This is a genomic window from Patiriisocius marinus, from assembly GCF_008974325.1.
GTDB lineage: Bacteria > Bacteroidota > Bacteroidia > Flavobacteriales > Flavobacteriaceae > Patiriisocius > Patiriisocius marinus.
Genome location: NZ_BKCG01000001.1, coordinates 980,416 through 1,095,758, shown reverse-complemented (window position 1 = coordinate 1,095,758; position 115,343 = coordinate 980,416). Strand labels below are relative to the sequence as shown.

Below are 115,343 nucleotides of genomic sequence, written 5' to 3'. Positions count from 1 at the left end.
GATATATTGTCCAAAATCATTATCTTTTAAATCTTCTAAACCACTATGCATATTTTCGATAGAAGGCGTATCTCCGCGAGAAACATTAATACTACTATAAAAAAACATTGGATCTAGTGCTACAAAAGTGATTATCGGTCTCTCGAGATATAAACAAGTTACAGAAGGGGTTCTTTTTTCTTTAATATTCAATTCATCTTTCTTATCTCCAATAAAATCAGATAAATAATTAGCATCTGTTAGTTTACCATTAGGTACCTTAAAGTGATTTGGATTAGGTTCTGTTTCATTTCTCCTAGCAGTATTTCTTTGAGCTAGACCAATTTCTTTATCAATAAAAGTATAATTATCTTGTTTTCCAGGTTTTCTACCAACTATAACAACATCGATTGTTTCGTATCCAGACTTCTTGTAAAACTCAAAAATTTTATCAAAATCTAAACTTCCATTATTGTTAATTATTAAAAAATTATCATTTTTTAATTCATCTAATTCTCCATCTATGTTGACGTTTTTAAAAATTAGTTTATTGTCAAATTCGTTAATATTACATCTATCTTTTATTCTATCAATTATTTTACACAAAATATTATGATTGTTAATAATTGTATCTGGTTTACGTGATATTGAATTTGTAATAACTTCACCACCAGCCCAACTTAACCGCATAGGACCAGCTACTCCCATTTTTGAAGTAACTGACAAACTTGTTGTAGATTGCCTAATTTTAATTAAAAAATCTCTTGGTGATGCATTACTTCTAATCATGGCTGAAATATTTTCATTCATAATGGTGTCAGCGTAGCAAATTTCACCAAAATCTATAGCTATTTCTGTAGTTGTTATAATTCTACACAGATCTGCATAATTAGAACGATAACCAAACCAACGCCCCATTTGCATTAGTGTATCAAATGTCCTAGCATGTCTGATAAAGTAACTTGTATGTAAGCCTTCCAATGTTAATCCTCTAGACATTGTGTTTCCTCCAATAGCTATTACTTTTCTTCCATGCGGGTATAAATGATAGTCTAAGCTTTGCCCTTTATTATCTTTGTGTCCATTTACTACTAAAATTTCAACAGCAGCAATAAAGCTTCTAATATGGTCTCTTAATTCACTGAAATTTGTTGGTAAGTCAAAATTATTATTTGCAAATGATTCATTTTCAGAATATGCTTGAGTATAAAATTGTTGGTTATTAACTTGCACTTGTAACCCATCGATATTACCTCCGTGAAATAAATCACTTAATTCTGTCCACATTGTCTCGTTATTGTTTTCAATGCTATCTTTAAGTTCATTCCAATAATTCTTAAATACATCTCCTAAACCATTCTGTATCATCGTTAAGTGGGATACGTGTATTAGCATAGACATGTGGGACCTTTCTTGACCTCTAAAAAAACGTAATGCTCCTGAAACAATAAATTGCTTAGCTGCAACCTTTAAAGAGTCCGGCATATTTAACTCTTCTAATTCTTCTTTGTAATAAGACTTAAGTTGTCCCGGGAAACCTTCAATACTATTTATTTCCATTATACCAGGCAATCCTTCTTCAAAATATTTTTCAGGCCCTAGATAATTAGAAGGCTGTTTCAATCTTACAATAAAGTCTTCAGGAAAAATACTTTGATGATGTTCATTATCTAAAGGAATTAACACGTTCGCATATGGAGTTGCTGTGTAACCAGTATAACATCTTCGGCTAAACTTATTAATTAAATCAACAATCCCAGCATTTATAGCTGTTGGTCTATTTTCTTCATCTATATTTCCATCTTCATCAACTATAGGAGCATCAAGGTCTTCAAGCTTAAAATTATTATTAATACTAGCTTGATCAGCTTCATCATCTATAATTAAAACAGCCTTATTAGATTGAGACTCCATGTTAATACCAATAACATTCTCTAACCATTTGTTCATGTTTTTTAACGGGTGTACGTTTTTCTTTATTACAGCAATTAAAGGAGCTTCTAAATTGAAATTTATACCATTCATGTTTGCTGCAGCAGAATTAAAATCACCTTTAACATCAGCTGTAGTTAAAGACTGTGTTTGATTATCAAACCTATTCATTAGTGTTCCAACACCTACTTTGGTTTCAACTCCATTAATTTTTTGTTTACCGTTAACGCCTTGATCTATTCTAAATTGAGTTTGTTGACGTAAATTATTATGCATACCGGCTAAAACAACTATAAACTGATACCCTACATCAATAGCCTTGTTTATTAAACCAACATAATTACCTGTTTTACCTGATTGTACATAGCCTATAACTAAACCTTTTTTTTCAAAATGATCTGTTTCTCTTGGATTGGACATTCCATCCAATATAGCATCAGTACTCTGATCAATTTCATCTATCACAGTTTGTGGTAGTTGTTGTATTTCAGATAAGTATCTTTTATAATTATTCCAAAATGGAAAATCAGATAAATTAGGGTTGTTTTGTTTATAATTACGAACCCAAGGTATTCTATGATTATATAGCGTTTCACTTATACCAATTGTAATTGTGTAATGTGATTCTAACTCATTAATTACTCCTTCCCAATTAATGTTCGGATATATATCGGGTGAATAAATATTTTGAAAGCTAAAAACAGTTTCTCTTATAATTGCAGTTGTTATATCTTTACCCGTGTTTTTTAAACCATTTAAAGTTGCATGTGCAACATCTTTAATCATTTTATTATTCATAATTTATATATTGCTTGGGTCGACACCTAGTTCTATTAATCGTTCTTTATCAAAAGACAAACTATTAAAAGGTTCTATATTAATTAATGTGTTAAACGCAGTTTCTACTTTCATACTTATTTTATAAATCTCCATTATCCCTTTAAATTTTTCATAAATTTCGTGATCATCTTCCAATGATTGCTCTACCTCATTATTAGCTTTTCTTGCAAAAATATTATCTACAGGTAGGTAATTTTCTATGTATCTCAAAATTTGCTTAAACTCTTTTTGAATTGTTTTATCTGCAGAGCATTTCTTTAAAAATTGATCGAATAATGGATGTTTTATATTGATTTTATATTGATTTTTCTCTCCTGTCTTTACTCCTTTAGATTCAAAATTCCATATTGGTTGTATCTCCGTTTCGGTGTTCTTTTTTCTTATTTTATGCTTCTTAACTCCTCCATGAAATCTAAACGTATTGTTAGCTTCAGATCTCACTTTATTACACTCAGCTCTTATATCTGATTCAGCAAATCTCGGTATAGAAACTGAAGATTTACTAATATTTACTCCCCAAGCCAAATCAGACTCTAAACTATTAGATAAATTAATCTCAACTCTTCCTAAAATATAATGATGCTCTTTATTAAATAGACCTAACCAACTTCCACGATAGATTAATCTCTTATTTCTGTAAACGAAAAATCCTTGATTTTGATTAAAAGTACCAATCTCTGATTGACTCTCGTATTCATTTTTATTTTGAAATTCACTAGAATGTTTTAAAACATGTCCCTTCAAGGAATAAGTCCCATCTCCGGAATTATATTTAAATAATTTCTCTTGAGTAGAAAGTGCAGTTTTATATGGATCCCAATATTTCACTAATGTTCCATTTAATCGAATATTTACACTGTTTTTGAATTTGTGGTATATCAATTCAAAATGATTTCTAACTTTCGAAAGTTCCGAATAAAAACTAGAGGTAGAAGTAATTTTAATTTTATCTAAATTTTCCCAAAGAACTACTGTCCAACTATCACTGTCAAAAATCTCTTTATTTTCAATTCTTGCCTTTATTTTTTCTATCAACAATTTATGATTGTCTAATGAATATACCTCCCATCCATTTTTGTCAATATAATCTAGATCAAAGACTATAGAGTTAATTGTTTCCTTTTTTGAAATTAAAGTTAATTTTCTACATTGAGAAAAACTTGCTGTTTTTAAACCTAATCCAAATCTCCCTAAATCCTCAATACTTCTCTCTCGTTCAATTCCCTCTCCTCCTAATGTCAATGCCTTAATCATATCCTCCATAGTCATTCCATTGCCATCATCAATAATTGCCATCCATTCTAAATGATCAATATTCTCATTAAAATCATTGTTTACAATTTCTATTTTTTTTGCTCTAGCAGCAATTGAATTATCAACTATATCAGAAAGTGCAGTTTTCAAATTATAGCCTATACTTCTAAGTGACCCTAAAATACTTCCGGGTTTTGGTTCTATTTTGTATTTACTCATTTATAACAATAAAAAAAAATATAAATTATCAATAATAATCTATAAAAATATTAATTAAACAAACACTCCCATTACGGTAATCCTCAAATATGAGTCTATAAGTAAAAATTTAACAATAATTTGCTTTAAGGTTAAATAATAAAGTACTCCAATTCTAAAAAGAATAAACACTTTATTAAGTCTAAATTATTTTACACCTTAACGAACGCTTTCTAACCAACCCTCCTCCCCTTCAACCACAAATTAACCCCTACAAAACCAAGAAACGCTGGTAATACCCAGCCCATTCCTTTTGTTGCTAATGGAATGTATTGCGTTAATGCGTGTAAGGCACCTTCCTCTAAAAAGAAGCCAACAAAATCTGGAATACTAAACAGTATTGTTAAAATGGTAACAACTTTAAATACTAAAGGCGTTGCAAACTGCTGTGGTAAAACGTTGAGTAAAATAAGCACAATGGTAATAGGATAAATAAACATAAGGGCTGGCACAGCCACCGCAATAATGTAATGTACATCAAACTGCCCCACTGCAACACCTATTATACACCCTATAACGGCAGTAATAGTGTACGCAAGTTGTGAGTTTCCTGTAAGTTTTTTAACAAAATCTGATGTTCCTGTTACAATACCAACCGCTGTTGTAAAACAAGCAAGCGCTACTAAAACGCCTAAAAAGGAAGTCCCTATATTTCCTAAGGTAGTTGTGCTCAACACTTGTAAAAGCTCCACACGATCTTCCGTAATAATAGTTGTATTGTATGAAGCACCTAAAGCAATAAGACCTCCGTAAATAATGATTAGCCCAAAACCAGCTAACAAGCCAGCCTTTGCAATCATTTGTTTCTTTTCTTCGTAATTAAACTTTCCTTGCAATGCTAACGATACTACAATTACACCTCCCACTACTACACCACCAATAGCATCAAAAGTTTGATATCCTTCTAAAATACCATCTGTAAAAGTGCTTGAAAAAATAGTGTCCTTCATTGGCGTAACATCTGCGAACAAACCAATGCTTATAATAACTAATAAAATGAGGATAATTAAAGGCGTTAGAAATTTCCCAATAAGGCTTAATATCTTAGTGCGATTTAAAGCGAAAACTAAAACCAATGAAAAATAAATAGCACTTAAAGTAAGGCTGGACATTTCAAAATAAGGTGCAATAGACATTTCGTACGTTACAGATGCCGTCCTTGGCGATGGCAAACTAATAGAAATAGCATATACTATCACTCCGTAAACTACCGCAAAAACTGGCGATACTTTATTAGCAAAATCTAACAAGGTACCTTGTAATCGTGCGTGTCCATAAATAGCAAGAATTGGTATTATCACTGCACTAATTGCAAAACCCAATAAAACCAAAGGCCAAGAACTTCCAGCATTATACCCTAATAAAGGAGGTAATATCAAATTACCCGCGCCAAAAAATAACGAGAACAAAGCAAAGGCAACAATAAAAGTTTGTTTAGTTGGATTCATAGGGTGGTCGTGCTATTTGTAGTAATTTTATCCGGTACAAACACCGAATATAATTAAATGATCCATCAATACAACAATACACCTATATATTATACACGCGAAGGCGAAGGATCTGCAATTGTTTTTCTACACGGTTTCTTAGAAAGTAGCATGATGTGGAAAAATATCACTCCGCATTTTACTAATACCCATACAGTTATTACAATTGATTTACCAGGATTTGGAAAAAGTGATTCTTTAGGTGAAACACATACAATGGAATTATTAGCGCAATTAACTGCTGAAATTTTAACGGTGGAAGCTATTGAGAGCGCAACATTTATTGGTCATTCAATGGGTGGTTACGTCATACTTGCACTTGCTCAAACGATGCCTCAATTAATAAACACCATCGTTTTATTAAACTCAAACCCCTTAGAGGACTCACTTCAACGCAAGGTTAACCGAAACAGAGCACTTGCTATTATTGACAAAAACAAAGATGCCTTTGTAAGTATGGCCATTAGTAACCTGTTTACAGAAAACGAGCGAACACTATTTACTTCGGAAATTTCACAGCTCAAAGAAGAAGCACTACAATTACAACCGGAGGCAATAAAAGCAACCATAACAGGAATGCGTGATAGACAAAATCGCGTTTCAGTTTTGAAAAAATTTGAAGGAAATAAAATAATTATCAGCGGAATTCTAGACCCTATGGTACCAATTAACGAAATAATTAAAATTTCAGAAGAAACAAATTCAACACTTTATAAAGTTGATAGCGGACACATGTCTTGGTTAACAAATTGTGATGAGATTATTAAATTATTGCATTTCATCGAATAAATCTACACTTTAACCGTTTTATTGCGATTTATTTGTTACTTTTATCTTAACAAACTAACTAAGATGAAAAAAACTCTCCAAAACAACACTCCAGTAATGGCCTTAGTGTGCTCCGTTTTAGGACATCATTATGTTGTTACTGCTACAATTACACAGCACATTCACGAATATAAATGTACGTGCTGCGGCAAAGAAGTTACTGATACTGACAAAGGTTTTTTAACAGAACTGACTTCTAAACAAAGAGAGATAAATAAAATATTGTATTCCTATGTTCAAAGACGTAGTAATAGAATTACCAATAAATTATCTGCATAATTATGGGAAAACTTAGATGTAAAATTAAAGGACACAACCTTACTACGGTTAGTACCGCAAACGTTTTAATTAAAAAATACGAGTGTTCACACTGTAAGCAACAGTACACGGTAAACGGTTACGGTAAAATTGTAAAAATGGATTCTGTGTGGGAAAAAAATCACCAGCTTTTCATTAATTATTTCGAACGTAACGCTGCTGTGTAATTATTCCGTTTCTTGTTCTTGTAATGGGTTCCATCCTCGAGCAATTAGCGGTATTTTAGTATTTGCTCTCGTAATTAAGTGAGTACCTTCACTTTCTTGAGTAATATGCCCAATAACTGTTAAGCTAGGATTAGCCTTAATTTTTGGATAATCATCGCTAGAAATAGTGAACAATAATTCATAATCCTCACCTCCATTTAAAGCTATTGTAGTACTATCCATATTAAATTCCTCACAAGTAGTAATTACTTGTGGATCTAATGGAATTTTATCTTCATAAATATTACATCCTTTTTTAGATTGCTTACAAATATGGATCGTTTCCGAAGAAAGTCCATCACTTATATCAATCATAGAAGTAGGCTGAACACCAAGCTCCTTTAAAAGAGCTGGAATATCCTTACGTGCTTCTGGCTTTAACTGTCTTTCAATTAAATAAGAATAAGGTTCTAAATCTGGTTGCGAATTTGGATTTACCTTAAAAACTTGCTTCTCACGTTCTAAAATTTGGAGTCCTAAGTAAGCAGCTCCTAAATCTCCCGAAACTACAATTAAATCATTCTCCTTTGCGCCAGATCTATAAACAGCTTTTTCCTGTGTTACTTGACCCAAAGCAGTAATACTAATAACAAGACCGCTAAGGGAAGATGTAGTATCACCTCCTACAACATCAACATTATAATGGTGTGCTGCTGCTTGTATACCTGCATATAATTCTTCAAGCGCTTCCACAGGAAACCTATTAGAAACTGCAATCGAAACTGTAATCTGCGTTGGCAAGGCATTCATTGCGTAAATATCTGATAGATTCACAACAACTGATTTATAACCAAGGTGCTTTAAAGGCATATAACTCATATCAAAATGTACCCCTTCAACAAGCATATCAGTAGAAACAACAAGTTCATTTTCTACAGCAATTACCGCAGCATCATCCCCTATTCCTTTAATTGTGGATGGTTGCTTAATTTCAAAACTTTTAGTTAAGTGTTCAATTAATCCAAATTCTCCTAAAGAAGAAATATCAGTTCGTTGTTGCCCTTTATTTTCTAACATGTTGTTGTTTTTTACAGTCTTGGCAAAAATACCTCTTAGCCGCTAAAATATCTTACCTTTGGGTAAATAAAAAGAAGCCTATACCTTTAATCCTTTAGTTTCTAAAATATTGCGCTCTATGAAAAATACTATTTTAGCAGCCGCTCTTACCTTTTTTACAGGTTTTAGCATCGCTGCACAGACACCATGTAATAACGGTTTTGCAGGCAATTATCCCTGTGATGGATTTGATTTACAATCGCACATACCGCTTACAATATTTAACGCAACAGCTGCAAATGATTCTTGGGGATGGGTTGATCCTGTTACAGAAAGAGAGTATGGTATTGTTGGACTAAATGACGGAACTGTATTTATTGATATTTCAGACCCAGTTAATCCTATTTACTTAGGAAAACTCCCAACCCATACCTCAGAAAGCACTTGGCGCGATATAAAAGTTTACAACAATCATGCTTTTATAGTGAGCGAAGCAGCTGGTCATGGAATGCAAGTTTTCGATCTTAATCGATTGACTAACGTTACAAACCCACCAGTGACATTTGATGAAGATGCACATTATAATGGCTTCGGAAATGCTCATAACATTATCATTAATGAAGATACAGGTTATGCTTACGGCTTAGGAACTAATACTTACAACGGTGGATCTCACTTTATTAATATTCAAGATCCTCAAAATCCTGTTGCAGCTGGAGGTTTTGCAGAAGATTTCTATACACATGATGCACAAGTATTACTTTACAATGGCCCAGATGCAGATTATGCTGGAAGAGAAATATTAGTAAGCAGTAGCGGAAGTGAGCAATACATTTCAATTGTAGATGTTACTGACAAAGCTAATCCCCAAAGTATTTCAACAATAGGATATTCTAATGTAGGGTATACACACCAAGGTTGGTTTACAGAAAATCAACGCTATTTTTTAGTTGGTGATGAGTTTGATGAAAACGAGGTAGGTTTCAATACACGTACTATTATTTTTGACCTTGAAGACTTAGATAATCCAGTTGAGCATTTCGAGTTTTTTGGAACAACAACAGCTATAGATCATAATGGCTATATTAAAGACGACAAATACTACTTAGCAAATTATGCGGCAGGGTTAAGAGTCATGGATGTTTCAAACATCGCTAATGAAGAAATGGAAGAAATAGCTTATTTTGACACCTATACTTCAGATAACAATGCAAGTTATAATGGTGTATGGAATGTGTATCCTTATTTCCCTAGCGAAAATGTGATGATAACCGATAGATCTGGCGGTTTCTTTTTAGTGAAATCAAATACATTAGGAACGAGTACTAATAATATTTCGGATGTTTCAATCTATCCAAACCCATCAAACGGAATTCTAACAATACAAACCCGAATTAATCCAATATCTGAAATTTCAATTCATGATATGAGTGGTAAACTTATATCTACAGATACATTTGAAACGCTAAATCAAGTATCATTAGATATTGAAAATCTAGATAGCGGATTGTACTTTTTAACGATTAACAACGTAATTACACGACGAATAGTAAAAATATAAGGTTATAGTGTATTTATCATTGAATATTCGTGTCTAATAATAAACTCACTTTAACTAGATAGTGGAATAGATTCTTGTATTTTTATAAAAAAAAAGCATAACATGAAAAAAACATTCCTCTTTATCTTCGCAATTGCGACAACCATCGCAACGGCACAGACACCCTGCGATAACTTTTCTGCAGGACCTTATGATTGTAATGGTTTAGACCTACAATCTAGCATTTCACTATCAACTATGGGTGCATCTTCTGGTAATGATTCTTGGGGATGGACAGACCCAGATACTGGAAATGAATATGCGCTAATTGGCTTAGATAACGGAACAGCTTTTATTGATATCACTGATCCAATTAACCCTACGTATTTAGGTAAAATGGACACAGAAACTAATCCAAGTTCTTGGAGAGATATTAAAGTGTACCAAAATCATGCTTTCGTCGTAAGTGAAGCAAATGGGCACGGAATGCAAATTTTTGATCTTACTCGTTTAAGAGATGTAGCAAACCCACCAGAAAATTTTAACCCAGATGAGGTTTACACACAATTTGGAAGTGCACACAATATAGTAATCAACGAAGATACAGGATTTGCATATGCAGTAGGTACAGCCACTTTTGGTGGAGGACCGCACTTCATAAATATTCAAGACCCTCAAAATCCTATAGCTGCTGGTGGATATTCAAGCGATGGATATAGCCACGACTCACAAGTAGTCATTTACAATGGTCCTGATGCAGATTACGCTGGAAGGGAAATACTTATTAGTAGTAATGAAACTGAGGTTGTAATTCGTGATGTTACTGATAAAAGTAATCCAACTTTAATTGAAACTATTACATACCCAAATATTGGTTACACACACCAAGGATGGTTTACTGAAGATCAACGTTACTTTATATTAGGTGATGAAGTAGATGAATTAAACATAGGTGGTGAAACTAGAACAATGATTTTTGATTTTGAAGACCTAGACGATCCTGAATTAGATTTTATTTACGAAGGCCCTACAGCAGCAATTGATCACAATGGTTATGTTCATAATGGAAAATATTACATGGCTAATTACACAGCAGGATTACGTGTAATTGACCTACAAGACATAGCTAACGGAAGTATTGAAGAAGTTCAATCTTTTGATTCCCACCCTGAAAACAACTCAGCTAATTTTAATGGTGCTTGGAGTGTATATCCTTATTTCGCAAGTGGAAATATTGTAATAAGTGACATTAACAGAGGTTTTTTATTAGTAAGAGATCCTTTATTAGGAACTGCTGATTCGAATGCAGAAGCATTCTCAATTTCCCCAAATCCTGCAGAAAATAATATTACAATAAGCGGCACTAACCAATCGTTAACTTCAATAATTGTTTACAATATATTAGGACAAACGGTAATGCAAAATAACTTTGATGCTGCATCTTCAAAAAACATAGATGTATCTCAACTTAATGCTGGAATGTACCTTGTTAAAATAAACGACACTACTACAAAAAGATTAATTATAAAATAACCTATGAATATCCCCCTACCAAAATTTTTGTCAATTGCTTTTTTATCATTAACAACAATTATCACTTCTTGCGGTTCTGATGATAATGAGGCGCAAACTTCTAATCCTACAGATTTTGAAGGAACCGTTTCCTATGTTAAAACTTTTGGTGGTAGCGGCGTTGATATTGCTGTTGATATTGTAGAGGCAAATAATGGTAATTATGTTATAGTAGGAACTACAACCAGTACAGATGGTGATATATCTGGAAAAACCACTTCAGACCAAGATTACTGGATGTTAGAAATAACTCCCGAAGGATCTATGGTTTCAAATCAAACATATGGTGGGTCACAAGATGATGTTGTTAGTTCTGTTTCTAAAACTTCAGATGGTGGATACATAATGAGTGGTTATAGCCGAAGCACAGATGGTGATGTAAGTGAAAATGCTGGATTTCAAGATTTTTGGTTAGTAAAAACTAACAGTACCGGAACTATTCAATGGGAACAAAGTTTTGGTTTTCTAGGAACAGACCAAGCGTTTAACGTTTTTGAAACAAGTACAGGAAATTTTTTTGCTACAGGATTCTTAGATGTAACAGCTAGTGGTGGCGAAGGAAATGATGCTACAACTAGCGGAAATGACGACACTCGTGGTGTACTTCACGGTGTAGGCGAATTTTGGGGAATTTTAATGGACTCTAACGGAAATAAACTATGGAGACGCTATTTTGGCGGTTCTAATAACGACCGTAGCTATGATGCAATTGAAACAAATGACGGTGGTTTCTTAATGACCGGAGCTTCTGAAAGTGTTGATTTTGACATTACAGATGATAAAGGAAGTTATGATTTTTGGGCAGTACGCTTAGACGTTAATGGAAATAAATTATGGACAAAATCATTTGGCGGTAGCGAAATTGACATATCATATGCTGTAGCAAAAACAACTGATAATGGCTACATTCTAGTGGGAGACACACGAAGTTCAGATAAGGATGTAAGCAACCTATATGGAAATGCAGATGTTTGGGCCGTAAAGTTTAATGATGATGGTGCTATTGTTTGGGAACAAAATTATGGTGGTGCATCATTCGATTCTGCTAGAGACATAAAAAAACTTAACAACGGAGATTTTGCAATCGTAGGAAATTCTAGAAGTGGTTCAGGAGATTATACAAACAACTATGGTCAAAACGATATAATGTTAATGACAATTGGTGCCAACGGAAACTTAAAATACTCATACACAGCTGGAGGTTCAGGCTTAGACTTTGGAGACGCTTTAATTCAAACGCAAGACAACTCAATTGTTCTAGTTGGGAATACTGAAAGTAACGATAATGACATCACTACCAATAGAGGAATTAAAGACGTTGTGGTAATAAAAATTAAATAATAATAAAAATTAATATTTCAGATGAAAAAAATAAGCTTATTGTTCGTTTTAGCAACAGCTATTATTTCTTGTAACAATGATGACGACAGTGGTATAATTACTCAAAATACAGATGTAACAATATCATTCACGCAAAACTTTGATGGGGAAGAAATTACAACATCTAATTTTGACAACACAGAATATATAAATGCAAATGGAGATGTAATGACGTTTACGAGATTGCGCTATTTAATCACCGATGTAGCTTTTACTTCGCAAAGCGGAACCGTTGTAAGTCCATCTCAAGACTATTTATTAGTTAACTCTTCAGAGGGAACAGGTTTATCTTTTGACAGTACAACGATACCAGAAGGAACTTATAGTTTAACAATGCGTTTTGGTTTTACAGAAGCAGAAAACACTTCGAATGCTTATGCTGATTTAAATGCTGCATCTTGGAATGTTCCAGACCCGATGGGTGGTGGATACCATTACCAACAATTAGACGGAAAATTTATTAACGACGCAGGAATTGAAAGTCCATTTAACTTTCATACAATAAGTGCTCCTACAGATGCAATGACTGAAAATGTAACTCGTGAAGATACTTCAATAGCTATTAATTTAGGAACTGTTACTGTTGAAGGTGATACAACTACAATTGAAGTAAAAGCGAACATAGCTGAATGGTTTAAAAATCCAAACACATGGGATTTAAATGAATTCAACACTATGTTAATGGGTAACAATGCTGCTCAATTATTGATGGAAGCTAACGGACAAGATGTATTTACACTTGGTACAGTAAACTAATTAATTATGAAATTGAATATTCTTCTTGGTTGTTTAATCCTATTATTTGCTTCGTGTAAAGATGATACCGATGACAACCAAGGAGGTTATATACCAGTGCCGGCTTCAATTGATATTCCAGTAATTTTCAACACACTTCTTCCTGCTCCTTCAATTCCAGTAGACAACCCATTAACCGAAGAAGGAATAGCGTTAGGAAGAAAATTATTTTTTGACACAGCGCTTTCTGCAGACAACACATTATCTTGTGCAGGATGCCATAGACCTACTCAAGGCTTTAGTGATCAACAACAATTTAGTATTGGAATTACTGGAGAACAAGGGGTTAGAAACTCTATGCCATTAGTCAACCTTGCTTGGAACACTACAAATTCCTTTAATTGGGATGGTAGTGCACAAACTATTGAACAACAAATTCTAGGTCCTGTTACAAATCCTGTAGAGATGAACAATACTTGGGAAAATGTTGTTGCAACACTATCAGTTGATGCAGATTATACTTTAGAATTTGAACAGGCATTTAGCACTACTTTAATTACCAAAGAATTAGTTACAAAAGCCATTGCTCAATTTATTAGAACTATTGTTTCTGGTGATTCTAAATTTGACAGACACTTACGCAATGAAGCAACCCTAAGCCCTCTTGAAGCTGAAGGCTTAGCTGTTTTTTTAGACGAAGATAGAGGTGATTGCTTTCATTGTCACGGAAGTCCAAGCAATCCATTATGGACAGACAATGATTTCCACAATAATGGCTTAGATGAAACTTTCACAGATTTAGGTTTAGGTCAATTTACTGGAGACCCTAATCAATTTGGATTGTTTAAAAGTGGCTCATTGCGAAACTTAGCATATACTGCTCCATACATGCATGATGGTAGATTTGAAACATTGGACGAAGTTATAAACCATTATAGCGAAGGACTTGTTTTTTCCGAAACCATTGACCCTTTAATGAAATCAGTTGCACAAGGTGGTGTTCAACTTAGCCCAGAGGATAAAGCAGCACTAAAAGCTTTTCTACTAAGCCTTTCAGATCCTAACTTGGCTAATAATCCAGCATATCAAGGCCCTAATTAATCTTCACTTTTCAAAATAAGTTATTTCGTTAAGCTTTTATTACAGAAAATAAGCGCTGTAAGTTAGATTTTATAAATCGACCAATTCACTATTCTGAAACGCCCATAAATTAACCCTATGGAGCGATACAGTATTAATATATTTTAGGCTGTGAAAAAAGAGCGATATATCGTATATTTGCAGCCTAATTTAGAATAAATCTATATTATATGATCACAGTAAGCGAAGGTGCTAAAATTAAAATTGGACAATTGATGGCCGAAGACGGTTTTCAAGTTGAACAAGACTATGTACGCGTGGGTGTTAAAAGTGGAGGTTGCTCTGGTTTGTCTTACGAGCTTAAGTTTGATAAAGAAATGACGGATGATGATAAGCTATTTGAAGTGAATGACGTTCGTTTAGCAGTAGACAAAAAAAGCTTTTTATACTTGGTAGGTACCACGCTAGAGTATAGCGGTGGACTAAATGGAAAAGGTTTTGTATTTAATAATCCAAATGCAAACCGTACGTGCGGTTGTGGAGAATCTTTTTCCCTATAATTAAATAATTCATAATTCTGATATTTCAGAATTTATAATTGATATATGAGTAAATATACTGAAGACGATTTAAAAAAGGAACTCGAAACGAAAGAATACGAGTATGGTTTCTATACAGATATTGAATCTGAGACGTTTCCTATTGGCCTAAACGAAGATATCGTTAAAGCGATTTCTAAGAAAAAGGATGAACCACAATGGATGACTGACTGGAGACTTGAAGCTTTCAAGGTATGGCAATCTATGGAGGAACCAGACTGGGCTAATGTAAATTACAAAAAACCAGATTTTCAATCAATAGCTTATTATTCTGCACCTACAGATGTAGATCCTAATAAAACGCTAGATGATGTTGATCCTGAGCTTTTGGCGATGTACAAGAAACTTGGTATTTCGCTAGACGAGCAAAAGAAAATGAACAACATAGCAATGGATATTGTTGTTGATTCTGTTTCGGTAGCAACTACGTTTAAAAAGACGTTAGGTGAAAAAGGAATAATATTTATGCCTATTTCAGAAGCTATCAAAGAACACCCTGAACTTGTAAAAAAATATCTAGGAACAGTTGTTCCTACAACTGATAATTTTTATGCGGCATTAAACAGTGCTGTATTTAGTGATGGATCTTTTTGCTACATTCCAAAAGGAGTTAGATGCCCAATGGAATTATCTACTTACTTTAGAATAAACCAAGCAGGTACAGGACAATTTGAACGCACTTTAGTTATTGCAGATGAAGGTAGCTACGTAAGTTACCTTGAAGGTTGTACTGCACCAAGTAGAGATGAAAATCAATTACACGCAGCAGTTGTCGAGCTAATTGCTTTAGACGATGCTGAAATAAAATACTCTACTGTTCAAAACTGGTACCCTGGTAATAGTGAAGGACTAGGTGGTGTTTACAATTTTGTAACAAAGAGAGGTTTATGTGAGAAAAACGCTAAAATCTCTTGGACACAAGTTGAAACCGGTAGTGCTGTAACTTGGAAATATCCTAGTTGTATTCTTAAGGGAGATAATTCAATTGGAGAATTTTACTCTATTGCAGTGACAAATAATTATCAGCAAGCAGATACAGGTACTAAAATGATTCACCTTGGGAAAAACACTAAAAGTACTATTATCTCTAAAGGTATTTCAGCAGGGAAATCACAAAACAGTTACCGCGGGCTTGTGAAAATTAGCCCTAACGCAGATAACGCACGTAATTTCTCTCAATGTGATTCACTTTTAATGGGTAATGCTTGTGGAGCACATACATTCCCATATATTGAAGTAAAAAACAAAAGTGCTCAAATAGAACACGAAGCAACTACAAGTAAAATTGGTGAAGATCAAATATTTTACTGTAACCAAAGAGGTATTGATACTGAAAAAGCTATTGCTTTAATTGTAAATGGATTTAGTAAAGAGGTATTAAACAAACTTCCAATGGAGTTTGCTGTAGAAGCTCAAAAACTTTTAGAGATTAGCCTTGAAGGATCTGTTGGATAAATTGCATTAACTAACAAAAAATAAATATGAAAAAAATACTTGTATTAATTGCATTTATAATTGCAGTTTCAGCTTGTAAGAATCCGGATAAGAAAGAAGTTTCAGAAGAACTTCTAACTACTAAAAATTCTAATCTTGCAGTATACAAAGGAGAATTTATTTATGTTGCTGACGCAGCCGTTCTAAAAGGAAAAGACTTTATTTACGGTGTTGAGGTAAACGAGAAAATGCACGAATTAGCAGAAAAAGTAGCACCTGTAAAAAATGATGATTTTGATATGGTACCAGTTGTTGTAACTGGCTTATTAAACGACAAAGAAGAAGGTGTAGAAGGATGGGATAAGATACTTACCATCGTTGAAATAATACAAGTGAGTCCAAAGCCTTCTAAGGCAGATGTAAAAATTGAAAATAAAACAGCGAAAGCTAAAAAATAGGTATGTTAGACATTAAAAACGTACACGCAAGTGTAGATGACAAGGATATTTTAAATGGTGTTTCATTACAGGTTAATGCTGGTGAAGTTCACGCAATAATGGGACCTAACGGTGCTGGAAAAAGTACACTTGCATCAATTATAGCAGGAAAAGAAGAGTTTGAAATGACGCAAGGCTCGATAACACTTAACAACGAAGATATAACTGAAATGGACCCAGAAGAACGTGCTCACAAAGGTGTGTTCTTATCATTTCAATATCCAGTTGAAATTCCAGGTGTTTCGGTAACTAACTTTATCAAAACTGCCATCAATGGAAACCGTAAAGCAAAAGGACTGGAAGATATGCCAGCTTCTGAAATGTTAAAAATGATTAAAGAGAAAGCTGATTTATTAGAAATAGATCGTAAGTTTTTATCTCGTTCATTAAACGAAGGGTTTTCAGGTGGAGAGAAAAAACGAAACGAAATTTTTCAAATGGCAATGCTAGAACCAAAACTAGCAATCCTTGATGAAACAGATTCTGGATTAGACATCGATGCTCTTAAAGTTGTTGCAAATGGTGTTAACAAACTTAAAAGTAAAGACAATGCTGTAATAGTGATTACTCACTACCAGCGATTATTAGATTATATAGTTCCAGATTTTGTTCATGTTTTAATGGATGGAAAAATTGTAAAGTCAGGTACTAAAGAACTAGCTTATGAGCTAGAAGCTAAAGGTTATGACTGGATTAAAGAAGAATTGGTTTAAACAATTCAACGTTTAGTAGCTGCTATTATTAAGCAAAAACTAAACTCCGAATTCTGAATTTTAAAGATGAGTTTAAAAGAAAAATTACAATCAACATATATTGCCTTCGAAGATCATCTTGAGGTAGATTCGCCATTACACGAATTACGTACTGCAGCGATGAAAACTTTTGAAGAAGAAGGATTCCCAACAAAAAAAGAAGAGGCTTGGAAATACACCTCTTTAAATTCGTTGCTTAAAAAGGACTACAGTATTTTTCCTAAAAGTGATACTGCAATTGAATTTAAGGATGTCAAAAAATATTTCCTACACGATATTGACACATACAAATTAGTTTTTGTTGATGGTGTATACAGCTCATTTTTATCTGCTTCAACGCACGATAAAATTGATGTTTGTTTAATGTCATCTGCTTTAAACAAAGATAAGTATAAGCCTGTTATTGAAACATATTTTAATAAAGCGGCTAAAAAAGATAGCCTGACTTCGCTTAATACAGCTTTCACAAAAGAGGGTGCTTATATTAGAATTCCTAAGCATATTGAAGCACAAAAGCCTATTGAGATAATTAATTTTGCTACTGGCAATGAAGCTGCAGTTTTATTACAACCTCGTAATTTAATTATTGTAGAAGAAAATGCTCACGTACAAATTATTGAACGACATCAAAGCTTAAGTGATAATGCGGTGCTTACAAATTCGGTAACCGAAATATTCGCCGAAAAAAGAGCATACGTAGATTACTATAAAATTCAAAATGACAATGAAAACGCTTCATTAATTGACCACACTTTTGTTTCTCAAGAGCGCGATAGTATTTGTAGTGTACATACATTTTCATTTGGAGGAAAAATTACTCGTAACAACTTAAACTTTGTCCAGCAGGGAGAAGGTTGCGATTCTATATTAAATGGAGTAACAATTATTGAAGGTAAACAACACGTTGACCACAATACTTTAGTACATCATATAGCTGAAAATTGTGAAAGTCACCAAGACTACAAAGGTATTTTTGACGGTAGTTCAACAGGCGTATTTAATGGTAAAGTTTATGTTGAAAAGGAAGCTCAGAAGCTTGATGCTTTTCAACAAAACAATAACATTTTAATAAGCGACAAAGCAACAATTAACGCTAAACCTCAATTAGAAATTTTTGCTGATGATGTTAAATGTTCTCACGGTTGTACTATTGGGCAGTTAGATGAAGATGCAATGTTCTACTTACAATCTCGTGGTATTGCTAAGAAAGAAGCGAGAGCTCTTTTAATGTATGCCTTTGCAAACACAGTACTTGAGAGTGTGAAAATACCAGAATTAAAAGCTAGAATTAATAAATTGATTGCTGATAAAATTGGTGTCAATTTAGGTTTTGAAGTCTAGTAGATGTAACATCAATTACATCAAATAGAGCTTATAGTCGTATTTTAAAATTTCAGAAAAGAGAATTGATTTATGTTTGATGTAAACGAAATTAGAAAAGACTTCCCTATACTTTCTAGAAAAGTAAATGGATACCCACTTGTTTATTTAGACAATGCTGCTACATCGCAAAAGCCTCAGCAAGTAATTGACTGTATTGTTGATTATTACAGTAATTACAATGCTAATATACACAGGGGTGTTCACACACTTTCTCAGGAGGCAACAGATAAATATGAGGCAGCAAGAAATACCATTAAAGAACATTTTAATGCTTCAAAAACTTCTGAAATAATCTATACTTCAGGAACTACGCACAGTATAAATCTTGTTGCTAGTGGTTTTACAAGTTTATTAAAAAAAGGTGATGAAATTATTGTTTCGGCATTAGAACACCACTCGAATATTGTGCCTTGGCAGATGCTCTGCGAACGCACAGGAGCTGTTTTAAAAGTGATCCCAATGAATCAAGAAGGTGTTTTAGATATGGACGCCTATGTGGATCTATTAAATGATAAAACACAACTTGTTTTTGTAAATCATATTTCGAACGCACTTGGTATTATCAATCCAATAAAGTTTATTATTGATCAAGCACACAGAGTTGGTGCCGTTGTTTTAATAGATGGCGCACAAGCTTGTTCGCATGTTAAAGTAGACTTCCAAGCTTTAGATTGCGACTTTTATGTAACATCAGCTCATAAAATGTGTGGGCCAACTGGTGTAGGAATTTTATACGGAAAAGAGGCTTGGCTAGAAAAATTACCTCCTTACCAAGGTGGAGGTGAAATGATTGCTGAAGTAAGTTTTGAAAAAACAACTTATGCCGGTTTACCTCATAAATTTGAGGCAGGAACACCTAATATATGTGGTGGAATTGCATTTGGAGCCGCCATAGATTATTTAAATACTATTGGTTTTTCTGAAATAGCAAAACAAGAAGAAATGCTTCTTGAATATGCAAATAAAAAATTATTAGAAATAGAGGGCCTTAAAATTTACGGTACAGGAAGCGAAAAAACTTCGGTTATTTCTTTCAACATTGAAGGTTTACATCCATATGATATTGGCACTATTATTGACAAATTAGGAATAGCCGTAAGAACAGGGCACCATTGTGCGCAACCAGTTATGGACTTTTTTAATATACCAGGAACAGTTCGTGCTTCATTTGCTTTTTACAATACAATTGAAGAAGTGGATGCCCTAGTAAGTGCTGTTAAAAAGGCAAAAATGATGTTATCTTAATCACAAACTTATGAAAAAACTAATCACAATTATTACAGCTACCTGTTTAATGTTATTAACTATTAACTGCAAAGAAACAAAAGAGGTAATAAACACAGCTAGCAATATAACACTAGGTGGAAGTTACAATGTTGCATCAATAAATAATGTTATAAATACTTCTGAGAGCATAACACTAGAATTTAACGCTTTGGAAAAAATTATAAGTGGAAACGCTGGCTGTAATCAATTTTCGGGAGATTATTCGGTAGATGCATTAGCACTAAACGTAGGTTTATTAAAAGCTACTGAAGCATATTGTGAAGATTCAGTAATGAAAACTGAACGCGCATACATGAATGCACTTAAAAATACTGGCTCTTACGGTATAAAGGATGGAGTACTAACTCTATATTCAAAAACAGACAGAAGCCCACTTTTAACTGCTAAAAAAGCTAAATAATTATGAGTATTGAATCCATACAACAAGATCTTGTTGAAGAATTTGAAATGTTTGATGATTGGATGCAACGTTATGAATATATGATAGATTTAGGGAAATCGCTACCTCTCATTGACGACACACAAAAAACAGACGATAAAATAATTAAAGGTTGTCAAAGTAAAGTTTGGTTAGATGCCTCACTTGATGGAGACAAGGTAACATTTACAGCAGATAGTGACGCTATTATTACCAAAGGTATTATAGCTATATTAATACGTGTTTTTAATAATCAGAAACCACAAGATATCCTTAATGCTGAAATGTCATTTATAGACGATATTGGGCTAAAAGAACATTTATCCCCTACTCGAGCAAATGGATTGGTTTCCATGATTAAGCAACTCAAAATGTATGCAACAGCATACCAAGCAAAATTAAACAGCTAATAATAGCATGGAAGAAGAAATAGACACAGCAGCATTAGGTGAAAAAATAGTAAAAGTTTTAAAAACTATTTATGATCCAGAAATTCCAGTAGATATATATGAATTGGGATTAATTTACGATGTATTCGTAAACGAAGACAATGAAGTAAAAATACTGATGACACTTACAACTCCTAATTGTCCAGTTGCAGAAACGTTGCCTGTTGAAGTTGAAGACAAGGTTAAATCTTTAAAAATGATTAAAGATGCAGAAGTTGAAATCACATTCGACCCGCCTTGGACACAGGATCTAATGAGCGAAGAAGCAAAGCTTGAACTAGGAATGCTTTAATATATTATGGCAGAAGAAATTATTAATAGAGTCGCTAATAGCGTTTTAAAAACGATAGATCTTGAAGCACTGTATCCTTCAGGGCAAAGAGCTGTGGTTGATATTGCGCCTTGGTTACTTGAAGGAATAGTTTTAAGGGAGAAAGACTTTAGAAATGAAGTTGAAAACCACAATTGGGAAACTTACAAAAACCAATATGTATCCATTACTTGTAGTACTGATGCAATTATTCCCGCTTGGGCTTTTATGCTAATTACTACAAAACTTTCTCCATATGCCAAAAAAGCAATTATTGGCACACCACAGGAATTAGAAACAATTCTCTTTTTCGAAATACTCAATACATTTAATATTGAAGAATATAGAGACAAGCCCGTAATCATTAAAGGTTGTGCAGACAAACCTATCCCAGCAGCAGCATACGGATTTCTTATTTCCAAAATACAACCCGTTGCTAAAAGTATTTTGTATGGCGAGGCCTGTTCTTCAGTTCCTTTATATAAAGCAAAGAAGTAAACTATTTTTCTACAAATAGTACAACACGAAACTATATCGTAAAAAAAACACTCTCAAGTTTTCGATTTACGACTACAAATAACAGACTAAAAACACGCTAGACCACGCGTTTTATATACAAGTATTTAAAAGAAATACTACCTTTGTAGGCAATATTATTCAATATTTAATATTAATTAAACTTATATAAAATGACTAAAAAATTACTTTTATTATTTGTAATGTTTGTAGGTATTTCTTCAATGAATGCACAAACAACAGAAGAGCTTAAAACTCAAAAAGCTGAAAAAGAAGCTGCAGCTAAAGCTCTTCAAGGTGAAGCTAATGCAATTCAAGCTAAAATTGACGCATTACCAGGTTGGAAATATGGTGCATTTGGTACTGTAGGGGCTAGTATCTCTAGTTTCAACAACTGGTTTGGACAAGGTACTCCTAACTTAAACTCTGGAAACATTGGAGCTACAGTAAATGGATTTGCTAATCTTAAGCAAGAAAAATTCTTCTGGAGAAACGCACTTAATGTAAATTTAAGCTGGATCAAATTTGACGATAAAGACGATAGTACTGATGACGATAGCTTTAAAGAAGCTTCAGATGTATTTAACATTTCTTCTTTATACGGAAGAAATATTGCTAAAAACTTAGCAGCATCTGGATTATTAGAATACCGTACTACTATATTAAACAATTTTAATGACCCAGGTTATTTAGACGCAGGTATTGGTGTTACTTGGACTCCTATTGAAAATCTTGTTGTTGTAGTTCACCCATTAAACTACAATTTTGTATTTGCTGATAACGACGCAATTTTCCAATCTTCTTTAGATGCAAAAATCTTAGTTGATTACACACGTAAATTAGGACCTGTTAACTTTAAAACTAACCTGTCTGCTTTCCAAAGTTATGAGTCTTCTGACTTATCAAACTTTACTTGGATAAACTCTTTAGGATATACATTCTGGAAAGGAATTGGAGTTGGACTTGAATTTGGTCTTCGTGGAAACCAGCAAGAAGCTGTTAACTACGCAACAACAAACTTTGTTGAAGGAACTGGTGAAACACCATCTTTTGACAATGTAGATAACGAGTTACAGAGCTACTGGTTATTTGGTTTAAACTACTCTTTCTAAGAGATAGATTAATCTAAATTTATTTAGTTCATAATAAAAAAGCCTCAACACAATAGTGTTGAGGCTTTTTCTATTTCAAAATACTTTAATCTTTAAAATTCTTAATCGCTATTATTCAACGTATTCTTCCGGATATAGAAAACTATTATATGGAAAACGAGTTACGTGAATATCACGTACTTTATCATAAACTAGCTTTCGGAATTCATCAAAATTTTCTTTTTGCAAAGCCGAAATAAAAATAGCATCACCATCTACACGTCCCATCCAAGTTTTTTTCCATTCATCTAAAGTGTAGTGCACTTCAGTTTTTTCAGTTATTAAATCATCTTCATCTATAACTTCAGGCTCATAGGCATCAATTTTATTAAAAACCATAATCACTGGTTTATCTGAAGCACCTATTTCATCAAGTGTTTTCCCAACCGATGCAATATGATCTTCAAAACTTTCGTGCGAGATATCTACAACGTGGAGTAATAAATCTGCTTCACGAACTTCGTCAAGAGTACCTTTAAATGAGTCTACTAATTGAGTAGGGAGCTTTCTAATAAAACCAACCGTATCGGTAAGTAAAAAAGGAAGGTTTCCTATTACCACTTTACGCACAGTAGTATCTAAAGTAGCAAATAGCTTATTCTCAGCAAATACATCACTTTTACTAATTACATTCATCAATGTTGATTTACCAACATTGGTATAACCTACTAAAGCAACTCTCACAAGTGCACCACGATTTCCGCGCTGCACTTCCATTTGCTTATCAATTTTTTTAATTTTTTGTTTTAATAAAGTAATTCGGTCACGAACAATACGTCTATCTGTCTCAATTTCCGTTTCACCAGGACCACGCATACCTATTCCCCCTTTTTGACGTTCTAGGTGAGTCCACATTCCTGCAAGTCGTGGAAGTAAGTATTCATATTGGGCCAATTCAACTTGCGTACGTGCGTAGCTTGTTTGAGCTCTTTGAGCAAAAATATCTAGAATAAGATTTGTTCTATCTATAATTTTACATTCTAGTATTTTTTCAATATTCTTTTGTTGAGCCGGTGAAAGTTCATCATCGAAAATTGCAGTTGTAATACCGTGTTGGGCAATATAAGCCTGAACTTCTTCCATTTTACCTTTCCCAATAAATGTTTTAGGATTAGGCGCAGTCATTTTTTGCACAAACCTTTTGTACACCTCTCCACCAGCGGTGTAGGCTAAAAACTCAAGTTCGTCAAGATATTCATTTGACTTATCCTCATTTTGTTGCTGAGTAACAAGACCAATTAATATCGTTCTTTCATATTCAATGTTAGCTTCTTCTATCATAATCTGATTTGAATTATAAAGGTACGAAACCCTTATAAACCTTATTTTGAAATTTGGAGCAAATTAACATATTACCTAATATATAAATAAACTTGCACCAATATTGATTTTGTATATTAGCCAATAATCTATCCTTAAAATTTTGGCTATGCCTGAAACTACTGCTTCTTGGATTAAATTTACTATTGCATTTTATAATGTAGAAAATCTATTTGACACAATAAATGATCCTAAAACGCACGATGATGATTTTACAAAAGAAGGCCGTTTACGTTGGGATAAAAACAAGTTTGATAAAAAAATTCGAAATTTAGGGGCAATAATAAAAAAAATAGGAAGTGAACAAACAAACCAACCACCTATAATTATAGGTCTAGCTGAAATTGAAAACGCAAGTGTATTAGAGGCATTAATATCCTCTAAATCCCTAAAGCAATACAACTACGGCTTTGTACATTTTGATTCTAAAGATGAAAGAGGTATTGATACTGCTTTACTTTACAGAAAAGAATTTTTAAAAATTGAATCTAAAAAGGCGCATCCCGTTGAGTTTATTGAAGAGGATGGAGAAAAAGATTTTACTAGAGATATACTTCAAGTAAGTGGTGAGATTGCTGGACAAAGGGTCAACATATTAGTAAATCATTGGCCTTCTAGAAGAGCTGGAGCTGAATTGACTGAACCTTCACGTTTAAAAGTTTCCAAAATTAACAAACAGATTATTTCAGAAATAAGAAGTAAAAACAACGATGCTAAAATTATTATTATGGGCGACTTCAATGATGATCCATTTAGCAAAAGTATTCAAGAACTAGTTTCTGAAAACTTATATAACCCAATGGAACTACTACACACAAGAGATCATGGAAGCTTAACTCACAAAGGAAATTGGAATTTATTTGATCAAATATTAGTATCTCAAAACTTTATCCAACAATACGGAAATGCCTTTAGATTTGATACTGCTGAAATATTCAATCTTAAATCTGTTCAGGTATTTGAAGGACCCTATAAAGGTCATCCATTTCGAACCTATGCAGGACCTAAATATTTAGGAGGAATTAGCGATCATTTTCCTGTTTTTTTAACATTTACAATAAAACCCTTAAATGTAGATAATTGACTAAAAATATGCAATGAACTAACGTTAAGGCTAAAATTACCCTATCAAAATAATAGGATTAACATTTTATTAAAAGCAGTGAAAATTTTAAGAAAAAACCCTACCTTTAAACCGAAATTAACAACCTTACATCTAAAATACACCTTTTGTGTATGCGACTGTATATATTTAATTAAATTTATTGACTAAATAACACCGAAAAAAAATCTTGATGAACCTACTATTACCCTTCGAAAATGTTAGCAAGTTCTACAACCTAGTTAAGTCTGGGCGTAATGCCATCGTATCTATGATGGTTTTTTTATGCGTAGGATTGAGCTATGGACAAACCACCACAACAGTTGTTTGTGCTGATGGAACTTTAAACACTACTTATTGTTATAGCGACAATGACAACACTACTTTTACATTTATAAGTGATACCGGTTTTCCATTAAGGCTTGTATTCAATGCCGGAACTGTAGAAAACAATTTTGACGAATTAATTGTCCTTGATACTGATGGTGTAACAAATTTAAATGCAGGTACTCCTTATGGTACTGCAGGACAATTAACAGGTATTACTTATGAATCTACTGGCGACACAATTACTATCGGTATTGACTCTGATGGTTCTACAAGTTGTGCTGATGGATTATTTATTCCTTGGAACTTTGATATCAACTGTTTAAGTTGTACAGCTCCAGACATCTCTTTCGTAAATGATGGTATGTGTGAAACAGGTCAACTCTATAGTATTGATGTTGTAATTGCAGACTTAGGAAGTAGCACTGCAATAACGGTTACTGATGACCAAGGTAGTGCGCCTCAAACAGCTACTGCTCCAGGAACACTTACTTTTGGAACATATGATCCAACTGCAGTAGTATCTTTTACAGTAGAAACTGGTGATTTAAACTGTGATTTTACCTCTGAAACTATTAGTTGTCAAGCAACAGGAAGCTGTGAAATACTTGACGCTGGTCCAGATGTAGCTTTGGATTGTGAAACTGAATGTATTGACTTAGCTGCAGACTACATTGCTATCCCAAATAGAGGAACAGAAGAATACCTTATTCAAGGACCGCTTTGTGACTTACCTCCTTTAACTGGTGGTACTCCAACCAACTTAACAATTGATGATAGATGGACAAATGCTATACCTTTAGACTTTACATTTAATTATTATGGTGTTGATTATAACGATATTGTAATAGGTGCAAATGGTCAAATAACATTTGACGTAGGATTAGCTGGTGGATTTAATGGATGGAATATAGATCCAGCAGATATGATTCCAAGTGCCGATGCTAGTTTCCCATTAAACACAATATTTGGTGCATTTCACGATTTAAACCCTGCAACAAACCCAGACCCAACTCGTATTAACTACTTTGTTACTGGTACAGCTCCTTATAGAATTTTTGTATTGAACTTTAATATGGTACCTCATTTTGGTGGTGCTTGTGCTGGTATTACCACAACACAACAAATACTTTTATACGAATCATTAAATGTTATTGATGTTAACTTAATTGACAAACCATCTTGTGATGGATGGAATGACGGTCTTGCAGCTTTAGGATTACAAGGAAATGACTTAACACAATTTAGTGTACCTGAAGATAGAAATGTAGGTGCTTGGTCAGCAACAAATGAAAACTGGAGATTTGTTCCTAATGGAGCTCCTATTAACTCAAGTACTTTTGAGTGGCGTGATGCTGCAGGTACTGTAATTGGTACTGATGCAATCTTAAACGTTTGTCCAACTACAACAACAACCTATACGGCTGCTTTAGTAGTTGAATTACCTGATGGATCATTTGAAGAATTTACTGATGATGTAGTAGTAACAAAAGAAACTGGATGTAGCTTCTTTGATTGTAACGACACTACTTTCAATGAAGACTTTGGAACTGGAACAGGTTTAGTAAGTGACCCAAATACAACATTAAATCTTTATGATGGTGTTGACCAAATAGGCGCAAATGAATATATTGTATCTAATACTTCAGCTGGATTAAACAATGGTTGGTTCCAAGACCTAGAAGACCATACAGAAGATGATACTAACGGAAGAATGATTTTCTTCAACCCATCTGAACTTCCTGCAGAAGCTGAACTTTATAGAAGAACTTTATCAGTTGAAGCTAATACTGAACATTTCTTTGGTTTTTGGATGACTACAGTATATGACACAGACACTAATATTTGTCCAGGTGGTGGAGATCCATCTAGAATAATTTACCGTGTTGAACAATTAGATGGTACACTTATAGAACAAGGAACTACTGAAGAAGTAGTAAACCAAAGTGACCCACAATGGTTACGCTTTTCACTTGGTTTTAACTCTGGTGCTAACACCGAAGTACAAATCGTATTTGTAAATGATATTTTTGTTGCTTGTGGAAATGACCTTGCAATTGATGATATATTTTTAGTTGCTGAAGGTGAAGCTCCAGTAATTATTGCTCCAGCTGATCTTGAAGAATGTAATGAAGGTGGTGGAACTGCAACATTCAACTTAGAAGAGACAATTACTGAATTATTAGATGGATTAGACGCAGCGGCTCACGTTATAACTTTCCATAATTCTCAAGAAGATGCTGATTCAGGAGATAACCCAATAGCAACTCCAACAGCTTATAATAATACAACAAATCCTGAAACGATTTTTGTAAGAGTAGAAAGGTTAGACCAACCTAATTGCTTTAGCACAACAAGTTTTAATTTAATTATTTTAGATCCTATAGTTGTTACTTCTGGACTACCTACTGAAGCTGAATTTTGTGCAAATGCAGACTTTACTGGACTTGATGCTACACCTACAAATGCAGGTGTTGATTTAAGCACTGTTACTTACGAATGGATGGATGCAACTGGCGCTGTAGTTTCTACAGATGCAATTTATGTTCCGACTACTACAGGAATACATACTGTTACAGTAACTGTTCCTCCTTGTAGTGTAGGTGTATTTACCGTTGATGTAATTGTTAATCCAGTACCTGATGTTGATTTAGGACCTGATGTTATTTTATGTAATAATGAATCATATGATATTATTCCTAATATTGTAGGAGATACTACAGGCGCTACTTTCGAATGGAGCACTGGTGCAACTGACACAACAATTACTGTTGAAGTAAGCGGTACTTATACATTAACAGTTACAACTGCTGATGGTTGTATTGTTACTGACGAAGTAACAGTTAATATTTCAGACCCTGTTACAGTAAATTTAGATCAAGATGATATTGAAGTTTGTCCTGATTTTGATACGACAATCACAGCAACAGCAAGTGAAGATGGTGTTACTTACCAATGGTTCAGAAATGACGAGATCTTAAGTGGAGAAACTAATAGCACTTATACTTTTAATTTACCAGCTGGTTCAACTACTCAAACTTATACTGTAGTAGTTACTAATGCAGATGGTTGTATGGGTGAAGCTTCAACAGTCGTTAATTTATACACAAACAATGAATTCTGTAGAATTTCAGAAGGTATATCTCCTAATGGTGATGGATTTAATGATTCTTTAGACCTTACGTTCTTAAACAACCGTACTGGTATAGAAAAATTACAAATTTTCAATAGATTAGGTAAAGTAGTTTATGAATTATCTAACTACACAAATCAATGGAGTGGTCAAACAGATGAAGGAGATGAGTTGCCAACAGGTACTTATTTCTATGTACTTATCTTAAATGGCGATGATCCTGTATTTGGACAAACACCTACTGGTTTTGTTTACTTAAATAGAGAAGCTAACTAATATTAATAAGAACTAGTACTTGTACTAGGCTTGACGGATTAAGTTATAAGAATTCACAGTTTTTGAATAAATAAAATGATCCTAAAACCACACTAGTAAAAAGAGCTCATTGACAAAATGATCGTCAATGAGACCTTTTTCAGAAAAACAAGGTGGTGGAATACAGATAAAATATAGTTGAGAGTAAACTAACAATTTTAAGGGAATTATTTAATTGTTTAATAATACACTCAACGTTTAAAAAACAACAACAAAAATAAATACCAATCTAATGAAAAAACAACTATCGCTATTATTAGTACTATTATGTATTGTACTGTGTACCGAAGGAGTAAATGCCCAGCAAGACCCGCAGTACACGCAATATATGTACAACATGAATGTTGTAAACCCGGCATATGCTGGTTCTAAAGAAAGTATTTCTTTCACAGCATTATACCGTAACCAATGGTCAGGGTTTGATGGAGCTCCAGTAACATATACGTTCTCAGCACATGGACCTGCTACTGATCGTGTAGGTTTAGGACTTTCTGCAATTAAAGACGAATTAGGACCTATTAGCGAAACTAATGTTTACGCAGATTTCTCATACACATTACCTTTAGGAGAAACTCTTAAATTAGCCTTAGGTTTAAAAGCGGGTGCTACGTTTCACGATGTAGGATTAGTAGACTTAGAACTTCAAGATGAAAATGACCCATTCTTCTCTCAGGATATCAATAGTACGTATCCTAACATTGGAGCTGGTGCATTTCTATATGGAGAGAACTTCTACTTAGGATTTTCTGTACCAAATATGTTAAACTCAGTTCATTTAGATGAAAACGGTATTCGTTATGGAAACGAAACTAATCACTACTTTGGTACCGCAGGTTATGTATTCCAAGTTTCAGAAAACTTTAAATTAAAGCCATCTGTAATGGTTAAGTCTGCATTCGATGCTCCAACATCGTTTGACGGAAACCTTAATGCATTATTTTATGAGAAATTTGAATTAGGAGTTTCTTACAGACTAGACGATTCATTTAGTGGACTTGTTGGATTTCAAGTATTACCAGAAGTTAGAATTGGATATGCTTATGATCACATTACATCAGACATAAATGTTGTTGCTAATGCATCTCACGAAATCATTCTAACGTTTGACCTATTCACTAAGAAACGTACTTTACGTTCACCTAGATACTTCTAATTAACAACAATTAATTTCATTACAAATGAAAAAAATATATACCATACTTCTACTTATTGCGGTGAGCACAACTATTGCCACTGCCCAGAATAGTAAAACTAAGAAAGCTGACAAATTGTATGATAGATTGGCATACACTGATGCAGCTGAAGCTTATCAAAAACTATTGAAAAAAGGTGACGGAGATTTGTACGTTTACGAACGTCTTGCAAATAGTTACTTTTTTATAAATGATACTAAAAAAGCAGCAACTTATTACAAACGTGTTGTTAAAGCTAAAAACCCTAACCCAGAAGCTGTTTTCAATTATGCGCAGTCATTAAAAGCAAACGGTAAATATGCTGAGTACAATACTCAAATGAAAGCATTTGCTGGATTAAAGCCGAACGATACGAGAGCAAAGGATTTTATGAAAAACCCTAACTATGTTCCTAAAATTATGGATGATGTAGCTCGTTACACAGCTACTAACATGGAAGACATAAACAGTAAATATGCTGATTTTGGTGGAATAGTTAGCGGTAAAGATTTCTACTTTGCTTCTGGACGAAATACAAAACGCAAAAAATACCAATGGAACGAAGAACCTTACTTAGACCTTTATAAGGCAACTAATGTAGGTGGAACAATCAAGAATCCTGAATTAGTAAAAGGAGATGTAAACACTAAATATCACGAATCAAATGCAGTTATTTCAGCAGATGGAAAACGCATGTATTTTGATCGTAATGACTACTTTGAAGGAGACTATGACAAAAGTGAAGATGGTGTAAACCAAATTAACTTATACTATGCTGAAATGATTGCTGGTAAAGGATGGTCAGCAATAGTATCTGCTCCATTTAATAGCGATGAATATTCAGTAGGTCACCCAGCATTAAGCCCTGACGGTAAAACACTTTACTTTGTAAGTGATATGCCAGGTGGTAAAGGTGGTTCAGATATTTATATGGCTCCTATTCAAACTGACGGAACTTTAGGTTCACCAAAACGTTTAGGAGACAATATCAACACCGAAGGAAAAGAAGTTTTTCCATATGTTGCTAGCGACGGAACACTATATTTTTCTTCAGACGGACACCAAGGAATTGGTGGACTTGATGTATTCTACGCTGAAGCATCTGGAAATGCATTTGGAGCAGTAAACAACCTAGGTTCTGGAGTGAATAGTGCAGCAGATGATTTCGCTTACAAATATGACCCAACTACTGAAGAAGGATATGTTTCTTCAAACAGAAAAGGTGGTAAAGGAAGTGATGATATCTACATGGTAAAAGCAATCGATATTCCTTGTGAAGTTACAATCGATGTACTTGTTGTAAACGAATATACTAAGAAGCCTATTTCTGGAGCACGTGTAGATTTATACGATGCTAACGAAAACAAGCTAGGAACTAAAACCTCTGATGCTAACGGAATGGTATCCTTCAAAGCTGAGTGTGATAAAGAACACGAAGTACAAGCAGTTTTAGCTGATTTTGAAAGTAACGCTACTACAGTAGCATCTGCAAACGACGAAAAAGTGAAGTCAACTATTACACTTCGCCCAATCGAAGAGATAATCGTAGAAGATAAAATCGTACTTAACCCAATTTTGTTCGACCTTGACAAGTCTAACATTAAGCCTCAGGCTGCATTTGAATTAGACAAAGTAGTTTCAGTAATGAAAAAGTATCCAAATATGGAAATAGCTATTGGATCTCACACAGATAGTAGAGCTACAGATTCATATAACTTAGCATTATCTGAGCGTCGTGCACAATCAACTCGTCAATACATTATTTCGAAAGGAATTAAAGAGAATAGATTGACTGCTCGTGGATATGGTGAAACTAGACCACGTGTAACTTGTGATGGAAAATGTACTGAAGAACAACACCAAAAGAACAGAAGATCTGAGTTTACTATAACTAAAAGATAGTCTAAATAAATAGCTTACCAACCAAAAGCTAGAACCCTCATTAAAATAGCACCGCTATTTTGTGAGGGTTTTTTGTATTTTATTATGACCTTTACTTCTGAAATATTAAAAGCCGAGAATAATGACTGATAAAATACAATGCCCTAATTGTGCTCATCAATTTGATGTAGAAGAAGCACTATCTGGAAAACTACAAGCACAATTCAAAGCCGAATACGAAAGAAAAGTTGCCGAACAAGCCGAAGTATTCAAAAAAGAAAAAGCAAAACTAGCTGAGACAATCAATCAAGAACGTGAAAAACTAGAAAAAGCTCAAACCGAGTTTGAAGCTAAAAAAGAACGTGAAAACGAATTGTTCAAAGAAAAACTAGAACAACGAATTATAGCTGAAAAAGAAAAAATTTCAAAATCCACAAAAGAAACTTTTGAGCAACAACTTAAGGCATTACAAGAAGAAAATGACAAACGAAAAGCAGAAAACAGACAATTAAAAACTGCTGAAATTGACTTGTTAAAACGTGAAAATGAATTAAAAGAAAAAGCCGAAGAACTACATCTAAATATTCAAAAAGAACTTTTAGAAAAGCAGAAAGAGATTGAAGATAAAGCGAGAGCGAAAGAAAAAGAAGCTAACCTGCTTAAAGAGCGTGAATACCAGAAACAATTAGACGATCAAAAAAAGCTTATCGATGAGATGAAACGAAAAGCGGAACAAGGATCAATGCAAATGCAAGGAGAAGTGCAAGAACTCGCTTTAGAGGAACTTTTATCTGCAACGTATCCATTTGATCGAATAGAAGAGGTAGGTAAAGGAATTAGGGGCGCAGACTGCATACAGCGCGTTGTAAATATTCGTCAACAAAATTGTGGTGCTATAGTTTACGAAAGTAAACGAACTAAAAACTTTGCAAACGACTGGATTGACAAATTAAAACAAGATCAAATTAAATGTAAGGCAGATATTGCAGTATTGGTAACCGAAACTTTTCCAAGCGATATGGATCGTTTTGGGGAGAAAGACGGTGTTTGGATTTGCGGATTTCACGAAGTTAAAAGTGTATCATTTGTATTACGAGAAATGTTACTTAAAACTCAATCTGTAAAATCCAGTGAGGAAAATAAAGGTGATAAAATGGAATTACTCTATACTTATTTAACAAGTAATGAGTTTGTACAGAACATTAAACGTATTGTAGAAAACTATGACGGAATGATCAATCAATTAAATTCTGAAAAGAAGGCAATGCACAAAATTTGGGCTTCCCGCGAGAAACAGATTTGGGTGGTGCAGGAAAATATCTCAGCACTCTTTGGCTCTATAAAAGGGATTGCTGGTAATGAGCTTGAAACTTCTTCGGTTTTGGAATTACCTGATACGGAGATTGATGATTAATCACAATTAGTATTGGTTTTAATATTTCCGAAGTTCTTAAAATTTCAGCATAAAAAAAGGCGCCCTTTACAGAGCGCCTTTTATATGTAATATATTAATTAGTTTGAACGAATCTCTATTTCATCAATTTCATAAGTTCCATCAATATCTGCATTTCCACCACCAATATATTTAAAAGCGATGTGACCAGTACCTTCTATACAGTCTAAGCTTACGTTTCCTGAAGGAAACCAATCTCCAAAGAAATCATCATCACCTACAATAAAAGCAGCTGGTAATTCACTCCAGTTTGCACTAGGGATATTTGCAGCAGTACCATCCCAATCTAATGAAATTAATACTTGCATTTCACTACCATCTGAGAAACTGTTAGATGATTGAAAACTGAATGTTTCACCTTCTTGCGCATCAAAATCAATTGCTGGTGTTACTAACCAACCTATTGAACTATCATCACCAGAATTAAAGGAACCCATTCTTGCTGAAATACCTAAAGATGCATTTGTACCAGTATCAGAATAAGCTTCCCAACTTTCTGTTCCTTCTTCAATAAAGTTTGTCCATCCATTTCCTGTAATTGGTGAGTTTTGAGCTTGAGTTTCAAAGAAATCAGTAAATAATACATTTGAACCTGTAGCTGTTGCAAGACCACAATCTACTTGCTCAGGATCACAACGCTCATCATTATCTAATGCAACTGTTGTTGGATCATTTACAGTTACATTAAATTCTTCTCCAAAAAAGTTCTTAGTTAATAGTCCATCTAATGTTCCACTACCTGCAGGTAATAATAAAGACTTATAATCTGCAAAAGTACTTGTGCTGAAAACAACTGTTTGACCAGATTCACAGCTTTCTAAAACACGTTCTCCGTCAAATTGATCTTCTGCGCCACCTGCATACGTTTGAGGATTATCTCCTAAAACTTGGCTCGCTTCAAACTGTACATTATTTAAACGAATGTATTGGTTTACGTTATCATCATTAAAATCTGAAAACGTTAATACTTTAGGTTCAATAGTTGCAACTTCAGGGTCTCTAATTAAATATTCCCCTAATAGTGCTTCTGGTATTTTTTCAGCTGAAGTACCATCTTGAATTCCTAAAGTAAGTACTCCATTAGAAAAACCTACTGTAAGTCCATCTAACTTAACATATGCTTTTCTTCCGAATTCTACATATGTAAATAATGGGCTAACATCTATTAAAACACGTACTCCTCTTGTAGGATTAGATGCTTTGTCTTGCATGATAATTTCTTCGAAGAAATTTCCAGCTTCGTCATTTGAAACAACATATCCTTCAATGAATAAATTAGACTCAGCATATGTTAATGTTTCATTTCCATTGTTGGCAATCTCTTGTTGTAATGCATTGTATAATGCATCGATAGTAATAACATCACCTTCAAGATTTGGAGCCTCAACTGCTGTGTTAGGAATGTCAAATTCATCATCCTGTACACACGAAACTACAAATGTAGCAGCAACAAACAGTGCAATTATTTTGTAAAAATTAAATGTTTTCATCGTTATTATATTTAAATTTTATTTTTTGATTAAAATCTTACGTACAAGTTAAGGTAGTACGTGGTACCGTATCCATAGAAGTATCTATTTGAGAACACTGCAGTTTCTCTATTAGATTCTTCAACTAATCCACGGTAGTCTCCTACTCTTGAATCTTCAAATCCTCCAGTTCTATAACGTGTATCAAACACATTATTAATAGTTGCAAAAAACCCTACATAGTAGTCATCTATTTTCCAAGATTTTCCACCTACAACATTTACTAATGAATAACTATCTAATTGTTCTTGCTGTAATAAATCCTGAGCAACTTCTGGATCGTAATCATTAAATATTTGTCCATCAACATCGGTTGCAAAATTATCATTACGACGTAATGAACTTACATCTACATACGCATTACTAAAGTAGTTTCCTGTTACACCTACCCACCAAAAATCTGGATCTCTGTATTCAAATCCTAATTGGTATGCGTTTTCTGGACCACCAGCAACGTGTATGTTTTTCAAATTAGTTGTTCCATCACCTAATTCTCTAAATGCATCAAAGTCATCACTAGTAAAATATTGGTCTGGGTTGTTAGTGTAAACATACTGTGCCATAGAAGCCGCACCTTTTAATTTAATCGTTGGTGTAACTTGTGCTTCAATACCAAACTCTGCCCCTGCACGTCTAGATTCAATTCCTGTTAATACTTCTTGTACAAAAGTTCCATCACCATCAGCATTTCTTACTGATTCAGTAAAGTAAAAATTGATGTCCGTTTGATCATTAACTTTATTATAAAAACCAGTTAACCTTGCTTTTACAATTGGCGAACGGAATATATAGCTTAAATCAAGATTCTGAATTTTCTCAGTTTCAAGATTACGAACAACATCATTATTTTGGCGAGAGTTGCTAAATGAGTTTCTAATACTTGGTGCTTTAGTTAAGTATCCTGCATTAATATCTATTAAGTGTCTACCTGTAACTTTATAAGTTGCACCACCTTTTATACCGTAGTTTGTAAAATCAAGTTTTTCACTTTCCCCAAAAGATCTATTATTCCCTTGAAAGTTTCCATTTTCGTACAAACCGTTACGCTGGTATGAAGTAGTTCCTCCGTTTACAGCTGCATAAAAATCTACTAAAGAGTATTTAAATTGTGCTTGAGCAAAACCAGAAATTGTTGTTGCATCTAATTCAAAGTTGTATTTGTAACGATCACCAACACCTACAATACGGTTTGGGTTACGCACATCACTCTGTACAAAACTGTCATCAGTTGTGGTTGCAGATCCATCACCAGACGCATCTTGAGAAAAAGTATCGATATCTAAATATCCATTTCCTCCTAAAAGGTCACTAACTTCAGCGTAATTTTCACTCTTTAAATTTCTAAAAGCTACATTAGCATTAAGCGCTATGTTTTCTGAAATTTGAGAGAATAAAATAGAGTTAAACTGGAATTGATTGTCCTTATTTACATCATTTTGTAAGATATAAGTGGAATTACGAGCGTTTCCGTCGTTATCAATATTTGCATCATAAATAGTATTCCAAGGAATCTGTCCATCAGCTACAAACTCTTCTCTAGCAAGATATGCTTGCTGATAGTTATAAGATGTAGGGTTATCAAAACGTAAAAAATAACTAGGTAGTCTTTGGTAATAGTTACCTGAAATATTACGCGCACCACCTGAGTAAAAATTTTGACCATCTAGAGTAGATAATAAACGTGTTCCGTTATTATCAATTCTACTATTTTTGATAGTTCCTGTTTGGTATCCTATGTTTGTATTTAAAGTTGTTTTCTCGTTAAGTGTCCAATAGTGGTTTAACATAAAAACAGGCTCTTCAATTTCACGAATACGGCTGTTGCGTATTTCTCCATCTTGGTAACCCCAGTTAGGATTGTATTGAATTCCTTTTAAATCACGTTGCTCTTCAGTAATCGCTGTAGAACGTCCACGACGGTTAGGCGTATAAAATGCTGTAAAGTTTAAACTGTGCTCGTCATTAATTTTTTTCTCTACTGAAGCAAAAAACGAGTTAGCGTCATATACTGTTCCTTCTTGGTAACCTTCATCACCATAACGACGAGCAACAGAAAATGAGTATGCCCATCCGTTCTGCATTAACCCGCTATTATAAGTTCCTATAATTCTACCTCTATAACTTCTGTTTGAAGATGCGTATGAAACACGTCCACCTTGACGGTATTGAGAAGCTCTCATCACAATGTTCGTTGTCCCTGCAACATCACCAAAAGTATAGTCATTAGCAGTTAAACCCATGGAGAATTCCCTATTACGCTGTACATCATTCAAGCCACCCCAGTTCCCCCATTGTGGGCGACCTGTAAATTGCTTGTTCATTTCAAGACCATTAATTAAAACTTTACCGTTAGCGTTATCAAGACCACGAGGTCTAAAAAACGTTGCGCTAAAATCAAAAGAAGCAGCATTTAAAAATGCATCTCTAGAAGCTTGTAAAAGTCCAGACACATTAAATGAAGTTCCATCATCGTCAGAAAGTTCATTATCACTTAAGCTTATTACTCCTATCTGAGCTTCGATATCAGTTAAATCAATTTCTAATAAAATAGGGTCTAGATTTAACGTTTTACCATTTTGAATAGTAATTGGAATACGTTGTGAGTTGTACCCCTCTTTTCTAACAAGAAGTACTTGTTCTCCTTGTGGAAGTTCCATACTCTCAATGTTAAAAAGTCCTTTTGCGTCAGTCATAGCCTCGTAAATACTAGCTTGAATTGTTATCGTTACATCTGGAACGACATCACTAGAGTTACTGTCCACGACTCTTCCCTTCACAACTGCATTTTGAGCTACAAGAAACCCTGTAGCGAAAAACAGTGCAAAGAAAGTACCTGTGAATTTTCTCATTCTGAAATTTTAAGTGTTTAAATTAATTAATTGTTATCAATCGCGAGCAAAGGTACTTTTTAATTGCGAATTATTTACTTTTGGCAAAACTTTTGTAATACAGTTTACAATAACTTAATATACTGAATAGATGAATTTTAAATCACCTCTTTTCTTCTTATTATTCTTCGCTTTTACATTAGTAAATGCACAACAAAAAAAAGAATATAAGGTTAACACAATTGCCTTTTATAACGTTGAAAACTTATTTGACACTGAAAACGACCCAATTACGTACGATGATGACCGCACACCAGACGGAAAAGATCATTGGACAGAAGAAATTTATGCTGCTAAAGTTAAAAACATGGCAAAAGTAATTTCTGAGATTGGTGCTGATGTTACAGGAACTACTCCTGCAATTATTGGTCTTTGCGAAACAGAAAACAGAAAAGTTCTAGAGGATCTTGTAAATCAAGAACCATTACTTAAAAAGGACTACGGCATCATTCAATTTGATTCCCCAGACAGACGTGGAATCGATGTTGCATTATTATATCAAAAACGCCTTTTCACACCTACAAACTATAAAGCACATGAACTCATTATATATGACAATGTAGAAACAACTAAACGCATTTTTACACGTGACCAACTTGTAGTTAGCGGAATGCTAGATGGTGAAAAAATGCACTTTATTGTAAATCACTGGCCATCTCGTAGTGGTGGAGAAGCACGCAGTCGCCAAAAACGTATTAGTGCAGCTAAATTAAATAAGCATATTATGGACTCCATTTTTGTAGATGAGCCATATGCTAAAATTATTACTATGGGAGATTTAAACGATGATCCTACTAGCCCGAGCGTTCGTGATGTATTAAAACCTAAAAGTGAACGTGACGGATTACAAATGAAACAACTTTACAACCCAATGGAGAATATGTTCAAGGAAGGTCTTGGAACTCTTGCTTGGAGAGATGGTTGGAATTTATTTGATCAAATGATTATATCAGCTGAGTTAACTAAAAAAGACTATTCAAGTTACCGCTTTTACAAAGCAGGAATTTATAACCCATCTTACCTAGCTAACCCAAGAGGTCAGTATAAAGGATACCCTTACCGTAGTTTTGGTAATGGCTCTTTCACTGGTGGTTATAGTGATCATTTCCCTGTTTTTGTTTACTTACTTAAGGAGAAAAATTAAATTTCAAATTAGTTTAAAAAAGCAAAGCTGAAATTTTCCGTTGGGAAGATTTCAGCTTTTTTTATACTATATTCCGAGGTTATTATTAAAAGGCCAAAGTGTAAATACAGTATTAGCAAATATTCAATTAATAAAATTTCGGATTAAAACCACTGTGCCCAAGGGATTCGGCTTAATAATAAAACCAATGCTATTGTATAGAATATAGCTAGTGTTTTAAACTTAGGCTGCGATGTCAGTTTCTTCTTATGTTTTGAATATCCTACCGTAATAAATACAATAGCTAAAATCATAACTGTAATGTGCTCAACGGCATATAAACGCAATAATGAATCCTTCATTACTACAGCCATCCCGTTATTCTTAATTGATTGAAATCCTAATGGTGAAACAAAATACAAGATTAAACCAATAAGCAATTGAATATGCGTTACAATCAATGCAAACAACGATAATCTAAAATCCTTATAACTGTATTCTTTTTTTGTAAAGTGCCCGTGTAGCGCGTTAATTGTTGCTAAAACAACCACAACTACCACTAAGTAAGCCCAATAAGAATGTATAAATTGAAGCGTATTATAAACCATAATCTAAATTTTAATTTGTTCTGTAAATGTACATATTTATGTATAAAAAATGCCGCCTTCAAGAAGAAGGCGGCATTCCTATATTATAGTTTCTAAGAATTAGAAGCTGTAACGCATACTTGCATTGTAAGTACGACCATTACCTACAGAGATACCAAAGTTATCTTGTCTAGAAACATAAGCTTCATTAGTTGCATTGTAAGCATTAGCTCTAAATGTCAATCTATTTCCACCAAAGTTAAACTTGTAAGTTAAACCTAAGTCTAATAAACCGTATCCGTCTAAACGATCAGCTTGAGTTCTTAAACCATTTTGAGCATTTTCAACAACATCATCTGCATCGATTTGAGCATATAAATCAGTATAAACGTTATAGTCACCATCAATACTTAAACCTTCACAAACGTTGATTACTAATCCAGCACCAAAAGATGTTTGTGGAGCACGACCAACTTTCACACCTGAAAGATCTAATGTATTATCATCTAGTGTGATAAACTCAAGAGTTTCGTTGTCTTGACGTGTGAAAGGAGTTTCACCATCAAATTCCCAGTTTCCAATTGAACCATATCCTTTTAATCTGTAGATATCGTGATCTGGACGGTATTCAAAATCAAATTCGAAACCTGTATGGATTTGAGTTACATCAGTAAAACGATCTGTGAAAAACACTTCATTTCCATCAATTGTAGTTTGTCCTCCAGTAGAAACAAAACGATTACCCCACTCAGTACGGTAAGCATCTAAGTTAATACGGATATTTCCTTTTTTGTAACGGTAACCAGCTTCAAAACCAACAATTTCTTCATTGTCAACATCTACAGAAGCTAAAGCGTTAGAGTTTCTAATATCTTGGAAGATATTATCTAAGAAAGGTTGTCTTGAGTAGTATCCTGCATTTGCAAAGAATGTACTTGCATCATTAATTGAATATCCAAGTCCACCTTTTAAGTTGTAACCAACTTTGCTAATTTTTTCAGATTCACCTAATCCATTAACACCATCAATTTCACTACCTGTGAAACGACCTGTTCTTTGAAATGACTGAGTTGAAACTGCTCCTTGAAAGAATGCAGAAAACGCATCATTTACATATTCAGCTTGTCCAAAACCACCAATGTAGTTGATGTTTTCACTGTAGTCATATTGAGTACGGTTTGCTTCGTCAGCAGTATTGAAAAGTGCTGACCATGGGTCTGCTTCATATTCTTCAGTAAAAGTATAGTCATCTGGACGATCAGTTCTAAAGTTATCTACAAAACCATTAAGACCTAATAAATCATTTACTTGACGGAAGTGATCTCCTTTATATAATCTACCATCTAAACCAACACTTAAATTCCAGTTTTCGTTAGCTTCATAGTTTAAGTTAGAAAGTAAACCATACCAGTTGTGGTTGTTTACAGAAGAACGACGGATGTAAGAATCTCCAAAGTTTCCATTTCCATTTGCATCTGCATTAGCGATGTTGTTTTCGCGAATTGTTTCAAAGTCAATTTCTTCATTAACTCCAGGTACTTCATCAAAACGAACTCTATTAGAACTACTTCCTAAACTTCCTGTTCCACCACCGCGGCCCCAAGAAGCATATACTACAGTAGAAAGGTCTGTTTTATCATTGATTTCGTAATCCCAGTTAAGGTTAGCAACAGGCTTATGGTAGTAGTTACGTCTTTCAGTATAACGCTCACCATCTAAAAATCCAGAGTTAGGGTTGTATTTTCCTCCAAAAGTTTCATAAACTTCAGGGTCTTGAGAAAAGTTTTGATCGTGGTATTGTGGAGCACCAGTAATCAAAAAGTTGAATTTACTTTTTTCACTTGCAACATAACCTACAGAAAACATATAGTTCTGTCCTTGTCCAGCAGTACCAATTGCGTACTTTCTGTGTGCTTGCCAGTGGTCTAACATTACTGAGAATGCCCATCCTTTTTCAGAAACACCTGAATCGTAAGCGATTGTTCCTTTTACATAGCTATCATTTCCACCTAATATACGGAAAGAACCACCTTGTTTTTTGTCAGTCGTTTTAGAAATAATGTTAACAGTACCACCTACAGAAGAGATAGCAAGTTTAGAAGCACCAAGTCCTCTTTGAACCTGTACTGCATTTGCAACATCACTCATACCTGACCAGTTAGACCAGTACATACGACCATCTTCTTGACCATTAATAGGCTGTCCATTTAATAAGAAAGCCGTGTTAGTATCATCAAAACCACGTAAGAAAACTTGGCTATCACCAAATCCACCACCTTGGTTTGCTACATATACAGAAGGTGTGTTTTTAAACGATTCTGTAAATTCAGCATTACCTGATACTTTAAGACGAATTTCTTCCTCTCTAATAGTAGATACAGCTACTGGTGTTTGACGACCTTCTGCAACTTGAATTACACCACTACCTGTGATAATTACCTCATCAAGTGAAGCAGCATCAGCAGTAAGAGCAACATTACCTAAGTTTGCAGCTCCGTTTTTTAGTTTATAATTTACTTTTCTTGTCGTAAATCCAACATAGCTAATGTTCAATGAACCACTATTGTTGTCTACTGTTAATTCGAAATTACCATCAAAATCAGTAATAACTCCGTTCGTAGTTCCATCTACAACTACGTTAGTTCCAGGCATAGGGCTTCCTAAATCTGAATCGATAATGGTTCCCATTACCTTGCCTTGCGCAAATGAGGTGGTAACACCTAGTACTGCGATAAATACAAAGAGTAAAAGTTTTTTCATTTGTTTGTTTTTATGAATTATTGCGCAAAAGTACGCATATTATATACTTTAATATCTCTCTTATGTTAAGAAAATGCTAAGTTATAATGATTCTAAAAATACAAGGAAAAAAACGCTAAATTAAAGATGATTTCAGGATGTTAATAACAACGTTATCAACATTTTACATATTATAAGTAATACAATCCAATTTTTCTTTTAGTGGTTGGATATTTTTGAAATAGTCCTCATGGTAGATTTGAGGTAGTGGTTTCGAAGCTGGTAAATCCTCTTTAAAAGGGTCAACTTGCTTACCATTCTTCCAAAAACGATAGCAAACATGTGGTCCTCCGGTATTTCCTGTCATACCTACCCAACCAATAACATCTCCTTGACGTACAAATTGGCCAACACGTACATTATATTTCTTCATATGTAAGTATTGTGTTTCGTAAGTGCTATTGTGTTTTATTTTTACATAAATACCATTACCTCCTCTGCGCTCTGCTTTAGTAACAGTACCATCTGCAGTAGCTAAAATTGGACTTCCTATGCTAGCAGCAAAATCTGTCCCTTTATGTGGACGTAATTTATATCCGTAATATTTTATTCTTCTATTTAGATTATATTTTGAAGATATGCGGCTAAATTTAACTGGTGCTTTTAAGAATGCTCTTCGTAAATTTTCTGCTTTTTCATCATAAAAATCTCTTGCTGGCAAACTATCGTTTTGATATTCAAAAGCATATAATGGAACACCTTTATGCTCAAAATAAGCCGCTTTAATTTCGTGAACTCCAGCGGGAATAGTATCGTTAATGAACTTTTCAGTATACACAATTTTAAAACGATCTCCTTTTGGAATTTTAAAGAAGTTAACTGTCCAAGCATATATATTAGCTAGTCTATCAGTCAATGCTGGGCTAAGATTATTCTCCTCCATTGTAAGGTATAAAGAACTTTCAATAATACCAGACGCTTCTCTTTCTACATATTTAATTTCACGCTGCTCATTATAAACGGAAAGACTATCTCTAAAATCAACTACAGCGTAATCTGTCTTATTTTTTTCGTAAATAAATACTTGTGTTTGTTTTAAACTGTCTTTTGAATTAAGTAATACATAGGGTTTACCTACAACCATTCTACGAACATCAAAACTATCTTTAAACTTTGTTGCTACAGCAAATATTTTATCATTACTAACACCACGTTCGTTTAAAATAGCTCCAAAGGTGTCACCAGATTGTACGGTATCTCTAATAACATCAAAGTCATTTAGGGTATATCCATATTCAGTTACTACTTGTTCAACTTCTACTATATCTTCAACCGAAGAGTCTTCGTCAACGGTATCAGTACATGAAAAAAATGAAACTATAATGAGGAGGGTAAATAATGTATATTTCAATGTAAAACTGCTGCTTTTAAATTAGATATTGGTTCCCCAATCTTTAAGTTCTTGTGCCGTCCAAACTTCTGGAAAAAATACACGGCGTTGATATTTAGGAAGCATATATTTAGTCCAGTCACTTCCTCCTGTAGCTTTTAGTTCATCACCTTCAACGGCAGCATCTCCTCCTATATAATATTTAGCAGCATGATAATGTGCCATTACCCAAGTAATATTCACGGTATAATCGTAATGTCTCATTGCTTCAATTAAGGCTGGATTTTCTTTTACTTCTTTAGGAAGTTCTTTAAATCTAGCATATAGATTTGTAGTGTTATACTCTTGCGTAAAATCTACGAACTCTGCTCTGTAACGTTCTTCAAATGAAGTTAACAAATATGATTTTTTACCTGTTTTAAAATCTTTTCCAGCTGCTTGCCAGTACAAATGATCTAGCGCGTGCTCATAAGGTGTATTCCTGTCGATATTATCTCTAAACCTAGCGTCAATTAAGTTAATTAAATCAGTTGAAGCAAATTCAATTTTTCTGTATTGAGCACTTTGAAACCCACTTGCAGGAGTTAAAGTCATTCTAAATTTCATGTATTGCTCACGATCCATCCCTTCACGCATAATATTGAAGGACGATGTTAACATATCAAAATACCTACTTACACGCATTAACTTTTGTGTAAAAAAAGCCGCTGTAAGATTGACACTTTTTGCTACTTGTTCAATTTCCCAAAGGATCATTTTAAACAATAATTCATTGACTTGATGATACATTATAAATACCATTTCATCTGGCAGTGTAGTACGTTGCACTTGAAGACTTAAAAGCGCATCGGTTTTAATGTAATCCCAATATGTAATTGGTTCACTATGAAGCAATCCTTCTAAATGCGTATCTAAATCCTGATCGATAGCACCAAATTTTTTTTCGAGTTGTTCTAAAAGTTTTTTAGTTGAAGGTTTTACATCCATGAGCTATTCTGCTATAATCTTAAATTGATGTTTGAGTCCTTTATATTCGGTTAACGAAGCTTTTAAAGAGCCAACCATTAAATCTGCCTTTATTAAAATTGGCATTTTATTTTTATCATCTGTCACCCAAACCGTTAAACTTTCCTCTTCTTTAAAGACACGACCAGATTCTACATAAGGTCTAAAGATTAATGTTGGAACTTTTCCAAAAGTAGTATTTAAGGTTTCCCTACCCAAGAATTTAAGTCGGAATTTATGTGTTCCTCTATCAAAAAACATATTCATATCAACCGTGTGCCCCACTTTCAAATTTTCAGTGTCTAGTTGATTACGTAGATAATAGAATGAACTCACCATATCCTGAGCATTATCAGGTAATAGAACTTCTTCCGAAGTTTTATGTTTATAGTTGTTTACAATTGCCTTTTGATTATCGTGATCAAAATCAATCATGATATCTTTCTTGTAACCGCCTTCATTAATTTTTCTAACAAAACGATAAGGAATATCTAATTCTCGGTCTACATACGATTGGTAATAATCTTCAACATTAAAAACCCATCGTGTCATTCCAGTAGTGTGGCCTTCTCCTTGAATGTGGTAAACTTCTTTACCATCAACCATTGCATTATCTACTTTTAAGGTGGCATAACCCGCAGTAATTAATCCATAGTGAACTCTAAATTTAAACCACTCGCCATCACCATAGGCCTGTTCCTGTGCTGAAATAGCAACTGAAATCAAGAGTAATAAAATTGTAAAATACTTTTTCATAATCATGTAATTTAAGGACTTTTTTATCCTTAAATACAATAGTTGTTCCATTTTGGAATTCCGAAATTTTAGATTTAATAAAGGATGATTATATCCATTTAAATTTAGCCGAAATATTCCGACATTAAAATTTCGGCTTTGCCATTTAGTGATCTTCTAACCAGCTTTTATAGTAATCTTCATCTGCGATTTTCATAGCTTCTTCAGTTACCATTAATGGTTTAAATGTGTCTACCATTACTGCTAATTCATCACTTCCTTTTTGCCCAATACTACGTTCTGCAGCACCTGGGTGGGGACCGTGAGGTATACCCGCTGGGTGTAATGAAATATGACCTGCGTCAATATCATTTCTACTCATAAAATCGCCATCTACATAGTATAACACCTCATCGCTATCAATATTGCTATGATTGTATGGCGCAGGTATACTTTGTGGATGATAATCGTATAAACGCGGGCAGAATGAGCATATTACAAATGTGTCTGTCTCGAAGGTTTGATGTACTGGTGGCGGTTGGTGGATTCGCCCTGTTATTGGTTCAAAATCGTGAATTGAAAATGCATACGGATAATTATAACCGTCATAACCTACCACATCAAATGGATGTGAAGCATAGACCATTTCAATAATTTCGTCTTTCTTTTTTACTTTTATCACGAAGTCTCCCAGTTCATCATGGGTTTCTAATTCGTAAGGCACACGTATATCGCGCTCACAAAAAGGAGAGTGCTCTAGGTGTTGACCAAACCAATTTCGGTAACGTTTAGGGGTATAAATTGGGCTTCTAGATTCTACAATAAACAATCTATTATCTTCCGTGTCAAAATCTATTTGATAAATCATTCCACGAGGAATTAATAAATAATCACCGTACTTGAAATCTAAATTTCCTAAATGAGTACGTAGTTTCCCTGTTCCTTTATGTACAAATAACAACTCGTCTGCATCTGTATTTTTATAAAAATAATCCTTAAGTGAATGTCGAGGTGCAGATAATATAATAGTACAATCACTATTTGTAAGAACTGCTTTTCTACTCTCTAAATAGTCATCAACTGGAGCTACTTGAAAACCTCTAAAACGATACGATTTAATATTGTTTTCTAAAGCAATTTTAGGAGCAACACTATATTGTTTTTTAATATCCTTAACCATTGTAGGCCTATGAACGTGATAACTGTTACTATACATTCCATCAAAACCAATAGTTCCAAAAAGCTGCTCGCTGTATAGCGTTCCATCTGGTTTTCTAAATTGTGTATGACGTTTGTGAGGGATGTCCCCTAATTTGTGATATCTAGGCATATTACATGTTTTAAACTACACAAATATCGGGAAAATTTGTGGCATTACTGCTGATTTTCAAAACCTAAAACCTGCTTTAACATACCATTCGCTAGCTGCTCTTTCTGGAGAATAGGCATATTTAATTTCTAAGGGGCCTAAAAATGTTTCAAGACCGTAACCAAAACCTATACCCGAATAATCAATACTGTCAATCCAAGAACTATCATCAAACAAATCCTCTCCTACGTTTGCAATATTTACAAAAAGATTTAAATGGTTTTTTTGTAGTATTTCGTAATCTATAATTAAACTAGATTTTAAATAAGTGTTACCTCTCAGACTTAATGGTTCGTAACCATAAAAGGGAATGATATTATTAATTTCTTTAAACCCATAACCACCTAGAAAAAAATCTAATGATTGTGTATTATTCCCTCCTATTTTAAAGCCTCCTTCAGTTGTAAGTAATGCTGAAAACTTATCTCCGAATTTTTTAGCATAGCCCGCACGTGCTCTTGCTATTGAAAAAGGCTCAAAGTCTTTATTTCTTCCTTCTGCAAAACCATAAAGACTAAAGTTTCCCTCAAATTGCATTCCTTCTTTTGGAAAGAAAACATTGTCAAATGTATCATACTTCAAATAACTGAAAGCACTATAATAATTTGTGCTCTCAAAAACAGTACGCGGTGAGTTATTTTCATCAATACCAATAGTTTCAGATAGGTATCGTAAATATTTATGTTCCGCACCAATACCTAATAGAAATGAACGCCTAAAAAGTGTTTCGGCATATAATCTATTTGTAAAATCGCTGTATTGTAGTTCAATCTCATTGAGTTGTAAAGATTCATCATTAACAACATCGTTAGCAATAAAATCAATTGCAATATCATTATCAAAAAAATAATAACTTGAGTTAAAACCTACACTCCAATAAAATCCTTTATCAATGTAATAATTAAAATTATAGCGAACATTATCACCCACAATAAAATCTAAAGAAGCAATATCGTTATTACTAAAAAGGCGTTTTCTTGTAACATTAATAAGCGCACCCGTTTTAAATAACGGATCATAATGAAGTCCTAACCTTAGTAGCATTCTCGAAGGACTTTCGCGCACATTAAAATTTATTATATAAGTACCATCTGTATCTTTTTTAAAACGATAGTCTATAGTTTCAAAATTACCAGTTGCAGAAAGGTTATTAACCCCTACACTAAAATCTTCATAAGATACAATTGCGGGAATTTTAAGCTTTAATTTTCCTAAAACGTAATCTTTAGTGTATTGTTTATTACCATTAACGGTAACTTCTTTAATAAAAATTTCATCTTCAAAATCAAATTTAACCAATGCTGGTTCTACATATTTCTGTCTGTTTGCAATTGCAACTAAATCTTTCATTACTTTTTGACCTGCAATGGCACCAGATTCAATTATTGATGCTCCTTCATCAAATGATACAATTGTATAGTCATTAATATCTGGATGAATATACACATCTGTAAAGTCCCGCTTTTCCATCATCTGCTTTACCGTGCTATAATTATTGATTTGTACCATCATATCTACGGCAGATTTAAGTTCTTTTCTATCTCTAAAATCATCCTGCACATCTACTCCAATAATAATATCTACTCCTTTAGCTTTCAACTCTTCAATAGGATAATTATTTATCACACCTCCATCAATTAATATATCTCCATTAATTACTACTGGACTAAATAAGGACGGCAGTGCACCACTTGCAGAAATAGCTTTAGGCAAATAGCCTTTTTCAAGCATCACTTGTTCGCCATTTTCGGCATTTGTTGCTATACAGAAAAAAGGAATAGGTAATTTGCTAAAATCATCTATAGTGCTAACATGTGAAGTCAATCTTGAAAATAAATTATAAAGATTTTGTCCTTTTGATAATCCTGAAGGAAAAGCAATTTCAAATTTGTCGAAAGGCAAGGTTAAAGCATATTTCTCTGCTTCATCTTTTTCGTAAAAGGTTTTCGCTTTTCTTGGAACTTCATCTTGGATTAGCTTGTCAAAATCTACTTTTCTAAATATTGAGTCTAATTGCTTTGCAGAATATCCAGATGCATACAAGCCTCCAACAATAGCTCCCATACTTGTTCCGGCTATATAATCAATGCGAACACCCGCATCCTCAATAGCTTCTAAAACACCTATATGAGCTAAACCCTTAGCACCGCCACCACTTAAAACTACACCCACTTTCAAATCCTCATTCTCCTGCTCTTGAGAAAAAGCTGAAGTGAGAATAAGTGTAATTAATATAAAGAGAAGTTTTTTCAATGGTGAGTTTTAAAGTTAGTTAAATAATCTATTTACATACAAAAGAACTATTAAGCATTGCTTTATGGCACGTTCAATTAACAAACTCTAAAGACATCCACTTAGTATTAATTATCTTGAAAATACGTAATAATTTTTTTTGCTCTGCTTGCTCCTACAACTTTTTCAAGCTCTTCAAAACTTGCTTTCCCAACGCGCTTGGTGCTTTTAAAAACTTTAAGTAATTCCAAAACTGTTTTTTCTCCAATTCCCGGAATTGTTTCAAGCGATGTATTTAATGCCTCCTTACTTCTTAACTGGCGATGAAACGTAATCCCAAAACGGTGAGCTTCATTTCGAAGTTGTTGTATAATTTTAAGTGTTTCACTTTTTTTATCTAAATATAATGGAATAGGATCATCTGGGTAAAACAACTCCTCAAGTCGTTTAGCTATACCTATAATTGCTATTTTTCCTCTCAAACCTAAATCGTCTAAAGCTTTTAATGAAGATGATAATTGCCCCTTTCCTCCATCAATAATAATTAGTTGTGGTAAAGGTTGATTTTCTTCTTTTAGTCGTTTATAACGTCTATAGACCACTTCTTCCATAGAAGCAAAATCATCAGGTCCCTCTACTGTTTTAATATGAAATTTTCGATAATCTCTTTTACTGGGCTTTCCATTTTTAAAAACCACGCATGCTGCTACTGGGTTTGTTCCTTGAATATTACTATTGTCAAAACATTCAATATGTCGAGGCTCAACACTTAGTCGCAAATCTTTTTTCATTTGCTCCATAATTCGGTTTTCGTGTCTATCTGGGTCTACTATTCGCGCTTGTTTAAAACGCTCCATTCTATAATATTTAGCATTTCTTATTGAAAGTTCAAGAATCTTCTTTTTATCGCCTAATTTAGGAATATGTATCATCAACCCTTCTTCTACATTCACCCTAAACGGAACGTATAACTCTTTAGATTGCGAATTGAAACGCTGCCTAATTTCAACAATTGCCAACTCTAGCATTTGCTCATCTGTCTCGTCTAGTTTTTTCTTTATTTCGAGTGTATGACTTCTAATAATTGCACCGTGACTAAGTTGTAAGAAATTTACATACCCATAGTCTGGGTCACTAATAACACTAAAGACATCTACATTTGAAATTTTAGGATTTACGACTGTAGATTTAACTTGATAGTTTTCAAGCACGTCAATTTTCTCCTTTATACGCTGCGCATCTTCAAAATGTAAGTTGGCAGCATATTCTTTCATCTGCACTTTAAACCTATTTAATGAGTCTTTAAAATTTCCTTTTACAATATTTCTAATGGCTTCAATATTTTCGTTGTACTGTACTTCATCATACAATCCTTCACAAGGTCCAGCACAGTTTCCTAAATGATATTCTAAGCACACTTTATACTTTCCGTCTCTAATTTTTTCGTGAGACAAATCATAGTTACACGTTCGTAATTGATACAACCCTTTTATTAGATCTAATAGTGTATGAACCGTTTTCATACTTGTATAAGGACCATAATATTCACTTCCATCTTTAATCATCCTTCGTGTTGGGAAAATTCGAGGAAAGCGTTCGTTTTTTATACAAATCCAAGGATAGCTTTTATCATCCTTAAGCAGGATATTGTACTTAGGCTGATAATTTTTTATGAGATTATTTTCTAATAATAAAGCATCTGTTTCAGTAGCTACAACAATATGTTTAATATCAGCAATTTTACGTACCATCAATCGTGTACGTGCATTATCATGTTGTTTTGTAAAGTAACTTGTAACCCTTTTTTTTAGGTTTTTAGCTTTACCTACATAGAGTAATTTCCCGTCTTTATCATAGTATTGATAAACCCCGGGCGAATCTGGAAGTGTAGAAACTTGTAATGGAATGGATGCTTCTGCCATAGCGTAAAGATAACGGCAATTTTTGAGGCTTCGGAAATGTGACTACGAGAATTTTTGTTAAGATTGGGTTAAAATGCTAATTCCTTAAAACTCGCCCCTCGCTTATTACGTATTTTTATCTAAAGCACATTACTTGGAGCAAACATTACCTTTTGTAAAATTTTTTAAGTCTGCAGCGATATTAATCGTTGTGACTATTTATTTTATTGCTCCATTACAGCAACCACTCGCTGAAGGTTTTCATAAGGTTGCTCACGCATTTTCTAAAACTTCTAATCATCATTCGCACATAAGCAATCTTCTTGAAAAAGATCACGAAGACCACGCACATTCTCATAGCACACAGCAACACGAAACTCATTCTCACGAATTTCTATCATTTTTAAATACGGTATTTTCAAATGATATTGAAGATGACCAACATCCTTCCCTAAACACAGAACTCGACAAGCACGTTATTAAATTAGCATTTTTTGAGCCTAAATTCCATAAAGTCAAATCCAGAACTCAATTTTACTGGGTCAATAAGCAGTATATAGTATCTACCGCTATTGCATCGCCACCACCAAAAGAGATTGCATAATTTTTTCGGTTTTTAAAATTTCAGAAGTACTTCAATATTTCTGAATAAATAACAACACTCTAATTTTCAATTATGAAACACAAACTCTTATGGGTACTAGCTTGCTGTGCCTTAAATTTACATGCCCAACGATTAAAGGGTAATATACAAACTCAATCAAACGTGCCCTTAGAAAATGTCTCAATTTTCAACACTACTAGCGGTGCTCACACTCATACTAATGCAAATGGAAATTTTACCATTGAAAACACTTCCTTTAATGATGTGTTAAACATTACATCCTTAGGTTTTAAACCTGTAAACCAACAATTGTTAGCATCAGATTTTAATAATGAATTTGTCATTGTATTATCACCAAATCCTATCTCGCTAGATCAAATTGTAATTACCCCACAAGTAGATGCTCTAAATAGTATTGTTCAACTAGATCTTGAAAATTCTCCCGTAAAAAACTCACAGGAAATATTACGAAAGGTACCTGGATTAATTATTGGACAACACGCTGGTGGCGGAAAGGCTGAACAGATTTTTTTACGTGGATTTGATATTGATCACGGTACTGATATTAATTTAACTGTAGATGGTTTACCTGTAAATATGGTATCACACGCACACGGTCAAGGATATAGTGACTTACACTTTTTAATTCCTGAAACGCTAGATAAAATTACCTTTGGTAAAGGGCCTTATTATGCAGACAAAGGAGACTTTGCAACTGCAGGATTTGTAGGTTTTAAAACAAAACGCCAACTCAAAAATAGCGCTGTATCTCAAGAAATTGGCGATTTCAATTCGCTCCGTACCGTAGGTCTATTCAAATTACTCGATACCAGTAATGCAGATGCATACGTGGCAGGTTCCTTATTTACTTTTGATGGCCCCTATAATTCGCCACAAAATTTTAACCGAATTAACCTAATGGGAAAATACACGTATACACTTCCTGGAGATCAAACTGTTTCGTTTATGGGTTCACATTTTACAAGTAAATGGGATGCCTCAGGGCAAATTCCTCAACGAGCTATTGATTCAGGATTAATAGACCGTTTTGGAGCAATTGATGATACTGAAGGAGGAAACACAAGCCGTAGTAACTTTTTAGTGACTCATTATAAAAAGCTTGACTCAAATTCTAAATTAGAAAGTAGTGCTTATTATTCGCATTATGCTTTTGAGTTATTTTCAAACTTTACTTTTTTTCTTGAAGATCCAATAAATGGCGATCAAATACGCCAATTTGAAGACCGAAATATTCTTGGTTTTAATACTGTTTATAGCGAAGACACAGCTTTATTTAATAACGATTTTAAATATAGTGCTGGCGTGGGAATTCGATATGATGACGTAAACGATATTCAATTATCTCGAACGAAAAATAGAGAACGACTACTAGAACGCCTAGCCTATGGAAATGTCAACCAAATTAACACTTATGCGTTTATTAAAACCAAATACAGCACAGGAAACTTTACGCTAGAACCACAATTAAGATTAGATTATTTCAAGTTCGATTATGAAAATAAACTCACCGAACAATATGACAACCAAAGTGAATCTAAAATATTTGCAAGCCCTAAGTTTAACGTAACCTATAGTCCTAATTCACAATTTCAGTTTTTTGCTAAAACAGGAATAGGATTTCATTCTAACGATGCTCGTGTAGTTGTTGCAAACGAAGGAGAAGATATTTTGCCAGCAGCTTATGGCGCAGATTTAGGAGCTATTTATAAAGCAACAGATAAACTTGTTTTCAATACCGCTTTATGGACTTTATTTTTAGAACAAGAGTTTGTATATGTTGGCGATGCAGGAATTGTTGAGCCAAGCGGAAAAACTCGAAGAATGGGAATCGATTTAGGTGCTAGATTTGAAGCGTTAGATTGGTTGTATATTTTTGGAGATATAAACTATACCTATGCAAGAAGTACCGAAGAACCTAACGGAGCAAATTATATTCCACTTGCACCAGACTTAACTTCTACGGGAGGATTATCCATTGAAAACCTAGGTGCTTTTTCTGGAGGCATTAACTACAAGTATATAAAAGACCGTGCTGCAAATGAGGATAATAGCATTGTCGCAGAAGGATATTTCGTTACAGATTTAAACGTAAATTATACATACAAACGCTTTACGTTTAGTGTAATTATCGAGAATTTATTTGACACTGAATGGAATGAAACTCAGTTCGCCACAGAAAGCAGGTTATTTAATGAAGCAGAACCAATAGAGGAAATTCATTTTACACCAGGAACGCCTTTTTTCTTAAGAGGTAAAGTAACAGTTAATTTTTAAACTGAAATTTTCTAAATTATTAAACTTTAAGAATAAATAGACCTCTGCTATTGTTATGAAAAAGCAGAGGTTTTATTTGTGCTAATTACGCAATTTTAAAGTCAATTTCATTACGTATATTGCTCTTGAAAACAAACAAAATAAAAACCCGTTTTTAAGACATGAACATCGCAGTCCTATCGCGTGGAGAGCACTTATATTCTACACAAAGTTTAATTAAAGCAGGAGAAGCGCTCAATCACAACATGGAAGTTATTGACCCCACATTTTGTAATGTGATGATCGAAAACGGATATCCTATATTGCAATATCACGATGAAATAGTAGATGATATTGATGCTATTATCCCTCGTATTGGCGCTTCAAATACTTATTATGGCACTTCAATTGTTAGACATTTTGAAGCTATGAAAGTAGCAACTATTGCTGGATCGAGAGGTATTTTAGATTCGCGTGATAAATGGACAAGCTTTCAAATTTTAGCAAAATCTGGCATACCTGTTCCTAAAACAACTTTGGGAGGACATTATTATTTAGATGCATTCCTGAAAGATTTTGGTGAAGGGGCTGTTATTATTAAAATTCTAGAAGGAACCCATGGGCAAGGTGTAATACTTTGTGAATCCTACAAAAACGCACTTTCTACAGTTGAAACACTCCAAACAGCACGAGTAAAATTTGTAATGCAGGAATACATTGCCGAATCTAAAGGAGCAGATATTAGAGCAATTGTTATTGATGGTAAAGTAGTAGCTTCTATGAGAAGACAAGCTGCAAAGGGCGATTTTAGATCTAATTTACATCGCGGCGGAAATGCTCAAAATATGACACTTAGCGATGCAGAAAAAACAGTTGCTATTGCCGCTGCTAAAGCAATGAATTTAACAGTATGCGGTGTTGACATATTACAATCAAAAAGAGGACCGTTAGTTTTAGAAATAAACTCTACCCCAGGGCTTGAAGGTATTGAGACCACTACAGGAATTGATGTTTCTAAAAAAATAATTAAATACCTTGAAAGTTTGAGAAAATAATTTGTGCTAATCATATAATTTAATGTTTTCATATTTCGGCTTTTAGTACCTTGCGAGCATCTTAAAATTATACTCATTTGAAACGAAAAATAGGCAGAATAGACACCGCAGATTTTCCTTTGCTAAAACTCTTTGACATTGATGTTAAAGTAGATACAGGGGCATATACCTCTACCATACATTGCGATAACGTTGTTATCGAAGACGGCTTTTTAAAGTGTATTTTTCTTGACGAAAAACATCCAGCATATCACACTCAAGAGTTTGTATTTGATGAATATGACGTAAAAGTGGTGAAAAGCAGTAATGGCCAAGCAGAACCTCGTTATAGAATTAAAACAGAAATTATCCTGTTTGGAAAAACACACCCAATATATTTAACCTTAAGTAGTCGTGGACAAATGAAATATCCCGTACTTTTAGGTAGAAAATTTCTGACCAAGAAATTTATGGTCGATATTAATAAAACAAATCTCTCTCAAAAACTAAAACTTAAAAAGCTGAAAAAAACTTCGGTGCCTAAAAAAAAATCTAATGAACATTAAAATACTTTCAGCAAACGCAAACTTATATTCTACTAAAAGATTAATAGAAGCGGCTAAAAAACGTGGGCACAACATTGAAGTAATTAATCACACGAAATGTGATATTGTTATTGAGAAGAAAAATCCACGCGTTTATTATAAAGGAAAACCTATTGAAAATGTAGACGCAGTAATACCACGTATTGGTGCAAGTGTTACATTTTATGGTACAGCAGTTGTACGCCAGTTTGAAATGATGCGCTGTTTCTCTACGACAGAGTCGATGGCGTTAGTGAGATCGAGAGATAAGTTGAGAAGTCTTCAAATATTATCTCGTGCAGGTTTAGGGTTACCAAAAACCATTTTCACAAACTATTCAAAAAATGTGAAGGAGATTGTAGAACAAGCAGGTGGTGCTCCAGTAATTATTAAATTATTAGAAGGAACACAAGGAATAGGCGTTATCCTAGCCGAAACCAAAAAAGCTGCCGAGTCCGTAATCGAAGCTTTTAACAACCTTCAGGCAAGGGTAATTGTACAAGAGTTTATTAAAGAAGCTGGTGGTGCGGATATTAGAGCATTTATCGTAGATGGTCACGTAGTTGGAGCGATGAAACGTCAAGGAAAAGAAGGTGAGTTTAGAAGTAATCTTCACCGTGGCGGAACAGCAGAAGTTATACAATTAAGTGATGAAGAAGAAATTGCAGCGCTAAAAGCAGCAAAAGCAATGGGATTAGGTATTGCGGGTGTTGATATGTTACAATCTTCTAGAGGGCCTTTAATACTTGAGGTAAATAGCTCTCCAGGACTTGAAGGAATTGAGGCTGCAACTGGCAAAGACATTGCTACTAAAATTATTAAGTATATTGAAAAAAATACAGATTAGTTTTCTTCCGAAATATTAAAATTTCAGAAGAAAAAAGATATTAAAATTAGAAGTGATGGCTAAGGACATGATTATTTTAGGAGAAAGAATAGGTTTAGGAGAAGCCAAAACCCTAAACTTTAGTTTTGCTAAATTATATACTGCAACAAAAATAGAAATCCCAATTGTTATTAATCGTTCTGAAATTGATGGCCCTACGGTACTACTAACTGCAGGAGTTCATGGCGATGAAATTAATGGTGTTGAAATAGTGCGTCAAGTAATTGCTAAACACATAAACAAGCCAAAAACAGGTACAACAATCTGTATTCCTATTTTAAATATTTTTGGATTTTTAAATCAAGATCGCGTATTTCCTGATGGTCGCGATTTAAATAGAGTATTCCCAGGAACTAAAACGGGGTCTCTTGCAAGTAGAATTGCATATCATTTTGTGAAAGAAATTTTACCTCACGCAGACTACTGTTTAGATTTTCATACAGGAGGAGCTCAGCGATTTAATGCTGCTCAAATTAGAATTGCCCCAGGCGATGAAAAGTTATTTAAATTAGCTCAAGTTTTCAACGCACCTTTTACTGTATATGCTACTAACATTGGTAAATCATACCGTAATACGTGTAAAAAAATGGGCAAACAAGTACTCCTTTTTGAGGGAGGTAAATCTTTAGAAAGCAATAAGTATATTGTCAAAGAAGGTGTTGATGGCGTATCACGTGTGTTAAATCATTTAGGGATGCTTAGAGACGATTACAAAGTTGTACCTATTGATAGAACACCTGTGGTTATTAGCAATAGCAAATGGATTAGAGCTCAAAAAAGCGGACTACTTCATATTAAAATAGACTGTAATAAGCATGTAGTAAAGGGAGAGTTTTTAGCTACAATTACTGACCCTTACGGAACTATGCGTTTTAAAGTATTAGCTCCAAACGATGGTTATATTATAAATATAAATCAAGCTCCTATTGTAAATCAAGGTGATGCCATTTTTCATATTTCAACTGAAAGTAAATAGCCTAAAATATTTTACATAATAATGGACAAAGCATTACTTCGCAAAAAATATAAAAACCTTAGAGCAGCTTTATCAACAAATGATATAGATGAAATGAGCCTTGAAATAGCGAACACTGCTTTAACTTTAGATATATGGGATTACACAAATTATCATATATTCCTAACTATTGAAGACAAGGCTGAAGTAGACACCAACTATTTATTGCATATACTTCAAGGTAGAGATAAAACTATTGGAGTTTCAAAATCGAACTTTGAAGATTCCAGTTTAGAACATTTTTTACTTCAAGAAAATACGAAGTTTAAAATTTCAAAATATGGAATTCCAGAACCATTAGATGGTATTAAACTAGATCCAAATATTTTTGACGTTGTATTTGTTCCTGTTTTAGCCTATGATAGAAAAGGAAATAGAATAGGTTACGGAAAAGGGTTTTATGATAGATTTTTAGCGCAATGTAATCCTACTTGTAAATTTATTGGTGTGTCCTTCTTTGAACCCGAAGATGAAATTCAAAGTGGGATATACGACATCCCATTATCGATGGTAATTACCCCTAAAAAGATTTATAAACCGTCGTAATCTAGATATTCCAACTTTTTACTAGCTAATAAAGGTCTTTACTCTAAATGTTATAGTATTTTACTTAAAAATATTATATATTTCTATCCCCAAGTTAATACGCTATGTTTTTATAAAATATCAAAAGCACTTTTACAAATGACTTTTGAGTTAAAAATGTATACTCTTGAATCTATCTAATAATGATTTTTATTATAGAGAAGTTGCCGAATTAACTGCGTCAGGTGGTTGGAAGGTTGACTTTATAAATAAAGAAAGTTACCTAGACCCACAGGCAAGAAAAATCTTGAACCTGAGCGAAGATTTCAAACCATCACTTTACAAGCTCATTGATTTATACGCTCCTAAACATAGGGAAACAGCTATAAAAACATTTATGGATTGTAGTGAAGGAATACCTTTCGAAACCACCGTGAAAATGCAGCGCTCAAATGGTGAAATATTCTGGGTCAAAGCAGCTGGGAAACCCATCTATAATAATGACAATAAAATTATTGGAGTTCAAGGTGTTTTTAGAGACATCAACAAAGAAAAACTCGTTGAGATCGAAAAAAAGAAAGAGCAAAAGTTATTACAATCTCAAAACGCAAGATTACTAAATTTCGCTCACATAGTTTCTCACAATTTACGTTCACACAGTAGTAATTTTCAACTTTCACTCACCCTCTTAAATGCTGTTGATGATGAAACTGAAAAGAAAGAACTTATGGACGGTTTACTGCAAATTTCAGAAAGTTTAAATACAACTATTTCACACTTAAATGAAATTGTTTCTGTAAATTCTAAAACAGGTGGTGAGCTTAAAGACGTATCTTTCAATGAAGTTTTTAACGATACAATTAACATTTTATCTGATGTAATTAAACCAAGTAAAGCTGAGTTTATTACAGATTTTACATCGCTAGAAAGTATTGACTATATACCAGCTTATATGGATAGTATTTTTTTAAATATTATTTCTAACTCTATAAAATATGCTCATCCGGATCGTACCCCAACAATCAAAATTACCACATACACTGAAGGTGAAGATAAATTACTAGTATTTGAGGACAACGGTATAGGTGTCAATCTTGAACTTTATGGGAACAAAATATTTAATATGTACCAAACATTTCATAATAACAAAAATGCCGTAGGTATTGGGTTGTTTATGACCCGAAATCAAATTGAAGCACTTGGAGGCACTATAACTATTGAAAGCACTGTAGACAAAGGAACTAAACTAAAAATTTTATTGAATTAAAAATATAAAAACTAACAAAAAAAATCTCCTCACAAAATGACTAATTCATCCCCGATTAAGTTGTCATGTATTATTGACGATGACGATGTTTATATAAATCTTGTAAAAAAAATTATAGACATCAAAAAACTTTCTGAAAATTTATTGATATTTAAAAATGGGCAAGAAGCCTTAGATTATTTTAAAGCAATTATTGAAAATTTAAATAATGAGGCTTTTCCTGAAATAATTCTATTAGATTTAAATATGCCAGTAATGAATGGCTGGAACTTTTTGAAAGAGTTTACAGCGATAGAATCTCCGCTAAAGAAAAAAGCGACATTATACATTGTAAGTTCATCAATCAACCAAGCAGATATTAATAAATCTAAAGAGTTTTCTGAAGTAACTAATTACTTAGTGAAACCAGTTAACATTGCGGAATTTGAAGCATTATTTAATAGCAACAAAATCTCAGCTTAATAACAATAAACAGTTTTAAGAAATTTGCGTTTCCACCTTATCTTTAGTTGGGAACGCTTTTTTGTTGAAGAATATTAAAAGTCCTACTCCAAAACTTATAGCAGTATCTGCAATATTAAAAACAGGATCGAAAAAAGTAAAGTGCTTACCTCCCCAATATGGTAGCCAAGAAGGCAAATAACCCTCAAAAAGTGGAAACGACAACATATCTACTACTTTACCGTGAAATAACGTCCCGTAAGGCTCCTCTGCAAACATAGTAGCTGTTTGCTGCATACTTGAATCAAATATAATTCCATAGAATACGGAATCTATTATATTACCCATAGCTCCAGCAAAAATTAAAGCTATAGCACCAAGTAAAATTCCTGAGGCATGTTTTCTTGCACTATCCCATAGCCAATAACCAATTCCTACAATAGCAACAAGTCTAAATAGTGTTAAGAATAACTTTCCGTATTGTCCTGGAATTTTAGCTCCCCAAGCCATACCTTCATTTTCTACAAATAAAATACGAAACCAAGAAAACACTTCAATTTCTTCATGTAGTTGAAAATGAGTTTTGATATATATTTTAGATATCTGGTCTATGAACAAGATAACTACAATTAGTACTATGGACTTTTTTAAATTCATTTATTTTATAATAATAGTGGCAAAAATAACATTAAAAATTGGTTTGTAAGAGACGGATATCACCGTGTTTACTTTCTGCTTCAATTCGGAAATTTCCATATTTAGGAAGTTCATTTAATACAGATCCATATTGGGATATCGCTATACCCATAACTTGTGAAGTTGCCTTAATTGTAATATCCCCTTTTAATGTTTGAAATAGTCCATTACCTGTAAAACTATTCACACTACAACTCCCTTCAAGTAACACAACTTTTAGCTTTTTAAAAATTCCTTCACCTCTAAAAGAGGCTAAATTAGATACTACCTCAACTATCTTTTTCTTCGGAATTTCTAAAATTAACTCTACAGCAATAACTTTGTGCGCCGCTAGTTTATCATTTTCTGGTTTAAAGAAAGGGGAGTAATCTAAACCAAAAGTTATCGTCTCAAGTTCACGCTTTTCAGTTACCAAAAGGTTTTCAAATGTCTCTCCTTCAATTGTTGCCTTTAATGTAATAGTATTTGTTTCAGAGGTAATAATTTTAATTTTATACATGCCATCTCCATCAACAATCACCTTATCAATTTGAGATGCATCCATCGATTTTTCAAGTCTTTTTTGAGCAATCACTTGACTTGTAAATACTATAACGAGTATGGTTGTGTAAAATTTCAGCATAAAAAAACCCTAAAGAAATTTAGGGCTTAGTTTTTAATAGGTTTGCAAATTATTGCATGTTTTTTGCTTCAATACTTAATGTAGCATGAGGCACTAATTTTAATCGTTCTGGGTTTATTAATTTTCCAGTAACACGACAAACTCCGTATGTTTTATTTTCAATACGAATCAATGCATTTTTAAGATCACGAATAAATTTTTCTTGACGAATAGCAAGCTGTGAAGAGGTTTCTTTACTCATTACTTCACTACCTTCATCGAAAGCTTTAAAGGTAGGTGATGTATCATCCGTACCGTTATCTAAATCATTTCTGTAAGCACTTTCAATTAAATGTAATTGCTTATCAGCTTCTTTAATTTTATCCTTAATCAATATCCTGAATTCTTCTAACTCGGCATCGCTATATCTATTTTTAACATCTTTTGACATATTTTTTGTGTTATTTCTGAATACTTAATTTTGTTGTTATATCATCAAAGGCAATTTCCGTACCATTTAACATATCATCCACAAAATTTAAATCTTCGGTTAATGTTTCTTCTTTGATGTATGCAAGGTTATCACTCACTGCTTTTTGTAATTCTTCAGTATGCTGCAATGTAACTTTTATTCTATCTGTAACTTCAAATCCTGAGTCTTTTCTCAAATTTTGAATGCGGTTTACAAGTTCTCTTGCTATCCCCTCATTCTTTAAAGTTTCAGAAATTGTAACGTCTAAGGCTACTGTTATTCCATCACTATTTGCAACTAACCATCCTTCAATATCCTGTGAGCTAATAAGCACATCATCAAGCCTCAATGTAATATTTTTTTCTGAAATGTTAAGTACCATTTCACCCTCTTTTTCTAACAATGCAATTTCATCTTGATCAAATTGTTGAATTGCAGCGGCTACTTGTTTCATATCTTTCCCAAAACGCGGCCCAAGCTTTTTAAAGTCTGGCTTTATTTGTTTTACCAAAATTCCAGATCCTTCATCAATTAATTCAATTTCCTTCACATTTACCTCGCTCATAATTAAGTTACTAACAGCTTCGATTTCTGCTCTACTGTTGTCATCCAACACTGGAATCATTATTTTCTGCAATGGCTGTCTAACTTTAATCTTTTCTCGTTGTCTTAACGATAATACAAGAGACGATATTGTTTGTGCCTTTTGCATCCTGCGTTCTAATGAGCTATCAATAAATGATTTGTTAGCAACTGGGAAATCACTTAAATGAACAGATTCTTTAGCATCTGTAGAATCAACTACCGATGTTAAATCTTTATAAAGTCTATCCATAAAAAATGGTGCAATTGGTGCTCCCAATTTAGCCACAGTTACTAAGCAAGTATATAATGTTTGGTATGCCGAAATTTTATCTTCAGCATAACTTCCTTTCCAATAACGTCTTCTACTTAATCTTACAAACCAATTACTTAAGTTTTCGCCTACAAAATTTTGGATTGCTCTTGCAGCTTTAGTTGGTTCATAGTCCGTAAATGCCTCATCAACAGTAATTATAAGTGTATTTAATTCACTAAGAATCCATCTGTCAATTTCAGGACGTTTCTCCATTGGAATAGCTACCTCACTATAATTGAATCCATCAAGATTAGCATACAAACTAAAGAAACTATAAGTATTATAAAGTGTTCCAAAAAACTTGTTTCTCACTTCACTAATACCATCTAGGTCAAACTTTAAGTTATCCCAAGGGTTAGCATTACTAATCATATACCAGCGCGTGGCATCTGGCCCATAAGTAGCTAGTACATCAAATGGGTCTGCTGCGTTACCTAAGCGCTTAGACATTTTCTGTCCATTTTTATCTAACACAAGACCGTTTGAAACTACATTTTTATAGGCAACATCATCAAAAATCATTGTAGCAATTGCGTGTAGTGTATAGAACCAACCTCTGGTTTGGTCTACTCCTTCTGCTATAAAATCTGCTTTACGCCAGGTAGTTTCTACTTTCTCTTTATTTTCAAATGGGTAATGCCATTGTGCATAAGGCATTGAACCACTATCAAACCAAACGTCAATTAAATCTGCCTCACGTTTCATTGGTTCTCCAGTTGATGAAACTAGAATAATATCGTCTACAATATTTTTATGTAAATCAACATTGTTATAATTTTCTTCGGAAAAGTCACCAACTTTAAAATCTTCGTAAATATCCTTAGACATTAACCCTGCTGCAACGGCTTTAGCCATTTCAGATTTCAACTCTTCAATACTCCCTATAATTATTTCTTCTTTTCCGTCTTCGGTTCTCCATAATGGTAATGGTATTCCCCAATAACGTGAACGAGATAAATTCCAGTCGTTAGCATTTGCTAACCAATTTCCAAATCGCCCTTCTCCTGTTGATTTTGGTTTCCAGTTTATCCCTTTGTTTAACTCATGCATACGGTCTTTAAAGTCCGTAACTTTAATAAACCAGGAGTCTAGTGGGTAATATAATATTGGTTTATCTGTACGCCAGCAATTAGGGTAACTGTGGACGTATTTTTCAACGTGAAAGGCTTTATTTTCAGTTTTAAGTTTTATTGCTATTTCAACATCAACGCTTTTATCTGGCGCTTCACCATCGTTATAGTATTCGTTTTTAACATACTTACCTGCAAATTCCCCCAGTTCTGGTCTAAATTTACCTTGTAAGTCTACTAAAGGAACTAAAAAACCATTATCATCTTTAACTAGCATTGGTGGCACTTCTGGCACTGCTTGTTTTGCAACAAGCGCATCATCTGCTCCAAAAGTAGGTGCTGTATGCACAATTCCTGTTCCGTCTTCAGTTGTTACAAAATCTCCTGATATCACTCTAAAAGCATTGTCAACTCCCGCATCTGGCGTAGCATAATCTAATAATTGCTCATATCGAATCTCTAATAATTCTTTCCCTTTAAAGGTTTCAGCAACAAAAAATGGAATCTTTTTATCTTCCTTAGTATAACTTTTTAATACCTCAAGATCTTCAGTTTGTTCGTATTTCCCCTTAAATTGTTTTCCAACTAAATTTTTAGCAAGTATTACATGAACAGGTTCAAATGTGTATTGATTATATGTTGCAACAACAACGTAATCAATTTTTGGCCCAACAGTTAATGCGGTATTAGAAGGCAATGTCCACGGCGTTGTTGTCCAGGCAATTAAATTTAAGTGGTCGTATTTTTTAAGAAACTCAGGCAATGAATTTTCAACAACTTTAAACTGTGCCACTACGGTTGTATCTGTTACGTCTTGATATGTTCCTGGTTGGTTAAGCTCGTGACTACTTAAACCAGTTCCTGCCTTAGGAGAATATGGTTGTATGGTGTACCCTTTATAAAGCAAATCTTTATTATAAATTTGTTTTAATAACCACCATACAGACTCCATGTATTTTGGTTTATAAGTAATATATGGATCTTCCATATCCACCCAATAACCATATCCTTCGGTTACTTTATTCCATACATCAGTATAGCGCATAACGGCTTTACGGCACGCTTGGTTATAATCTTCAACTGAAATTGTATTACCAATATCTTCTTTAGTAATACCAAGCTCCTTTTCCACACCAAGTTCAATAGGAAGCCCGTGAGTATCCCACCCTGCTTTACGGTCAACTTTAAAACCTTTTTGAGTTTTATAGCGACAAAAAATATCTTTTATAGAACGTGCCATTACATGGTGGATTCCTGGTAATCCATTTGCAGATGGTGGGCCTTCAAAAAACACGAATGGCTCAGCACCTTCGCGAATAGCAATACTCTTCTCAAAAATGTTCTCTTCTTGCCAGAAATCGAGTATATCTTCTCCTAATTTAGGGAGGTCTAATCCTTTGTGTTCTTTGAATTTAGTTGCCATACTTAAGTCCGCTTTTGACGGATATATTTTTTATCTCTAAATAGTTTAAATTATTCAGAAAAAAATTAATGTTTATTCTAATCTTTTAAGGCTGCGAATTTACGGAATTTTGATGTAAAATGATATACATAAAAAAGCACCTTTTATTTGTTTAACAGAAGCATACTATTTAATTCAATTCTACGAATATACTTTTTGTTTAAACTGGCCTTATCTTTCTGTAATGCAAGGATTTTAGCCTTTGTTTTGATTTACATAAAATTGTATATCTTTCTGAAAATTTCGGTATTTGAAAAAAGCACTTTTAGTTCTATTATTACTCACACCTTTTTATTTAATAGCCCAAGATTATGTGGATATTTTAAAAGTAGGATATAGTCAGAATTTTGACTCAAAATATGAAAGCTACTCAGAAACCACTGATATTAAGTCTATCGATGTAGATTTTACCTATCCTGTTGTGATAAATAAGTATAATGCGCTCATCACTGGATTTATGTATAGCCGAAATAATCTAGAACTTTTTCCACAGCTAAATCAAACACAAGGGCCTACTTCGCCTTTTAGATATTCAGACAATATTAGCTTACACACAACGATACTAAAGCTAGGATTAGCAACAACTTTTAGTGATAAATGGAGTGGAACTTTTGCACTGTTACCAAAACTTGCTTCAGATTATATTGATATTTCTAATGATGATTTCTATTTAGGAGGTGTTGCCATTTTAAAATATCAGAAACACGAACGACTTAAGTATCGCGCAGGTATTTTTGCAATAGATCAAGCTTATGGATGGTTTACAACTCCTATTTTAGGTTTCTATTATATTAGTAAAAACAGTAAATTTGAAATGGATGTTTCTGCACCAGTTTCAGCAGATATTAACTACACTATTTCACCTTCAGTTACTTTAGGTTTTGACTATTTAGGAATTGGACGTAGCTTTGATGTACATCAAGAAAACACTCCCGATTATTATGTAGACTATGGTGCGCTTGAGTTTACTTGCTATGTACAATATGCTTTTCTTGAAAACAATGTTCTATTAAGAGCAAAAGCTGGTTATGCAGATTTTGACGCTGAAGCCTATGCAGATGGAGATGATGTAGGATTTAGAGTGTCTGCATTTAATATTGGCGCTGGTGATCGCACACAACTTAACCCAGAATTAAGCAGTGGGTTTTTTGGAAAAATTGAAGCCGTATACCGCTTTAGTTTTTCGGCTAATAAAGATGATTAATTTTTTAATACCGCCCTACAATTGGGTTTAAATATGGCAAAATCGTGTCCAGAATGTGGCAATCCTATTTTAGGTCGAGCAGATAAAAAATTCTGTTGCGATGCTTGCCGAAATGCCCATAACAATAACCTTAACAAAGACCAGACTAACCTTGTTCGTAATGTGAATAACCGCTTGAGAAAAAATCATCGTATTCTCGAAAAACTAAATACGAAGGACAAAACCAAGGTTAAAAAAGAGACGTTACTTAAAAACGGATTTAATTTTAAGTTTTTTACTGGACAATATATTACAAAAACCGGCTCCACTTACTTTTACGTCTATAACCAAGGATATTTACCCCTTGACAACGATTGGTTTTTACTTGTAAAAGTTGAAATTAATCTTTAAAAAGAGTCCTAAATAGCCTTTAGTTTCCTTGAGGTTTTCCAGATTTACAGTTCTATACTTTTTTTACTGTATTTTTAAGGCTATAAACCTTTGTCTCTATGAAACATTTAAGTGCTATAATTTCGGCAATAGTCATTTTACTTTTAATAGTTTTTAGTTTTCAATCACTAATGCCAAGCGAAGGTACTTTAACCTCAGCTCCTGCAACTGAGTTTTCAGCTCAACGTGCGCTAATTCCACTTCGCGAAATAGCAAAAGCTCCACACTATTTAGGTACAGATGAACACACAAGAGTTCGCGAATATATTATTGGCGAATTAAAAAAACTTGGCCTTGAAACAGAAGTTCAAGAAGCATTTATGCTTAGTAATGCAAAACAAGGTTTACTAAAACCAAGAAACATTGTTGCTAAAATAAAGGGTAGTGGAAACGGAAAATCTTTAGTGCTACTTTCTCATTACGATAGTGCTCTTGTACCTTCGTTAGGAGCAAGTGACGCTGGGAGTGGGGTGGTTACAATTCTTGAGAGTTTAAGAGCTTATAAAGCATCAGGCAAGCAACCAGAAAACGACATTATTGTGCTTTTTACTGATGCAGAAGAAATAGGCCTTGACGGAGCAAATTTATTTGTTAAAAACCATAAATGGGCTAAAGACGTTGGTATCGTTCTCAATTTTGAAGCCCGAGGAAGCGGTGGCCCAAGTAATATGATTGTTGAAACTAATGGAGGAAATACAAATCTGGTTAAAGCTTTTGAAAATGCAAACGTTCCATATCCAGTAGCTTCATCACTTATGTACAGTGTTTATAAACTGTTACCAAACGACACTGATTCTACCATTTTTAGAGAAGAGGGCGATATTGAAAGTATGTTTTTCGCCTTTATTGATGACCACTTCGATTACCATACAGCAAATGATACTGTTGAAAACCTCAACATTGAAACACTACAACATCAAGGAAGCTATCTACTACCGTTACTACATTATTTTGCTGATACGGACTTAGGGAATCTTAAAGCTGAAGAAGACAGCGTTTATGTAAATATACCAATGGTCAAATTTATTCATTATCCATTTTCGTGGATTCTACCTATGCTAATTTTAGCTACGTTATTATTTATTGGTTGTCTTTATTATGGATTTTCTAAGCATAAATTAAACCTAAACGGGATTCTTAAAGGATTTATTCCTTTTTTAAGCTCATTGATTATTTGCGGTTTATTTGGTTTTTATGGATGGAAATTAATCGAATATTTATACCCACATTACAACGAGATTCAACACGGCTTTAAATACAATGGTCATTGGTACATTGTAGCATTTGTATTTCTATCTATTGCAATAACCTTTAAAATGTATCGTGTTTTTGCAAAGCGAATTACAGTACCTAATTTGATTGTAGCGCCTTTACTATTTTGGCTACTGATTAATTTGGTTTTACTATTGTATTTAAAAGGTGGTGCATTTTTTATCATACCTGTATATTTCGGATTAATATCTTGGTTTTTACTGCTGAAATATCAAAACAACAGCTACATAGGCTTAGCATTATTAGCAGCTCCTGCATTATTTATTTTCGCTCCGTTAATTCAATTTTTCCCAGTTGGTTTAGGAAGTGATCATATAGTTATCAGCACTATTTTTGTAGTTCTTGTTATGGGATTATTACTTCCTGTTATAGGATTTTACTCTAAAAGGAATCTGTTATCCGGATTATTTGGATTCTTAGCACTTGTGTTTTTTGTAATTACACATTTAAAAAGCGATTTTAATGAGGAACGTAACAAACCTAATAGCTTAGTGTACTATAAAAATGCTGAAACCAATAAAGCGTATTACGGTACTTATGACAATATTCTTGATGATTGGACGAAAAAATATCTTGGCGACTCCCCTAAAAGTGCTTCAAATTATATAGAAAGTGCTGCTTCAAGTAAATATGCTCGTAAATACACATTTGCTGCAGAAGCACCAACTATTGAAATAGCACCATCTACGATTACTATCAACAAAGACTCTGTGGTTGATGGATTTCGTACTGTAGACGTAACCCTACAACCACAAAGAGACATTCATCAATTAATGTTGTATGCACCAATTGACACACCATTTAAATCATTAAACTTTAATGGTGTTGAAGTAACCAATACTGATGATCAAGGAAAACGATTTTATAAAAGAAAAGACAACTTGTTACTAAGGTATTACATTAGTGATAACGATTCCTTAAAAATACAATACAGTATTCCTGAGAAAGCTCCATTACCTCAAATTAAGGTTTTAGAATATGGTTTTGACTTAATATCAAATCCTCTTTTTAATATTAGTAAGCGTCCTAAAAAAATGACTCCTAAACCATTTATTAATACTGATGCTACCATTTTAGAATATACCTTTACAACCGAAAAAGAAAATCAAACTATTAATACTGACTCTTCATTAAACGAAGGGCAATAAAACACCTAATTTTAAAGGTATTCAACACTCACGCGTGAGCATAGGTATGAAAAAAACAATCGCAATTGCAGGGTTAGGATGGTTAGGGAAACCGTTATTACAACGTTTAAAAATGTTGGGATACTTAGTTAAAGGAAGCGTTACAACCACAGAAAGTGCAGCTAAACTTCAACAACTAGATATAGACGCTTATGCGGTAGTTATTTCCGAAAATGGCATTCAAGGAGCTCCTAAAGGGTTTTTAAAAAATGTTGACACATTAGTTATTATGATTCCTCCAGGGTTACGCCGTAATACTGGAGCAGATTATGTTCTCAAAATGTCACATTTTCTAACCGAAATTAGAGCGTCTAAAGTTCCGCAAGTAATCTTTATAAGTAGTACAAGCGTTTATGGTGATGAACAACAATTAGTTACGGAAAAAGACGTGCCAAAACCTACTACTGAAGCAGGAAGGCAATTATTTCAGGTAGAACAACTTTTTTTCAACTCATCTGATTTTAAAACAACAATCTTACGTTTTGGAGGTTTAGTAGGTGAAAGTAGACAACCCGTAAAATATTTAGCAGGCAGAAAAGACTTAAGTAGCGCTAACGATCCTGTAAACTTAATACACCGTGACGATTGTATTTCTATTATTACTGAAATTATTAAGCAAGAAGCTTACGGTCATATTATAAATGGAGTTCATCCATCTCACCCTACAAAAGAAGATTACTACAGATCAAAAGCTGAAGAACTACAACTAGTGCCACCTCATTTTGCTGCTCCTATTGAGAAAGCTGGCAAACAAGTAGACAGTGAAAACCTTTCTACTATTCTAGAGTATACCTTTAAAACTAAACCTTAAAACCTTTTATATAAACAAAAAATAGGAGCCCTTTCGAGCTCCTATTTTTTGTTTACTAAATTCAAGTAATAACTCAAATTCATTATTGATTACCAAATACGTACACGATCTGCTGGCGCTACATACATTGGGTCTCCTTCTTTAATATCGAAAGCCTCATAAAAAGCATCCACGTTTTTAAGTGGTTCTGTAGCTCTCCATCTTCCTGGAGTATGAGGATCAGTTTTTACTTGCGTACGTAAGCTTTCGTCACGTTGCTTGGTTCTCCATACAGTTGCCCAACTCATAAAGAAACGTTGTTCTGCTGTAAACCCATCAACATCTTCTGGACGACCATTTTCTTTGTAATGACGTTGTAAACCATCGTAAGCAGCAAGTACTCCACCAAGGTCTCCAATGTTTTCTCCTAAAGTAAACTCACCATTTACATATACACTGTCTAAAACTTCAATAGCGCTATATTGATCTGCTAATGCTTTTCCTCTTTCACCAAATTGCTTTAAATCCTCTTCTGTCCACCAATTAACTAAGTTTCCATCACCATCAAAACGAGCTCCACTATCATCAAAAGCGTGAGAAATTTCGTGACCAATTACAGCACCAATTCCACCATAGTTAACGGCATCATCAGCTTTATAATCGTAGAAAGGTGGTTGTAAAATAGCTGCTGGAAAAACAATCTCATTATTAAAAGGATTGAAGTAAGCATTTACAGTTTGTGGAGACATCCCCCATTCAGTTCTATCAACTGGCTCATTAATTTCAGAAAGATTTTTCTTGAAAGCCCACTCACCTACAGCAGTAATGTTATCGTAGTAACTTTTGTCTTCGCTTACAGCCATAGTACTATAGTCTTCCCAAGAATCTGGGTATCCTATTTTAACAGTGAATTTATTAAGTTTCTCAATTGCCTTTACTTTAGTGTCTTCACTCATCCAATCAAGGTTTTTAATACGATCTTGGTATGCAGCAATTACATTAGCAATCATAGTTTCAGCTTTTTCCTTCGCTTCTGGAGGGAACATTTCATCAACATATAATTTACCTAAAGCTTCACCTACTGTTCCATTTACAGTACCTAAAGCACGCTCATCTGCTGGACGTTGCTTTTTAGCACCACTTAAAGTTTTATTGTAGAAATCCCAGTTTGCTTTTTCAATTTCAGTTGTTAAAGCACCCGCAGCACTATTAAAAGTAGCCCATCTTGTAACTGTTTTCCAAGTTTCAACATCACCATCTTTCATTACGTTTTGAACTAACGCCATGTATTTAGGTTGCATTACAATTAACGTATCAAGTTCTTTCTCAACTCCCATATCTTTAATTGCTTCTTTCCAGTTAATGGCAGAAACCATTTCTTGAATTTGGTCAACAGATCTTGGATTGTTAAAATTTCTGAAGTCACGACTCTGTACTTTATCTAATCTAGGCTCAGCTAATTTAGTTTCGAAAGCTAAAATAGTTTCGGCTTGTGCTTTTGCACTTGCTTCGTCATCACCTAAAAATTGTAGCATACGTGTAATATGGTCTACATATTGACCTCTAATTTCTACACTTTTAGGATCTGTATTTGTGTAGTAATCTCTGTCTGGTAAACCTAAACTTCCTGGCGTAATGTAAGCCGAGTTGATTGAGCTGTTACTAGGGTTTGAGAATGCTGCTAAGCCAATAAATGGTTGTGAAACCGAATTAGCTTCTAAAGTCATTAACTTCACAAAATCGGCTGGAGATTTAACGGCAGCAATTTTATCTAATGTAGGTTGTAAAGGAGTTAATCCTGCTTTATCGCGTGCAACTGTATCTAACTTAGTGTTAAATATTGCAATTGCTTTAGCTTGATCTGTACCTTCTTTATATTTTCCACTTTTATCTGCTTTATCTAAAATAGCAAGAACGTCTTTATCTGTACTTTTTCTTAAAACTCCAAAACCTCCCCAGCGCACTTGGTCGTCAGGAATTTCTGTGTTTTTCATCCAGCTACCGTTAACGTAGTTGTAAAAATCATCTTTTGGACTTAAGGTAGTATCCATATTTGATAGGATAATCCCTCTTTCCTCTGTATCTGCTTCCGCAGTTTTCTTGTCATCACAAGAAGTAAATGCCAAAGCACTCATAGCAGCTGCGGCAATAATTAGGTTGTACTTCATTCTTTCTAATTTTTAATTTTTGTATTAGTACTAATAGGCAAGCAAAAGTTACACTATTGCTTTTTCAATAAGTCTTGTTTTTCTACTCTTAAAATGGAATCCATTTTTTTCTTGCGAAGCTCCATTTCCTTTTTCTCATTTTCCGTTCGCTCAGAGTCTATTGCGTCTTTTTGAAACTTCTCATTAATTTGAACAATTAAATTAGTTGTTGCGAGGTTCATTTCATAAACACCTTTGTCAATTTCAGCATTATCAATAGTCACTTTATTAGCGAGTTGTTTTAATAAAGCAGCTCGGGTTTTAGCTACTAATAATCTAGAATAAACAGATTGTGTGTCTAACGTATCAGGAATTTTTTTTATGAGAGAATCTACTCTGCTTACCAAGTATTCGCTTCGATTTTTTAAAGTAGATAAGTTACTGCCGTTAATGGCGATAGCTTCTGTTTTAAAATCATCAAAAACGGTCCAGTCATTAAGGAATGATTCAGCACTTGTAGATACCTTCGGAAATTTAAAATCGGGGTTTCCGTACGTTTCATCTGTCTGTACTTCTTGCTCTTGAAGCAGCTCTGTATTATTTTGTGTGTCGCCACACGAAACAAACAGTACTAGAACAATTACTAAACTAATATATATATTCTTCAATTTTATAAAATTTCAAGAGTAAACAAATATACTATTTCTTTGTGCAATAGCTATGTAGCTCATTATAATAGAAAGCAAATACTTGATATATTCTAAGGATGATATATTGAATGTTTTCAGCTAAAAAATAACTTATTTTGTATAGTTAATAATAGTATTTTTGTTGACATATTAATATTATAAGCTTACTATTTTTGCAATTACAGCATTCAAGTATAATAGCTACACCCATTTATTATGAAAAAAAGAATTTTGATTATTGGTGCTTCTGGCCAGATAGGAACTGAATTAACTATGTACTTACGTGGTATTTATGGTAATCATAAAGTAATTGCGAGTGATATTCGTGAAGCGGCAGATGAGGTTATGAATAGTGGCCCTTTTGAAATTCTTGACACAATGGATTATGATGCTATCCAGAATGTAGTGATTAGTTATGAAATCACTGATGTTTATTTAATGGCTGCAATGCTTTCTGCAACGGCAGAAAAATTTCCAATGAAAGCTTGGAATTTAAATATGACATCACTTTTCAACGTGCTTAATCTTGCCAAAGAGGGTAAAATTGAAAAGATTTTTTGGCCTTCAAGTATTGCTGTTTTTGGACCAACAACTCCTAAAGAGTCAACTCCGCAACATACAATTATGGAGCCATCAACCGTGTATGGTATTAGTAAACAAACTGGAGAACGCTGGTGTGAATACTACAACAAACGTTATGGTGTAGATGTTAGAAGTATACGTTACCCAGGTCTTATTAGTTATAAAACATTGCCTGGTGGAGGGACTACAGATTATGCCGTAGACATTTACCACAAAGCCTTAAAGCATAAAAAATACATTTGCTTTTTAAATTCTGAAACTACACTACCTATGATGTTTATGAGTGATGCTATTAGAGCTACCGTAAACATTATGCTTGCGGCAACTGAGGATGTCAAAATTAGAAATGCATACAACCTTGCAGCAATTAGTTTTAATCCTGAAGATATTACTGCGAGTATTAAAAAACATATTCCAGAATTTGAAATTAGCTATGAACCTGATTTCCGTCAAGAAATTGCAGATTCGTGGCCACAAAGTATTGATGATGGCATTGCAAGAAAAGACTGGGGATGGGAGCACGAAATCAATCTTGATCAAATGACTGAAATTATGATTGACAACCTAAAAAAGGATTATGCTTAGAAATCTTAAACATCTAACATTCCTGTATTTGATTTAATGTTTTTTAAACCAGTTGCGCAAGATGTTGTGTTTATAAATTAAGAGCCTACTACAGAAGGTTTTTATTATGATAGCTAAACATATTGAACATAATAAAAGTAAATTAACTTTTACTAAAGGGTTTAGCGCTACTCGTGTAGTTGCAAAAATCAATAATATGTTAATATGGAAAGACATCATATCTACAAGCTGTAGATTAGGTGTGGCCATTCCAATTAATTTTAATCAAGTAGCTGAAATTTAGTTCTCAATATTGATGGTAAAACTATTAAGGTATTAAACTATACAGAATACCGTTTCATTTATTTAGAAAAGTGAATGAAACGTTCAACATTACTTATCAGAAAACATTAAACACTTATAGAGAAAGTTACCAGCTTTAAATAAGTCCCAAATCTTTTACAATTGCAATTAAGTGAATTGCATTATTTGCCTTAAACTGAATACGAAGTTTATTAAGGTGTTTTTCAATAGAACTTAAACTATTAGGCGACGTGTTGTTTTCTTTAAATATAGCGCTTATTTCGTCTTGAGTTAGGCCATTAGAAAGATGTTTAACTAATTGGATATCATACTCATCAATTTCTAGATTTGTTTTATCCCCCAATGCATGACGTATTTGTCTAGAAGCATATTGTTTATTTCTCGAAACACTTTTTATCGCTTCTCTAAGTTCCATCATGCCTTTTCTTCCTTTACATACATAACCATCTAAGTGATAATCTTTCATTAGACTTCGCACTTTTAACAAGCGATCTTCTACTGAAAATACAATGATTTTTAAATTAGGATGTTCTAACTTCAATTTTTCTATAAGTAAATCGCCGGAGGTAAATTGCTGAGATCTATGGTCGATTTCAAAAGACAAATCTGTTATAAATAAATCATAAGGTTCTTGATTATTAAATGCTGCTTTTAACTTCAAATATGCATCATCACAATACTGGACTTTATCAATTCGAGGAATTGATAAACTTTCAAGTACAGAGGTAACTCCTATATTGATACTCCCCAAATCATCTGAAATTAATACTTTTTGAAACATATTCTATATAGTTATAACTGACTTAAAACCTTCTGTAGGTTTTGATTCAAAAATAATAGTTCCACCAACAGTATGAATACGGTTTTCCGCATTTGTTAAACCATTTGACTTTTTTAAGGAAGTTCCAACCCCATTATCTTTATATGTAATGATAAGTTTATTATTCCCTTGCTCAAAACGAACAACAACTGCATTAGCCTCGCTATATTTTTTCATATTAGTCATCAACTCCTGTAACACCCTATAAGCAGCCGTTTTTTTGTTTTCAGATATTGATTTCCAATCAATTTTATGTAGTCCTCTCGTAATAACTTCCGTATGGACAGATCTATAATTAAGTAACAAAAACTTGAGGGTTTCTTCAAAATTATCTTTCGTATTTATGTCATTATTTTCTCTCGAAATATCTCTAGCTTTAAAATACAGCTGTTCTAAATCGTCTAAAACATCAATAGAATCAACCTCTCCACTTTGAAGTTTGTTCATTAAAAAGTAAATATCATTAGCTACTTCATCGTGTACTTTTTTAGAAATTCGTGTTTCTGTTTTATATATTTGAACAATATTATTTTTTTTATGTCTTGACTTAAGTAAAAAATATGTTCCTATTGATAATACGATAATTAATAAAGCTACTAATAGATAAATAGTTCTTTGTTTTTTGTACTCCTCAGCTTCTTGACCTCTTTTTTGAGCTAATGCTTTTTGTTTATCAGTTGTATATTTTTTTTCTGCATATTGATTTTCAATGTCCCTTTTAACTGATGTTATACTATCAACTAAAAAAGCAAATTCTCTTATATATGTATTTTTATCTAATTTCATTAATGAAGAAAGTGCGTTGTACTTTAAATCCAAATTATTATTAGCTATTGCAATCTTAAGCGCCTCATTTATATAATAAACAGCTTTTTTGTTATTGTTTCGATCTCTATAATACTCTGATAAATTATAATAACTATCAAAAATTCCTAGATCGCTATTTACTTGTTTTCTTATGGTAAGCGCTTCTTCAATTTTTTCTAATGCTCCAGGGACTTTCTGCTTCGCAAGTGACATTCCTAAATAATTTAATGCCCTTGCAATTCTTATAGAATCGTTACTTGCAAGGTATTTCTGTAATACAACTTCATATTTTTCAGTAGCTACGTTGTAATCTTTTAAACGGTAATACAAATATGCTTTATTAGTATTAATCATTGTAATCGTAGCATCATCTCTACTTAAAATTAAAGCCTTGTCATAGTGATTAATAGCGCTCTTATAATCTTCCTTTTTGCGAGCCAATCTTCCCAAACTTATATTTAAGGCTCCTTCTGTATCGACTTTGATAGAGTCATTATCTTTCAAGATGCTGAGCATTTTAAGGGCATCAACTATCGTGTTTTCACTTTCACTTAACAAACCAAATTTCTCTTGAATAAATGAAATATTTCTCAAAATTGAAACTTGCCTATGCACTTCAGTTTCTTTTTTAACATCTCTTTTTCTGAAATTTTCATAGAACTCAAAAGCTAAGAATAATTTATTCGTATCTGAAGACTCATTAGCAATTTTATGGTAGTATCTGTTTAGACTATCATTTTTACTTTGTGCTACTCCAACTTCTGGAAACAGCAACGTTGCTTGAATTAAACATAAAAAAAAGAGGAATGAGGATGTTAATCTTTTCATTCCTCTAAAGTAATAACAATATTCTTTCTAGCTAATAATTTTAATCATCACTTGGCGGTGGAGGTGGTGGTGGTGGTTTATTATCTTCCCCATCACAACAAGCTTGTTCTGTAGAGTTTTCAACAATACTGTTTGGCGTGCAAGAAAACAACGCTGTATTGAGGAAAACCGTAACCATGATAAATGCTAATTTTTTCATCTTTATTTTCTTTTAAATTGGACATACCTGTGGCTATCCAGATTATTAATTGTTTTGAAATCAGTGCGATACAAATCGCTTTTAAATAGGGAGACGTCTCTCTCCAGATTGAGAAGTGGAAAGTGAAAAGCAATGTGAAGTACAACTTCTCAACAATGTACATCACGATGCTTTTACTACTTCCTTATAGAAAAAACAGCTGTCTAAAAAACTCTATACAAAAGAGTTCTAGATTAATTCTGAAGCAAATAAAAGGACGATTTAAAAGAAGAAATGGAAAAGATTCGGAAAGCTTTTGGAAAGAATTTTCCAATAAAAATTTGAATTAAAATGTATGTGAAACCCTCGAAAAACAGACCACTATGCACAAGCAAATTATTCTTAAATCGTTTAGCAAAGCTGAAGTAGACATCACTAAACTAAGTGGTAAAGCCCCATCAAATAGTAGGTGTGCCATCTATCTTTCTGATGAAATCTATCGAATCAATAACTTCACTTTTGGTGAACGAAGTCTACGTGACCTTTACAAATTAGCTATCAACACTGAAACCTCAAGTATTGAAATTAAACAACCACAAGTGGTCGATGCCCTATGTAAATATTTAGGGTGTGAAGATTTCCCAGATTTTTATTTTAAACACAGTGTAGCTTCAAAAGCACGCGAAGAGTTGAATAGATTTAATATTTCAGCTAAAAAAAAGAAGAATATTTTTGTCATTGTATTAACGTTACTTATTACCATTGCTACAATTGTATATATTTCTATCGACAAAGCAAGGTGGATGATCTGGCAAAAGGATCGCTATGTGGAAGTTGATTTTGATGCGGAAAAATACCAAGTGAAGCAATATAAAATCTACAAGGAAGATCGCATTAAAAACTTCAACAGAATAAAACCTTCTTGTAACTACCCATTTTATAATGAAAATGGTAGCGTGAATTTATGGTATGGTAAAAACAAGGATAAAGAGCTTGAATATTTCACAGATCTTGGACGGCATCCGGAAACTGGAAAAACACTTAAACCCATTACTAAATATATGATTGACAAATATATATGTGTCGAAACGGAGTAAATTAAGTAGTAATAAAAAAACCCTCACATTTCTGTGAAGGCTTAAGTAATTGATTGCGGTAGTTTTTATTCAATATTTAAATGTAACAGTTCAAGAGGTAGATTTACACCCTGATCTTTAATAGTGTTTATTCTGTGTAAATATGCAGCTCCCTCTAATAAGTGAATGGCTACCTCTGCAACTTTTCTATTTGTTGCTTCACTTAAGTATGAATCTTTAGTCCACTCGTTAAAGGCACCCATTGCTGGGCCACACCATATTTGATAATCCATAACTCTATCTGGATCACCCGCATTGGCCCAATTAGATGATAGTCCTAAATACCAACGGAAAATTAAAGCCATTTTTCGTTTAGGGTTTCCTTGTGCTTTTTCTATTTGCTCAGGATCTCTTTCTTCAAAAAAACTAACACAACCTTCCCACACCTTTTCTAAAGGCATTTTAAAGGTTTTTGTTTCCAGTTTTAATCTTTCTTCTGCAGGTATATCATCAATACCCTCGTAACGCGTGTATACTTCATATAGTTTTTTCGCTCTAGCACCAAATAAGGTTCCGCGTTTTAAAACTTGTAATTCTACGCCTAGCTCAAACATATCTGACGCTGGTGCCATTGTTACATCTGTTGAGGCTACTTTAGAGAGTAACTCCTTTACGTTATCTGATGTTCCAGATTCTACACAGGCTTGATTAATAGATCCTGTTACTATGTAAGCGGCACCCATACTAAATGCAGCTAAGGCAGAAGCTGGGGTTCCTATTCCACCAGCAGCACCTACTCTAATCTGTTTTTTATAGTTGTATTTTTTCTGAATTTCATCTCTCAATTGTAAAATGATAGGGAATAATACCACTAACGGACGATTGTCTGTATGTCCGCCAGAGTCAGCCTCTACCGTTATATCATCTGCCATTGGTACTTTTTGAGCCAACTCATATTGTTGCTGTGTTATTTTTCCTGCAGCTAACAATTTGTCTAAAAATTGAATAGGTGCCGGCGACATAAAACGTAATGCTACTTCCTTTCTAGAAACTTTACCTATCACTTTATTTCCTATGACAATTTCGCCATCAGCATCTAAGCTTAACCCTACAGCTCTATATTTTACAATCTGTTCAGATAAGTTCATGTATGCCGAAGCTTCCACCACTTTCACACCGTGTTCAATATATAAGTTTACTGCTCCCTCTTCGAGCGCCTTTTCAATAGGACTGTGGATAAGGTTACAAGCATATGCTTGAGTTGGCAATGCTTTCTGAATCGTCGCAATCGCTTCTTGTACACGCGAAGGAATCATCCCTGCGGCACCAAACGAACCTATCATTTGTTTTTTTCCTAAAGCGATGACCATATCAGTTGATGCAATTCCATTTGCCATGGCGCCACCTTTGTAAGCATACTTTAAGCTGTAATCTGCTTTAAAAGAAGTATCTCCAAAATCTTCTGCAGTAAACGCAGGCACTATCGCTTCAAGAAATAGTCCTTTTCCTTCAGACTGAATTGTTCCTGTATTTGTAATTCCAGTTCGCCCTGATAAATCTTTCACTACGTAACAAGGTATCGAAGTGTTTTTCAATTTATCAGACATCCCTTTTAAGTCAAATGAAATCTCTCTAGGAGATCCTATCCATTTTAAATTAATCATCTTTTATATTTTGATTTTGGCATTTCTTATAGTTATTTTTAATTTTTTCTGAAATGCTAAATATTTGTTATATAATTAGTTCTTTTAAGCTTCTTGAATTCCTAGAGCCAAGTCTGTTAATTGGTAGATTCTAGTTCCTTCATTCCAGAGGTATGCATTAGCAATTAGTACTAAAGTATCTCCTCGTTTTTCAATAGTTTTAAAATGCACTTCTAGATGCATGTTCTCCACATTGATCTTTATTTGACCACGGTATTTCCATTCGGTTTTGTTGTTCTCTACTTGAACAAAACGCGGATTTTTAAAGTCTTTTCCTAAATCTTGCTGAAGTGCAAATAACTGCATTGCTTGTGAAATTGCCTCTACGCCTAAAGAACCTGGCATCACAGGATCAGAATAAAAATGACACGTGAAAAACCAATCGTAGGTATGTATTTCTTTTGAACAGTGAATGTATCCGTTTCCAAACTCACCACCATTTTTAACCACTAAACCACTGTCTAATAAGTCCAGTTGGTCTTCGGCTAAACGAAACATACTTGCTTTGTCATTCTCTTTATACAACTTCATTTTTGCATATAAAGAATCTAGTTTTATTTGGAAATAATCCTTCGGTGTCAACTTGTTTTGAACATACCACGCTGGTACATCTTCCCCTTTGTCTAATCCTACTTGTTGTGCTAATGCTTCCTGCGGAAAAAATCCAAATGAAGAGAATCCTTTATAAAAAACGTGTCCCTCAACCGATACTTCAAACAAGTATTTCTGAATTACAAAACCACCTAAGGATGTTGAAGATGTTAGTGTAGATGTATTTTTAATCACCTTTCCTCTAAAGTCAGTACCCATTGGTAAGTCGAACATTTCTCCATCACCATCTAAGTTTCTAAAGTATAAATCTTTCTCCGGAAATTGTAATGTACTTCCTAAATATGCACCCAAAAGTCCACAAGGCTGTAATGCAATTTCCATTAACACCGCATAAGGCATTGTCATAGATGCATTTTGTTTGTAATACCACACATCTTGAGGCACGTCATACTCCGTCCAAATGTTAGTTGGCTTTGAAAAATCAAAACGTTCACCATCAATTTTAATAACACGGCTTACTACTTGTAAATCTGTATTTGGCTGGCGTGATAACGCTCTATTGTCATAAACAGCATATTCAGGACCAAAACAATCTGCTAATCTTCCTAAAGCAAAAGTCTCAATATCTGTTTCGTTTAATAATACGTTCTCTGTTATTTTTTTAGGTTGCTCTAAGTATTTTGGGTTGTCTTTTTCTCTTAATTGTAAACCTAGATTAGCAAAATGTACCGTAATTACTCCATCTACAATAATCTCTAGATCTCCAATTACATAAGGATCTGGCAATAGTCCAATATCTTTAACTACTAGACGATACACTAATTTTTTATCGTTTGGTGTTACTTCTTTTCTACATCGTACCTTTTGTGGAATTCCATAAATAGGTTGAAAACGGGCATCTTTTTTAAGCCGTTGTAACCCTAGCATCATCATAAAGAAACGCAATAAGTTTCCGCCACCTTCTGCTTGTAGAGAGCCTGCTAAAACCTCATCATCTCTAAAATGACACGGGAAATACCAATCATCAGGACTCAGGTCTTTTTCGGCGATAATTTCTCCTAAACCATACGCGCCTCCGTGAACATCTGCTTTCGTAATTCGATCTAGCATCAACATTTTTTCTGGTGCTAGTCTTATTGATTCATTTCTTCCATTTGGGAAATATGATATATCATCAAAACATTTATGAGCGTCTCCATTGATGAGATGTCTTAAATCTTCAATATTAAAAGAAGTCTTTTTTGTAGTTAAAAAAGGAATAAATTTCTTCTTTTCAACATTTAATAAAGCATTCTTTTCACTATCTGTATAGACAACACCATTTCCTTTTTCTAACTCTTCGTCAGTAAAAAAACCAGCGACACCATTGGTCATTTTTAATACCATGCGATCTTCAACAAAACACTCATAACTGAAGAAAAACAAAAGATTCCGTCCATTTCTAACAAATGAATTTATAGCAATATCATATCGTAATGTTTGCCCTTCAAATGGTAAATCATCCAAGAAAGTTAAAGTACAATCTAATAATCGATACACATACTCTCCTTTGTTTTCAAGATCAATTCCTAAATAAGAAATCAACATTAAATCACATTGCCCAGATTCCACAGACACTGCCCAAGGAATTTGCGTATCAGTAGCGTAACCAGAATTGTAAGGAATATCATACTCCGTTTGCATTGTAGAAGGTTTATACTCTCCTAATTTTGCATTTAACCCTGTAACCCTACTTACCAATAAATAAGGATCCATCGGCAACATCACTCTTCGTTTATATTGGTCAATAACGTTATATTCTGCTCCAAAAACAGTACCGATTTTCCCTTCAGAAAATTCAATTAAATCTTCTTTTGTGAAAATGATATTTTTATCTTTTAAATGATTTGGATCATTATAATCTTGTAATTTCAAACCATTTTCACCCATTTTTGTGGCGTTTTTTGTTATTTGAGTATCTATCATACTAGTTGTTTTATCTACTATAGGTGTTGAAGTTTTCGGCACATTTAAGCCTGAATTTTTTGTAGTGTTTTCTACTTTTTCTTTTCGTTTAATAGTTGCAAACTGTGATTTCATTTCATCAGAAAGTAACACATCAAATACTTGTCTTCCTCCTGTTTTTACTTTTTTAGTAAAGCGCTTTTTTACATCCTTTTGATTTTTATTAGGGTATAATAAACTCAAATCAATGTCAATTCCGTTAGAAATTAATTGTGCTAAACACTCATATAAAGACTGTATTGAACTCGTCCCTTTTTTATCAATTGCACTGGCCGAATGTGTGTTTTGGTCTAGCGTATCTTTTATCCAGTTAGTACAAGTACTATTTGGCCCAAGCTCCACAAATGTGCTAAATCCATTTGACGACATCTTTTTTGCAAAAGCGGGAAAATCGACTGTTTTATAACAAACCTCTGTCGAGTTCTCAGCAATTGAAAGCGAATCCATCGATATTTTATCACCCGTTAAACTTGAGTAAAAATCAATTTCAGGATTGTTTTCTAAAGGGAAATTGTGCATTTCAATAAGTCCGTGGTATTCTTTTTTACAGAATTCATTATGGATAATATTTTGAAATGGAACCAATACCGAAGCACAATTAAGAGTAGCAATTAACGCCTCACATTGGTTTTTATCTCCCGAAATAATTAACTCCTTTTCAGAGTTTACAAAAGTGATGGACACTTTATCAAACTTGGATATTTCGGCTTCAACCTTTTCTTTCGTTTCTAATAAAATCCAACTTTGCCATCTTGCTTTAGCTTCTTTTGTACTAATATTCCACTCATCTGCTAGCAATTCTAAATCACCAGAAAACTTGTTTTTAAATATGGGAGAATTTCTAAATATTTTAGTGCCTTCACTTGGATTCCATATCCCAAAGGCATACCACATAGAGCTACATTCGCCCATTGAATATCCCATAGCAGCTTTTGGCTTTACGCCGAAATATTCTCTTAAAATATGAGTGTACAACGTTGCATATAGCACTCCCGCAGACATCATAGAAATTGCGTCGTCTTGAATATTAGGTGAAGGTGTTGCGCTATTTTGCTTTTTAGGGAATAAATAATCTAAGCCAAAGAAGTCTTTTAAATTTAGTATTTGATGTTCAAAATCACTCAAAAGATTTGGGAAAAATTGAAATAAATCTTGCCCTAATCCTTCATAACTAGTTGCCGAACCTGGATACACAAATGCTAAATCTCCTTTAGTGGCACTTGGGTTCGGACTAAAAAATGATCCGCTTGGCAATTTAATATCGGTAGTATTTGCAAACGCTTCTTCTAGTTTTCTTTCAATAAAACGGATGTCTTGTTGTATTGATTTGACAGTAGAAGCAATTAAAACAATACGGTATGTTGCTTTTGCTTTAGAAGCTTTATCAAAAAACGTTTGCGCAACAAATTCTAGGTCGTTTTCAAGAATAGCTTTGCTAATTAAGTTTAAGCTTTCTTGTAATTCGTTTTGCGTGTTTCCTTTTAAAACAAATAAATGTTTTTGTAAAAAATTATCTATTTGTTGTTGCTTCGGAAATATCACTTCCGAAAGTTTAACTCTACAATTTGCACTTAGATTAACAAGTGCTTGTCTAGGTTTTTCGCCTTCATTTACCCAAGGTCTTGATTGATTAGGAAAATAGTAGTGACTGTTTTTAAATAAATCGTTTTTCGCAGCATTCCAGTTTGGAATCCCTGGAATAAATTGATGATACACACATAGCGCCGTTTTAACAATAGCAGCCAATCCAGAAGCTGCAAAAGTATGCCCAATAGTAGTTTTTACAGAACCTAAGGCTACTTTGTTCTTTGGATTATTTGCAAGTAATTGTTCTTGTTCTAATTGATCTTCCTGCGAAAAACCTGAAGCCATTAACTCTTGTAAAGCAATATTTATATCTGTTGGTATATCTCCAATGGCATCAATTGTCGCGTAAACAGTGTCATACTCGTTTATAGCATCACTCGCCTTTAAAACAATGGCAGATGCTCCTTCACCAATTAACCAGCCGTAATCGTCTGCATTAAAAGACAAACTAGGTTTTTTGTTTTGGTTAACCGCATCGACTAAGTTTCGTAAAAGCACCGCTTCCATACTTGCTGAAAAATCAACAGCTCCCACAACAACAGCATCAACTTCGCCTAAAGACAACATATTTTGTGCTACCTCTAAAGCTCTTGTTGTTCCATTATCTCCATTGGTAATCGTAAACGATGGGCCGTTAAAATCCCATAAAGCAGAAATACGACTCGACATTATATTACCAACAAAACTAGTATGCTGGCTTGGTGTTTGTACGTTTCCTATTTGGTATAAAATATTACGACACTCCGCTAGAAGTGTTGCTCTTTGTGCTTCATCTAAATCAACCTCTGCACTGTCTAGCGCTTTGTCTAATTGCCATTCGCTATCCCAACGGGCTAGGTAATGGTGGATCGCTAATTCTGGATTCATAGCGATTAATACTGCTACGTTTCCACCTCTTTCTAAACTTGATTTCTGGATGGCCTCATCAGCAACTTTTAAAATTAAAGCCTGCTGAGGTTCCATCGTACTTATTTCATTTGGTTGGATTTTATAACGCATTAAATCCATATCAAAGGCATCAATAAAGTTTCCTTTAAGTGACGTTTCAGTATTCAATCCAAATTGAGCTAATAAATCATTGTTCTTTTCAAAGCCTTTCCATCTATCTTGTGGCATTTCAGAAAAATGCTGTTTTCCCTCAAAAATAGATTTGTAAAAAGTATCGAGATTGTTACAATCGCCAAAATGAACTTCCATACTCGTGATGGCCATCTCTTTTAACGAAACATCTTCATGTATTTTGCTTTCTCCCTTGTGATGATTCTCCACCACTAAATGGGCATTTGTACCTCCAAAACCAAAAGAATTTACAGCCGCTTGTTTATAATTTGTTTCCCATTTTAAAGGTTCTTCTATTATTTGTTCTCTCTTAAACCATCCTTTTTCAGACTGAATTGCCGTAGACATATTGATTCCCGGAGGAATAACATTATGTTCCATAGAGAGCAAAACTTTCATTAAACTTGGCATTCCTGCCGCCGTTAACATATGCCCCATATTTGACTTTACAGAACCTAAACGAAGCTTGTCTGGGTTGCCCCCAAAAAAGGTTTCGAGTGAGTTTATTTCTGTAACATCACCAAGCGGAGTACCTGTTGCGTGGCATTCTATATACGAGGTATCTTCTTTTGAAATACTCCCGTTATAAGCTCTTTCATACGCTAACGTTTGTCCTTTGGGGTTAGGGCTTAATAAAAACTTTCCTGCTCCATCGTTAGATAATCCTATCCCAGAAATAACACCAATAATGTTATCGCCATCTTTTTCTGCGTCAGATAAACGTTTTAGTAAAATCATCCCAGCACCTTCAGAAGACACTAAGCCAGCAGAGTCTTTATCTAATGGCGAGTATTTTTTATCGTGTGCTGCATAGGCGTGAAAAATAGAAAAGCCCATGTGAATAAATAATTGATCTGAAGAGCAAACGGCTCCAGCCAACATCATATCTGCTTTACCTGTTAGCAACTCATCACAAGCCATTTTTATAGCATATAATGAGGAAGCACAGGCAGCATCTAAATCGAAATTTGTTCCTTTTAAACCAATAATTTTTTTGACCAATTCTGAAACATCACCTTCTATTGGATTGTTCTTCGGAATGTCAAATTCTGTTGATGGCATTTTAAAACTGTCATCTCTCAAAAGATTTTTTATTCCTTTTTCGAGCGTTTCAGTATACATAGGCGCAAGAATTTTATGAGAGGATTTCGTCGGAAATGATAAGTTTCCGAAGATTACACCACAAGTATCCAAAGCTTTGTCATTTTCCCAATAGCCTCCGTGTATTAAGGCATCTTTGGTAACCTGTAAACCCCACTGATACATTTGGTCTAAGTCACTTAAATCTTCAGAGCCAAAGTCTGCACTGTTAAAAATATAATCTCTAATATACCCTCCTCGCAAAGAGTAACAACGGTCTATTACACCTTTGTCTTTTTGATAAAAGAGTTCTGGATCTGCCCCAAAATCATCTTTTGTTGCCATACCAGTCAAGTCTTTTTTATCCATCAGGTTGTTCCAAAACTCTTGTAACGTTTTAGACCCCGGAAAAAGGGAAGACATACCGATGATTGCTATTTTTTCTTTCATTTGTTGTTTTAATGTATGCTTACAGTAATCGCTATTTTATTACCATTTTAACCCTTCCGAAACAGTTAAACCTGCTCCTTCTGTAAATAAATAGACCGCTCCATTTTCATCGAATACCGTGCAATCTGCAATCATTTTTGCTGCAGAATTTTCTTGTATTTTTATATGTACATAAAAACTTTTGTCTGCAGGAATTTCTCCATAAACCATTCCTTTTAAAGTTTGTAAAGGCAAACTATTCGCTCCATTATGAAATTTTTGTACCCACACCACCATACCTTGATATTGAATATCTAAGAAGAAAGCATTTAGGCTTGTACTAGGAAACTGCCCTTGGTCTTCAAAAGAAACGGAAGGTGCTTTACATTTTAATAAAACCTGATCTTCGTCCATAGCAATCACCTCTTCTATCCCTTGATAAAAAGCACCGTGAAATAAAGAACCATCTTTATAAAAAGTAGCTCCCTCAATTTTGTTTTCTTTTAACTGAGGAGTCTGAAATATAGGTTTCTCACTTCTTTTTCGGGCTAAAGCAACTGTAGAACGATAGTGATTTAAAGGTAGTTTTCCGCCTTTACTGTAAATAGTAACCGCACAAACTATGCGCTCATCTGTTTTGCTTTGTTCTTTAATTTCTGTGAAATATTGTTCCTTTTCAGTGCCATCGAAAACGATTCCTTTAAACAGTTTTACATTTTCAATACTTGCTAGTTTATAATCTGGAAATAATTTTACGCAAGAATCTGCCATCCACGCCGTAGCATTTACCATTGGTAATACTGGACTCCCTTGAATCACGTGATGATTTAAGAACTCATTGTCTTTTAAACTTAAATTTCGTTTTATGGTATAGGTCTTAAGATCTCCTGATATATCTGAAATCCCTGCCGGTAAAGTTCCTCCAATAATTACTTGTGGTTGGCTGTGATACGCTCCGTTTAATTCTTGAACAAAACGTGCTGCACCTCCAGGATGATTCACTAATGAGACACCTGCTTCTTCAAACATTTTTTGCAATTCTGGACTCACCATTCCACCTTCCCAAGCTCCCCAATTGATGGCAGTAACTTTCGTATTTGGATGATTTGTACTAAACAAATGTCCCGCAGTACTTAATATTTCATTTGCCATCGCATAGTCTGATTGCCCCACATTTCCGTAGAAACCAGCAACAGATGAAAACATAATTAAATGTCTCAACTCATTAATGTTTACCATTTTTAGTAGGTTTAATAAACCATCCAATTTCACCGAAGTAACATTGTCAAAAATTTCTTCTGTTTTATCTTGAATTAACTTATCGGCCAAGCGACCTGCGCCGTGTATAATTCCAGTGATTTTTCCCCATTGCTTTTCAATTTTAAGCAATTCAGGTTTGATGGTTAAATTGGTTACATCTCCAGCAACATAAACGGCATCACCGCCATTTGCTTTAATGTTAGCAATCGTTTCTTCAATTTCTTTTTTAGCAACATACTTGTTAAACGTGCTGTTTAATCCTTTGATAGAAACGTTCTCACCGCTATCTTTCATTTCCTGCATAATAGCCTTTTTAAGCGCCGCAGGATTGGCTTCAGATAAAGCATAAGCGGGTAGTTCAAAATCCAAAGAAGACCTTCCTAACAAGATGAATTTAGATTTAAAAGAAATATTCATTTCTTTAATACAAGTAGCTGTAACGCCTCTACCACCACCAGCAACTAAAAATACATCTTTGTCTGTAACGGTTTTTTTGTAGGTGTCTGTCGCGCCTACTTCGTTAGAAACAACATCATAGGTCATACGCCCATTATCATTGATGGCAACATCTACATAACGAACATCTGCATCGTGTAATTCTAAAAATAAGTTGTTTGCTATTTCTTCTGAAGATAATTCTGGTTTTGCATCAATGGCTCTACAAAAAACTGGAGACCATTCTAGATTCATACATTTAGTAAGACCCGACAATCCACCTGCAATGATTGAAATATTAGAACGCTTGTCCATCCCAAATTTCCCGTCTAAACGAGAAACCGTCATAAAAGCAGTTCGTTGTGTTTTACTAGTAGCGTTTAATGGTGCTTGTAAGTATTTAGCTAATAGGAAAGTAGCTTTTAACAAAGAACGTTCTACAGCAAAATGCTCGGTAAAATTATGACCAGAAAAAATGAAATGTGGGTGTAAATAAATAAAAGAGCCAATTTCATTTTTAGCTAAGATGGTATCTATAGCAATTTTAATGTTTTGGTCGCTTATTTCTGAAATAATAACACCGTCTTTAATAGCGCTGTTTTTTTTAAAAGTATCGAATTGTAGTACGATAACTTTATGACCTTCACTTTCTAGCTTTGCCTTTAAAGCTAGTGTTACATCGCTTCCTTCATCTGTAATTACTACAGGTTTTAATGCCGAAATGTTCTGTACTAAAACATCAACTTTAGGAATAAACTTTAGCCCAATTGATTTTCTTGGTACACCATGAAAGTTAGTAGGCAAGGAGAATTCTTGCATTGAAGTATTCTCCTCACACACCATATTATTTTGATCTAAATCTATACTAGACTTAGACTTTTTTTTTTAGTTGAAATACCCGCTTTACTAGAAATGTAATCTACAATTTCTTGTAAGGTTCTAAGCTCTGTTAAATCGTTTGGATTGATATCAGTTAACTTATCTGATTGCTCTGTGATAGCTCCGAAAATCTCAACACGTTTAATAGAGTCGATACCTAAATCTGCTTCCATATCCATGCTTAGTTCTAACATTTCAGCAGGATAACCCGTTTTATCTGCAACAACGCTTAACATTAAATCTAACATCTCTGAATTCCGTTCTGAAACGTTAATTAGTTCCTCAACTGGTGCAGAAAATAAATCATTACTAACAACTTCAGTAGCTGCAGCAGCAGGTGTAGCGGCAGAAGTAGTTGCGCTAATACCCGCTTTACTAGAAATGTAATCTACAATTTCTTGTAAGGTTCTAAGCTCCGTTAAATCGTTTGGATTGATATCGGTTAACTTATCTGATTGCTCTGTAATAGCTCCAAATATCTCAACACGTTTAATAGAATCGATTCCTAAATCGGCTTCCATATCCATACTTAATTCTAACATCTCAGCAGGATAACCCGTTTTATCTGCAACAACGCTTAACATTAAATCTAGCATTTCTGAGTTTCCTTCAGTAGAAACAACAGTTTCAACGACTGGCGCTACTACAGGTGCAGGCCTTGCAATTGTTTGTGTTGTTATTTGGCTTGTTGCAACAGGAGTTGTAGCACTAATTCCCGCTTTACTAGAAATATAATTTACAATTTCTTGTAAGGTTCTAAGCTCCGTTAAATCGTTTGGATTGATATCGGTCAACTTATCTGATTGCTCTGTAATAGCTCCAAATATCTCAACACGTTTAATAGAATCGATTCCTAAATCGGCTTCCATATCCATACTTAATTCTAACATCTCAGCAGGATAACCCGTTTTATCTGCAACAACGCTTAACATTAAATCTAGCATTTCTGAGTTTCCTTCAGAAAAAGCAACTGTCTCAACAACGGGCACCGCTACTGGAGCAGGCCTTGCAATTGTTTGAGCTTCTTGAGCCGTAATTTCCTCTGAAGGTTGAGGAGTCATTGGTGCAGTTATAGTTTCTTCAACAGGAGCAGAATTTTCAAGACTTAAAGGAGCACTTGGAGCTTCTAAAACATTTTGATCTGCGGAAAAATTCCCTGATAAAAGACCCAATAATTGAGCTGTTTGTTTGTTTTGTTCCATCAAAATTGTTTGGAACATATCTAATGTTTTAGATTGGTTTTCTTTAATGCCTTCAATGGCACTTTTTATAACATCTACCATCATATCTTCTTCGGTTTCTTGTTCTTTACTGTCTTCGTTTGTATAAGTTGGAATTGCATTTATCACTTCAGAGATAACTTCAATTTCCTTAATTTCTTCTTCTGTTTTGTAAACTTCTGTTGTTCCGCTAACTTTAAAACCGTTATTTAAAACATCTTGATACGCTTTTTGTGTTGCAGGACTTACATAGTTATTTCCGGCTATTTTTACTGCCATTTTAGGCTGAGCTTGTGGCGCTTTTTCTTGTCTAGCATTACTATCAATAGCATCTAGTTTACAACCTAAAACTTGTAGTTGTATTGCAGCTTCTCTAATTTGTAAATCACTATTTTTAGTAGCCTTTGCATTTGTAGCAATGACAAAATGCTCTTTGTTTTTTAATATGTCTTTTACCATATTTGTTAGAATAGACTTAGGTCCAAACTCTACAAAAACTCTAGCTCCAGCAGCATACATATTCTCTATTTCACTTTTAAAATCAACCGAATTTAAAATATGCTGTCCTAGTATTTCTTTAATTTTAGTAGCCTCTGTTGGGTACGGATTTCCTGTAGAATTAGAGTACACAGGGATTGCTGGACTTGAAAACTTAATAGTGTTTATACTTTTCTCAAAAGGCTTTTGAGCGTGACCAACACAATCCGTGTGGAATGCCGCAGCCACCGGAAGTAAAATAGAACGGAATTTTTTAGCGTCTAAAACTGTTTTAGCTTTCGTAATCCCTTCTGTTGTTCCGCCTAAAACTATTTGACTTGAAGAGTTGATGTTTGCAATTGAAACTCCTGCAATCGCAGCAATTACTGGTTCAATTTCTGAAGCAGCCGCTTTGACAGCTAGCATAGTTCCAGCATCACCACTTGCATTTTTACTTGCCATAGCATTTCCGCGAGCAATCGCAAGTGTTATATAGTCCCTTTCGCTTAATACGCCAGAAGCACAAAGTGCCGTAAGCTCACCAAAACTGTGTCCTGCAAACATATCGCTTACAAAACCTGCGTTTTTAAATACCTTGTAATAACCCAAACTTATTGCACCAATTGCAGGTTGAGCGATATCAGTACTTGTTATATTTTTCTCTAAAGTTGCTTTGTCCTTATCTGTAAATACTGGTTTTGGATATATTTTATTTGCTAAATTATATTCCTTTTTAGCATCAAAATTAGCGATAGTTTGTTGTATTGTTTCAAAACTACTTGTCGCCTCTTTTGCCATATTAGCATACTGAGATCCTTGACCAGAGAATAATGAAGCAATTTTTGTTGTGCTAGAAATTCCGTATGGTCTAAAGAAAACACCTTTTGGATGCGACCAAACATCTTTATTATTTTCTAATTGCTTAGTTGCTATTTCTAATTTAGAAATACAATCGTCTAAAGATTCTACAACAAAACCTAAACGTGCTTCATTTTCTAACGCAGTTCCATTCTTTGATTCTTTTTTTAAATTATAAAAGGCTGTTGTTGCTTCATTAGACTTTAAAACGTCAATAGTATTTTTAAGACTCGTTTGTAAGTCTGTTGCATTTGCAGCTTTTATGAATATACCTTCAAAAGATTTATGAACTCTATCCGTAAATGAAGATTTACTTTCATATTCTTCCATGGCAAAATGCACATTGACACCTCCAAAACCGAAAGCGGAAACTCCTGCTCTTCGTGGAACACCATTTTTAAACCAAGGGCGCGTTTCAGAATTCACATAAAAAGGAGATGTTTCAATCCCGAATTTTTCGTGAGGTTTCGTAACGTTAATTGTTCCAGGCAGCACTTTATGATATAATGCTAAGGCTGTCTTTATCATTCCAGCTGCTCCTGCAGCAGCTTTTGTATGTCCTATTTGAGACTTTACAGAACCAATAGCAATATGATTTTTTGTAGCATTACTTTTGCTAAAAACCATTGACATCGACTCAAACTCAGCAGCATCACCAGCACCTGTTGCAGTACCATGACCTTCAATTAATTTAACTGTAGAAGCTTCATAACCTGCCTCGTCATAAGCACGTTGCATAGCCAAAGCTTGTCCGTGAGGTCGTGGAGCATAAACGGACTTATAGCGACCATCACTAGAAGAACCTACTCCCGTAAGTAAACCATAAATTCTGTCTCCATCACGCTCAGCATCTTCTAATCTTTTTAAAACTAACATTCCTATTCCTTCGCCAATCAACATTCCGTCAGAATCTGTATCAAAAGGACGAATACTTCCTTTTTGTGAAAATGCAGGCGTTTTTGAGAAAGACATATACATAAACGGAGAATTGTCTGTATCAACACCTCCCGTTAACATCATATCACAACGTCCTTCAATTAATTCTGAAACAGCCATTTTAATTGCAGAAAGTGACGCCGCACAAGCCGCATCTACTACTGAATTAATACCACCTAAATCAAAACGATTTGTGATACGGCCAGAAATAACATTACCTAACATACCAGGGAATGAATTCTCATTCCACCCTATATATGCTTTCTTCATTTTTTCTACGATGTGTGGAATATCAGTATCGCTAATCCCACTACTTCTTAAAGCTGCTTCCCATATAGGTGCTTGTAATCTAGAAGTAAGTGGTGTGATTAACTTCTGTCCACCACCAACACCTAATATAACTCCAGTTCGTTCTTTTAAAAGCGCTGTAAACTTATCTGAATTTCTTCCATAACCAGCATCTTCAAATGCATCTCTGGCTCCTATAAGAGATAATAATTGAGACGCATCAGTAACTTCTAATATATTAGGAGGTAATCCAAACTCCATTGGATTAAAATCTACATCAGGAATAAAGCCTCCTTTTTTACAATATGTTTTATCCTCAGCTCTTGGGTCTGCGTCGTAATAATCTTCTATTTTCCATCGCGAGTCAGGAACATCTACAATACTATCTTTTTGATTAATAATATTGTTCCAAAATTGTTCAACATTGGTTGCATCAGCAAACATTGCAGACAAACCAATAATCGCTACTGGCGTTTTTTTAAGTGAACTGTTAATAGTGTCCATATAGTTCTAGTCTATTAAGTATAGATGTTTTTGTTTTTCAACTTCCAAAAGTCCTTTTTCAGTACATAATCCTCTTAAGTAAGTAACCATAATACCTTCTGTAAGTCTGGCTTTAGAAAATTGTTCAGGTGGAAATTTTTTTGTGTTATTACATAATTTCAGAAGTGTTTGCACAGTTGCCATTGTAACTTCTGGATCTAAATCTTTTCTAAATAACCCGTCTTTAACACCCCATTTAGATAGATAAAGTAATTCTCGAAAAGCAAATTCTGAATTCTTCACGTATGAGTCTTTCAGGACACTAGGATAATTTTTAAGTATATCCTTATAAAAATTTGCATTGCTATAATCTGCTCTTTTTAATATTTGTTGATGAATCATTCCCATGGCTTCAATTGCAGAGCTACAAGTATTAATGATTTCGTCATTACTACTTCTAATAACAGATAAGTATTGTTCAATGCAGGCTTGCATTAAATCTGTTTTATCTAAAAAATGATTATAGATAGTACGTTTAGATGTACTTAACTCCTTGCTTATATCTGCAATAGTAACAGCTTTCACACCGTTTTTTAAATAAAGTTGGGTTGTTACTTCTATAATATATTCTTTGGTAATCATATAATTCGCCTACATTTGTTTAATTGGTACCCTTTTTTAAAAATTGGTACCACAAAAAACGGAATTATAAATGAGACTATTTGATATTTTATCATAAATGTTTTTCTAAAACTTGTAGATGCAAAAAATATGGATCGTAAAATTACCTGATAAAGACGCTCATTTCTTAAAAGAACAGTTGTTAAAAAAACTTGCTAAGCCTTTTAAAGTAAGGGCAAAAAGATATTTAAATCTAGAAAGCTCCCTTTGTTTTATGACTGGAAGATTACTACTAAAAAAAGTATTAAATAAAAATAATATTTCATCTAAATTATTAGACGAATTACAGTATTCTGAAGAAGGAAAACCTAGTTTTTTGAATTATAATTTCTCTATTTCACACAGTAATTGGTACGTATCTCTCATTTTTGGTACCACATTTTCAGTTGGAATCGACATTGAGAAGAAGAGATCTATAGATATAAAATTATTCAAATATCTATTCACAGCACTTGAATGGAAATCTATAATGGATGCTGAAAACCCAATAGACCATTTTTATTGGTTTTGGGTTAGAAAAGAAGCGTTATTAAAGGCTGTAGGATGTTCCTTGAAGGATTTAAAACAATTAGAGATAAACGAACACTATGGTAGTTATAAAGGCAAACACTACTACTTTAAACCATTTTATTTCGATACTAAATTTAATGGGATAATTGCAACTGAAGAACAGCTTGAGATTAAAGTAGAGTTTGTTGATATAAATGAGTTGTTAGAGAAATAAGTTTTCTTAATTACGGGGGTTGCTAACTAGCATAAAACTTTCAAGACCTTAACAGATAGCCACTAAAAAAAATTTCTATAACCCATAAAAAAAGCCCTCACATTTCTGTGAAGGCTTTAATTTCGCTCCTCTTCTTGGGCTCGAACCAAGGACCCTCTGATTAACAGTCAGATGCTCTAACCAACTGAGCTAAAGAGGAATTTCATATAGAAAATTAAAGACTATTGCCTTTAGCGGATGCAAATATAAATTATTTTTAATCTGTTGCAAAAACTTTGAACAATATTTTTAAAAAAAATGCAAAATAATTTCCATTTAAAGTTTCGGTGTATCTAAACATATTAACATTTAGACACTATCTTTCTCATTACTAACCTTTAAACAGCCAGCGGTAAATATCATTACCGTTTGCAAATAATACTAACCCAATTAATAAAAAGAAACCTACCATTTGAGCATACTCCATAAATTTATCATTTGGCTTTCTTCCAGTTACCATTTCATATAATAAAAACATTACGTGACCTCCATCAAGTGCAGGAATAGGGAGGATATTCATAAAAGCAAGTATAATTGAAATTAAGGCTGTTGTTTCCCAAAAACCTAACCAATCCCACGTATCAGGAAACAAGCCTCCTATAGCTCCAAAACCACCTACTTGTTTTGCTCCTTTTGCAGTAAATACATATTTAAATTGCGATACATAATTTTTCAAAACTCCCACTCCGTAAGAAATACCTCCAGTAATACTTTCACCAAAAGTGTATGTTTTTCTAACAGTATTTGTAGGCGTTGTAATCCCTACAACACCATTTTCATTAGGAGTAACAGTAATAGTCTGCTCAACACCATTTCTAGAAATTAGAATTGTATTTTCTTTTAATCCATTAGCGCTCACTAACTTTTCGTAATCACTAAAGAATGTAACAGGCTCGCCATTTACAGATACAATGCGATCACCTACTTTAAGTCCGGCAGCTTCAGCCGGGTATTTGTCTGCAGAACCAACAGTTCCTATAACTGGCGTTTCTCTTGGTGTGAAAGGTTTTAGCACATCATTATCAAACATCATTGGACCTATATCTTCAGGCAATGAAATTGTTTCAGTTGCTCCACTAGCGTGTTGTACTGTTACTGTTTCTACATCACGTAAAAACAAGTATGAATTAATCATCTTTACATTTTCAAGCATTTCGCCATTTACTTTTAATACTTTATCACCGTCTTGAAAACCAAAACCTTCAAAAAAGGTGTCAACTTCAAATCCGTTAGGCAATTGCTCGTTTGTAGTAATATCTCTTCCGTAGAATCCTAAAATTCCCATATAGATTACAAAACCTACAATAATATTTACCGTAACACCACCAAGCATAATTATTAAACGCTGCCAAGCTGGCTTACTTCTAAACTCCCAAGGTTGTGGCGGTAAAGCCATTTGCTCCTTATCCATACTTTCATCAATCATACCGCTAATCTTCACGTAACCACCTAATGGCAACCACCCAATTCCGTAAACGGTCTCTCCTATTTTCTTTGAAAAAAGTGCATACTTTACATCAAAGAATAAGAAAAACTTCTCTACACGGGTTTTAAATAATTTAGCTGGAATAAAATGTCCTAATTCGTGAAGTACTATTAAAAAGGATAAACTCAATAATAATTGTATTGCTTTAATTGCAAATGGAGTCATATATAATAAAATAAATTAATATCAATTTTTTAGTAAGGCAGCGCAAAAACAGTACCTAAAACAAGATGCTGCCATAATAACGCAACAGTTTAAATTTAACGGACAAAAGTAATCTATTTGATTAGGGTAAAAAAATATGATTTCAGCTATGGCAAAGCCGAAATATTAACAGCATTCAACCACGTTAATAATCATTTAGATAGTAATTTTGTAATCCTATTTATAACCATTAATCGTTCACTAATTCTACATAAAAATGGTACAGTTTTTTTCTAAATATAAATTTCTTGCAATTGTTCTAGGAGTGCTTTCAGTTATAATTATTTCGGCTATATACTCTGTTTTAAACCCAGCAGAAACGTTACCTGTTTACGCTCCTTCTAAAGTAAATGCCGAAATGGTAGATCCTTCCATTCAGCATAAAAAGAAATACCACACAGTAGCAGATTTTAGTTTGACGAACCAAAACGGACAAACAATCACACAAGAGGATTATAAGGATAAGATATATGTAGCAGATTTTTTCTTTACTACTTGCCAAACCATCTGTCCTATAATGACAGATAATATGGTGACAATTCAATCTAAAATTGTAAATAATCCAGAAGTAAAGCTTTTGTCGCACACGGTAACTCCAGAAATTGATACCGTTGCACAACTTAAAAAATATGCAATAGAAAAAGGTGTGGACGACTCAAAATGGAATTTAGTTACAGGCGATAAACTTACCATCTACAACCTTGCAAGAAAACAATATCTCGCTGCAAAAGAAAACCCTGAAGATCCACTAGGATTAGTTCACACTGAAAATTTTGTTCTTGTAGACAAACAAAAACGTATTCGAGGTTTTTACGATGGAACACTCGAAGAAGAAATCGATAGACTATTACATGATATTGATGTTTTGCAAAATGAAGGTAAAAAAACAGCCTTCTTCGGACTTGTCAAGTATTAATTTGCAAAAATTTAACATACAAGTACTTCACTACATTCATTCTTACTACTTGAAAATTCAAAATTCTGAATTAAATCACTTACTTTTGCTTGTTTAAAATCAATCTAAATAACAAATGATTACAATTGCATCTTTGAAAAAAGGACAACGTGGCATAATCAAGGAATTTTCAGTGGACGTTGTGCCTTTGAAATTACTTGAGATGGGATGCCTTCCTGGCAATGAAGTAGCACTTGTACAGACAGCACCATTTCAAGATCCATTATATCTTAACATAAATGGTAGTCATCTTGCAATTCGAAAAGAAACTGCAGCACAAATAAGGATTGAAATTATTGAAAATGAGTAATTAGCAAAGATTTTTAAATCTGAACTATATAAGTAATAGAGCAAGACACAATACATCACTGCTTTTAGCAGATAAAAATAGCTTTGCCAGTTAATTGAGCAAAGCCAAAGTATGGCTAAACAATTCAACGTTGCATTAATAGGAAATCCAAACACAGGAAAGACCTCTGTCTTCAATCAATTGACTGGACTAAACCAGCAAGTGGGTAATTATCCCGGTATCACGGTTGAAAAAAAACAAGGAGTTTGTAAATTAGCTCGTGGTGTAAAAGCACACATTTTAGATCTCCCAGGAACCTACAGTCTTAATGCATCATCCTTAGATGAAAATGTGGTAATTGAGCTTTTGCTTAATAAAAACGACAAAGATTTTCCAGAAGTTGCCGTAGTTATTACCGATGTTGAAAACCTTAAAAGAAACTTACTTCTATTTACCCAAATTAAAGATCTTGGTATTCCTACAATCCTAGCCGTTAATATGGCAGATAGGATGAAACGTAAAGCTATTTCGCTAGATATTGAACTTTTAGAAGAGCGACTAGAAACTAAAATAGCTCTTATCAGTTCACGTAAAAACGAAGGTTTTGACTACTTAAAAGAACTTATTACTAACTACAAAACATTATCTGTAAAGCCTTGTTTAAATGCATCGGTAATTGCTCCAGAATATTTTGACAGACTTCGAAAAGCATTCCCTAATCAGGATTTATACAAACTGTGGTTAGTAATTACGCAAGATGTTAACTTTGGTAAACTTGACCGCCAAGAAATGAGTAGCGTTGCTTCATTTAAAACCGAAAGCATCTCTAACCTTAAACGTCTTCAGCAAAAAGAAACCATTGCAAGGTATCAATTTATAAATGGTGTATTAAAAGAAACACTCACTATAGACACTGCAAATGCTAAAGATTTAAGAAGCAGATTAGATAGAGTGTTAATGCATAAAGTATGGGGTTATGTAATTTTTATTGCAATACTTATGCTAATATTCCAGGCTATTTTCGACTGGAGTAGTTACCCAATGGATTTAATTGATAGCACATTTGCTTCTTTTGGGGAATGGACAAAAAACAATATGCCTGCAGGTGATTTCACAAACTTAATTGCTGAAGGTATTATTCCAGGATTGGGTGGAATTGTTATTTTCATTCCGCAAATTGCTTTTCTATTTCTGTTTATTTCCATTTTAGAAGAAAGTGGATATATGAGTAGAGTGGTATTTTTAATGGACAGAGTGATGCGCCGTTTTGGACTTTCAGGAAAATCGGTTGTTCCACTTATTGCAGGTACTGCCTGTGCAATTCCAGCAATTATGGCTACTCGTAATATTGAAAACTGGAAAGAACGATTAATTACAATTTTAGTAACGCCATTTACAACTTGCTCTGCAAGACTTCCCGTTTACTTAATAATAATAGCATTAGTAATTCCTGACCAACGCGTATTAGGAATATTTAGCTTACAGGCTTTAACGCTAATGTTTTTGTATTTATTAGGTTTTGGAGCAGCTATATTCTCTGCATATTTATTAGATAAAGTGCTAAAAATAAAAAGCAAAACGTTTTTTGTTGTTGAAATGCCCAACTACAAATTACCCTTATTTAAAAATGTTGCAATAACAGTTATTGAAAAAACAAAATCATTTGTTGTAGGTGCAGGTAAAATTATCCTTGCAATTTCAATTATTCTATGGGTACTTGCATCATACGGACCTGGAAACTTTAATAAGGCTTCGGAAATTGTCCAGAAACAAGAAATTGCGAATAACCTTACCCAAGTTGAACTTGATCAAAAAATAGCTTCTTTCAAATTAGAAAATAGTTACATAGGTCATATTGGTAAAGCAATTGAACCTGCAGTTAGACCTTTAGGATATGACTGGAAAATAGGAATTGCACTTGTAAGTTCATTTGCAGCTCGTGAAGTTTTTGTTGGAACTCTTGCCACAATTTACAGTGTAGGAAGCGACGAAGAAGAAACAATTAAAAACAGAATGGCAGCAGAGATCAACCCAGCAAATGGAAAACCACTATTTAATTTTGCCAGTGGAGTTTCATTATTATTATTCTATGCCTTTGCAATGCAATGTATGAGTACACTTGCTATTGTAAAACGTGAAACAAATAGTTGGAAATGGCCTATGTGGCAATTATTTGTAATGAGTGCTATTGCATATGTTGTAGCCCTTGGAGCTTACCAATTTTTAAAATAATAGGACTATGAAAAATGTTTTTAAAATTTCGGCTTTGCTATTACTAATGCTTGTTATTTCTTGTGGAAATGATGACGATACTAATTGTGAAGATACCATCGTGAATTTGACAAGTATAGAAACTGAATACGGCTGCACGAACACACCATATCAGCTCGATGTAAATCTACAAGACGATTTTACAATACTGAGTTCTCAAGATGCTTTTGAAGCATTAACAGAAAGTGAATGTAATCCATTAATAGATTTTGAAACTTACGATTTAATTATTGGTAAGCAAGGATTATCAAATGGTTTCGACTCAATTGTATATCAAGCTGTGGAGGATTGTAATACAAATTCGGTGTCACTAACAGTAACCTTTACACTTAACGCAACAGCCGAGGCGCCAAATGTGACGTATCACGTTTTAGTGCCAAAATTAATTAACCCACAAGGAACAACTGTGGAAATAATAATCAATTAATATGATACAAGGAATTTTAGTTTTTATCACATTTATTATTGCTGTAGGATATGTCCTTAACAAATTTATAATCGCACCTATTATCGAAAAGAAAAAGGTGCTTCCAAACACCTTAGATGGTGGTAAAACAAAATGTGGTAGCTCTAATTGTGGCTGTCACTAAACTACTCAATCTCTTTTGGACTTGCTGAAATAAGCAACTCATAAACCATTGTGTTTTTAGTAGCAGATGTAGGATACGGCGATAATTTTACGGCACGATAAAGATGAGTATCTGTCTCTAATAAAACATGCTGTTTACTATTCTGAAATGTTATAACCTTTGAACTAATTGCTTCTCCATTTATTTCAATATCTACTGAAACTTTCGCTCTTCCTGCCCACACACAAGTAACATCACTTGGACATCTTGAATCTTCTAAAATTTCGGTTAAAGAAAAAGCAACATTATCTAATTGCACTGTTTCGCCTAAAGGAACTTTAAAAGCAATAGTAGGTACCTCAACAGATTTTTGGGCAAAGCCGAAACTTGAAAGAAAAATAAACGCTAGTGTAAAAATGTATTTCATAATTGATGTTTCTATAATGACTGTAAAAACTATGCCGAGTTTCATTAACCTCTAAATAAGAAGAAGTCTTCCTTAAGGTGTTCTATTTTTTCATCCTTATTGGTAATGATATAGTCAAGGGCTGTTTCTGTGAAATTTTTTCCTTTTTCAGTTAAACTCACTAGCTCTTTTTCAACCGAAATCATATTGTTTTTTAAAGCAAGATCGACTACAGTATTCGCTCTTATTTTTTGCCAATTAATATGCTCTCTTAAGTGGTTAATGTGGCGTTCTTCCTCTTCCGTATGATTATTTAAATGCAACAGAAAAGTTAATAATGAAACTTCTGTGCGTTGTTGTTTTTGTCGATACATTACGGATATAAGCCCTTTACTTGGTGCAAATAAGTACACTAATAAAAAAACAAAACCTAACATAGTTGATATTGAACCCGCAATAGATGCATCAAGCCAGTGCGCTAACCAATACCCAGAAATCGCTGAAAAGATTCCGAAGAAAATTGACAGAAACAGCATCCTCTTAAGCTCTGATGTTAATAAATAAGCTGTCGCAGCTGGCGCTATCATTAAAGCTACTACTAATATTGCACCTACTGCTTCAAAAGCTCCAACCACTGTAATAGATGATATAGTCATTAGCCCATAATGTAAAACTACAGGCGAAAAACCTAATGCTGAAGATAGCCCTATATCAAACGTACTTACTTTCAATTCCTTAAAAAACAACAATAATAATGTAATTGTAATTAACAATATTACACCCATAATCCATAGCGATTTGGGTCCCATGTCTACACCACTCATTATCAATCTATCAAAAGGAGCAAATGCTAATTCTCCAAGCAAAACAGCATCGACATCGAGATGTACATCGTTTGCGTTTTTGGCAATTAATATAACTCCAATACTAAACAATGCAGGGAATACTAACCCAATTGCAGTATCTTCTTTAACTAGTCCAGTTTTTTGAATTCGTTCTACCAACACTACAGTAATAACTCCTGAAAGAGCCGCAAGGATAATTAATAATGGCGAATTTAAATCTTGTGTTATGAAAAAACCCAATACAATACCTGGTAAAATAGAATGGCTAATTGCATCACTAATTAGTGCCATTTTACGCAATACCAAGAATACCCCTGGAATTGCACAAGCCACTGCTACAACAGCTGCAATAATTTGGATTTCTATTTGTGGACTACTCATCATCACTACTTTTATTGAACATATTTTCTGCTTCGTCAAAGCCTTTTTGCGTTAAGGCCCATTCTTGTCCAGTTATTGTTATCCACTTTTTTTCTTCAATTTCACGAATTGTCTTTTTTGTGAATCCTTGAAAATTATTTAATATTTTAATTGAGTGAGGGTGAGAAACATTCTCGTGAGTTTTAGCTATACCAAACATCATTTGCAATGTTTTTTTAAGTTCCAACTCTCTTCTATTTTTTCTGAAACGCAATTGACGAAATAAAATCCCTCTACCTGGAGAAAATATAAACGAGAACGCTACAAAAACACTCGCTACTAAAACTATAACCGGTCCTGTAGACAGGTTATTCTGTGTTGCACTAATAGCTGTTCCGAAAACTCCAGAAAATGCACCAAACACAGCCGCGAGAAACACCATGACACTTAATTTATTTGTCCATTGACGCGCTGCTGCTGCTGGCGCTAGAAGCATTGCACTCATTAATACAACTCCCACTGTTTGTAATCCAAGCACAATTGCTAAAACTATAAAAAAGGTGATTGTAATGTCAATAAATCGTGTGTTGAATCCTAAAGTTTTAGTGTAATCCGCATCAAAGAGCATCAGTTTAAACTCCTTCCAAAAAAGTAATAGAATAATTAATGCTAATCCTGTTACAAAGGTCATTAACCAAACGTCACTTACCACTAGTGTTGCTGCTTGACCAAATAAATACTTGTCAAGTCCTGCTTGATTTGCATTTGGTTGTTTCTGAATATAGGTTAATAATAACATCCCAAAACCGAAAAACAAAGACAGTACAAGACCTAATGCCGTATCACTTTTTAAGTGCGTTTTAGTAGTCATTCCTTTAATCCAAAAAGTACCAATTAGTCCACTTATTAGTGCACCAAGTAATAATACATTTGTGTCTTTTGCTCCGGTAATTAGAAATGCAATAGCAATTCCAGGCAAAGCTGCGTGCGATATTGCATCTCCAAGTAGGCTTTGTTTTCTCAACACCGCAAAACTTCCAAGCATACCACAAATAGCTCCCAATACCGCAGTGCCTAACGTAATTGTACGTAAGGTATAGTCTGTAAAAAGAAGTTGAAAGTATTCAGTAATTGTCATTTGTTCAGCTAATCATATTTTAAAAGGTATCATATTTCGATTATTTACTTACCGCTACTTTATAATTGATACCGTATGTTTTAGTTAAGTTATCATCATTAAATATATCCTTCACAGGACCTGTTGCTATTTTTTTGACATTTAAAAAAGTAACCCAATCAAAATATTCTGGTACCGTCTGTAAATCGTGATGCACTACAACTACGGTCTTACCTGCTTTTCTTAATTCCTTTAAAATATTGATGATGGCTATTTCGGTGGTTGCATCTACTCCTTGAAATGGTTCATCCATAAAATAGATAGATGCATTTTGGACTAATGCTCTTGCTAAGAAAACACGTTGTTGTTGCCCACCACTTAACTGACTAATTTGTCTGTTTTTAAATGCCAACATTCCTACTTTTTCTAATGCTTCTAAGGATGCCTTTTTCTCTTTTGCTCCGGGTCTTTTTATCCACCCCAAACTTCCATAAGTTCCCATCATTACCACATCAATAGCAGTGGTAGGAAAATCCCAATCTACACTTCCTTTTTGAGGTACATAGGCAACTAATTTACGTTGTTTTGCATAAGGCTTATCATAGATAGTTACACTTCCTGCAATAGGGTCAATAATACCTAATATCGATTTAATAAGCGTTGATTTTCCTGCACCATTGGGACCTACTATGGCCATTAATACACCTTCAGGAACTATAAGATCAATATCCCACAGAACTGGCTTATAATTATAAGCAACCGTTAAATCATCAACTTGTATGGCTATCTTTTGATTCATATATCACATTTCCGCGTATGCGAAAATCATTTTTAATTATTTCAATGCATTCACAATTGTATTGACATTAGATTTAAACATCCCTATGTATGTTCCCTCTTCTGTTCCAGTATTTCCTAAAGCATCACTAAAAAGAGAACCGCCTATTGTTACTTCATGGTTTTTATACAAAACAGCTGCTTGCAGCGCTTCAATTGTTCTACGCGGAACCGAACTTTCTACAAAGATTGCTTTTACTTTATTTTCGATTATAAAATCTGATAAACGCTGTACGTCCTGAACTCCTGCTTCAGTTGCTGTAGACAAACCTTGTAAGCCTACCACATTAAATCCATAGGATTTTCCAAAATAATTAAACGCATCATGTGCCGTTACTAAAATTCTTTTTTCTTCAGGCAATGTGGCAATTGTTGCAGTAACCTCCGTTTCTAAAGCATCTAATTTAGCAAGGTATGCTTTTTCATTTGCAATATAATTTACCGAATTTACTGGGTCTTTTTTAGACAACTGCTCAGTAACAGTCATAGCAAACTGCTTGAAAAACTGAATATTAAACCATACATGTGGATCATAGTTTGAAGCAAAATACTCCGAACCTATTAATTGATCCTTCGGAAGTGATTCTCCTAAAGCAATGGTAGTTTTAGTTTGTTCCATCTTCTCAAAAACTTCTACAAGTTTCCCTTCTAAATGCAATCCATTATAGAAAATAATATCTGCATTATACAGTTTTGCTACATCACCTTCACTTGCTTTATATAAATGGGGATCAACTCCAGCACCCATTAAACCTTGTAATTCTATAAAATCTCCACCAATATTTTTAACAATATCAGTTATCATGGATGTAGTTGCAACTATTTTCAACTTCCCTGTATCCTCCGTCTCGTTTTTACAGCTCACTAATGCAATAAGCATTATTAGTAGTGTTATCTTTTTCATATTTTTTAATTTGGTAATCGCACACTTACTCCTGTGCTTAATAATAAATCCTGTCCTTCTGTAATGCTTTTCCCTATCGTAGCATCTAATTGTATATTTGGTTTTATAGAATATGTTAATCCTGCATCCCAAAAATGGTTTGCCTGACTGTTTTCTGGCAAATCACCATAAACCTCAGCATAAACTCCAATTTTTTTTGAAACACTATAACCATAGCTCAAGGTATAGACATATGCTAACTCTCGAGAGTCATTACCCCACTGTGCACCCAAATTATAACCAATACTAGATTTTTCAGAAAGTATATGAGCGAAAGAAAATCTAAAATCGGCTCCTGTTGTTTCTGGTTTATAATCTTCTCCCGCGGTAAATGGCAAATACAAATGACCTAAAATACCTATTTCTGGTACCCATCCTTTTTCTTCTAAAACTGCTATTTTAAAACCAAACAGCAAAGGCGAAAAACCACTGGCTACATCATCACTCTCAACATCATTAATACTAAAACGTGTTTCTTCAAAGTTAACACCAAGTCGTAATTCAAAGTTATCTAATAATCCGTATCGAAATAACGAAGTGTTATACCCTACAGTTTCAGTTTTAATAGTATTCTCTTCAAATGAATTGTAATATGCTCCAGTTTCTAATTGCAAAAATCCTTTTGGGACTGGTGTAGGTGATTCTGTTGCATCTGGACGATCTGTAATCATCTCTGGAGTTTCCTCTTGAGCAAGTACCTGAAAGCCTGTAAATAATAAAGTTAAAATTGTAAAAGTCTTTTTCATTCAAATCATTTATGTGGTTTGAATGTATAAGTTTTCAGCTATTTGTTTAGAGATAAAAAACTGATCTCGTCCTACTTGAATAACCATGGAACCATCAAAAAATTCTTTCCCTTTAACCGAAATTTTCGTACCGATACTAATGTTCTTTTTATCTAAATATTGTAAATACTCAGGGCTAGTTTCTTTCACTCCAACACAGACGCCATTTTGATTTTTCTTTAATTCAGACAATAACTTTTTCTCTGTTTTCTTAAAGTTTCCTTTTGCATCAGGGATTGGATCACCGTGTGGATCAAATGCAGGACTTCCTAAAAAAGCATCTAAGCGTTTTATTAATTCCTCACTTTGAACGTGTTCTAATTGCTCGGCAATTTCGTGTACTTCGTCCCAATGAAATTTAAGCTTGTCTACAAGAAAAACTTCCCAAAGGCGGTGTTTCCTAATAATATTTGCTGCAATAATTTCACCATCTGCAGTAAGTTTTGCGCCTTTATACTTTCGGTAAGAGAGCACTTTTTTATCAGCTAGCTTCTGCACCATGTCAGTTACAGACGATGGTTTTGTTTCCATCATATCTGCAATAGCATTTGTACTTACTTCTTTACCAACTTCTTGCTGTAAATGGTAAATAGATTTTATATAATTTTCTTCTGCTAATGAATACATAGAGACAAAAGTAAAACTATTTTTTGAAGTATAGTGATTTAATTTTTAGCCTAGGCTAAAAATTAAGACTTAAGCAACTAAAAAATAGAAGATTACACTTCTATTTTGAATCGAAAATAAATTATTTAGCTGCTTTAATAATAGTAATAAGACATCTTTCTGAATGAAAAGCTAGAAAATTTTAGAAACCTCTTTCTTTTTGTAATTGCTCGTAAGCTTCTTGCACAGATCTAAATTTTACCTCCGCTCCTTGACGATATGCTTCATCCATATCAACTAGTTTATCTGGGTGGTATTTTTTAACCATTGTACGGTATGCCTTTTTAATTTCGGCATCTGTTGCAGTTCTATCTATTTCTAAAATACGGTATGCACTGTCAGGATTTTTAAAGAACATTGCTTTAATGCTATTAAAGTCTGCCATCTGAATAGAAAGATATCCGGCTATTTGCTGTATTACATTCACTTCAGAAGTTGAAACAGTTCCATCTGCATTTGCAATGCTAAAGAGAAAATGTAAAATCTGTAATCTAGATTCATAACGGGTTCTTGCACGAAGCATCATCCCTATTCTTTGAGCGTCGATATCACGTTTTTTAATAACATCGTTAAATACTTTAAAAGTAGCATTCGCTCGTTCTTTGCCATATGCCTGAACAAAATATTGACGAACATAGTCTAATTCGCTTTGACTCACTTTACCGTCAGCTTTTATCACAAAAGAGGCAAGTGAAAGTAAATTTAACTCAAAATCTGCAGGAGATACGGTGCTTCCACGTTGAGTTTGCTGTCTAAAAATTTCACCCATTCCGCCGCCACCTTTGGTACGTTGTCCTTTTGAACCATTCATTTGATCAATCATACTTCCTAAGAAAAACCCTGCAATTGCTCCTGGAAATCGATACACTAAATAGCCTATAATGGCCCCTACAATACTAAACATAAATTAAATTTACTGTTGTGTTACAAAGATAAGTAAAGCTTTCTGCTGAAATGTTACAACATTAATAAATTGGGCTTAATCTTAAATAAGAGTTAAAGGTCTAATTTCAAATTTACACTGTAAGTTTCCCACTCCATATTTGACTATCTTTGTATAGATATAGATTACAAATACTTAAAATTAATATATTATGTATCCAGCAGAATTAGTAAAACCAATGCGTGAAGATCTTACAGCAATTGGTTTTGAAGAATTACATACAGCAGACGATGTAGCAAATGCTATGAAGAGAGAAGGAACTACTTTAGTAGTAGTAAATTCTGTTTGTGGTTGTGCTGCAGCAAATGCTCGCCCAGGTGCAAGAATGGCTTTACAAAACGCTAAAACTCCAGATCACTTAGTAACTGTTTTTGCAGGTGTTGATCGTGAAGCAGTTGATGCGGCTAGAGCACAAATGGTACCATTCCCACCTAGCTCACCATCAATGGCATTGTTTAGAAATGGTGAATTAGTACATATGCTTGAGCGTCATCACATTGAAGGTCGTCCAGCTGATATGATTGCCGAAAACTTAAAAGGTGCTTTTAACGAGAACTGCTAGTTTTTGACAACAACGACACTACGTATTAATAAAATACTGTAGCTATTATTCCATTTTGTAATTGGTTTCATCTAATTACAAAATGGAATTTTTTACTTTTGACCCCTATTATAGGATTAAAGACTTTTAATGAATAAGCTATTAAAAATACTATACTATCCCATTTCAGCACTTTTTTACCTTTGTTTTGGGTTTGCAATTGTAGTATTCCACCCCATACAATGGATTTGTTTTAATGTTTTTGGGTATAAAGCACATAAGGACTCTGTTGATATATTAAATTGGTTCTTGTTACGCTGTTTAAATATATTAGGCACTCGTTTCAGTTTTAAAATAACAGGAGAAATACCAAAAGGTGTTCCACTCATTATCGTCTCTAATCATCAAAGTATGTGGGACATTCCTCCTATTATTTGGTATTTAAGAAAACTACACCCTGCATTTGTTTCAAAGAAAGAACTTGGTAAAGGAATTCCTTCTATTTCGTATAATCTACGACACGGGATGTCAGTTTTAATTGACCGAAAAAAACCAGAGGAGGCAACCGAAAAGATAATACGTATTGGAAAATACGCACAAGAAACTAGTAGAAGTGTAGTGATTTTTCCTGAAGGAACCCGTAGCAGAGACTGGAATCCAAAGCCTTTTAAGGTTCGTGGTTTACTTACGCTGTTAGAGCAAATGCCAGATGCTTACATACTTCCTATAAGTGTAAATAATTCATGGAAACTTCAGCGATATGGGATGTTTCCTATGCCACTTGGTGTTCATCTAAAGCATCTTGTTCATCCTGCAATTAAAGTTTCGGCATATGCCAACCATACTGAATTAATAGCTAAAGTTGAAAAACTTATCGCAGAACACGTTACTGAGAAATAAATAAATCAGTCGTTGATAAAAGTGTCAATAGTAACTTTGTCATTAATTGTAAATAAAGGAATTACTTTAATAGTTTTTGTTTCAGAAGGCAAACCATAGTCTTGGAAAATAGTATATTTCATATACGTTGGGTTTTTAGACTGCTCCATTTCAAAGTATTGTAAATTCACTAACCACTTTCCTGTTTTAGCATCATCGATAATTTGTTCTTTAACAGCATATCCAGACTTCACCTCATCTTCAAGTTGTTTTTGATTACTAAACTTTGTATGGCTCCACGCAAAAAACTTATTATCAGGACTTACATATTGCATATCAAAATCTACTGGCGCATCTGTCCATTCAACCACAATACGGATATCTTGTTTATACCCAACGGTTAACATTTCATTAGGCAATGTTTTATAAGGCACTTTCAATTTATGAAATGCTAACAAGTGTCTAAATTCATTATACGCTAATTCCTGAATACCGGTACAATCCACATTTGGGATTTTATTATACACAATTTGATAAAATAGGGTAAATGCTGTTTCATAATCTCCCGCAGCCTCACAAGCTAAAGCTAAATCACGATACGCTTGTGCACTGTCTGGTCGCAAAGCTAAAATCCGGTTATAGATGCTCACTACTTTTTTAAACTCTCCACGCTCCTCAAGTTTATACGCGTAAGCTTTTAATGCTTTTGGATTGTTTTTAGCCATTTTGGCGATATTCGTTAAAATCTCTAACGAGTATTCTTTATCCCATCGTTTAAAGTAATCTGAAGATTCCATATAAAAAGGAACTGAGTTTCCTGCAGAAGTTTTTTTCTTCGATAAAAATAAATTGTTTGCTTCTTCGAAAGTTGTTGATTTTTCAAGTTCAACTAAAAAATTACTTTTGGAATTATAGTTTTCTATTAATTGCAAATTCTCTACATATTCATTGCCTTTGACCTGAAGAGATTTTACTTTTTCTTTTACCGAAATTTTACCCCCACCACCTACTTTGGTCGTAATTAAAATCATTCCCCCTGCTCCCAATTGACCATATCGAAGCGTGGAATTTAAGGACTTTAATAATTTAATTGAGGTAATAGCTGAAGGGTCAATTGAAGCTAAAACACTTTGATCGAAAACAGCCCCATCAACCGAAACCCCAGGAGGAGCCGATGTAATACTTTTATTTTTTGTAAACAAGACTGATTGCCCTAAACCTGCAGTACCATACACTTCAACCCCTGGCATTTTTCGCAATAATTCGAAAGTATTTACGTCTGAAGGTAAAATATCATCCTCAGTTAGCTCTTGACCCACGGAGTACCCAAGGGCTTTTTTATTCTGTTTCCCGTAAGCCGTTTCTACAAGCTCTTCTTTTTCTTTAACCTTTCCAACTAAGAGTACTTCTTCTAAAAGTTCCGCATCCCTTTGTAAAGAAATATTCATTATCTGCCCTCTATTAATTGAAACTTCTTTGTATTCTAAACCGAAGTAAAAAACTTCCAGAACATTATCATCATCAGAAACTTTTAGTGAGAATTTTCCATCTTTATCTGTTACAGTTTCATTAAAAGAGTTTTTAACCGATACTGTTGCGCCTTGAATTTTATTATTCTCAGCAGTTACAACTCCTGTAATAGTTTGTTCTTGACCATAACTAATACCGATGGCACATAAGGAAATAAAAAGTAAAAAATGTTTCATAATAAATAATGAATATGTATTTCGAGTTAGTAGCTTTTAGCTATATAATGTTTCAATAAAACAATACTTTATTTGAAATTTATCCTCTTTTAATATTGCTACTTTTACATACTATAAACGATTTAATTTCTCAAATATGACAATTTTCTCTTCTGAAATATTAAAGATTATTGAAAATACAAAACGATTTGTACAACAGGAACTCGCTGATGCTGAGGGAGGACACGATTGGTTTCATATTGATCGGGTGTATAAAAATGCCTTACTTATTTCTAAAGAAGAAGATGTTGACATAACCGTTGTTGCTCTTGGAGCATTGCTTCACGATATTGCAGATTCTAAATTTCACGGAGGCGATGATAGCGTGGGACCCAAAAAGGCAGCCCGGTTTTTAAACACCCAGCACATTTCAGAAGAAATTATTGATCACGTTATTCAAATTATTGCGAACGTTTCATTTAAAGGAGGGAATGCAATTAAAACATTTCACTCTAAAGAATTAGAAGTTGTACAAGATGCAGATCGACTAGATGCTCTAGGAGCAATTGGTATTACAAGAACGTTTAATTATGGCGGTTTTAAAAACAGAAAAATTTACGACCCAAATATTAAACCTCAATTAAACATGACTCCAGAACAATACAAAAAATCGACTGCTCCTACACTCAATCACTTTTACGAAAAATTATTACTTTTAAAAGACAAAATGAATACTAAAACTGGCAAAAAAATTGCCCAAGAACGCCACCAATTTATGGAGCAATTTCTTGAGCAGTTTTATAGTGAATGGAAAGGTGAGTGTTAATTTTAATAAATTAATCTAGGACAGGGCTAACCTTATATCCTGCTTCTCTCAATAAATTAATGACTCCTTTTTCACCTCCTAAATGCCCTGCTCCTACACCGTAAAAAACTGATTGATCTTTAGAGTAGCTTCCTATTTGAGGTATCCAGTTCGCATTACGAGTATGTAACATGTCATCCATTTGCCCTTCATTTGTGAAGTATCCATCCATGTAATTGTATAACCCATCAATATCCTCTGTGGTGTAGTGCTCAATCATCTCATTAAACATATTTCCCATAGCATCTTTTTCTTCTAAAAGCTTAACTACTTCGTCTAATTGAATGTCATAAGGTTGCTTGTCAAAAACGCCCATTTGATACTCAATAGTTTCTAACCCTTTAATCTCTTTTTGTTGTGCTGTAGCTAAAGCTATTAATGAAGCTTCATAACTAGCAAGGTCTTTCCCCATATAACCCATCATTACCATAGAACTCACCATAAGCGGCTTAAAAGTTTTAAATTGATCTAACCCAGCCCCTAATTTTCCTTTTAAATAGGTGTCAATAAGTACGTACTCATCTTTATCCATATATTCTACCAATGTTGTTCCTTCTGGCATAGCCGAATGCTTCATCATTTCAGATTGCATGGATGGGTCGTCCATATCTAGTTCAAGTACCATTAATTCACTGATAGCTAATGCGTTTTTTACTTTATCTTTTAAAATGAAACTCTCTTTAGGAATCATATGAAATGTTCCAAATACATACGAAGTTTTGATTCCTTTACCTTCTACTTTCCATAGTAGACTGTTGTCATTCTGTTGTGCTTTTACGTTAAAAACTGTTACCAATAAAAGTACTAGTGCAAGTGTGTTTCTTAGATTTTTCATAATGTTATATTTAATATGTTAGTTTAAAAAAAATAGTGCAATGTTGATTGTGAATTCTATAATTGTGTTCATAATATGCTATTTAAAAAATTGCTTTTATTAATAAGTAAATTGTTATTCCTACTACGATTCCGATTCCAAATTTTATTAACTGAATCTTATTATTTGTATTTGCTGTTTTCATAATTAATGATGATTTAAGTGAATGTAAAGTGATAAATAGGTAATGCTTATTAATGAAAATCCTACTATCCATTGTATGGGTTTATTTTCAGTTTTTTTCATAATTCTATTTTTTTGATCTTTCAGATATTTGTTTTGCAAACACGTAAAACAAACAAGCTATTAGCAATGTAAACCAAGGTCGTATTTGGTTAATCTCATAAGTGCCGTCAGTTTTGTTCGCTATAATTAATTCACTTCCAACAAACAGGAATACAATAGCTGCAATGGCGAGATTTATAATTTTTCTATTGGTAACATTCATAATTACTATAATTGAAGTTTTCCATTTCTAATTACAGCTGTTTCATTAGCATCACCATTAGTGAAGTTTAATTCTACAACATCTAGTTTCTCATAACCTTCAATTTCATTTTGTAATAATTGATTTAATCGTTCTGCTTCTTTTTCTACCGTAGTACTATGATTACAGTTATCTAAAGTGAATGTTACTTGGTCTCCAGTCACTCCTTCTTTGCGATTAAACTGTAATCCATATGCTACGTGATCAATTTGAATAGACTCACAATCACAGTTTTTCTTTAAAGTTTTAGCAACCGCTCCTGTAGTTCCTGAATGCGATTGATATCCTGAATACATCCCCATACAAAATGGAATGGCTAATACTAAAGCAAGACCTCCAATAACGATTTTAATACTGTTGTTTGTATTGTTTTTTTGAGTTTTCATATATGTGGTTTTTAAGTTTCCCGATTAGTTTCGAGGTGGAACAATTGATTTGTTTCGATGGAACAAACTTCTGGCTTAAAAACACTATATAAAAAGAAAGCCTGCCCATTTTTAGAAAAATAGGGCAGACTTTAAATCTTGCTAGACACTTATTCTATTGAGCTAAGCGATTTTATTCGGAAATTTTAAAAACTAAAAATAGGTCTTCCCTAAATTTATAAATTTGGGTTTAAATCCAATTTTTTTGTAGATAAAATGGGTTTAAAGAATTAAAAAAGTATTTAAAATATCAACGTATATGTTATTCAAAAGCAAATTAATTAAGTAATGTTTTTAATATTCTTAATATAGAAAGATGGGTTTAGTCCCGTATCTTTTTTAAAGTATCTAGTAAAGCTATCTGCACTTTTATAACCTACTTCTTCCGCAATTGCTTGGATGGAAAATGACCTAAAGAACACATCATTTTTCAATCTAACAATTGCATAATTAATACGCAGATCATTAATATATGTATTGAAGTTTTTACCGTAATGTGAGTTTATTACCTTAGATAAATACGAGGTATTTGTATTTATTTTCTTCGCTACATTGTATGAGTTACATTCTTGCTTTAAGAAATATTCTTTCTCCTCAAGTTTTTTAAGTCCGTCAAGTATTTGCTTTGTTACCTCAGCAGAAACATCACTAGAAGCTTTTTCCTCGAGCACCTCATCCTTAGTATCAATTATTTCAGCTGGAGTAGTAGCGGCATTTATTTTAGCTAACAGGGCTTCAAACTTAACTTCATTAGCTTTTTTGGTTTTGTAAAATTTCAGCAAATAAAACAACAATACTATAATTACAATTGATGCTCCTAAAAGCACAAAAATTAAGTAGTTAGTTCGGGTTTCTTTTTCTTCTTGTAGCTGTGCTAGTTCATTTTGGAAACTTTCAAATTCTAGTGCTCTACTATTACGTTGAATAGAATCTTGTACTTGGCCAAATTGCTCAGTAGTAGTTACATGCTTTTGAAAATAAAAGTTAGCTTTTTTGTAATCTCCCAATTCCTTGTACGAGTCTGCTAAAACCATATAATAATCGTCCATAAATGACTCAGCTGTTTCACTAACCTCATAGGTTTCTAGAGCACCTTCCATGTGTTTAATGGCATTGTTATAGTCACCTTGTTTGTAAGCTAATTTCGCATAACTACCTCTAATTAATAGGCTGTCAAATTTTGTTATTGGTAGACAATATTTGCTAGCATAGTCTAGACTTTTTTTAGCATTTGTATAATCTCCCGTTAATATTTCGGCTCCGCCAAGCATAATATAAAGTGCCTTTGTCATGCACGTATCTTGCTTTTCTAGTGATTTCTGTAATGCTTTTCTTGTGTAATATGCGCTTGAGTCTCCATTTTTCATTTTGAAATATGAATCTCCAATCATCAATTCAGTAATCATAACCTTTTTCTCCCACGCGTCTAATTGCTCTCCTTCTTGTGGGTTGCGAAGTAATTCGTTTAGTTGCTTTTTATATTTTGAAACAAAGGCATCACTATCTCCTCCTATTGATTCAATAAAATCAATGGACATCATTGCTTGTTTTTTCAACTCTTCGTCACCAGACTTTTCAGCAATCGCTACAAGTACCTTGTTTGCATCCATGGCTTTTTGTACGTTACCCGCTAACAAATACGACGATCCTGCTAATTGATAAGCCCTAGTTTTAATAGGTTCTAACTCGTGTGTTTTTACAAATGCCAAAAGCTTATCCATTTCCTTCGCACTGTTTACAGCGTCTTGGTGCTGTAAATAAACTAAAGAAAGAGCGTGTATGCCTTCGGCTTCACGAAGGAGTTCTTTTTCGTTTTGTGCTTTATTGATGTAGTACCTTGAAATAGAAAGTGCTATCGTGCTATCTTTCGATACGTATTTTTGTAGAATTTCTGTAAGTTGGATATAGTTTTTACCTGCTAAAGTATCCTTTTGACCAAAAGCATTTGAAACAATGGTAAGGTTAAAAATCAGGAAGAATTTAAAAAAGTGTTTCATAAAAGCGCCTTGATTTTTTTGTGTTCTATAGTAGAAAACCAAAGATAACAATTAATAAAAATGGAAGCTTAATCTATTGTTTTAAAAACAAC

General features: G+C 33.8%; 91 protein-coding genes and 1 tRNA gene (1 of these 92 running past the window's edge). 49 read left to right on the top strand and 43 right to left on the bottom strand.

Annotation, left to right across the window (positions count from 1 at the left end; genetic code table 11):
- The 3 genes from GBH57_RS04795 to brnQ form a co-directional block, all read right to left on the bottom strand.
- Nucleotides 1-2,709, bottom strand: partial view of a Z1 domain-containing protein gene (locus GBH57_RS04795; protein WP_151672909.1) — the 5' portion only. It extends 117 nt beyond the left edge of the window; 2,709 of the gene's 2,826 nt are visible here — the first part of the coding sequence; the start codon lies at nt 2,707-2,709; the stop codon falls past the left edge of the window.
- 3 nt (nt 2,710-2,712) lie between these two features.
- The gene (locus tag GBH57_RS04790; protein ID WP_151672908.1) at nt 2,713-4,224 is read right to left on the bottom strand and encodes an ATP-binding protein; all 1,512 of its coding nucleotides are present in this window, start codon (nt 4,222-4,224) and stop codon (nt 2,713-2,715) included.
- A 212-nt stretch (nt 4,225-4,436) separates the two neighbouring features.
- The gene (gene brnQ, locus GBH57_RS04785; RefSeq protein WP_151672907.1) at nt 4,437-5,711 is read right to left on the bottom strand and encodes a branched-chain amino acid transport system II carrier protein; all 1,275 of its coding nucleotides are present in this window, start codon (nt 5,709-5,711) and stop codon (nt 4,437-4,439) included.
- A gap of 57 nt (nt 5,712-5,768) precedes the next feature.
- On the opposite strand from brnQ, the gene GBH57_RS04780 reads away from it, so the two are divergent.
- A complete protein-coding gene (locus GBH57_RS04780; RefSeq protein WP_151672906.1) occupies nt 5,769-6,539 on the top strand; it encodes an alpha/beta fold hydrolase in 771 nt (256 codons plus the stop codon).
- Between the two features lie 63 nt (nt 6,540-6,602).
- Nucleotides 6,603-6,857 carry a DUF1660 family phage protein gene (locus GBH57_RS04775; RefSeq protein WP_235904642.1) on the top strand — a complete coding sequence of 85 codons (255 nt, stop codon included), beginning with the start codon at nt 6,603-6,605 and terminating at the stop codon, nt 6,855-6,857.
- Between the two features lie 206 nt (nt 6,858-7,063).
- Here the strand turns inward: GBH57_RS04775 and thiL are convergent, their stop codons facing one another.
- Entirely contained in the window at nt 7,064-8,119 is a 1,056-nt protein-coding gene (thiL, locus tag GBH57_RS04770; RefSeq protein WP_151672905.1) for a thiamine-phosphate kinase, read from the bottom strand.
- Between the two features lie 118 nt (nt 8,120-8,237).
- Here thiL and GBH57_RS04765 point away from each other — a divergent pair, with 118 nt between their 5' ends.
- From GBH57_RS04765 to GBH57_RS04690, 16 genes are all read left to right on the top strand, one after another.
- The gene (locus GBH57_RS04765; protein WP_151672904.1) at nt 8,238-9,659 is read left to right on the top strand and encodes a choice-of-anchor B family protein; all 1,422 of its coding nucleotides are present in this window, start codon (nt 8,238-8,240) and stop codon (nt 9,657-9,659) included.
- 102 nt (nt 9,660-9,761) lie between these two features.
- On the top strand, nt 9,762-11,171 hold the full coding sequence (locus GBH57_RS04760; protein WP_151672903.1) for a choice-of-anchor B family protein: 1,410 nt from the start codon (nt 9,762-9,764) through the stop codon (nt 11,169-11,171).
- A gap of 3 nt (nt 11,172-11,174) precedes the next feature.
- The gene (locus GBH57_RS04755) at nt 11,175-12,551 is read left to right on the top strand and encodes a hypothetical protein (protein WP_151672902.1); all 1,377 of its coding nucleotides are present in this window, start codon (nt 11,175-11,177) and stop codon (nt 12,549-12,551) included.
- Between the two features lie 21 nt (nt 12,552-12,572).
- Nucleotides 12,573-13,346, top strand: a complete 774-nt coding sequence (locus GBH57_RS04750; RefSeq protein ID WP_151672901.1) for an MbnP family protein — start codon at nt 12,573-12,575, stop codon at nt 13,344-13,346.
- Nucleotides 13,347-13,352: 6 nt separating this feature from the next.
- Entirely contained in the window at nt 13,353-14,426 is a 1,074-nt protein-coding gene (locus GBH57_RS04745) for a cytochrome-c peroxidase (protein ID WP_151672900.1), read from the top strand.
- Between the two features lie 209 nt (nt 14,427-14,635).
- Nucleotides 14,636-14,965, top strand: a complete 330-nt coding sequence (locus GBH57_RS04740) for a HesB/IscA family protein (protein ID WP_151672899.1) — start codon at nt 14,636-14,638, stop codon at nt 14,963-14,965.
- Between the two features lie 45 nt (nt 14,966-15,010).
- Nucleotides 15,011-16,459 (top strand): Fe-S cluster assembly protein SufB, encoded by a 1,449-nt coding sequence (sufB, locus tag GBH57_RS04735; protein WP_151672898.1) that lies wholly within the window; start codon nt 15,011-15,013, stop codon nt 16,457-16,459.
- Nucleotides 16,460-16,485: 26 nt separating this feature from the next.
- A complete protein-coding gene (locus GBH57_RS04730) occupies nt 16,486-16,896 on the top strand; it encodes a hypothetical protein (protein WP_151672897.1) in 411 nt (136 codons plus the stop codon).
- Between the two features lie 2 nt (nt 16,897-16,898).
- Nucleotides 16,899-17,648: a Fe-S cluster assembly ATPase SufC gene (gene sufC, locus GBH57_RS04725; RefSeq protein ID WP_151672896.1), complete on the top strand. Its 750-nt coding sequence runs from the start codon at nt 16,899-16,901 to the stop codon at nt 17,646-17,648.
- Nucleotides 17,649-17,714: 66 nt separating this feature from the next.
- Nucleotides 17,715-19,028: a Fe-S cluster assembly protein SufD gene (gene sufD / locus GBH57_RS04720; protein WP_151672895.1), complete on the top strand. Its 1,314-nt coding sequence runs from the start codon at nt 17,715-17,717 to the stop codon at nt 19,026-19,028.
- A gap of 72 nt (nt 19,029-19,100) precedes the next feature.
- A complete protein-coding gene (locus GBH57_RS04715; RefSeq protein WP_151672894.1) occupies nt 19,101-20,315 on the top strand; it encodes an aminotransferase class V-fold PLP-dependent enzyme in 1,215 nt (404 codons plus the stop codon).
- 10 nt (nt 20,316-20,325) lie between these two features.
- A complete protein-coding gene (locus GBH57_RS04710; protein ID WP_151672893.1) occupies nt 20,326-20,757 on the top strand; it encodes an META domain-containing protein in 432 nt (143 codons plus the stop codon).
- A 2-nt stretch (nt 20,758-20,759) separates the two neighbouring features.
- A complete protein-coding gene (locus tag GBH57_RS04705; protein ID WP_151672892.1) occupies nt 20,760-21,185 on the top strand; it encodes a SufE family protein in 426 nt (141 codons plus the stop codon).
- Between the two features lie 7 nt (nt 21,186-21,192).
- Complete coding sequence (locus tag GBH57_RS04700; RefSeq protein WP_151672891.1) at nt 21,193-21,516, top strand: SUF system Fe-S cluster assembly protein; 324 nt, start codon at nt 21,193-21,195, stop codon at nt 21,514-21,516.
- Between the two features lie 6 nt (nt 21,517-21,522).
- A complete protein-coding gene (locus tag GBH57_RS04695) occupies nt 21,523-22,032 on the top strand; it encodes a DUF2480 family protein (RefSeq protein WP_151672890.1) in 510 nt (169 codons plus the stop codon).
- A gap of 191 nt (nt 22,033-22,223) precedes the next feature.
- Nucleotides 22,224-23,162 carry a DUF3078 domain-containing protein gene (locus GBH57_RS04690; protein WP_151672889.1) on the top strand — a complete coding sequence of 313 codons (939 nt, stop codon included), beginning with the start codon at nt 22,224-22,226 and terminating at the stop codon, nt 23,160-23,162.
- A gap of 111 nt (nt 23,163-23,273) precedes the next feature.
- Here GBH57_RS04690 and hflX read toward each other — a convergent pair whose 3' ends face one another.
- Nucleotides 23,274-24,482 carry a GTPase HflX gene (gene hflX / locus GBH57_RS04685; RefSeq protein WP_151672888.1) on the bottom strand — a complete coding sequence of 403 codons (1,209 nt, stop codon included), beginning with the start codon at nt 24,480-24,482 and terminating at the stop codon, nt 23,274-23,276.
- Between the two features lie 148 nt (nt 24,483-24,630).
- On the opposite strand from hflX, the gene GBH57_RS04680 reads away from it, so the two are divergent.
- The 5 genes from GBH57_RS04680 to GBH57_RS04660 all read left to right on the top strand — a co-directional run bounded on the left by GBH57_RS04680 (nt 24,631) and on the right by GBH57_RS04660 (nt 33,865).
- Entirely contained in the window at nt 24,631-25,605 is a 975-nt protein-coding gene (locus GBH57_RS04680; protein WP_151672887.1) for an endonuclease/exonuclease/phosphatase family protein, read from the top strand.
- Between the two features lie 211 nt (nt 25,606-25,816).
- On the top strand, nt 25,817-29,359 hold the full coding sequence (locus tag GBH57_RS04675; RefSeq protein ID WP_151672886.1) for a T9SS type B sorting domain-containing protein: 3,543 nt from the start codon (nt 25,817-25,819) through the stop codon (nt 29,357-29,359).
- A 271-nt stretch (nt 29,360-29,630) separates the two neighbouring features.
- Nucleotides 29,631-30,551, top strand: a complete 921-nt coding sequence (locus GBH57_RS04670) for a PorP/SprF family type IX secretion system membrane protein (protein WP_151672885.1) — start codon at nt 29,631-29,633, stop codon at nt 30,549-30,551.
- 25 nt (nt 30,552-30,576) lie between these two features.
- Nucleotides 30,577-32,472 (top strand): OmpA family protein, encoded by a 1,896-nt coding sequence (locus tag GBH57_RS04665; RefSeq protein WP_151672884.1) that lies wholly within the window; start codon nt 30,577-30,579, stop codon nt 32,470-32,472.
- A 121-nt stretch (nt 32,473-32,593) separates the two neighbouring features.
- Nucleotides 32,594-33,865: a DUF2130 domain-containing protein gene (locus tag GBH57_RS04660; protein ID WP_151672883.1), complete on the top strand. Its 1,272-nt coding sequence runs from the start codon at nt 32,594-32,596 to the stop codon at nt 33,863-33,865.
- 98 nt (nt 33,866-33,963) lie between these two features.
- Here the strand turns inward: GBH57_RS04660 and GBH57_RS04655 are convergent, their stop codons facing one another.
- Both GBH57_RS04655 and GBH57_RS04650 read right to left on the bottom strand, forming a co-directional pair.
- On the bottom strand, nt 33,964-35,394 hold the full coding sequence (locus GBH57_RS04655) for a DUF5689 domain-containing protein (RefSeq protein WP_151672882.1): 1,431 nt from the start codon (nt 35,392-35,394) through the stop codon (nt 33,964-33,966).
- Between the two features lie 29 nt (nt 35,395-35,423).
- Nucleotides 35,424-38,282: a TonB-dependent receptor gene (locus GBH57_RS04650; protein ID WP_151672881.1), complete on the bottom strand. Its 2,859-nt coding sequence runs from the start codon at nt 38,280-38,282 to the stop codon at nt 35,424-35,426.
- A gap of 130 nt (nt 38,283-38,412) precedes the next feature.
- Here GBH57_RS04650 and GBH57_RS04645 point away from each other — a divergent pair, with 130 nt between their 5' ends.
- A complete protein-coding gene (locus GBH57_RS04645) occupies nt 38,413-39,465 on the top strand; it encodes an endonuclease/exonuclease/phosphatase family protein (RefSeq protein WP_151672880.1) in 1,053 nt (350 codons plus the stop codon).
- Between the two features lie 143 nt (nt 39,466-39,608).
- On the opposite strand, the gene GBH57_RS04640 is transcribed toward GBH57_RS04645, so the two are convergent.
- The 8 genes from GBH57_RS04640 to uvrC all read right to left on the bottom strand — a co-directional run bounded on the left by GBH57_RS04640 (nt 39,609) and on the right by uvrC (nt 51,423).
- A complete protein-coding gene (locus tag GBH57_RS04640; protein ID WP_151672879.1) occupies nt 39,609-40,052 on the bottom strand; it encodes a hypothetical protein in 444 nt (147 codons plus the stop codon).
- A gap of 99 nt (nt 40,053-40,151) precedes the next feature.
- Nucleotides 40,152-42,791 (bottom strand): TonB-dependent receptor, encoded by a 2,640-nt coding sequence (locus tag GBH57_RS04635; RefSeq protein ID WP_151672878.1) that lies wholly within the window; start codon nt 42,789-42,791, stop codon nt 40,152-40,154.
- Between the two features lie 163 nt (nt 42,792-42,954).
- Complete coding sequence (locus GBH57_RS04630; RefSeq protein WP_151672877.1) at nt 42,955-44,181, bottom strand: M23 family metallopeptidase; 1,227 nt, start codon at nt 44,179-44,181, stop codon at nt 42,955-42,957.
- A 21-nt stretch (nt 44,182-44,202) separates the two neighbouring features.
- Complete coding sequence (locus GBH57_RS04625; RefSeq protein WP_151672876.1) at nt 44,203-45,147, bottom strand: tryptophan 2,3-dioxygenase family protein; 945 nt, start codon at nt 45,145-45,147, stop codon at nt 44,203-44,205.
- Nucleotides 45,148-45,150: 3 nt separating this feature from the next.
- Nucleotides 45,151-45,921 (bottom strand): DUF3108 domain-containing protein, encoded by a 771-nt coding sequence (locus tag GBH57_RS04620; protein ID WP_151672875.1) that lies wholly within the window; start codon nt 45,919-45,921, stop codon nt 45,151-45,153.
- 145 nt (nt 45,922-46,066) lie between these two features.
- Nucleotides 46,067-47,230, bottom strand: a complete 1,164-nt coding sequence (locus tag GBH57_RS04615) for a homogentisate 1,2-dioxygenase (protein WP_151672874.1) — start codon at nt 47,228-47,230, stop codon at nt 46,067-46,069.
- Nucleotides 47,231-47,287: 57 nt separating this feature from the next.
- A complete protein-coding gene (locus tag GBH57_RS04610; RefSeq protein ID WP_151672873.1) occupies nt 47,288-49,522 on the bottom strand; it encodes a patatin-like phospholipase family protein in 2,235 nt (744 codons plus the stop codon).
- Nucleotides 49,523-49,629: 107 nt separating this feature from the next.
- The gene (uvrC, locus tag GBH57_RS04605; RefSeq protein ID WP_151672872.1) at nt 49,630-51,423 is read right to left on the bottom strand and encodes an excinuclease ABC subunit UvrC; all 1,794 of its coding nucleotides are present in this window, start codon (nt 51,421-51,423) and stop codon (nt 49,630-49,632) included.
- A 133-nt stretch (nt 51,424-51,556) separates the two neighbouring features.
- Between uvrC and GBH57_RS04600 the strand changes: the two genes are divergently transcribed.
- The 9 genes from GBH57_RS04600 to GBH57_RS04560 all read left to right on the top strand — a co-directional run bounded on the left by GBH57_RS04600 (nt 51,557) and on the right by GBH57_RS04560 (nt 60,053).
- Complete coding sequence (locus GBH57_RS04600; protein WP_151672871.1) at nt 51,557-52,006, top strand: hypothetical protein; 450 nt, start codon at nt 51,557-51,559, stop codon at nt 52,004-52,006.
- Nucleotides 52,007-52,078: 72 nt separating this feature from the next.
- Nucleotides 52,079-54,301 (top strand): TonB-dependent receptor, encoded by a 2,223-nt coding sequence (locus GBH57_RS04595; RefSeq protein ID WP_151672870.1) that lies wholly within the window; start codon nt 52,079-52,081, stop codon nt 54,299-54,301.
- 161 nt (nt 54,302-54,462) lie between these two features.
- A complete protein-coding gene (locus GBH57_RS04590) occupies nt 54,463-55,335 on the top strand; it encodes an ATP-grasp domain-containing protein (RefSeq protein ID WP_151672869.1) in 873 nt (290 codons plus the stop codon).
- A gap of 77 nt (nt 55,336-55,412) precedes the next feature.
- Complete coding sequence (locus tag GBH57_RS04585) at nt 55,413-55,880, top strand: ATP-dependent zinc protease family protein (RefSeq protein ID WP_151672868.1); 468 nt, start codon at nt 55,413-55,415, stop codon at nt 55,878-55,880.
- On the top strand, nt 55,870-56,745 hold the full coding sequence (gene rimK / locus GBH57_RS04580) for a 30S ribosomal protein S6--L-glutamate ligase (protein WP_151672867.1): 876 nt from the start codon (nt 55,870-55,872) through the stop codon (nt 56,743-56,745). Before GBH57_RS04585 ends, rimK begins: the two co-directional genes overlap by 11 nt.
- A gap of 55 nt (nt 56,746-56,800) precedes the next feature.
- Nucleotides 56,801-57,760 (top strand): succinylglutamate desuccinylase/aspartoacylase family protein, encoded by a 960-nt coding sequence (locus tag GBH57_RS04575; protein WP_151672866.1) that lies wholly within the window; start codon nt 56,801-56,803, stop codon nt 57,758-57,760.
- Between the two features lie 21 nt (nt 57,761-57,781).
- Nucleotides 57,782-58,345 (top strand): 5-formyltetrahydrofolate cyclo-ligase, encoded by a 564-nt coding sequence (locus tag GBH57_RS04570; protein WP_151672865.1) that lies wholly within the window; start codon nt 57,782-57,784, stop codon nt 58,343-58,345.
- A gap of 166 nt (nt 58,346-58,511) precedes the next feature.
- Nucleotides 58,512-59,591, top strand: coding sequence for a PAS domain-containing sensor histidine kinase (locus GBH57_RS04565; protein ID WP_151672864.1), 1,080 nt, complete (start codon nt 58,512-58,514; stop codon nt 59,589-59,591).
- 36 nt (nt 59,592-59,627) lie between these two features.
- On the top strand, nt 59,628-60,053 hold the full coding sequence (locus tag GBH57_RS04560; protein ID WP_151672863.1) for a response regulator: 426 nt from the start codon (nt 59,628-59,630) through the stop codon (nt 60,051-60,053).
- Nucleotides 60,054-60,068: 15 nt separating this feature from the next.
- Here GBH57_RS04560 and GBH57_RS04555 read toward each other — a convergent pair whose 3' ends face one another.
- From GBH57_RS04555 to ileS, 4 genes are read right to left on the bottom strand one after another with little or no spacing between them, the layout of a single operon-like run.
- Nucleotides 60,069-60,689, bottom strand: coding sequence for a lipoprotein signal peptidase (locus GBH57_RS04555; RefSeq protein ID WP_151672862.1), 621 nt, complete (start codon nt 60,687-60,689; stop codon nt 60,069-60,071).
- 31 nt (nt 60,690-60,720) lie between these two features.
- Nucleotides 60,721-61,350 (bottom strand): DUF4097 family beta strand repeat-containing protein, encoded by a 630-nt coding sequence (locus GBH57_RS04550; protein ID WP_151672861.1) that lies wholly within the window; start codon nt 61,348-61,350, stop codon nt 60,721-60,723.
- Between the two features lie 49 nt (nt 61,351-61,399).
- Nucleotides 61,400-61,780, bottom strand: a complete 381-nt coding sequence (locus GBH57_RS04545) for a TraR/DksA family transcriptional regulator (RefSeq protein ID WP_151672860.1) — start codon at nt 61,778-61,780, stop codon at nt 61,400-61,402.
- A gap of 10 nt (nt 61,781-61,790) precedes the next feature.
- On the bottom strand, nt 61,791-65,192 hold the full coding sequence (ileS, locus tag GBH57_RS04540; RefSeq protein WP_151672859.1) for an isoleucine--tRNA ligase: 3,402 nt from the start codon (nt 65,190-65,192) through the stop codon (nt 61,791-61,793).
- A gap of 289 nt (nt 65,193-65,481) precedes the next feature.
- On the opposite strand from ileS, the gene GBH57_RS04535 reads away from it, so the two are divergent.
- The 4 genes from GBH57_RS04535 to GBH57_RS04520 all read left to right on the top strand — a co-directional run bounded on the left by GBH57_RS04535 (nt 65,482) and on the right by GBH57_RS04520 (nt 70,134).
- Nucleotides 65,482-66,435 (top strand): DUF6268 family outer membrane beta-barrel protein, encoded by a 954-nt coding sequence (locus tag GBH57_RS04535; protein ID WP_151672858.1) that lies wholly within the window; start codon nt 65,482-65,484, stop codon nt 66,433-66,435.
- Nucleotides 66,436-66,468: 33 nt separating this feature from the next.
- On the top strand, nt 66,469-66,825 hold the full coding sequence (locus tag GBH57_RS04530; RefSeq protein WP_151672857.1) for a hypothetical protein: 357 nt from the start codon (nt 66,469-66,471) through the stop codon (nt 66,823-66,825).
- A 98-nt stretch (nt 66,826-66,923) separates the two neighbouring features.
- Nucleotides 66,924-69,284, top strand: a complete 2,361-nt coding sequence (locus GBH57_RS04525) for a M20/M25/M40 family metallo-hydrolase (protein WP_151672856.1) — start codon at nt 66,924-66,926, stop codon at nt 69,282-69,284.
- 46 nt (nt 69,285-69,330) lie between these two features.
- Nucleotides 69,331-70,134 (top strand): Rossmann-fold NAD(P)-binding domain-containing protein, encoded by an 804-nt coding sequence (locus tag GBH57_RS04520; RefSeq protein ID WP_151672855.1) that lies wholly within the window; start codon nt 69,331-69,333, stop codon nt 70,132-70,134.
- A gap of 89 nt (nt 70,135-70,223) precedes the next feature.
- On the opposite strand, the gene GBH57_RS04515 is transcribed toward GBH57_RS04520, so the two are convergent.
- Nucleotides 70,224-72,281: a M13 family metallopeptidase gene (locus tag GBH57_RS04515; protein WP_151672854.1), complete on the bottom strand. Its 2,058-nt coding sequence runs from the start codon at nt 72,279-72,281 to the stop codon at nt 70,224-70,226.
- Nucleotides 72,282-72,334: 53 nt separating this feature from the next.
- The gene (locus tag GBH57_RS04510) at nt 72,335-72,928 is read right to left on the bottom strand and encodes a hypothetical protein (RefSeq protein WP_151672853.1); all 594 of its coding nucleotides are present in this window, start codon (nt 72,926-72,928) and stop codon (nt 72,335-72,337) included.
- Between the two features lie 237 nt (nt 72,929-73,165).
- On the opposite strand from GBH57_RS04510, the gene GBH57_RS04505 reads away from it, so the two are divergent.
- The gene (locus GBH57_RS04505) at nt 73,166-74,116 is read left to right on the top strand and encodes an NAD-dependent epimerase/dehydratase family protein (protein WP_151672852.1); all 951 of its coding nucleotides are present in this window, start codon (nt 73,166-73,168) and stop codon (nt 74,114-74,116) included.
- A 106-nt stretch (nt 74,117-74,222) separates the two neighbouring features.
- Nucleotides 74,223-74,399 (top strand): hypothetical protein, encoded by a 177-nt coding sequence (locus GBH57_RS15985; protein ID WP_161596066.1) that lies wholly within the window; start codon nt 74,223-74,225, stop codon nt 74,397-74,399.
- A gap of 135 nt (nt 74,400-74,534) precedes the next feature.
- Here the strand turns inward: GBH57_RS15985 and GBH57_RS04500 are convergent, their stop codons facing one another.
- The 3 genes from GBH57_RS04500 to GBH57_RS15980 are packed head-to-tail and all read right to left on the bottom strand — an operon-like array spanning nt 74,535 to nt 77,073.
- Nucleotides 74,535-75,200, bottom strand: coding sequence for a DUF5932 domain-containing protein (locus GBH57_RS04500; protein ID WP_151672851.1), 666 nt, complete (start codon nt 75,198-75,200; stop codon nt 74,535-74,537).
- Between the two features lie 3 nt (nt 75,201-75,203).
- Nucleotides 75,204-76,874 carry a tetratricopeptide repeat-containing sensor histidine kinase gene (locus tag GBH57_RS04495; RefSeq protein ID WP_151672850.1) on the bottom strand — a complete coding sequence of 557 codons (1,671 nt, stop codon included), beginning with the start codon at nt 76,872-76,874 and terminating at the stop codon, nt 75,204-75,206.
- Nucleotides 76,875-76,914: 40 nt separating this feature from the next.
- A complete protein-coding gene (locus GBH57_RS15980; protein ID WP_161596065.1) occupies nt 76,915-77,073 on the bottom strand; it encodes a hypothetical protein in 159 nt (52 codons plus the stop codon).
- Nucleotides 77,074-77,435: 362 nt separating this feature from the next.
- On the opposite strand from GBH57_RS15980, the gene GBH57_RS04490 reads away from it, so the two are divergent.
- A complete protein-coding gene (locus GBH57_RS04490) occupies nt 77,436-78,149 on the top strand; it encodes a hypothetical protein (RefSeq protein WP_151672849.1) in 714 nt (237 codons plus the stop codon).
- A gap of 65 nt (nt 78,150-78,214) precedes the next feature.
- Here GBH57_RS04490 and GBH57_RS04485 read toward each other — a convergent pair whose 3' ends face one another.
- The 5 genes from GBH57_RS04485 to GBH57_RS04465 form a co-directional block, all read right to left on the bottom strand.
- Nucleotides 78,215-79,792, bottom strand: coding sequence for a PfaD family polyunsaturated fatty acid/polyketide biosynthesis protein (locus tag GBH57_RS04485; protein ID WP_151672848.1), 1,578 nt, complete (start codon nt 79,790-79,792; stop codon nt 78,215-78,217).
- Between the two features lie 84 nt (nt 79,793-79,876).
- Nucleotides 79,877-86,563 (bottom strand): PfaB family protein, encoded by a 6,687-nt coding sequence (locus GBH57_RS04480; RefSeq protein ID WP_151672847.1) that lies wholly within the window; start codon nt 86,561-86,563, stop codon nt 79,877-79,879.
- Nucleotides 86,564-86,602: 39 nt separating this feature from the next.
- Nucleotides 86,603-89,056 carry an SDR family NAD(P)-dependent oxidoreductase gene (locus GBH57_RS04475; RefSeq protein WP_235904641.1) on the bottom strand — a complete coding sequence of 818 codons (2,454 nt, stop codon included), beginning with the start codon at nt 89,054-89,056 and terminating at the stop codon, nt 86,603-86,605.
- Between the two features lie 41 nt (nt 89,057-89,097).
- Nucleotides 89,098-93,399 carry a type I polyketide synthase gene (locus GBH57_RS04470; RefSeq protein ID WP_151672845.1) on the bottom strand — a complete coding sequence of 1,434 codons (4,302 nt, stop codon included), beginning with the start codon at nt 93,397-93,399 and terminating at the stop codon, nt 89,098-89,100.
- Nucleotides 93,400-93,405: 6 nt separating this feature from the next.
- Nucleotides 93,406-94,020 (bottom strand): TetR/AcrR family transcriptional regulator, encoded by a 615-nt coding sequence (locus tag GBH57_RS04465; protein WP_151672844.1) that lies wholly within the window; start codon nt 94,018-94,020, stop codon nt 93,406-93,408.
- Nucleotides 94,021-94,138: 118 nt separating this feature from the next.
- Between GBH57_RS04465 and GBH57_RS04460 the strand changes: the two genes are divergently transcribed.
- Nucleotides 94,139-94,783, top strand: a complete 645-nt coding sequence (locus GBH57_RS04460) for a 4'-phosphopantetheinyl transferase family protein (RefSeq protein ID WP_151672843.1) — start codon at nt 94,139-94,141, stop codon at nt 94,781-94,783.
- Nucleotides 94,784-94,908: 125 nt separating this feature from the next.
- Here GBH57_RS04460 and GBH57_RS04455 read toward each other — a convergent pair.
- Together GBH57_RS04455 and rseP are read right to left on the bottom strand one after the other, a co-directional pair.
- A tRNA-Asn gene (locus GBH57_RS04455) sits at nt 94,909-94,982 on the bottom strand.
- Nucleotides 94,983-95,153: 171 nt separating this feature from the next.
- A complete protein-coding gene (gene rseP, locus GBH57_RS04450; RefSeq protein WP_151672842.1) occupies nt 95,154-96,473 on the bottom strand; it encodes an RIP metalloprotease RseP in 1,320 nt (439 codons plus the stop codon).
- Nucleotides 96,474-96,729: 256 nt separating this feature from the next.
- Here rseP and GBH57_RS04445 point away from each other — a divergent pair, with 256 nt between their 5' ends.
- From GBH57_RS04445 to GBH57_RS15975, 5 genes are all read left to right on the top strand, one after another.
- Nucleotides 96,730-97,428: an SCO family protein gene (locus GBH57_RS04445; protein WP_151672841.1), complete on the top strand. Its 699-nt coding sequence runs from the start codon at nt 96,730-96,732 to the stop codon at nt 97,426-97,428.
- Nucleotides 97,429-97,543: 115 nt separating this feature from the next.
- Nucleotides 97,544-97,777: a FeoA family protein gene (locus tag GBH57_RS04440; RefSeq protein ID WP_151672840.1), complete on the top strand. Its 234-nt coding sequence runs from the start codon at nt 97,544-97,546 to the stop codon at nt 97,775-97,777.
- A gap of 111 nt (nt 97,778-97,888) precedes the next feature.
- Nucleotides 97,889-99,988, top strand: a complete 2,100-nt coding sequence (gene feoB, locus GBH57_RS04435) for a ferrous iron transport protein B (protein WP_151672839.1) — start codon at nt 97,889-97,891, stop codon at nt 99,986-99,988.
- 7 nt (nt 99,989-99,995) lie between these two features.
- On the top strand, nt 99,996-100,454 hold the full coding sequence (locus GBH57_RS04430; protein WP_151672838.1) for a hypothetical protein: 459 nt from the start codon (nt 99,996-99,998) through the stop codon (nt 100,452-100,454).
- A gap of 1 nt (nt 100,455) precedes the next feature.
- On the top strand, nt 100,456-100,617 hold the full coding sequence (locus GBH57_RS15975; RefSeq protein ID WP_161596064.1) for a hypothetical protein: 162 nt from the start codon (nt 100,456-100,458) through the stop codon (nt 100,615-100,617).
- Nucleotide 100,618: 1 nt separating this feature from the next.
- Here the strand turns inward: GBH57_RS15975 and GBH57_RS04425 are convergent, their stop codons facing one another.
- The 8 genes from GBH57_RS04425 to GBH57_RS04390 form a co-directional block, all read right to left on the bottom strand.
- Nucleotides 100,619-101,023 carry a hypothetical protein gene (locus GBH57_RS04425; RefSeq protein WP_151672837.1) on the bottom strand — a complete coding sequence of 135 codons (405 nt, stop codon included), beginning with the start codon at nt 101,021-101,023 and terminating at the stop codon, nt 100,619-100,621.
- 44 nt (nt 101,024-101,067) lie between these two features.
- Entirely contained in the window at nt 101,068-102,228 is a 1,161-nt protein-coding gene (locus GBH57_RS04420; protein ID WP_151672836.1) for a metal ABC transporter permease, read from the bottom strand.
- Nucleotides 102,221-103,345, bottom strand: coding sequence for a metal ABC transporter permease (locus GBH57_RS04415; RefSeq protein WP_151672835.1), 1,125 nt, complete (start codon nt 103,343-103,345; stop codon nt 102,221-102,223). Before GBH57_RS04415 ends, GBH57_RS04420 begins: the two co-directional genes overlap by 8 nt.
- 40 nt (nt 103,346-103,385) lie before the next feature.
- On the bottom strand, nt 103,386-104,123 hold the full coding sequence (locus tag GBH57_RS04410; RefSeq protein ID WP_151672834.1) for a metal ABC transporter ATP-binding protein: 738 nt from the start codon (nt 104,121-104,123) through the stop codon (nt 103,386-103,388).
- 36 nt (nt 104,124-104,159) lie between these two features.
- The gene (locus GBH57_RS04405; protein WP_151672833.1) at nt 104,160-105,065 is read right to left on the bottom strand and encodes a metal ABC transporter solute-binding protein, Zn/Mn family; all 906 of its coding nucleotides are present in this window, start codon (nt 105,063-105,065) and stop codon (nt 104,160-104,162) included.
- Nucleotides 105,066-105,070: 5 nt separating this feature from the next.
- The gene (locus tag GBH57_RS04400) at nt 105,071-105,850 is read right to left on the bottom strand and encodes a transporter (RefSeq protein WP_151672832.1); all 780 of its coding nucleotides are present in this window, start codon (nt 105,848-105,850) and stop codon (nt 105,071-105,073) included.
- A gap of 9 nt (nt 105,851-105,859) precedes the next feature.
- Nucleotides 105,860-106,516 (bottom strand): metal-dependent transcriptional regulator, encoded by a 657-nt coding sequence (locus tag GBH57_RS04395; protein ID WP_151672831.1) that lies wholly within the window; start codon nt 106,514-106,516, stop codon nt 105,860-105,862.
- Nucleotides 106,517-106,697: 181 nt separating this feature from the next.
- Complete coding sequence (locus tag GBH57_RS04390; RefSeq protein ID WP_151672830.1) at nt 106,698-107,459, bottom strand: TerB family tellurite resistance protein; 762 nt, start codon at nt 107,457-107,459, stop codon at nt 106,698-106,700.
- Between the two features lie 190 nt (nt 107,460-107,649).
- Here GBH57_RS04390 and GBH57_RS04385 point away from each other — a divergent pair, with 190 nt between their 5' ends.
- Together GBH57_RS04385 and GBH57_RS04380 are read left to right on the top strand one after the other, a co-directional pair.
- Nucleotides 107,650-108,060 carry a BrxA/BrxB family bacilliredoxin gene (locus tag GBH57_RS04385; protein ID WP_151672829.1) on the top strand — a complete coding sequence of 137 codons (411 nt, stop codon included), beginning with the start codon at nt 107,650-107,652 and terminating at the stop codon, nt 108,058-108,060.
- Between the two features lie 129 nt (nt 108,061-108,189).
- The gene (locus tag GBH57_RS04380) at nt 108,190-108,939 is read left to right on the top strand and encodes a lysophospholipid acyltransferase family protein (protein WP_151672828.1); all 750 of its coding nucleotides are present in this window, start codon (nt 108,190-108,192) and stop codon (nt 108,937-108,939) included.
- A gap of 5 nt (nt 108,940-108,944) precedes the next feature.
- On the opposite strand, the gene GBH57_RS04375 is transcribed toward GBH57_RS04380, so the two are convergent.
- A complete protein-coding gene (locus tag GBH57_RS04375) occupies nt 108,945-110,624 on the bottom strand; it encodes a DUF2135 domain-containing protein (protein ID WP_151672827.1) in 1,680 nt (559 codons plus the stop codon).
- Nucleotides 110,625-110,760: 136 nt separating this feature from the next.
- Here GBH57_RS04375 and GBH57_RS04370 point away from each other — a divergent pair, with 136 nt between their 5' ends.
- Complete coding sequence (locus GBH57_RS04370; protein WP_151672826.1) at nt 110,761-111,429, top strand: HD domain-containing protein; 669 nt, start codon at nt 110,761-110,763, stop codon at nt 111,427-111,429.
- 10 nt (nt 111,430-111,439) lie between these two features.
- Here GBH57_RS04370 and GBH57_RS04365 read toward each other — a convergent pair whose 3' ends face one another.
- From GBH57_RS04365 to GBH57_RS04355, 3 genes are all read right to left on the bottom strand, one after another.
- Nucleotides 111,440-112,303: a TraB/GumN family protein gene (locus GBH57_RS04365; protein ID WP_151672825.1), complete on the bottom strand. Its 864-nt coding sequence runs from the start codon at nt 112,301-112,303 to the stop codon at nt 111,440-111,442.
- Between the two features lie 492 nt (nt 112,304-112,795).
- A complete protein-coding gene (locus GBH57_RS04360) occupies nt 112,796-113,215 on the bottom strand; it encodes a hypothetical protein (RefSeq protein WP_151672824.1) in 420 nt (139 codons plus the stop codon).
- A 320-nt stretch (nt 113,216-113,535) separates the two neighbouring features.
- Nucleotides 113,536-115,251 carry an AraC family transcriptional regulator gene (locus GBH57_RS04355; RefSeq protein WP_151672823.1) on the bottom strand — a complete coding sequence of 572 codons (1,716 nt, stop codon included), beginning with the start codon at nt 115,249-115,251 and terminating at the stop codon, nt 113,536-113,538.
- Between the last annotated feature and the right edge of the window lie 92 nt (nt 115,252-115,343).

Excerpts from the sequence above, each read along its gene's own strand:
- brnQ (WP_151672907.1), bottom strand. The coding sequence starts at position 5,711 with ATGAATCCAACTAAACAAACTTTTATTGTTGCCTTTGCTTTGTTCTCG.
- hflX (WP_151672888.1), bottom strand. The coding sequence starts at position 24,482 with ATGATAGAAGAAGCTAACATTGAATATGAAAGAACGATATTAATTGGT.
- GBH57_RS04670 (WP_151672885.1), top strand. The coding sequence starts at position 29,631 with ATGAAAAAACAACTATCGCTATTATTAGTACTATTATGTATTGTACTG.
- GBH57_RS04775 (WP_235904642.1), top strand. The coding sequence starts at position 6,603 with ATGAAAAAAACTCTCCAAAACAACACTCCAGTAATGGCCTTAGTGTGC.
- GBH57_RS04665 (WP_151672884.1), top strand. The coding sequence starts at position 30,577 with ATGAAAAAAATATATACCATACTTCTACTTATTGCGGTGAGCACAACT.
- GBH57_RS04690 (WP_151672889.1), top strand. The coding sequence starts at position 22,224 with ATGACTAAAAAATTACTTTTATTATTTGTAATGTTTGTAGGTATTTCT.
- GBH57_RS04740 (WP_151672899.1), top strand. The coding sequence starts at position 14,636 with ATGATCACAGTAAGCGAAGGTGCTAAAATTAAAATTGGACAATTGATG.
- GBH57_RS04395 (WP_151672831.1), bottom strand. The coding sequence starts at position 106,516 with ATGTATTCATTAGCAGAAGAAAATTATATAAAATCTATTTACCATTTA.
- GBH57_RS15985 (WP_161596066.1), top strand. The coding sequence starts at position 74,223 with ATGATAGCTAAACATATTGAACATAATAAAAGTAAATTAACTTTTACT.
- GBH57_RS04385 (WP_151672829.1), top strand. The coding sequence starts at position 107,650 with ATGTATCCAGCAGAATTAGTAAAACCAATGCGTGAAGATCTTACAGCA.
- GBH57_RS04595 (WP_151672870.1), top strand. The coding sequence starts at position 52,079 with ATGAAACACAAACTCTTATGGGTACTAGCTTGCTGTGCCTTAAATTTA.
- GBH57_RS04525 (WP_151672856.1), top strand. The coding sequence starts at position 66,924 with ATGAAACATTTAAGTGCTATAATTTCGGCAATAGTCATTTTACTTTTA.
- GBH57_RS04560 (WP_151672863.1), top strand. The coding sequence starts at position 59,628 with ATGACTAATTCATCCCCGATTAAGTTGTCATGTATTATTGACGATGAC.
- GBH57_RS04760 (WP_151672903.1), top strand. The coding sequence starts at position 9,762 with ATGAAAAAAACATTCCTCTTTATCTTCGCAATTGCGACAACCATCGCA.
- GBH57_RS04695 (WP_151672890.1), top strand. The coding sequence starts at position 21,523 with ATGGCAGAAGAAATTATTAATAGAGTCGCTAATAGCGTTTTAAAAACG.
- thiL (WP_151672905.1), bottom strand. The coding sequence starts at position 8,119 with ATGTTAGAAAATAAAGGGCAACAACGAACTGATATTTCTTCTTTAGGA.
- sufD (WP_151672895.1), top strand. The coding sequence starts at position 17,715 with ATGAGTTTAAAAGAAAAATTACAATCAACATATATTGCCTTCGAAGAT.
- GBH57_RS04400 (WP_151672832.1), bottom strand. The coding sequence starts at position 105,850 with ATGAAAAAGACTTTTACAATTTTAACTTTATTATTTACAGGCTTTCAG.
- GBH57_RS04365 (WP_151672825.1), bottom strand. The coding sequence starts at position 112,303 with ATGAAAAATCTAAGAAACACACTTGCACTAGTACTTTTATTGGTAACA.
- rseP (WP_151672842.1), bottom strand. The coding sequence starts at position 96,473 with ATGACTCCATTTGCAATTAAAGCAATACAATTATTATTGAGTTTATCC.
- GBH57_RS04780 (WP_151672906.1), top strand. The coding sequence starts at position 5,769 with ATGATCCATCAATACAACAATACACCTATATATTATACACGCGAAGGC.
- GBH57_RS15975 (WP_161596064.1), top strand. The coding sequence starts at position 100,456 with ATGATACAAGGAATTTTAGTTTTTATCACATTTATTATTGCTGTAGGA.
- GBH57_RS15980 (WP_161596065.1), bottom strand. The coding sequence starts at position 77,073 with ATGAAAAAATTAGCATTTATCATGGTTACGGTTTTCCTCAATACAGCG.
- GBH57_RS04495 (WP_151672850.1), bottom strand. The coding sequence starts at position 76,874 with ATGAAAAGATTAACATCCTCATTCCTCTTTTTTTTATGTTTAATTCAA.
- GBH57_RS04655 (WP_151672882.1), bottom strand. The coding sequence starts at position 35,394 with ATGAAAACATTTAATTTTTACAAAATAATTGCACTGTTTGTTGCTGCT.
- GBH57_RS04390 (WP_151672830.1), bottom strand. The coding sequence starts at position 107,459 with ATGTTTAGTATTGTAGGGGCCATTATAGGCTATTTAGTGTATCGATTT.
- GBH57_RS04410 (WP_151672834.1), bottom strand. The coding sequence starts at position 104,123 with ATGAATCAAAAGATAGCCATACAAGTTGATGATTTAACGGTTGCTTAT.
- GBH57_RS04715 (WP_151672894.1), top strand. The coding sequence starts at position 19,101 with ATGTTTGATGTAAACGAAATTAGAAAAGACTTCCCTATACTTTCTAGA.
- GBH57_RS04575 (WP_151672866.1), top strand. The coding sequence starts at position 56,801 with ATGGCTAAGGACATGATTATTTTAGGAGAAAGAATAGGTTTAGGAGAA.
- GBH57_RS04645 (WP_151672880.1), top strand. The coding sequence starts at position 38,413 with ATGAATTTTAAATCACCTCTTTTCTTCTTATTATTCTTCGCTTTTACA.
- GBH57_RS04485 (WP_151672848.1), bottom strand. The coding sequence starts at position 79,792 with ATGATTAATTTAAAATGGATAGGATCTCCTAGAGAGATTTCATTTGAC.
- GBH57_RS04470 (WP_151672845.1), bottom strand. The coding sequence starts at position 93,399 with ATGGACACTATTAACAGTTCACTTAAAAAAACGCCAGTAGCGATTATT.
- GBH57_RS04520 (WP_151672855.1), top strand. The coding sequence starts at position 69,331 with ATGAAAAAAACAATCGCAATTGCAGGGTTAGGATGGTTAGGGAAACCG.
- GBH57_RS04425 (WP_151672837.1), bottom strand. The coding sequence starts at position 101,023 with ATGAAATACATTTTTACACTAGCGTTTATTTTTCTTTCAAGTTTCGGC.
- GBH57_RS04675 (WP_151672886.1), top strand. The coding sequence starts at position 25,817 with ATGAACCTACTATTACCCTTCGAAAATGTTAGCAAGTTCTACAACCTA.
- GBH57_RS04440 (WP_151672840.1), top strand. The coding sequence starts at position 97,544 with ATGATTACAATTGCATCTTTGAAAAAAGGACAACGTGGCATAATCAAG.
- GBH57_RS04370 (WP_151672826.1), top strand. The coding sequence starts at position 110,761 with ATGACAATTTTCTCTTCTGAAATATTAAAGATTATTGAAAATACAAAA.
- GBH57_RS04700 (WP_151672891.1), top strand. The coding sequence starts at position 21,193 with ATGGAAGAAGAAATAGACACAGCAGCATTAGGTGAAAAAATAGTAAAA.
- GBH57_RS04650 (WP_151672881.1), bottom strand. The coding sequence starts at position 38,282 with ATGAGAAAATTCACAGGTACTTTCTTTGCACTGTTTTTCGCTACAGGG.
- GBH57_RS04415 (WP_151672835.1), bottom strand. The coding sequence starts at position 103,345 with ATGACAATTACTGAATACTTTCAACTTCTTTTTACAGACTATACCTTA.
- sufC (WP_151672896.1), top strand. The coding sequence starts at position 16,899 with ATGTTAGACATTAAAAACGTACACGCAAGTGTAGATGACAAGGATATT.
- GBH57_RS04710 (WP_151672893.1), top strand. The coding sequence starts at position 20,326 with ATGAAAAAACTAATCACAATTATTACAGCTACCTGTTTAATGTTATTA.
- GBH57_RS04360 (WP_151672824.1), bottom strand. The coding sequence starts at position 113,215 with ATGAAAACTCAAAAAAACAATACAAACAACAGTATTAAAATCGTTATT.
- GBH57_RS04500 (WP_151672851.1), bottom strand. The coding sequence starts at position 75,200 with ATGTTTCAAAAAGTATTAATTTCAGATGATTTGGGGAGTATCAATATA.
- GBH57_RS04445 (WP_151672841.1), top strand. The coding sequence starts at position 96,730 with ATGGTACAGTTTTTTTCTAAATATAAATTTCTTGCAATTGTTCTAGGA.
- GBH57_RS04790 (WP_151672908.1), bottom strand. The coding sequence starts at position 4,224 with ATGAGTAAATACAAAATAGAACCAAAACCCGGAAGTATTTTAGGGTCA.
- uvrC (WP_151672872.1), bottom strand. The coding sequence starts at position 51,423 with ATGGCAGAAGCATCCATTCCATTACAAGTTTCTACACTTCCAGATTCG.
- GBH57_RS04625 (WP_151672876.1), bottom strand. The coding sequence starts at position 45,147 with ATGGATGTAAAACCTTCAACTAAAAAACTTTTAGAACAACTCGAAAAA.
- sufB (WP_151672898.1), top strand. The coding sequence starts at position 15,011 with ATGAGTAAATATACTGAAGACGATTTAAAAAAGGAACTCGAAACGAAA.
- GBH57_RS04730 (WP_151672897.1), top strand. The coding sequence starts at position 16,486 with ATGAAAAAAATACTTGTATTAATTGCATTTATAATTGCAGTTTCAGCT.
- GBH57_RS04620 (WP_151672875.1), bottom strand. The coding sequence starts at position 45,921 with ATGAAAAAGTATTTTACAATTTTATTACTCTTGATTTCAGTTGCTATT.
- GBH57_RS04430 (WP_151672838.1), top strand. The coding sequence starts at position 99,996 with ATGAAAAATGTTTTTAAAATTTCGGCTTTGCTATTACTAATGCTTGTT.
- GBH57_RS04460 (WP_151672843.1), top strand. The coding sequence starts at position 94,139 with ATGCAAAAAATATGGATCGTAAAATTACCTGATAAAGACGCTCATTTC.
- GBH57_RS04755 (WP_151672902.1), top strand. The coding sequence starts at position 11,175 with ATGAATATCCCCCTACCAAAATTTTTGTCAATTGCTTTTTTATCATTA.
- GBH57_RS04490 (WP_151672849.1), top strand. The coding sequence starts at position 77,436 with ATGCACAAGCAAATTATTCTTAAATCGTTTAGCAAAGCTGAAGTAGAC.
- GBH57_RS04745 (WP_151672900.1), top strand. The coding sequence starts at position 13,353 with ATGAAATTGAATATTCTTCTTGGTTGTTTAATCCTATTATTTGCTTCG.
- GBH57_RS04550 (WP_151672861.1), bottom strand. The coding sequence starts at position 61,350 with ATGCTGAAATTTTACACAACCATACTCGTTATAGTATTTACAAGTCAA.
- GBH57_RS04545 (WP_151672860.1), bottom strand. The coding sequence starts at position 61,780 with ATGTCAAAAGATGTTAAAAATAGATATAGCGATGCCGAGTTAGAAGAA.
- rimK (WP_151672867.1), top strand. The coding sequence starts at position 55,870 with ATGAACATTAAAATACTTTCAGCAAACGCAAACTTATATTCTACTAAA.
- GBH57_RS04475 (WP_235904641.1), bottom strand. The coding sequence starts at position 89,056 with ATGCAAGAATTCTCCTTGCCTACTAACTTTCATGGTGTACCAAGAAAA.
- GBH57_RS04590 (WP_151672869.1), top strand. The coding sequence starts at position 54,463 with ATGAACATCGCAGTCCTATCGCGTGGAGAGCACTTATATTCTACACAA.
- GBH57_RS04355 (WP_151672823.1), bottom strand. The coding sequence starts at position 115,251 with ATGAAACACTTTTTTAAATTCTTCCTGATTTTTAACCTTACCATTGTT.
- GBH57_RS04530 (WP_151672857.1), top strand. The coding sequence starts at position 66,469 with ATGGCAAAATCGTGTCCAGAATGTGGCAATCCTATTTTAGGTCGAGCA.
- GBH57_RS04480 (WP_151672847.1), bottom strand. The coding sequence starts at position 86,563 with ATGAAAGAAAAAATAGCAATCATCGGTATGTCTTCCCTTTTTCCGGGG.
- GBH57_RS04515 (WP_151672854.1), bottom strand. The coding sequence starts at position 72,281 with ATGAAGTACAACCTAATTATTGCCGCAGCTGCTATGAGTGCTTTGGCA.
- GBH57_RS04420 (WP_151672836.1), bottom strand. The coding sequence starts at position 102,228 with ATGAGTAGTCCACAAATAGAAATCCAAATTATTGCAGCTGTTGTAGCA.
- GBH57_RS04615 (WP_151672874.1), bottom strand. The coding sequence starts at position 47,230 with ATGCCTAGATATCACAAATTAGGGGACATCCCTCACAAACGTCATACA.
- GBH57_RS04640 (WP_151672879.1), bottom strand. The coding sequence starts at position 40,052 with ATGGTTTATAATACGCTTCAATTTATACATTCTTATTGGGCTTACTTA.
- GBH57_RS04505 (WP_151672852.1), top strand. The coding sequence starts at position 73,166 with ATGAAAAAAAGAATTTTGATTATTGGTGCTTCTGGCCAGATAGGAACT.
- GBH57_RS04705 (WP_151672892.1), top strand. The coding sequence starts at position 20,760 with ATGAGTATTGAATCCATACAACAAGATCTTGTTGAAGAATTTGAAATG.
- ileS (WP_151672859.1), bottom strand. The coding sequence starts at position 65,192 with ATGGCAACTAAATTCAAAGAACACAAAGGATTAGACCTCCCTAAATTA.
- GBH57_RS04465 (WP_151672844.1), bottom strand. The coding sequence starts at position 94,020 with ATGATTACCAAAGAATATATTATAGAAGTAACAACCCAACTTTATTTA.
- GBH57_RS04380 (WP_151672828.1), top strand. The coding sequence starts at position 108,190 with ATGAATAAGCTATTAAAAATACTATACTATCCCATTTCAGCACTTTTT.
- GBH57_RS04570 (WP_151672865.1), top strand. The coding sequence starts at position 57,782 with ATGGACAAAGCATTACTTCGCAAAAAATATAAAAACCTTAGAGCAGCT.
- GBH57_RS04375 (WP_151672827.1), bottom strand. The coding sequence starts at position 110,624 with ATGAAACATTTTTTACTTTTTATTTCCTTATGTGCCATCGGTATTAGT.
- GBH57_RS04555 (WP_151672862.1), bottom strand. The coding sequence starts at position 60,689 with ATGAATTTAAAAAAGTCCATAGTACTAATTGTAGTTATCTTGTTCATA.
- GBH57_RS04405 (WP_151672833.1), bottom strand. The coding sequence starts at position 105,065 with ATGAAAAAGATAACACTACTAATAATGCTTATTGCATTAGTGAGCTGT.
- GBH57_RS04750 (WP_151672901.1), top strand. The coding sequence starts at position 12,573 with ATGAAAAAAATAAGCTTATTGTTCGTTTTAGCAACAGCTATTATTTCT.
- feoB (WP_151672839.1), top strand. The coding sequence starts at position 97,889 with ATGGCTAAACAATTCAACGTTGCATTAATAGGAAATCCAAACACAGGA.
- GBH57_RS04680 (WP_151672887.1), top strand. The coding sequence starts at position 24,631 with ATGCCTGAAACTACTGCTTCTTGGATTAAATTTACTATTGCATTTTAT.
- GBH57_RS04635 (WP_151672878.1), bottom strand. The coding sequence starts at position 42,791 with ATGAAAAAACTTTTACTCTTTGTATTTATCGCAGTACTAGGTGTTACC.
- GBH57_RS04765 (WP_151672904.1), top strand. The coding sequence starts at position 8,238 with ATGAAAAATACTATTTTAGCAGCCGCTCTTACCTTTTTTACAGGTTTT.
- GBH57_RS04660 (WP_151672883.1), top strand. The coding sequence starts at position 32,594 with ATGACTGATAAAATACAATGCCCTAATTGTGCTCATCAATTTGATGTA.